We start from the raw sequence: 115,343 nt of genomic DNA, 5'->3' as shown, positions 1-115,343 counted from the left end.
AAAACCGGCTCCGGCTGTTTAAAAATTAAAGATAAAAAAGCAGCGAGTTTGAGGTTTCCCTCAAACTCGCTGCTTTTTTATATGGAGAGCATTAATTTTCTTTGCCAATGCCCTGTGCTGAGATTACATTGCCAATTGCTGCAGATGCTTCATCAGCATCTGTACCTTCAGTAACGATCTTGAATTCAGCGCCTTGCATAATGCCAAGAGCCATAACACCCATGATACTTTTCAGGTTGGCTTTCTTGCCATTATATTCGATATTAATGTTTGATTCAAATTTGCTTGCTTCACTTACAAGTACAGTTGCCGGGCGTGCGTGAATGCCCGTTTCGTCAGTGACAACATACGTTTTTTCCATTTCTCTACTCGCTCCATTCATTTGCATAATATTTGAATTGAACAGGATTCAATAATCTATTGACCTGCATTATCCTTTAAAGAACCGTTTTCATCTTTTCCAGACGACAAGATTCTTCAAAAAGCTTACTTTCATTTTATCATTCATTTCCGCCTATGTCATGACCTAACCATGAAAAAAATGAAATCAGTGATATATCTCTTTATCAGCGCTTCGTCATTCCCAGTAATACACCGCCAACGATAATTAACGCGCATCCGATCAATAGAAGTACCATCTGATGTTTCGACTTCTTTTCGCCCAGTATAAAGATTCCGCCTAATGTTGAAAGCACCGTACCAATCTGAGACATTGAGAAGCTGATTGCGACACCCTCAAGTTTCGTTGCAATAAGTAGAGAAAGATTACCTCCGGCCCACATAAAACCGGAAATAATATTAAAGGCGGTGTGACGATTGTAAAGTGACTTCACCTGTTTGCCTGAAAGCACTATTGCTCCGATGATCATTCCAATCGATTGGGGAAATATTGCGGACCAACCGTCAATATCAAAGGAACGAAGAATGACAAGATAAGAGATATAGCCTAGTGTCGACACAATCAAAAGAAAAATACCTTTTAGCATTTTATTTGCTTGGTTCTCCGTAGAATTTTTCTCTCTCGAAGTAAGCAGAACCCCAAGGACAATCAATACTAAAGCCGACAGCCCCAAAGCCATTCTAAAAGTAGTATCCCATTCATGAAAAATCAGAATACCACACAGTGCCGCTCCGGCAAGCTGCATCCCAGTAGAAAGAGGCATCGTTTTCGAAACACCTAAAATTTTCATTGCGGCAAACTGATGAAATTGCCCCACAGCCCAGCACAATCCTGAAATGAAGCTTACCGTAATAACCGTTGCATTAAGTTCCGGCGGTATAAAGAAAAATAGCGCAATCGAAAAAAACAGCGCACCAATCGTCATTCCGAACACCTGATGATGCGGTGTTCCCCCTACCTTTGTGCTCACAAGCGGCAGTGTCCCCCAAAGGAGAGCTGGAATGAGGGAAATTAACAGACCAGTCAAATCTTCAACACCCTCCAAAGCTACACCATGATCGATAAAAAAGGTATTTTCACCTTCAGATCATATATGTTTTCAACAATTTTGACTCTTTATGTACGTCATAAATGAAAACGGTTAGCATTTTTTTTGACAAAATAAACTATACCATAGAATTTTAGTTCATGCCGCTTTATTCTTAAAGCAGTTCATGAATAATTTTGGAACATTGGCTGCGCAAAGCCTTAGATGATGCTTTCTTCAAAAAAATTATTAAATAAGCACCTCTATTTATTGGATGGATGTTCATTCAACAATTGAGGTGCTCTAATTGATCTATAATCTTTTGTTGGATTTGCTGAGAAAAGCGATGCAATCACAAACGTATCGATTCATTCACAAAATCCGCATTGATTCTTCGGCGCGGTTCTCGATTCGGAGCTTGTCGGCGACCATGGCGATGAACTCGCTGTTTGTTGGTTTTGCTTTGGACATTGATACCGTGTAGCCGAACAGCGAAGAAATGGACTCAACGTTTCCTCTGCTCCAAGCCACTTCAATGGCATGACGGATGGCACGCTCGACACGGCTGGGTGTCGTTTTGTATTTTTTGGCAATATCCGGATAGAGCACTTTTGTAATTGAGCCAAGCAATTCGATATCGTGATAAACCATAGAGATCGCTTCACGAAGATACATATATCCCTTAATATGAGCCGGCACGCCAATTTCATGGATAATATCTGTAATACTTGCGTTAAGGTCATGGTTTTTATCGGATGCGGATGGGCGCTGAATCGAATGCTTCGTGAAAACAGGACTCAGTTCCTTTTTTCCGGCGACTTGGCGAATATGGTTGGCAAGGTTCGTCATATCAAATGGTTTTAAAATAAAATAAGACGCCCCTAACTCAACAGCTTTTTTTGTCACATCTTCTTGACCAAAGGCAGTGAGCATGATAATGCCCGGTTGCGGCAGATCGGGATTAGCATGAATTTGCTCTAATACACCAAGTCCGTCAAGATGCGGCATAATGATATCCAATAAGAGCACATCTGGTGTCATGGATTTCAGCATTTCAAGACAATCCTGTCCATTGCTCGCGGTTCCTATAACTTCAATGTCATCTTGCGTTTTTAAGTACTCAGAAATCAACATAATTAATTCTTTGTTGTCGTCCGTCAAGCAGACCTTAATTGTTTGCAACACAAAATCCCCCTTGTCGAAATTACTATATGTTATCTTTTCGACAAGAGAGGAAGGTATCCTTTTTATTCTTAGTCACTTCAATCTATTTTTTTCTTTCATTTTCTTCTTTAAAACAGATCGTTCATCTTGATAAGTGTTTTTCCAACTTACTTCGACACATATATGTCGAATTTTATTTAGTGATTCAGTGAATTCGTTAGCTTGCAATTTGCTTACGTAAAGCTTGTTTTTCATGATGCAGACCTGCTTCATCCATCATCCATTCGATGTGCACACCGTATCCGCTTGTTGGATCGTTGACAAACACATGGGTAACTGCCCCGACCAATTTACCATCTTGAATAATCGGACTACCGCTCATCCCTTGAATAATACCGCCTGTAGCTTTAAGCAGACGCGGATCCGTTATCTTGATCACTAATCCTTTCGTCGCAGGATGTTTTTGCGATATCGAATTTAGAATTCGGATGTTAAACGCTTCAACCTTATTTCCATTAAGAACGGTAAGAATTTTTGCCGGACCTTCTTTGACTTGATCCTCTGTGGCAATTGGAAGTGCAGCATTGCTCATACCAGAACGCATCATATAGTTCTTTTCCATTTTCCCAAAGATACCGAATGGCGTATTTTTCGAGACAGAACCAATACTTATTGCATTTTCAGGAAAAAATGCAATTTTTTCTCCTGGTTTTCCTTCTCTTCCTCGATCAATTGCCTGTACAATGGAACGGACGATGTGCCCGTCTTTCACCATGATGGGTTGACCCGTATCCCGATCAGAGATCACATGCCCGAGAGCGCCGTATGAGCCCGTATTAGGATCATAAAAGGTCATGGTACCGATTCCTGATGCCGAATCCCTGATGAACAATCCCATCTGATACTGACGATTTGCTGTGTCCATAATCGGTGTCAGCCTTTTTTTAACCATGGACCGCTGGCGAATCAATGTCACCTGTAGAGGCTCGCCATCCTTCGAACCGTCCATAATGTGACGAACATCTGTAATGGAGCTCATCGTTTTGCCATTAATCTTTGTAATCACATCACCGACTCGAATTCCTGCTGTTTCCCCAGGTGATGACTCGCCCCCGCCGGTTGCAATTAGATGGTAACCAACAACAAGCACGCCTTTAGTGCTCAGTTGAACACCAATTGATTGACCGCCAGGTATTAAACGGACATCTTTGTCCACCGCGTTGACAGTGGTCGCCGACAGTTGATTCAAAGTGGCCTGCGAATGGTGTATCCCCCGATAATTCAGAATTGATTCGGCTTTTCGCTTCTTTGTTACCATTGCGATTGGCGAACCACTTGCGACATCAGCGCGTAAATAGTTGTTAGGCAATGTCCCCGCATTCTGCCATATGTGTGAGACAAACTGTCCTGTTCTTATACTCGAACTGACCATTAGAAAACAGAAAAGAAGAACAACAACTGTAATTTTTAGATTTTTTCTTATCTTCATAACTCACTCTCCTCGCTGCAAACCCGCACCTTGTCTTGCAGTGCATTTATTAAAATTGCCTGAGCAGAGGATAATTATGAGTGATCCGAAGAAGGGATTAATTCCAGTATAGGATGTACATGCCATGTGCTAATATTTTATTTTGCCTGCCATTTGGATTAATTCTTTAGCATGCTCGCGAGCCAGATCCGTCATCAGAGGACCTGAAATCATTCTGCTGATTTCGCGTATCTTTTCGGATTCATTTAATTTTTTTACGCGCGTTCCGGTCCGCTGATCTTTCGTGATATGTTTTTCGATGTATACATGCTGATCAGCCATTGCCGCCACTTGCGGAAGGTGTGTAATGCAGAACACTTGTGCATTTTGAGCCAAGCTGCTGATTTTTTCTGCCATCGCTTGTGCGGCTTTGCCACTGACTCCAGTGTCTACCTCATCAAAAATAATTGTCGCTGGTCCCATTATTTTTTTGAAAACTGTTTTTATCGCGAGCATAATCCGCGAAAGCTCTCCGCCTGAAGCAATTTTTGCCAGTGGTTTAAATGGTTCCCCGGGATTAGTCGTTATGTAAAAGGAAACGTGATCAATCCCTTCAGGGTCGAAGCCGGAAAAAGACTCTAAATTGCTGCCCATCTTAATATGAACATCAAGGAGTGCGTGTTCCATACAAAGGTCTTTAAATTCACGGTTAACAGCTCGAGCAAGGCGTGCACTTGTCTTTTTTCTCTCGGAAGACAGTTGCACCGCTATGTCCCTCAATTTGCTTAGACCCGCTTTTAATGCGTCATTTAATGCGTCGAAATTTCGATCTCGCGAATTCAATTCATCCAATTCGTTTTTTATTTGTTCGTAATAAGTAAGAATTTCTTCTACAGAGTTGCCATACTTTCTTTTCAACAGATGGATTTCATCTAATCGATTCTCGATCTCATTCAGTCGTTCAGGATTATATTCCATTTGTTCCAAATATGATCGAATTGCAGATGTTTGTTCCTCTAGAAGATAGTAACAGTTTGAAACCGACTCTGAGAAACGGGCTAGTTCCGGATCCAAATCCCGAATTGCATCAAGACTTCCAGATGCTTTTCGAAGCATATCCAGTCCGGTATTTTCTCCATCAAGCGCCTCATAGCTTGCCTTAAGCGATTGATATACCTTTTCAAAATTGAAAAGTTTTCTTTTTTCTTCAAGAATACGTTCTTCTTCGTCTGCTTTTAGTTGAGCCGCTTCAATTTCATCGATTTGATAGTGAAGCAAATCGATTCTCTGAGCAATTTTCTTCTCATCACCATTATATTTATTGCACTTGGCTGCCAGTTCATCCACCTGTTTATATTCTTCCAAGTAGCTGTGTTTTAATTTACTGATTGTCGTTCCGCCAAAGCGATCGACAAATTCAAGGTGATTGCTCGGTTCAAGAAGCCTTTGATGTTCATGCTGCCCGTGTATATCAACAAGAATAGTCCCAAATTTCTGAAGAACAGACAATGTCACAAGCTTTCCGTTTATGCGGCATACACTTTTGCCCGAGCTGGAAATTTCTCTTCTAAGTATGAGTTGCCCGTCGATTTGATCCATTCCCAATTGGTCAAGCAAACGTGACACACTTTGTGTATCTTCTATATCGAATAAAGCCTCAATTTCTGCTTTTGGCGTGCCATGACGAACATATTCAGCAGATCCACGACCGCCGGCGAGTAACGCGATCGCATCAATGATAATCGATTTTCCAGCGCCGGTTTCTCCTGTAAATACAGTCAGACCGTCTTCAAACGTTACAGTAAGTTTATCGATAATCGCAAAATTTATAATTTGAAGTTCCGCTAACACTAAGGATTCACCTCTCTAGTTCGAACATTCGTTCTCTACATCTATTCTCTACTGTTCACCCAAAACAGTCAAGAAGTTATTAAAAAAAATAAGGCACAAACCTGTTCATTCTCAGGTTTATGTCCTATTTTTTTTGTGATCGAAATTCTGATGTGCCTGACGAACGACTTCTTCCGGTGTAATCTGCAATAAATCCGATGCGTTCCCCTTTTCTGATCGAAAATGCGCGAGAAATTCAATATTGCCGTCACCGCCAGTAATCGGTGAATAGTTCAGATCAAGCAGCGTATATCCACATGTTCGTGCAAAATCAAGGATATTTTTAACAACTGAGAGATGTACGTTCGGATCATGAATAATGCCCTTCTTCCCGACTTCATCCCGGCCCGCCTCAAATTGTGGTTTTATCAGTGCAACTACTTCACCCTCATGCTTTAAAATATCTATGAGTGGCGGAAGGATTTTCTTTAACGAGATAAATGATACATCAATCGATGCGAATTCAGGCAAACCTTCTTTAAAATTGTCCGGCGTACAATAACGAAAATTTGTTTTTTCCATAACAATGACACGCGGATCGCTGCGAAGCTTCCAGGCTAATTGATTATAACCGACATCGAGCGCATACACTTTTCTCGCGCCATTTTGGAGTGCGCAATCAGTGAAACCGCCCGTTGAGGCACCAATATCAAGCATCAGTACATTAGTCAGGTCAAGTTGAAACACCTTGAGTGCCTTTTCCAGCTTCAAACCTCCACGACCCACATAGGGGAGAATGGTACCTTTAATATTAAATTCCAGTGTGCTGTCGACCTTGCTTCCCGGTTTATCAACACGTTGATCGCCGTGATAGACCATTCCCGCCATCACTGCTCTTTGCGCTTTTTCTCGAGAATCAAACAATCCCTTCTGTACAAGAAGGACGTCAACCCGTTGTCTCTCTTTCATGAAGTAATAACCTTCCTGACAACGTTCTTTTGACCCTGCTGCTTCAACATCCGTTTAACATGAGTTTCAATCTGTTTCGATGTCAGTCCTAGTTCATTCAGCAATTCATTTACACCACCATGTTCAACAAAACAATCATCTATTCCCATTCGTTCAATCATTAAATCATGGATCCCATGATCATGGTAATATTCCAACACAGCAGAACCGAAGCCGCCCGCGAGCATTCCTTCTTCAACAGTCAGTATGGGCGTGCCAAGCTCACCGAGATCTGCAAGCATCTGATGGTCCATCGGCTTGATAAATCGCGCATTAACCACACGCAGGTGAATGCCGTCTGTTTCAAGCTGCTTCGCTGCAGCTAAGATGATTTGCAACATTGGTCCGAATGATAATACCGTCATGTCCGCGCCTTCACGCAGAACATCCCATGAGCCGATCTGAATCTCTTCAAGCCTTTCACTTATACCAACACCAATTCCATTTCCACGCGGGTATCGAACAGCGATTGGCCCTCGGTCATAGTGTGTCGCTGTGTATACCATGTTCCGCAGCTCATTTTCATCCTTACTCATCATGATGGTCAGATTAGGCAGGCTGCGCAAGAACCCGATGTCAAAAATACCCTGGTGCGTCTCGCCGTCAGCCCCGACAAGTCCCGCCCGATCAACCGCAATGACGACATTTAAATTCTGTCTGCATATGTCATGAACAATCTGATCATACGCGCGCTGCATAAATGTTGAGTATATTGACAAGATCGGTTTCATTTTTTGTGTCGCTAACCCAGCTGCAAACGTTGCCGCGTGCTGTTCTGCAATTCCCACGTCAAACAATCGGTCAGGGAATTCTTTAGCGAATCCCTCAAGTTTTGATCCGACAACCATCGCCGGTGAAATCACAACGATCCGCTTGTCATGCCGTGCTAATTCTTGCAGGGTATCATTAACGACTTGACTATAAGCAGGGGCTACAGCCACAGGTTTGATAAATGCGCCAGACTCGATCTTATAAGGACCAGTGCCATGCCAAGTACCAACTTCATCCATTTCTGCCGGTCTATAGCCCTTGCCTTTCTGCGTCAATACATGAATGATTACCGGTCCTTTTTTCTTTCGCGCATAATTAAGGTTGTCTATAAGTGCATTTAAGTTATGTCCGTCCACAGGACCAAGATACGTAATTCCCAACTCTTCAAAAAATACGCCGGACACAAGCAAATATTTCAGACGATCTTTCAAACGCTCAGCGACAGACGCCAACTTGCCTCCAAATGCAGGAATTTTCTTCATCAAATACTCTAAATCCTCTTTGGCTCTGTTATATTTATTAGCCGAACGGATCCGGTTAAGCATATTGTGAAGAGCGCCGACATTTGGTGCGATCGACATTTCATTATCATTTAATACAATAATCATATTTCTCTTTTGATGCCCGATATCATTCAGAGCTTCAAGAGCCATCCCGCCAGTCAGCGCTCCGTCACCGATAATCGCCACGACATCAAAATTTTCTTGTTTCAAATCACGGGCGACCGCCATCCCAAGAGCGGCGGACAGAGATGTTGAACTGTGCCCTGTTTCCCAGACGTCATGTTCACTCTCACTTCTTTTCGGGAAGCCGCATAGCCCTTTGTACTGCCTCAGTGTATCAAAACGATCGCCTCTGCCGGTCAAGATTTTGTGCACATAAGACTGATGCCCGACATCCCAAACAAGTTTATCTGTAGGGCTATGAAACACCTTATGCAGTGCTAAGGTCAATTCAACAACACCAAGATTCGGCGCAAGATGTCCACCTGTTTTTGATAATTTTTGAATTAAAAAAGCGCGGATGTCACCGGCCAGATCAACCATCTGATTAACGGACATTTTTTTAAGAAACTTAGGATTTTTGATTGTCGATACATCCATAATAATCACACATCCTTCTTTGCCGTTTTTCTCTTTTTGCTCTTTTTTTTCTTCGTATCGAGAATTCTGAGGATCGGAATATGAAGATGGTCTTCGGTAAAATACATGACATACCCGACTTTATAAATAATCTTCGTCGAATTCTTTATCGCGAAACTTTTTCCAAGAGCTTTTACAAAGACGGTTAATGCGGCAACAATACTGGTTACAAATACAGAAATAACATATTCCATAAAACCACTTTCATTGTAAGCGAGAATCAACATCATTTCCACTACAACGACCGATGAGGCAGTACCACTAATGATCGCGCTCGCATCACCAATGACATCGGTACAAAAGGTATTGACACGATCCGCATTCTTAGCAAGCCATACTGAGTACTTTGCCCCCTTCACACCTTTCGATGCAATCGCGTGAAAGGGCGCTTCGATCGCCGCAGTGGCAGCTACACCAATGATATCAAAAAACAGGGCGATTAGGATAATAACGAGAACAACCGCGATGCCGCTTACCACATTGGCGTTACTCAGAATAGCATTGGATACAATTGAAAAAATAGCCGCTAGCACAAACGTGATAACAGCTAACGGCAATGCCCACTTTAAAGATTTTTTTAATTCATTTTTCATGCGTATTCCGGTCAATCAATCCTGCAGATACCGGACATTTCACATCCTTAAACTATATCTATTTGTAAGGGTAACTAATTATGTAGTGAGGTCATTTGAAAAGTAAATATTGCGGCTTAGGTCCAGTAGGTTTTCCCGTCAAATTACCTGTTGTTGCCAAGCAGGCAGTTTCCTTTTAAAACTTGACCAATGCTGTCACCAGACATTGAACTAGAACACCACTCAGACCGCACTATAATCCTTTTCAAATGCTGCAGATATGCAGACAGTCTAGGAGATTTCCTCAAGCACTCTTGAAACTTTGCTCTAGCCTCTTTTGCAGAATTGATTTCAGGAAGGCGCCCCTTATCATACCGGCCAAGTAGTTCAAAGTTATGCGCCGACCATCCCCTCTTTCCCACTCAAGGCAGGCTACGCTGTTCGCTTTTCCTTAGTGAATAAGTACTTACGAAACAGGTTTTCCACATAGTCATTGCTAAAGCAAACAACGTACGTGTCTCCACGGGCGCAGGGTCTTCGCCCACATGCCGTTGCGGATCGCCCTACGCCCTTTACTCCCAGCACGAGCCCAAAGCTGGGCGCCTTAAGCCAGTACCAGGAACTTCATCGATGTGCCCTTTGACGGATTTTTAGCCCCGTCTTCAAGTAAAGTAGAGTGACTAGAATACCGCACCATCATTTTGATGCACTTAAGTTTATCACAAAAGCGACAAACCCTCAAATAAATTGTTTCACTTGTTAATGTGTCCGGTTCAGCAAATAACGTGCAATATCCCCAAGACGTTTATTTTCAAAACCCAGTTTCTTTAAACTATGCAGGGACTTCTCCACTTCTTGAGCTAGTTTTTCTCTTGCGCCTGTCAACCCCAGCAGGCTGACATAAGTATTCTTATGATTCGCAAGGTCGCTGCCGATAGGCTTTCCCAATGCTTTTTCATCGCCAGAGATATCAAGAATATCGTCACCAATTTGAAATGCAAGTCCAATGTGTTCCGAATAATGAACAAGTGCTTTTGTTTCTGACTCTGTTGCTTTAGCGATCAGCGCCGCTGCCTCAATGGGAAAACGAATCAGTTCGCCGGTTTTTCTCTTGTGAATCGAAATCAAATCTTCTAAATCAAGTCGCTTTGCTTCTGCTTCAAGATCATCCTGCTGTCCGCCCACCATTCCCTCAGGTCCGGCTGCTCGCGCAAGTAAGCTAATGAGCCGAATTCTCGTATCCGCATCAAGCGTATGGTCATCCGCAATGATTTGAAATGCGGCCGTAAGTAAGCCGTCACCGGCAAGAATTGCTGTACCTTCACCGAAAACACAATGATTTGTCGGCTTGCCGCGCCGCAAGTCATCATCATCCATTGCGGGAAGATCATCGTGAATTAATGAGTAGGTATGAATCATTTCCAATCCCAGTGCGGTTGTTAACCCAATTTCTTCTTTTTGATCAAATGCCTGCAATGTGGCGAATAATAGTATAGGACGAATTCTTTTTCCGCCAGCTTCTAATGAATAGAGCATTGCCTGTTCGAGTTTAGGTGTGACTGGCGCATTCTGAAAAAGTTTGGGGAGTATCGATTCAAACCATACTTTTTTTTCAGCCATATAATCCTTTAGCAATTCAGTCACTCTACGTCATCTCCCTGAACTGAAAAAGGCTTTGATTCTCCATTTGGTGACACGAGTTGATCCATTTTCTTTTCAACCGTTTCAAGCTTGTCATGGCAAATCTTCGAAAGTGCCATACCTTCTTGAAACAATCCGATCGCTTTTTCAAGAGGCACATCATTTTCTTCCAATTGCTTGACAATCTGCTCTAACTTGTCCATTGCCTCTTCGAATACCGGCGTTTTTCCTTTATCATTCATCGATTCCGACATGTTCATTCGCCTCCTCTATGCCCCACACTTGACAATCCAATTTTCCATCATGCATTTTAAGATTAAACATATCGCCGGGTGCTATGTCGCGCACCGATTTGATTAGCTGATCATCCGCGTCAAAGGCTAAGCCATAACCGCGGCCCATAATTTTAAGCGGACTTAAATTGTTCAGTTGTGCGATTAAGCGTTCAAAGTGCGCTTCCCGCTCTTTACGATATACTGAAAATGAACGAATTAATTGCTGCTCTCGATCGTTTAAAAGTCGCTTTGTTCTGTTTAAAAGCTGCATCGGTTTACTCTGCCCCAGCAATCGTTCGATCATAATCAGTCGTTCACGTTTACGCAGTAATTGTGCTTGAAGTGCGCTATTTAAGCGCTCAACGAGTCGATCACATTCCTGTTCCTTCTGAAGGATTAGCTGCTCAGGATAACGAAAAGCATAGGACTGCTGCAATTGATGCAGATGGTTCTTTTCTTCACGTATCCGGCTGTTCATCGCTTGGGCTAATCGAGCTGAGGATTGATCGATTCGTCTTTGCAAGTCAACACGGTCCGGCACTGCAAACTCTCCTGCCGCTGTTGGCGTTGGCGCTCGTTTGTCGGCAACAAAATCAGCAATTGTAAAATCAGTTTCATGACCGACTGCGGAAATGACGGGTATCTGTGATCGAAAAATCGCGTTAGCGACTATTTCTTCATTGAATGCCCATAGATCCTCAATTGATCCGCCGCCTCGACCGACAATCAGAACATCAATATGTGGATAACTGTTTGCCTGCTCAATTGCCTCCGCTATTGATGGAGCCGCTCCAGTACCCTGAACAAGAACAGGAAAGACGGTTATGCGGGCAACCGGAAATCGACGTTTGATCGTGGTAAATAAATCACGAATGGCCGCCCCCGTCGTTGATGTCACAATACCAATCTCATAAGGAACCCTCGGAATAGGTTTCTTGTATGAGGACTCAAACATACCCTTTTCCTCAAGTTTTTTCTTTAGCGCTTCATAGGCTTGATAGAGCCTGCCCAGTCCATCCTGCTCCATATCACGAATATAAATTTGATACTCACCATAGGGTTCATATAAAGCTACTGATCCTTGAACAAGAACTTTCATTCCGTCTTTTGGTTCAAAGGCCAACTGGCGAGCGTTGCCTGCAAACATCACGGCACGAATTCTCGAGTTCTTATCTTTTATTGTTAAATAAAGATGTCCTCGAGAATGTCGTTTGAAATTAGAAATTTCACCACGCAGCCATACAGATTGCAGATTTGCATCTGTCTCCATTAATTGTTTGATATATCGAGTAAGCTTAGTGACACTAATATATCGATCATTCTCCATTAATGAGCAGCCTCTTTGTTCTGCCGAAGTGCGGCAATTAATGTATTTTCAAGAAGCATGACACGTGTCATTGGACCGACGCCACCAGGAACAGGAGTAATATAGCCTGCTTTTTCTTTTAATTCATCAAACGCAACATCACCGACAAGCTTCCCTGCTTGATTACGATTCATCCCGACATCGATAACAATGGCACCAGGCTTAATGTCTTCAGCGCGGATCAGCGCTTCTTTTCCCGCAGCGGCTACCAGAATGTCGGCCTGCTTGGTATACTGAGCGAGCGGTCGGGTCTTTGAATGACAAATTGTTACCGTAGCATCAAGATTTAAAAACAAGAGTGCGGCCGGTTTACCCACAATATTACTTCGTCCGACAATGACCACATGTTTCCCAGCTACCGGCACATCAATCGCCTTGAGCATTTCGATAATACCAACCGGTGTACATGAAACAAAGCCTTCCTGTTTCGTGACAAGTCGTCCAACATTAATCGGATGAAAACCATCAACATCTTTTTCCGGGCTGATCGCCTGAATCACCTTTTGCTCGGATATTTGATTCGGCAGTGGCAACTGAACAAGCAGTCCATGAATTGCGTCATTGCCATTGAGCTGCGCAATCTTCTCCAACAAATGTTCTTCGGTTACTGTCTCTGGTAAACGGATCAGTTCAGAATAGAAGCCTACTTCTTTACAATCACGAATTTTCCCCTTGACATAGGACATTGATGCGGGATTCTCGCCAACGAGAATCACAGCGAGTCCGGGAACAACTCCACGCCGCCTCATTGCGTCAACGCGAACTTTCATCACCTGTTTTTTTCCTGCGGCAATTGCTTTGCCATCAATCAGTTTTGCACCCACCATTCAACCACCCTTTATTTTTTGTGATCTTCAGCTTCTATTTCCTTGGAAATACCGGATAAAACGCCATTAACAAACTTGCGTGTCTGTTCATCGCTATAAATTTTGCACAGTTCAACCGCTTCGTTTACCGACACTGTAACCGGTATATCATCCAAATAAAGGATCTCACAAACGGCAAGTCGTAAAATTGTTTTATCAATGTTTCCTACGCGATCTAATGACCAGTTTTGCAGATGTTTACTGATTAAACGATCAATTTCTTTTTCATGACCCAAAGTTTGATCCAGCAAATGGTTGACAAACGGATCGGTCGGATCGCCACTGTCATGCACAGCTTCAAGCGCTGTTACCCGATCTGTATTGCTTAGTGTCATTTGGAATAAGGCTTGTAGCGCCATTTTCCGTGCTTGTCTTCGATTCATTACGTACTCCCTCTCATATCCTGCCTTAATTAATCAGCCATGTCATGATGCCTTGAGCAATCTCATGGTTCTGATTTATCATGTTTGAAACACGGAAAGAAGCAAAGGGACATTCCTTGCCCTTTGCTTCTTAATTGATCTCAGAATTTGTTTTTTCTTTGTGATCAAAATGGATACCGACAATATGAATATTGATTTCATGAACATCAAGTGATGTCATACGCTTCAGTGTATGAACAATATTGTCTTGCACTTTCTCAGCCACTTCAGGTATGGAGACACCGTAGTTCATCGTCAATTGAACATCTATGTCAATGCCGTCTTCAGTCAAATCCACTTTGACACCTTTTCGGTAATTGCGTCCGCCCAGCTTCTCAACCATTCCCGAAGCAAAGGTTCCATGCATATCGCTAACTCCGACAACTTCAACGGCTGCAAGGCTTGCAATTACTTCGATCACTTCAGGAGAAATCTCTATTTTGCCCAAATCCACCTGTTGCTCTTCAACCTCAATTGTTCGATTTTCGTTTTCCGGCATGATGATCACACCTCCATAATTAGCTTTGCTCGTTTAACGGATACTTTTCCAAGAATTTTGTGTTGAATTTTCCACTTTCAAAAACCGGATGCTGCAACAAACGAAGATGAAATGGAATGGTTGTCTTAATTCCTTCAATTACATATTCACCTAGTGCGCGTTGCATCGTTGCGATCGCGTCTTCTCTTGTTTTCCCATAGGCTATAACCTTTGAGACCATAGAATCATAATATGGCGGTATGAAATAACCCTGATATGCTGCTGAATCCACACGTACACCCGGACCACCTGGGGCCAGATACGTTTCAACACGCCCACAAGACGGCATAAAGTTCTTTTCCGAGTCCTCGGCGTTGATGCGGCATTCAATAGCATGGCCATGTAACTGGATGTCTGCCTGAGTTACTGAAAGCGGCTCACCGGATGCGATACGTAATTGTTCTTTAACAAGATCAACTCCGGTAACCTCCTCTGTCACACCGTGTTCTACCTGAATTCTCGTATTCATTTCCATGAAATAGAAAGAACCATTGGGTTCATAAATGAATTCGATTGTACCGGCACCCCGGTAATTTACGGCGCGCGCAGCCCGCACAGCGGCCATTCCCATTTCCTGACGCTTTGCTTCGTCAAGTGCAGGTGATGGAGATTCTTCCAATAACTTTTGGAGACGCCTTTGTATCGTGCAATCACGTTCGCCAAGATGAATCACATGACCATGTTCATCGGCGAGCACCTGAATTTCCACGTGGCGAAAATTTTCGATGTACTTTTCAATGTACACTCCCGAATTTCCGAAAGACGTATCAGCCTCTTGCTGCGTAATCGTTATTCCGTGTCGTAATTCTTCTTCATTTCTTGCAACGCGGATGCCTTTGCCTCCACCGCCTGCAGTTGCCTTGATGAGCACGGGATAGCCGATATCATTTGCAATTTTCACACCATCCTCAACACGGTCAATGACACCGTTTGAACCAGGCACAACAGGAACATCAGCATTTTTCATCGTTTGCTTGGCAACATCTTTAATCCCCATTTTGCTTATCGCTTCAGATGTTGGTCCAATGAAAATGATCTTACATTCCTCACACATTTCGGCAAAATCAGCGTTCTCGGATAAGAACCCATAACCTGGATGGACGGCGTCGCAACCTGTAAGCGTTGCAACACTGATCATATTCGTATAGCTGAGGTAACTGTCTTTCGGCGCATTCGGTCCGATGCAATAGGCTTCGTCAGCTAGCTGAACATGCAGCGATTCCTTGTCTGCCTGAGAATATACCGCAACGGTTTCTATGTTCAATTCTTTACATGCGCGGATAATTCTAACCGCAATTTCTCCTCGATTCGCAACTAATACTTTTTTTATCATGAACAACGAACTCCTTAATCTTCCTTAACAAGAAATAGTGGCTGACCATATTCAACAAGCTGTCCGTCTTCCGCAAGAACATCAACAATTGTACCTTTGCATTCTGCCTCAATTTCATTGAAGAGCTTCATGGCTTCAACAATACAAACAACTGTTTTCTTGTCAACCTTAGAACCCTTTGATACGAATGCATTGGATTCAGGTGATGAAGATGAATAGAAAGTACCGACCATAGGAGCCGTAATTTTATGTAGTGACGGATCATCCCCACTATTCTCATCAAGATCGGCACTTCCTGTCGAGGGACTTGCTTGAACAGCGGGCTGAGCAATTGCCGCTTGGAGTCCGGCGACTTGCGGGGCAGTCTGAACCACCGTTTTATTAGCAAAGGCTTCCGCTTTTTTTAAAGTGATTTTTGCATCTTCCGCCTCAAATTTCAATTCACTGATTGAAGATGAATCCATCTCCTTTATCAATGCTTTAATGTCTTCAATACTTAACAAATCCAGCACTCCTTTATTCCGTTCGCTTTGATTTCAATTATAGCATATCAATTCTATAATGCCTGAAACTAATGATGAACTAAAGCGCATCCTTACGGAATTTTATTTGATCTTTTTAATTTTCCCCGAAGAGATGGGCAGTTAACTTACGAAGTGATTGTCCGAAATGTTCCTGTTCCGACACAAAAAAACTGTTGCGGGCAATCGCAACAGTTTCTATTCTACCTAATTTCGTTCAAAAAATCTTTAAAATATCATGTTTTTTTACTTTTGATTTAATGCATAGGTGACACTGACTACCCTGCCGGTCCCCAGATATTCATTAGCGAGCTGAATTAAGTGATTCGCTTGTTTATCTGTCAACTTATTTGAGTCGACATAAATTTGCACCTGATTTCCACTCGTTTTCACTACGCTGTCTTTGAACCCTTTTGAATCAATTACATCTTCAAGCATGGTCTCATTGTCAGCTAATGCTTTAAGCGAATCCATTTCGTTATAAGCCGCGTTTATTTCTTTTGCAGAACTGCTGTTAGAAGCAATGACATTTTCGTATTTTTTCTCCAATTGCGCACGCTCATCATTTTTACTTAATTCAATATCCGCCAGTTTTGTCGCGGCAGCGGTTGCGGTCACCGTTTTACCTGTTTTTACGTTGGTGGACGCAGGCTTTGCTTTGTCTGTGGCAGACTGGTCTCCTGTATGATTTCCTGGAGCTGATAGCGCGTACACCGACAATACAACAATTAAACTAAGCATTGTTAACAGCCAAACCGTTTGTTTCTTGATCATGATTACTGCCTCCTCATTCATTCTTCTCGAGTACTTTTACTTTGTACGTAGGGATGTCCAAAACAGTAGCAACGGCATCCATGATTTGAACCTTTGTCGTCGGCTGGTCTGCGCCTCTGGCGACGACAATCACGCCGCGGACCGTTGGCTGCTCCTTGCCAATAACAACGGGAACTTTACTGCCATTCTGGTCAATCATAACGACCTCAGTGTCCTCATTCCGCTCATTCACTTCACGTTTTCCGCCTTTTTGATCAGTTTCATTTGACTGGTTGTCTTGCGTTTTGGTGTTATTCTGATAAATCTTCTTTTCAGTCGATGCGAATGTTACCATGACCGACACATCGGATACTCCGCGAATTTGCTCCAATATATTTTTTAAATTCTGATTGACATAGGATTCATACTTCTCAATTGATGTCATAGAGCTCTGTGCCGCGCCGGACTTTATTTCCGAGAGGTCCTTCGAATCCTTATTACTGAACGCTTGTTGGACCGTTGGTTTTTGAGCGTCCTGACTTCCGGAAAAAAAATGGTTTGCCGCAAGAAGTACCATTCCGATCAATGCAAGTGTGACAAGTTTAGCCAGAGTTCCTTTCGTGCTTTTAATCGGTTTTCCTTCTTTATCGCGACTTCCGAAGAACATCCTGCCGATTCTTTCAATCCATCGTATCACGGGTTGATCTTCCCTCCCTCCATGTTAACTGTGATGAGGCTCTTACTGAGTTCCCATCGTTTGGCAAGGAAGGAGCGGACGCTTTTCATCTCATTGGACTCATGTACCGACTTTTTTTTCGATGAGTGATCTTCTATGTCGATCGATACACTTTTAACGGGTTGAATGGTCCGAATTCCGGATTCCTGACTGCGATGGTTGCGCTCTGTTTTTTCAACGACAACTGTAACTTTGCCCAATGACACTTCTTGTCCGCTAATTTTTGCCGCAGATACTGCCAAATCTGAGATCTGTAATCCGTAGTGTTCATTCAACTCCTCCTTTACCTCATTCTTCATGTGGACAGCCACTTGTTCTTGAATATATGCGGCTTGTGCTTTTTGTATTTCATTTTTTTGACGAGTTGTCTCTGTTTTTATTGGCGCATCGTGCTGCTCTAAATTGAGTCCTTGAATCAGGCTGCTCGGATCCACCTGAAACAGGCGAATGACCGGATCCATTAAAGCGACAATGAGAACAAGTCCGATCACGAATTTAATGTACTTTTGAAATGTTCCTGTCGGAACGAGCAACTCGAGAATGACGGCAAACAGAACGATTAAAATGATTTCAGATACCCAATGAACAAGATAACTCACGATTATGCCTCCTATCGCACCATTAACGAAAGATTTCCCGAAGCAATAATGATCGTGATCGCAAGAAAGAACATAAGTGATACTACGGCCAAAGCGGCGAATAAGTAAAAAATACTTTTAGCCATAATGACTAAGCAGTCAATCACGGGACCACTTCCGAGCGGCTGCAGTACAGCTGCGGCTAAATTATATATGAATGCAAGCGAAAGAATTTTGAGCAATGGAAAAATAGTAATGCAGAGTAATAATAATAAACCGGCAATACCAATTGTATTCTTCAGCAATACAGATGCGCCCATGACTGTGTCGGCTGCTTCCGTAAACATTCGTCCGACAACAGGAATGAAATTACCAGTAAAAAATTTAGCTGACTTTACCATCAAACCATCGGATATGGATGTCGCCGCCCCTTGAACAGAGATGACGCCAAGAAACACCGCGAAAAATCCTGCTAATGTGAATAGTGCGATATTTTTCATCAAATCACTTAATTTAGTGAGCTTATAATGATCCGAAAGCGTACTGACGATTGCAAGAAGCGCGGACATCAGCAGTAGCGGCAAAACAAAAGATGAGATCAGCCATCCGGATGCGTTGACAAGAAAGATCACTAAAGGGTGAAAAAAGGCTACTGAGGCTAATCCACCTGTTGCCGCTGTAAGTGCAAAAATGAGTGGAATGAGTGCGACAAGAAAGTTGCTCATCGCCCCTACAGTGTCGTTCGTGTAATCAATGGCAAGTCTGAAACTATTAAGAAGCAAAATTATCAATACAAGGGTAACAACAATATACGCGACCTTGGAAACAGCTTTATTCTCAAATGCCGACTGTATCGTTTGAAGCAGCGTTGAAAATACGGTAAGCAAGATTAACGTTCCGAGCAGCTTGCTGCTGACCACAAGCTCATGAAAAAAATAGTGGACAATACCATCAATGAGCTGTTTAAAGAAACCCTGTTTATTTGACTGCACAAAATTCTTAAAACTAGACTCTGTTTCAGGCAGAAACCCATGATAGTCAGTGACAACTTTATCCCAATAGTCTTCAATTTGATCTGTATCAATTTTATCTAGTTGCTGATCAGACCATTCATTAATCGTGCTGTCTGGTTGAGCGGCCAATGCCGGCTTGTCCAAGCAGAGCATGAGCAAAGCAGCAAAGAAAGCGATAAATAGTACACGAATGCAAACCGACACCCTATTTTTTCCCATTTTAGCCTCCTCCCATTTGCGGCATTAGGTTCATGACAGTTTCGACAATCGCTGTCAGTATCGGAATTGCCATAACAAGAATAATCAGCTTTCCAGCCAATTCAATTTTCCCCGCTATAGAACCTTGTCCCGCGTCTTTAGCAATCTGCGCGCCAAACTCCGAAATATATGCGATGCCGATAATCTTAAGAATTGTCGCTACATAGACATTGTTCAGATGCGCATTCTGCGCCATGCTTTTCAGCATATCCATGACCAGTCGGATCTGATCAACCATCATGAGTAAAATGAATACTCCGGCAACAAGTGAAACAACGAGTGCGAAAACTGGGTTTTTCTCTTTTAAGACGAGTGCAAGAAAGGTGACGGCAAGTCCCAAACCGACGATCTGAAGAATATCCATTGGTCAATGCCTCACTACATATAAAGAAATACTTGACGTATTTTCTCAAAGAGATCATCTATAAGCGTTGCAGCCATGTAAAGGATTACGATAAATCCGATTAAGGTAACCCATTGTGCCCAATCATCTTTACCCATCTGTTTAAGAACCGTTTGAATCATGGCAACAATAATGCCGATGCCTGCAATTTGAAAGATAGTATTTACATCCAGTGACATTGGGACTGCCTCCTCTCCCTTGCAACAAATTAGAAAACCTGTCTTTGCCAAGCCTCTGGCAAAGGCTAAGCCTTAGTTGCACTAACACTCATTTCCTTGACTATTTTATTATTTCTACTTTCTTACCAGTGTGAATAAAACCATTTCTAGGCTATATGAACAGAAGAACCACAAGTACGCCGGTCAAGAAACCAAGACTCCGCATCATTTTCTCGTTTGCCTTCTGTGATTGCCTGGCATCAGACTCCTCACGCTCAAGATGAGCTAAAGCGAGTTGAATGTGTTTCTTTTGATTCTCCGCATCCTCTGTGCCGAGCGTTGAACCGAACTGAAGCATAATTTCTTTCTCCGGCTGCTTCATTGACGTCCTCGGCCAAAATTGCTCCACTGAATTTGACCAAGCTTCTTGCAAAGGCAGCCCTTCACTGCATAACTGTTCTTTGAGCAATCGAAAGAAATGTGAAAGCGGCATGGGAATTTGACGGGAGAGATCCTCTGCCATCTGATCGACAGGCACTCTGCCATAAACAATTTCAGCTTCAATGGATTGAAGCGCTGAACGCCATTGACGAATTTCTCTTGGACGATCCCGATATTGTCTGGCAAGCAGCAATCCTCCAGCTGTCGAAGCAAATAAGATAAATAGTGATCCTATCAGTTTTATCACTGCCAGATCCCCTCGGTCGAAGACATTTTTCTTCCCATTTGATCAAGGATAGTTAATCGGCATCCTGCTTTATTTGCGAAATTCCGACGAGAAAGCACGACGTACCGATCGAAAAGCTGCGCTTCGATTAGCGGACGAATGGACGGTCGTTGGGACAGTTGTTCAAAAGTAAATCCGTGAGCTGTTGCCATCACTGTCACACCGGCATTCAGCGCTTCAAATAATGCAGCTGTATCTTCAGTCCCGCCAATTTCATCAACAATAAGCACTTCAGGACTCATGGAGCGAATCATCATCATCATGCCTTCGGCTTTTGGACAGGCATCCATAACATCCGTTCGGGCACCAAGCCGATTCTGCGGAACACCGTCGACGCAACCGGCAATTTCCGATCGTTCATCAACAATTGCTGTCTTGCGCGAAGCAATATAGCGTTTAGGAATGCCTTCACTGACAAGACGCGCTAAATCTCTAAGCATTGTCGTTTTTCCAGTCTGCGGGGCACCGATCAGTAATGTGTTGAACCACCGTTGGCGATTATAGAGATAGGGCACAAGGGGAAGTGCTGCACCGATTTTCTGTTTCGCCAATCGAATATTAAAAAAGGTTACATCACGTAACCGAAGTACGTGGCCATGCTCAGTAATGACACGTCCGGCAAGTCCAATCCGATGTCCACCTTTAATTGTCACATAGCCCCGTTTTAGTTCTTCTTCAAGTGTATAAAGTGAATATTTGCCGATTTTCTGAAGCATCTGTGCTGCCTGTTCCCTTCGAAAAACTGGCATTTCCACGTTATCTGGGGGCATCCACTGCTCTCCGGAAACGATTAATTCCAGTGGACGATCAGTTCGGCAGCGAATCTCCTCAAGCATGTTTCTCTCCTCTACAGGCATCCGGATAATCATTTGTTGAAAGGATTCAGGGAGATAAGGCAAAATTTGATTCAAAGCATTCACCTCGAAAAGACGTATTGCTGAAATGTTTTTAGTTCTTCTCAAAATATATGCCGGCTTGTACACAATATGCTTGCCTTATTGCGAATTGGTGTTTATACAGCTCAAGCCATGAACGCCCCTCGTCCTTTCGAAACTATTATGATAAAAATTTTAGGAACAGCAAAAAGCAGCTTCCGAAGAAGCTGCTTTTATCAATACGCGTTCTATTAAGGTGAATTGATGCTTAAGCTCGGGAAACGTAAAGGCCTGAGCGCGTGTCAATAACCAATTTGTCCCCTTCATTGACGAAGAACGGAACGCTGACGACATAACCGGTCTCGAGTGTTGCAGGCTTCGATCCACCGGAAGCGGTATCGCCTTTGATACCAGGTTCAGTCTCGCTGACTTCAAGAACAACTGTATTAGGCAGCGCAACGCCAAGCGTTTCGCCTTGGTACGATTGGATGTTGCATTCCATGTTTTCTTTAAGAAAATTCAATTGTTGCGTAATCTGACTTGCGTCCAAATCAAGCTGTTCATAACTTTCCATATCCATGAACGTATATGCAGAACCGCTAGAATAGAGAAATTGCATCTTACGATTTTCAATACGCGCCGGGTTTACTTTTTCACCGCCACGGAACGTTTTTTCTTGGATCGCTCCGGTGCGCAAATTTCTTAATTTCGAACGCACAAACGCTGCGCCTTTTCCCGGCTTTACGTGCTGGAATTCGATAACGGACAGGATATCTCCGTCAACCTCAATTGTCAGACCTGTTTTAAAATCATTTACAGAAATCATAAGGCTTCCTCCCTTAAAATACAACCATGCAGCAACGAGGAAAAAATCCCCGTCATAATAAAATGTAAAACGATGTCTGAAAACGTTCATCACATACCCATGAAAAAAGCATTATTCCCATGGTTTGGAAAATAAATGCGTCGAAAAAGGCTCAAACAAGGGTATTTTCCGCTCGCACACAAAGAACGGTGCGCAGACAAATTCACTCTAGCAATTTTACCACAGCATTACTGATTTGAATAGTTGTTCACTCCTGAATTTTCCTCAAAATCAAAAGAAATGGAGTACCCAATAAACAAACCATAAAGCGCATAAAGGCACAGAGTTGTCGTCAGCGTATTCCATCCAACCTCTGTTATTTTTGGCAATCCGTTGAGGAGCGGTTGAAACAGAAAGAATACGCCCCCCCATAGGACAAGACCAAAACCAATTGAGAACCAAATCGATTTTATTTTACTAAAAGCGAAAAGGTAAGCTGCAGCAATAAAAATAGAAAGGACACCAATTGCCGCGATCGCTATTAATTGGCCACTGATCTTATTTCTCCATGACCAAAAGGTGAGCGGCGCGAACAGCAATGACGGTCCTACTTTACTAAAGTTTAATAAATAGCAGACAAGCCCTGCTGCCGACCAAATTAATCCGCCAAAGAGTCCGGTTACCGCAGTACGACCCAATGATTTCGCAAATTGATGTTTTTGTTTTGTGGTTGCCTTTTTTTTACGTCTCGCCATGTTCAATCCCTCTTTTACGGTAAATCATGTAGTACAGTATGCCCATCTCCATAAAAACAATTTAAAAAATTGGAAACAAAGCTCTCCCCACCGACTCAAATAGGCGTGCCGTTAGAAAACTATGAATAGATAATCAACACAATCTAGAGGTTTTAAGTGAATTCGGGTAGAATAAGAATAAGTATTAGAGATACAAAATTATTTATGAGAATCGGGTTGATTGGGTAATGGATAAAATACTTCCTATATATGGTGGTCAGGCGGTCATTGAGGGTGTGATGATGGGCGGTAAGTACACAACGGTTACGGCCGTTCGCCGGAAAGATCAATCCGTCACTTACTTTGAAGCACCAAAAAAAGAATTTCGTTCTCTGAAATTTTTCCGGAAAATCCCGGTTATACGCGGAATCGTCGCCATTATTGAATCGAGTGCAATCGGAACAAAGCATCTGAATTATTCTTCAGAAGTCTTTGAAGAAGAACCGGAAGCAGAAGTTACAAAAAAGGAAGAAACGAAAAAAAGTTTTCATTTGGAGACGGTTATCGGTCTCACCGCACTTGGAATTATTTCGTTTTTATTTGCTAAGTTTATTTTCACCTTAGTTCCGGCATTTGTCGCTAGCTTATTTGAACCGATCATTTCAGGTGATGTGGCTCAAGTGCTGCTCGAGGGTTTTTTCAAAATTATGCTGCTTGTTGGCTACGTTTATTTTGTATCACTTACGCCAATCATGAAAAGGCTGTTTCAATATCACGGTGCTGAGCATAAAGTAATTAATACATTTGAAAGTGGCGTCGCATTAACGGTTGCCAATGTACGAAAGCATTCCAGGCTTCATTATCGTTGCGGATCAAGTTTCATTTTGTTTACCGCGATCATTAGTATTTTTCTTTATTTCTTTGTGCCAACCGAACCACTATTACTCAGACTCGTGTACCGAATCGCCTTGATCCCTCTTGATCTGGGGCTCGCCTATGAAATACTTAAACTAACGAATAAGGTACGCCACATTCCAGTGCTGAAATGGCTTGGATATCCGGGACTTTGGGTCCAATTGTTAACGACAAAGGAGCCTGATGACAATCAAATTGAAATCGGCATCCGCGCTTTTGAAGAAATGAGACGAAGAGATTCAGCCATTGAAAAGGAACAAGTACTTGTACAGCAAGTGCTTTAATTAAACGGGGGTGAGTGTCCGTGAGAACATTTTTCTATTCCTTAACCTTCTTGTTGATTGGAGGACTCGGACTGTTCGGCCTGCTCTCCATGCTTTTGCCTAGTCAGAATTCCGTTTTGTTTACGCAACTGATCATCATCGCACTCATTATCGTTATTGGGTTATTCTTTTTTAGACGTCTTGGCGAGTGGACAGGAAATGGTGATCAAGCACGATACAAAAAAGCGGCGCGCCAGTCACGTAAAAAAAGAAAACCGGTTGCTCTTAGCCGAAGAACGCGTGGTCTTCACTCGACCTCAAAACTTAAAGTCATTAAAAGCGGAACATATTCACTAAATAATTTAACCCATCAGACATCAAAAAGTCATGGACACCTGACCGTCATTGAAGGCAGGAAAAGCAAGAAAAAGAAACGGCTACTTTTCTAAATAAATCGAGTAGGAGGAAACCTTCGATTTCCGGCCCCTCACACGACCGGATGGATACGTATCCATCCGGTCGTAACTTGATTGATCTTTTTAATGATCTCCCGAATGTAGCGGACTTTCACCGCCGAGTCGTCACCCATGCCGGGCGCACCTAAAAGAAAGAGTGATCCAAATTGGATCACTCTTTCTTTTAGTCAATATGACCACTGATCGAGGAATTTTTTTGCACTGTCGGCGCCAATTTGAAATAATCGATTCCTTTCTTTACTCGATATTTGGAACTCTTTCGTAGTTACTTTATCTACCGGAAGAAAAATAATATTAGATCCCTTGAGTTTCTCAATTACACGCTCATCATGAGCTTCACGCATTGCTTTAAATAATCCTCGAAATAATTCTGCCGCGTTCTTTATTTTCGTTGCTTCTTTAAATTCTGAATCTTTATCCACGATTTGCAACCCGAGAAATGGACGCGCAGGAAGTTCATCTTCTTTGTTATATATCCAGAGTGGAAAGTTACTTAGTATCCCGCCATCAACCATTAAAGACTTTACGCCATTTGCGTCATAAAGAGGCACAGGTTCGAAAAAGAAAGGCAAGCAGCAGCTCATTCGCACGGCCCGGGCAACTGAAAAATGAGAAGAATCTATTCCATAGTCTTGCAAATCATCAGGAATGACCACAAGTCTTGCCTTAGTAACATCCGAAACGACAATTTTCAGGCGGTCTTTCGGAAGATCAGAGAAATCTTCAATGCCCTTCGCCTTGAGTAAATTCGCAATCCATTTCTCTAGAGAATCTCCGCGAAATAGTCCCATCTTGAAATAAAGGCGCAGCCACTTAACTAATGGGAAGCGTATTCGCATTGAAGGCTCAAGCAGTTTATTTGTGTCCATATCGCCTATAATGCTCTCTAATTCCTTTGCCGTGTACCCGGCTGCTATTAGTGCGGCAACGATCGATCCGGCACTGGTTCCCGCTGTACGCTTAAATGTGTAGCCTGATCTCTCAAGCACTTGTAATGCACCGGCAAAAGCAAACCCCTTGACGCCTCCTCCGGAAAAAACAATATCAATCAACACACCAGCTTCCCCCCTTACTTACCATTAAATGAGTATAGAAGCAAAATGAGACCTGAAGATTTTTATCTCTTCAGATCTCACGTGTTCATTCTTCTTCAGTGCGTTCTTTTATCTCAAATAATTGGCTCACGCGTTTGGGATCCTCTTCAAAGTACTGGACCACATCACCGATACGGTCAATTGAATCCCAACTGAGGTGATGCTCGATCCCCTCCACGTCTTTATAGACATTCTCTTCATGAACACCAATCAATTTTAGAAAGTCTTCAAGCAGTTCATGTCTATAAACTAATCGCTTCCCCATTTTTTTACCTTTTGGCGTTAAAATGAAGCCGCGATATTTTTCATAAATCAGATACTGATCCTTGTCTAGTTTCTGTACCATCTTAGTCACTGAGGACGAATGCACATCCAATGCTTCAGCAATATCCGAAACTCTTGCATAGCCCTTATCTTGAATTAACCAATAAATTCGCTCAATGTAGTCTTCCATACTCGGAGTAGGCGACATCGTGTCTCCCCCTAACAACTTCCGTTTTCACTCCCTCATGTTACTATAACAGCGCTTAAAAAACAAGGAATTACCGTAAACAAACGAGGCTCACCATTGCGCTACAAATTAAATATGGCTGTATCACACCTTTCATAAAATGGTACAAATCGTTATAATAAAACTTGAAATGAATTAGGAGGACGACTAGTCATGGGCTGGATTATATTACTCGCAATGATCGCCGCATATTTAGGCTATTTCTTTATCGCCAGATATTTACAGCGACGCTATCTTACCACATTGTCGGAAGTCGATTTTCGAGCAGGCTATCGTAAAGCTCAGTTAATTGACGTACGAGAACCTAATGAATTTAAGAACGGCCATATTCTCGGCGCAAGAAATATACCGTTAACCCAATTGAAAATGCGCCACACGGAAGTGCGACATGATATGCCGATCTATCTTTATGATTCTAATGGCACAAGAAGCGCCCGTGCAGCAGCCGTTCTAAAGAGAATGAACTACACAAATCTATTTGAGCTAGACGGCGGATTTAAAAAATGGAATGGTCGCATCAAGCAGGGTTAATTCCCGTAATTTATCATTCTTAACACGTCAAAAAGCACCTTCATGTCGAAGGTGCTTTTTGATTTACTATTCTTAGTGTTCTTCTTTCACGTAGCGCAGTACCGGGTGACGAGCTGCTTGTGTTTCATCTAATCGACCGATAACCGTTTTATGAGGTGCTTCTTGAACAATTTCAGGGCTGTTTTCCACTTCTTTTGTAATTGCGATCAAATGGTCGGCGAATGCATCCAAGGTTTCCTTAGACTCCGTCTCCGTCGGTTCAATCATCAACGCTTCATCAACAAGCAGTGGAAAGTAAATGGTCGGTGGATAGTAGCCAAAGTCAAGCAGTCGCTTTGCCATATCGAGTGTACGCACGCCTAACTTCTTCTGGCGGCTGCCTGAGAGCACAAATTCATGCTTGCAGAGCTGCTTGAATGGCGTTTCGAAGGCACCATTCAGACGTTTTAACAGGTAGTTCGCATTAAGAACAGCATCTTTGGAAACCTGGAAAAGTCCTTTGCCGCCCATCGTCCGAATGTACGCGTAGGCACGGACATTGATACCGAAGTTTCCATAAAATGCCTTTACACGGCCAATAGATTGCGGACGATCATTATCAAAACCAAAACTGCCATCATCCTTTTTCACGATCAATGGTTTGGGCAAGAAGGGTTCCAACTCTGCTTTTACACCAACAGGACCTGAACCAGGTCCACCGCCGCCATGCGGACCGGTAAATGTTTTATGAAGGTTGAGGTGTACCACGTCATACCCCATGTCGCCTGGTCTTGTCACACCCATGATCGCATTCATGTTCGCACCGTCATAGTACACCTTACCACCCGCGGCGTGAATAATTTCAGCAATCTCTTGAATATGAGTCTCAAATAAGCCTAATGTATTCGGATTCGTGAGCATGAACGCAGCGGTTGTCTCATCAGCGACACGTCTCAAATCATCCAAATCAACAAGGCCATTTTCATCGGACTTTACCGTTACCGCATCAAATCCGGCAACGGCGGCAGAAGCCGGATTTGTACCATGTGCTGTATCCGGAACGATGACCTTCGTACGTTTCACGTCACCATTTGCTTCATGAAAAGCCCGAATGATCATTAGACCTGTCCACTCACCATGTGCACCGGCTGCAGGTTGCAGTGTGACTGCATCCATACCGGTGATTTCCTGTAAATTTTCTTGGAGTCGATAGAGCAGTTCAAGTGCGCCCTGTACCGAATGTTCGTCCTGATACGGATGAATGTTCGTCAAACCGTCAAGACGTGCAACCACTTCATTTACCTTCGGATTATATTTCATCGTACACGATCCGAGCGGATAGAACCCATTATCGACGCCAAAATTTCTTCGTGAGAGGGCCATGTAATGACGGACAAGTTCCAGTTCCGAAACTTCCGGCCAATTTGGTTCTTCCTGCCGCAGATACACCTTATCAACCATATCCGAAAGCGGCGTTTCCGGTACATCGAGTGGGGGCAGGCTATACGCTGTCCGTCCTTCTCTGCTCCGTTCGAAAATGAGCGCCTGATTTTGATTATCCACCAATAATCCCTCCTAGAGCTTCAACGAATTGGTCAATCTCGTTTTTTGATCGCATTTCCGTCACAGCAATAAGCATTTTGTTATCCATTTGATCAAAAGATTTGCTTAAATCATATCCGCCAATGATACCCTTTTTAAGCAGCAAGTGATTGACCTCTGATACCGGTCGCTTGCAATCAACGACAAATTCATTAAAGTACGGCTGATCGGAACAAACAGAAACCCCATATTCTTTAAACTGCTTGGCAGCGTAATGTGCCTTCTGAATAGTTTGTTCGGCAAGTTCACGGATTCCTTTCTTGCCAAAGGCGTTCATCGCAACTGAAGAAGCCAAAGCGTTCAATGCCTGGTTCGAACAGATATTAGAAGTTGCCTTTTCACGGCGGATATGCTGCTCGCGTGCCTGAAGCGTCAGCACATAACCACGTTGACCTTGATCATCTACTGTTTCTCCGACCAAACGCCCCGGTACCTTGCGAATCAATTTTTTGGATACCGCAAAGTATCCGCAATGAGGGCCGCCAAACGATTCTGAAATTCCGAGCGGCTGACAGTCGCCAACAACAATATCAGCATTGAAGCTGCCCGGTGGCGTTAGAAGTCCCAAGGAAAGCGGGTTGCTTGTGACAATAAGTTGCGCTTTTTTTGTTCCATGAACGATTTGCTCAATTTCTTTTAGCGGCTCAATTTGTCCAAAGAAATTCGGGTACTGAACAATCACGCAGGCGGTTCCATCATCAACAGTAGCCTCAAGTGTTTGAAGATCCACAGCACCATTTTTTGCTGGCACAGTAACTACATCAAGCCTGCGTCCATGCGCATAAGTGGCGAGCACTTGACGATATTCTGGGTGAACGGTTTCTGAAACTACAATTTTCTTATTTCGTGTTACACTGCTCGAGAGCAGTGCCGCCTCTGCTAGCGAAGTTGATCCATCATACATTGATGAATTAGCGGCTTCCATCCCGGTTAATTCGCAAATTAATGTCTGAAATTCAAAAATCGCCTGCAATTCTCCTTGCGACACCTCAGCCTGATAAGGCGTATAAGCCGTGTAAAATTCACCACGGGAGATCACACTGTCCACGACAGAAGGAATATAGTGATCATAGATACCCGCCCCTAAAAATGAAGGGTAGTCTCTTGTGCTCACATTCTTCTTCGCGAGTCCGGCTAAGAAACGGACCAACTCCGGTTCGGATAACTTCGGTTCAAGTTTCAAATCTCCTTTAAAACGTATCTTTGCCGGTACATCTGAAAAAAGGTCTTCATCCGACTGCACGCCAATAACATTGAGCATCTCGCGGCGATCCTCTTCCGTCACCGGCAGATAACGAAACTCTGACATTTGATTTCCTCCTCAGCCTTTTTTATAGAAAGGTGTTTTAATTAGTTTGGCTTTTTTGCGCTTTCCTCGGATATCCACGTCAACCAAACCGCCGATTTTCGCAAATTCACTATTGATCAAAGCGAGTCCTAGATTCTTGCCAAGTGTTGGGGATTGAGTGCCGGTCGTCACTTCGCCAATCTTAGTATCACCCACATAAACACTATAATGTGTACGTGGAATTGCTCGATCAATCATTTCCAGACCGACTATTTTACGTGCTAATCCTTCTGCTTTTTGCTGTGCCAACGCTGATTTACCAATGAAGTCAGCCTCTTTGTTCGTCTTGACTGCAAAACCAATGCCTGCTTCCAGAGGGCTGATCGTTGCACTGAGTTCCTGCCCATATAAAGGAAGTCGCGCCTCGAAGCGCAGCGTATCACGCGCACCTAGCCCACAAGGAATGATCCCTTCTGGTTTTCCTGATGCAAGAATGGCGTTCCATAACTCTGGCGCTTTGTCCCATGGACAATAAAGTTCTAAACCGTCTTCCCCAGTGTAGCCGGTACGGGAAACGAGACAGGATACGCCTTCTAAAGAAACTTGATCAGCAAATTTAAAATGCTTTATTGATGTTAAATCGTAGTCGGTGATTTTTTGAACAATTGCGATAGCGCGTGGTCCCTGTACAGCAAGCAGCGCTATTTTACTTGACTGGTTAATCAATTCAAGGTCCTGAGGAGCATGTTCGGAGAGCCATTTGAAGTCCTTATCAATATTCGCGGCATTGACAACCAACTGATAGTTATTTTGACCAAGGCAATAAATCAACAAGTCATCGACAGTTCCGCCGTCTTCATAACACATCGCGGTATACAATGCATCCCCAGGGCGAGCTTTGGATACATCATTTGTCACCATTTTTTGAAGAAACTGTTCTGCTTTCTCTCCCTGAATCAAGAACTCACCCATGTGAGATACATCGAAAATACCCGCATTACTGCGCACGGCATTATGTTCTTGCTTTATTCCTGAGATCTGTACTGGTAATAGATAGCCGCCAAAGTCAATCAGTTTTACATCTTGACTTCTGTAAAAGTCGTAGAGCGGTGTTGTTTTCAAATCCGGCATTCCGTTCATTCCTCCCACTAAAGCTGTTCTTTGGACGTACCATTGAATGGATGTTAAAAAAGGACAGGGGAAGACAATTAGTTTGTCTTCCCCTGTCCTTATACCTGAAAGTTTATCGCTTTATCAGCCTAAGCTTCAAGCGGTATCCCCTTTGGTAGCCCCGTGGCACTCTCCAGAGGTGCGTCCGTCATGAGTCCTGTTTGCCTGAGAGATTCACTACTCGTTTGCTCCTTCGGCGACCGCATTGAAGCGGTCTCTCCCCATAACGTCATCCGCAATCCATTCAATTCAATCGTTTAACTCCAGATATTATCGTGCATACTAACAGTGTTATCCTACCATTATCTCAGTGATTTTAGCAATACTTTGTTCACAAAATTTTAACATATAAGGTGTCGAAAATGAAACCTCTTATCCAATTTGACAGAACTTGGCATGAAGAATTCTTCAAACGAATCGACGATGACGGTCCTTGGGCTAAATCCGAACTCTTTTCGCTTGCCTATCTCGCCGAAAAAGAGCGGGTCGTTCCCACATTTCACGGCTTAATCGCCCCAAAACGCCTTCCATTATTAAAGCTGCACCCCCATCAGGTAGAGACCGCCCGTATGGTCATTGAGGACATGCACGGCAAAGCGATTCTAGCAGACGAAGTTGGCTTGGGAAAAACAATTGAAGCAGGATTAATTATTAAAGAATATATGATTCGCGGACTTGTAAAAAAAGTGCTGATCCTTGTTCCCGCTTCTTTAGTACTGCAATGGGTATCCGAGCTCAATTCAAAATTCTATATTCCGGCAGTCGCTCAGCGCAAGGCTTATGTCTGGAGTCAGTATGACGTTGTCGTCTCATCTATTGACACGGCAAAACGTGAGCCCCATCGAGACATCGTTATGGAACAAAACTATGACCTAATTATTATCGACGAAGCACATAAGCTTAAAAATCACAAAACAAAAAACTATCAATTCGTTCAATCACTCAAGAAACGGTTTTGTCTCTTACTGACCGCGACACCCATCCAGAATAGACTCAATGAAATTTTTTATCTCGTCTCGCTGCTGAAACCAGGCTATCTTGGTGATGCCGAAAGCTTTTCAAAGAACTATAAATCGGGAATTCGCTCGGTTAAGAATGAACAAAAACTTAAAGCACTTGTCAATCAAGTCATGGTTCGCAATCGCCGTGAGGATACCGGCCTCCACTGGCCGAAACGAATTATCAAATCTTTTGATATTCCCTTTTCGCAGACTGAGCAAGCTTTCTATGATAGCCTATCAACGCTAAGAGAAAACGGAGTCGTTCAGCCCTTTTCACTACTTACACTACAACGGGAAGCATGCAGCAGCCGCGAAGCCGCATTTGCGACTCTAAATAAACTATACAAGTCGACTGCGACTCCGGTAAATGAACGACTTTGGCATCCTATTTTTAAGAAGTTAAACGCAATTGATCAGAACTCTAAAGCTGAAAAAGCGCTTGAATTGATTAAACATATTAACGATAAAGTGATTATTTTTACAGAATACCGTGCTTCACAACTCTATTTACAGTGGTTTTTAAAGAAAAACGGTATTTCATCCGTTCCCTTCAACGGTGGTTTCAGACGGAATAAAAAAGACTGGATGCGTATGCTTTTTCAGAATAGAGTTCAGGTGCTTGTCGCAACAGAAGCAGGCGGCGAAGGTATCAACTTGCAATTTGCCAGCCATCTGATTAACTATGACCTTCCATGGAATCCCATGCGGATTGAGCAGAGAATCGGCCGAATTCATCGTCTTGGTCAGGAAAACGACGTCCATATTTACAATTTTGCGACACGAGAAACGGTTGAAAGTCACATTTTGAACCTGCTCTATAATAAAATTCACCTATTCGAACAGGTCATTGGTGAACTGGATAAGATACTCAACCACATCGATTTACAAGATGTTGATCAGCAGATAGCTCATATCTTTGAGGAATCGGAATCAGACGGAGAAATTAAAATCAAGCTGGATAACCTGAGCAGTGTGATTAATTTTGAGCAAGAAAATAGTGCAGAGGAGGATCATCATGCAGCAAGCGGAAATTCGTGATTTTCTTGTTCGATTTTTCTCAAGTTCGGATTGTGAATTACTCCCTATATCCAACCCGTCCCAATTAAAGGTTAAATTAACCAAGCAAATGGATAAATTGTTAATGAATCGCCCGTTTTACTGGCATTATATTGAGCAAATTGGTCAGACACCGGAAACAGCAACCCTCACCTTCCGATTTACCGATCAAATTGATGAAGGCGAATTTGTCCACTTCGGTTCTCCGCGCCTTCATCAAATCTTCAATACGGCGGAACAACTCGGGCGCTATATCCGTCTTTATCAGGTCCTTGCGCCTCAATCTTCACCCGCGCTGGAACCGTGGCTTGGGATCAACATGAAGATTAGTTATCAGTGTGATCTGAAAAAAGATCGACTTATTTCGATGGGCCTTCAATTAATAAACGGAACACTAATCGAAGGCTTCCAGACTATGTTGACTAGGCTTGATCTCAATCAAAAATTGCCCAATTACTGCTATACCCTTAGTCCTCTAATTACGGTTAAGAGCGGAATTCAGAGAATCGAGCGCTTTATCGAATCAGAATTGGAGTCGGAACCCTCTGAATGGGCAGATCAGGCAAGTGAGCGGTGGGCCAAAGACCAGAACCTGCTCAATACCTTTTACGAACATCAGGATGAAAAGCCTGATCGTTATTTCCAGGAACAAAAAGCATTGAAGGAGCAATACCAACCGAAGATAAGCCTTCAATTAATTAATGTCGGTTTATTTTATCTGCAATCCTCTACGTTCCTGCCAGAATTGGTTAAAGACCATTAATCATGTGGAAAACCGGCAACAAAATGGAAAGAAACAAGAGAAGCACAAACCCACCGATTAAAATCAATAGAATGGGCTGGCAAAGTGACAAAAGCCATTTGGTTTGCTGTTCCATTTGGGTCATGAGCTGATCACTGAAGCGATCAAGAGCATTGCCTAACGAGCTCTGGAAACCGCCCTGTTCGATGATCATTATAAGTTCAGGCAGATAGTATACCGTTCCTTCGATGGCTGAATTCAACGGAACTCCTTGAATGAGCTTTTCGTTAATTCGTTTTGATTCTAATTTTAGAAAGGGTGACGTCCCTTGTTCAGACAAGATTTCAACGGACTGCTTAATTGTCAAACCGGAACGCAGCAATCCTCCGACTTGGAAGGCAAACTGATGTGTATAGTGTAATTTGATGAATCGCGTAAGGAAAGGAATGCGCGCTACTAAACGAATTCGATTTAGAAGGTCTTGATGCCGAAAAATAATTGTGCCTATAATAGCCAAAAGTACTAACCCGACGATCACAAGCAGTACCTGAACTACATGTTCCGCTAAATACAGCATCATTTTTGTTATGGCGGGAAGTTCAAGCGATAAAGAACGATACAGTTGTATGAAATTGGGCAAGAGAAAATGTCCGACCACAAACAGAACGATGGCTAATATCCATATAAGAAAAAGCGGATACCGAACCAGCCGACGCAATGTTTGGATGTAGCGTTCTTTGCGCAAAATCATTAGACCATTTTCGATCAAAGCTTCCGACAAGTGACCGCTGGCTTCCGCAAAATAAATTGAGCTTGTGACCTCCTTTGGAAATTTGTATTCACTAAGTGTTTCATGAAGTGAATTTCCAGCCTTCAATCGCTCACAAATCTGATGAATTTCAATACGGAGGACTGCCCTCCTCCGGTTAGCCAGTAAAGTCAATGCCGCATTCAAAGGATAGCCATACTTAAGCGATTCCCCAAGTTCAATCAAAAGCTGGGCTTGTTCACTCCTAGTCCATTTTTTCCGTGAGAACATCTGCTTGCCTCCTTACCGTATCCTCGGAGATCCAACCGGTTTCAATCCCCTCTTCAACATAATCTTCAATCGTTTTATAAGCTGACGGCGTGCTTCGTGTCAGTTTCCCCGACAGATAATCGTGAAGCGGCATACCCGCCAGAATTTCAAAGACACCGGTACGTTTGGGATGATGGCGATGAGGACAATTACCGGTACACGCTTGTCCGCAATTTGGGCATTGAATCGTCACCAATCGCTCAGCGATAACCGCTACAAGTGTCTCCTTTAGATCAAATCGGGGAATCCCTAATTCAGCCATTCTTTGCAAAGTTGCAGGCGCATTCGAGGCATGCACGGTAGACAGTACAAGATGTCCGCTCAGAGAAGCGCGCACAGCAATTTTTGCCGTCTCTTCATCACGGATTTCGCCAATCATCACTATATCGGGGTCATGTCGGAGAATAGCTCGGAATCCCTTTGCATACGTGAAATCGGCTTTTTCATTTACTTCCATTTGAATAAATGCATCATTTTTCTTCTCAATCGGATCTTCAATCGTGATCACTCGCGCATGGTAACGCCTTTGCAATGTAGAGAGCAATGTGTATAGGGTTGTTGTTTTTCCAGAGCCGGTAGGTCCGGAAATAAGGATCAATCCGTTCTCATAAGAAAGCAGCGAAGATAATCCGCGCTTTGCTTCATCAAACACAGTCAATTCATCAATGGGTAATTCGTTTCTTTGGGGAAGTATTCGAATAACAAGACTTTCTTTATTCGGAGTAGGCAGGACGGACATGCGTAAGGAAACAGGATCATGGTTGATGATTGCGCGCATCGCGCCGCTTTGAGGAAGACGATGCTCGCCAATATCCATTCCCGAACAAAATTTGAAGTGATTAATGATCCGCTCAGCAGACTCGGTGTCAAGTCTAACGAGTTCGTAAAGATACCCGTTAATTCTGAGCTCAACCAATGTGTCGCACATGCGAGGCGAGAAATGAATGTCTGACGCACCTGCGTTGTACGCTTGTTTCAGCATTTCTCGACTTTGCTCAACAGTTCCATTGTCTAAATTTTCCATATCATCACCTGCTTTCGCTTTGTTCAAGAAAACAGGCTTGTTTCCGAGATTCAGGGTTAACTAACTATTCCACACTCAGTTACTGCATCCCTTCTTTTTCATTATTTTAAAATGGAAAATAATCATTTTGATCCTTGATTAAGTAACGCGGCCGGAATAAAATAAGCGGAGATTTTCCGGCTATTTGCATCATGGTGCTTGTTTTACAGGTAAATAAGGGTAATTTTTCCGCTTATGCACGGAAAAGCCCTCTATTTTCACGTTTTTCGATGCGATAAGCGGAATTTTTCCGTTTATTTCTTAGATCCTGGATTCCCGTATCTCCACACTATGATTTTCCCGAAATTTTCAAAAAGGTTGATTACATGGGGATTTGGGGATATTTTTGCTTCCCTTTAACCTAGTGATGTGTTATAATTGCATCACTAGGTAGGTGGCTAAAAATGGCGATCATCAGGCAAAAAGACAAGCGTAGCGGACTCACCTATGCGTATGAATCGGAATCTTATTGGGATAAAGAGAAGAAACAACCGCGTTCAAGGCGTAAACTCATTGGACGTGTCGATGAAAAGACGGGAAAAATAATCCCTACAGACGGGCGAGGGAAACGACGCAGGCAAACATCCGAAGAAAAGCCCCAACGAGGTCCCACTCCCGTTGCTGAAGCAAAGCGTGTTTTTTATGGAGCCACCTATTTACTGGATCAAATCGGTGAACAGCTGGGACTTACCGAGGATCTCAAGGCCTGTTTCCCGAGGTATTATCAACAGATTCTGTCACTTGCCTATTATATGATTTTGGAACATCCGAACCCTTTGACTCGTTTTGAGAAGTGGGATCATTTACATAAGCATCCGTACGGGAAAAATGTGACGTCTCAGCGCAGCAGTACGGTTTTTTCATACATCTCTGAAGCGGGCAAGAACCAGTTTTTCTCACGTCGCAAGCAGCGTTGTCATGAGGATGAGTATTGGGCTTATGATACGACCAGTATCTCGAGCTATTCCGAAGTGCTCAAACAGGTCGCCTATGGCAAGAACAAGGAAGATGATCGTCTTCCTCAAATCAACTTAGCCCTCATCTTTGGCGAAACCAGCGGGTTGCCTTTCTATTATCGGAAATTGGCTGGGAATATTCCCGATGTCAAAACGGTTGTGAATCTTTTAGGCGATTTCAAAACCCTCGGTTTTGAAAAGGTCAAGCTGGTGATGGATCGAGGCTTTTACAGTGCGGCCAATATCAACGCTTTGATGAAGGAACATCTGAAGTTTTTGATCGCTGTCCGCACCTCATTATCTTGGGTGCGTCACGAGCTCGATCAAGTCTATGACACGCTGGATACCTTCGAAAATTTGGATGAGCAGTATGATCTTTATGCCGTGACGGTGAGGACGGACTGGGACTATACGCAGGATCGGCCATATAAAGGAGATACGCTCAAAGAGAAGCGCCGCGTCTATCTGCATCTGTACTACAATGTTGATCAGGCGGCTGAAGATCAGAAGAAATTTGATCGCAAGCTGATGCGCCATCATCAGGAACTGAAAACCGGCAAACGCATTCCGGAACATGAAGCCTTCTACAAAAAGTATTTCACGGTAAAATCAACACCAAAACGAGGTGTTCAAATTACTGTGAATCATCAAATGGTCGAGAAGGCTAAGCGGTACTACGGGTATTTCTCACTGATTTCCAATGAAAAAATGGATGCGATACAAGCCCTCGAACTTTATCGGGGAAAAGATCCCATTGAGAAGTGCTTTGGGGATATCAAAGAGCGGCTGAACTTGCGTCGCATGTTGGTTTCATCAGAAGCTACCTTAGACGGAAAGTTTTTTGTGGCTTTTGTTGGTTTGATCCTGCTTGCTCAGATTAAGAAAAAGATGCAGACCAAAAAACTTTTCAAAGACTACACGATTCAATCTTTATTCGATAAATTAGATGTGATCGAAGCCTTTGAATCCCCATGCCAGGCACTAAGGGTGGGCGAAATGTTGACCGCTCAGAAGGCTATTTATACGGCTCTAGATATCCCGCTACCTAGTGATGTGTAACGGGGATCCAGGTTAGATTGGGCGGCTTACCTAATCGTCCATCCGAATCTTATGACCATATCGTCGTACCGGCAAGGCAAAACGATATAGTTTCTTTTCTTATAAAAAATCTGCAAACACTTCTCACAACGCGCGGGCGGTTATCCCGAAAAGAGGGGCACAATATAACTTATACTGCGCTCCGATTTTTCTCGCTTGATTCATAATTTATGTCGCAAAAGAGGGCGTCTCAAAGTCAAAAACGGACTTTTGAGACGCCCTTTCATTTTAAATCACGCTAAAATTCATCGTTAGCAAAATGTGCTCATTACTTCATCCCGCATCTTTTCAAACTATCCCATTGATTTCTGATGTTCCCGTTCACCATTCTGCGTGAGTCTTTTAAGATCCTCTTGATGGTAACCGACAACCAATTGTTTCCCGTCGGTAATGATAGGACGCTTCAATAATTTAGGTTCATTGGAAAGAAGCTGAAGAGCTTCGCTAAGCGGCATATCATTCAAGTTGACCGTCAACTGCTTATACATTGCGCTGCGCGTTGCAAGTAAATCTTCAACACCCGATTTCGACAATTTAATAAGTTCCATCAATTCTTGAGCATCCGGACGATTTCGGAAAAGATGCCGTTCCTCATAACTTATCTGATGATCCTTCAGCCAGCCTTTTGTCTTTCTGCAAGACGTGCAGCTCGGATAGGTATAGAAGATCAATTTTCTCATCAGCTTCCCTCCTCGTAAACTAATTTAGTCCCTTTTCATTACTTTTACCCCATTTTTCGCGCACCCAAACTTTTTTTTAGAAAACTCGTCTTCGCCAAATTTCCGGATAACGTTTACCTCATCTACCTAAAGCAGGCTTGACCAACTATTTGACACCAAGAACTATAGCTACACTTCTAAACAGATTGTTGATGTTTTTCAATGACAATGGGGTTAAGTTTTGAACCAATAACCTTAGATCCGGGCGCAACATAGGTCTCTTTATCCATAATGACATTTTCCAGACAAGCGCCTTCACCAATGACACAGCCCTCCATAAGAATCGACCCCTCAATCTTCGCTCCCGCAGCTACGCTCACATTTCTAGAAAGAATCGACCGCCGAACGCTTCCATGAATCACGCAGCCATTGGCAAGCAATATCTCTGAGACTTCAGCATTTTGGCCATAGAATGCGGGTACCTCATTTTTTATTTTTGTGCTGATTCGATGATTCCCGTTTAAGAGGGCTGTGCGGTTCGCGTCTTTGAGCATATCCATATTTGCGTCATAATAAGCTTTAATCGATTGTACATTCTTCATGTAGCCGGTATATTTAAATCCGATTGTTGGAACTTCGGAAACTGATTGATGAAGCGCATCTCTTAAACGATAAAGATCATTCCCCGCGGTGCAGCATCGGATCAATTTTGCGAACAAGCGTGCATTCATAAGATAGATTTCCATATTCTTCGCTATCTGATCATCCTGTTGTTCTGCCTCGGATACAATTTGATTCACGCACCCGTCTTTACCAAACACAAGACTCGTCGATCGCAAGCCACTTGATTCCATTCGATGCATTTTTTTATAAACAACCGTGATCGCAGCTTTTTGCTCGAGATGATAACGCAAAAGGGCATTCACATCCAAATTGCACAACATCCTTGAGCCCATAATGAGTACATAATCTGCTCCAGACTTTTCAATAAACTCAAGATTGTCGTAATAATTTGAAAGGTCTTCTTTCACCCTGCCATATGTCGGCCGATCGATCGTCGGAGTGAAAAAGAAGAGACCGCCGCGCGTCCCGTCTAGATCCCAATCACTGCCGCTCCGTACATGGTCATAGATGGAACGCGATCGATCATTCATGAAAATACCGATCGAATCAGCACCTGCCGATGCAAGATTCGATAACGGAAAATCGATCAAGCGATATCTGCCGCAAAAGGGCAAACCAGCTACCGGACGATGCTCAGTCAAAGGTAATGTCGCGTCAATTGATTCGGATAAATTAATTACACCACAGATTTTCTGGTTATTCGTGATCATCAGCTCCAATCATCCATAGAATCCGGATAGTCGCGTTCATCCTAACCTTATGCATGGAATGCTGATACAGAACCACTTGTAACCTCTACGTATTAAAAAAAAGCCGAACATAATCTGAACGGCCTTTCTTATAAGTAATAATATGTTAATTCATCTAATATAGTTCTCCGGGTTGACTGCGCCATTGTGCGGCGGCGGAGTCCAGCTGCCTACATAGAGTTCAAAATGAAGATGTGAACCAAAGGATTCACCGGTACTGCCCATCGCTCCAATGACCTGTCCCTGCGAAACACTCTGTCCATCAGACACATTGATCGAGGACATGTGCGCATAAACAGTGGTATAAAGTTGTCCATTAATAAAATGCGAAATCATAACACAATTTCCATAACTTGATGAGTTGTAAGCTCTGAAGACGATACCATCTGCTGCCGCGTGAATTGGTGTGCCGGAACTATTTGCAATATCAATCCCAGGATGAAATCCATTGTCGAAAGAACGATAACCAAACCCTGAAGAAATATATCCTGCCGCTGGTTTAATAAAATTTGTCTGCGTCGTTTCAGTTGAATTGTTCGTTGACGATACCGTTTCTGCGGAGGTTTTCGGATTGCTTTCAACCGTGACCTGCTGACTGGAATCTGGTCTTGCCGCTTCGACTTTTTCCTTCTTTGCCTTTTCCTTCTCGGCCTTTGCTTTAGCTTCTGCTTCTGCACGCGCTTTTTCTCGTGTCTGCTGTTCGGCAAGATCAGCCAATTGCTTTTTGATGACTGCCTCTTGCGCATTCAGAATTCCTGTCTGTTCATTTGAGGACATGACGGTTTTTTCAATATCGGATGCTTGACTCTTCAATTCCTCAAGCAAACTTTGCTTATTATCGTTTTCTTGATCAAGGTTTGTCTTCATTGTCTGCAAATTATGCAGCCCGTTTGTTGTCTGAACGAGAACCGCTTGAAGTTTCTTCTTCTTTGTCACTTGATTATTTTTATCTTTTTTCTGATCAGTTATAATTCGATTGTCCTGATCAGTGATCGTTTTTAATGCAAGCATGCGATCCAGGAAATTGCCGAAGCTCCTGGACCCCATCAGTACGTCCAAGTAACTAACCGCCCCGCCATTCATATAAATGGAGCGCAGTCTCCCCTTCAATAATTGCCCGCGAATTTTAATACGATTGTCAATCTTCTTGATCGCTTGTTTGAGTTGAATGATATCCTTCTGATTTTGCCGGACTGTTTCTTTTGTGCGATCAATTTTTACATTCATTGAGTTAATTTTTTTCTCTGAGGCTTTAATTTTATCGACTACCGAATCCTGTTTTGTCTGGTTTTCAGAAAGCTTCTTTTTGGAGGACGTCAATTTCTTTTTGTTATTTTGCTGTTGGTTCTGAACGTGATTTAACTTGTCGTTAAGCTGAGCTTGAGTATTCGCAAAAGCCGCCCCACCGTCAACGCCCAAAATCAAGGAGCAGGAGAGACATACTGCGCCGATCACTTTCATCTTTGTTGTTTTCAATCTACCGGACTCCTTATCCATGCTCAGCAAGCATATACCGATTATAAATTCAGGTTACACATATCTATAAATCTTTCGAAATTCAACACTATCCCTATTATACCAACACAGTTCATGTTTTTCCGACAAAATTAGGTTACATATTCGTTTCGGTTGAAATATTTACTAGATTAATAGGTCTAAAGTAACGTTAGAAAAACCGGGCAAAAAGCGCCCGGTCCTTAATCTCCAGCCATGTGTGATGGTTTTGTGTCTTTTCAGTGCTGAATCGCCGCTTCGGTTACTCGCTTGCCGCGGGCGCACCGCGAGCCTCCTCAAACAGGCAGAAATCTGCGGGGTCTCGCCGGCACCTAATCCCGCAGGCGCCCTCGTACCTCCGCTTTGATTCTCGGCCAAGACACTGGTCTATTGGTTTGAAAACGTGCAAAATAATAAACTTTCTTTACTTGCAAAAAAAAGTCTCCGCTTACGCGGAGACTTTACGATGTTTCTTCTATTGATTACTAGAGCTGCTGATCATTAATAGCCAATACTGCGATCCACACTATTTTCCAGCTGTTGTCCGTTGCTGAATTTTTCCAGGTTTCTTATGATCAAGTCTGTTCTTTTCTTATATTTCCCCGGACCGGCACCTAATGAATGTGAGGTGATCAAGACATTGGGAAGATCCCATAGACGACTTTCTTTCGGAAGCGGTTCTTGAGCTGTAACGTCAAGTGCCGCTCCTCCGACTCTGCCCGATTCCACGGCTTCAATCAAAGCATTCTCATCTACTGTGCCTCCGCGTCCGACATTAATAAAAATAGTGCCTTTTTTCATGTAATTAAAGTACGTTGTATTAAACAATTGTTCCGTTTCCTTAGTTAAGGGAAGTACATTAATAACAAAGTCCGACGCACTCAATACCTCTTTAAACTTGCTCAAATCGAAAACGGCGTCCGCGTCCTTCGGTACCTTACCTGCCGTTCTTTTTACTGCAAGTATCCGTGCACCGAACGCTTTTAAACGATGCGCGATTTCCGAACCAATGTCACCATAACCAATTATCGCGACTGTTGATCCGTCAATTTGCAAGCAATGATCACTTAAATTCCAGAGATGGCGTTCCGTTTGTCGTACGTATAGTGGCAATTCTCTTGTCAAAGCAAGAACCAGCGCTATGGTGTGCTCTGCGCCTAATACACCAAAAACACCGCTTGAATTTGTGAGAATCACATCATTCGCAAGGTCAGGATGGCGCGCAAAATGATTCGCTCCTGCACTTGGGAGCTGCAGCCAGCGCAAATGCGGCATCTTTTGAAGCAATGCACTTGATGGTCCGCCAATGAACGCCACTGCATCCTCAATCGACACATTTTCCGGAATGGTGTCATTCATTAGTTCAACAAATTGAAACTGGTTCATATAGTTCTCTTTCAGCTGCTTTAATTCAGCTTGCGGCAAATAAAACTCATCATCGAAACCGAAAACAATCTTCTTCAACTGCAATCACCCGTCTTCCTATCTTAATCATTCACCTATAAGTATAGTGAAAACGAAAATCGATAGCTATTTAAAGGCTCGATCAGTAGTTGAATGAAAACGATACTAATTTTGCATTATTAAATAGTGAATTTCACTAGAGTTTTCAGTCTGTTTTCATTGACAGAATAGGCAAAAAACGACTAATATATAGTTCACGACTTGATCGCTTTTATAATTAGCTGCTTAGGAAAAGGTACGTATTAAGGAGAGAATGCAAATGGCACTTCAATTAGTATCAAGAATCGCTCCACAAGAATACATTTCAGAAGTTGGTGCGTATGATCGACTTGTATCCGCACTCAAAGCTCGTTTCATCAAACGTGTTCTTTTTCTTCATGGAACAAAATCAATGGCGAAGGCGGCTGCCTATCTGCCTGATCTTTCAAAACAGGGAATTAAAGTTGTTGATGTTGTTTTTAACGGTGAATGTTCAAAAAATGAGATTCAGCGAATGATTGACTTGATAAAAAACGAGAAGCTTGACGCGATCGTTGGTCTTGGCGGTGGAAAAGTATTAGATACCGCAAAAGCTGCCGGATATAAAGCCGGAGCTGTTCCCATTATTTTGCTTCCAACGATGGCAAGTAATTGTGCCGCATGGTCCTGCCTATCCGTATTGTACAAAGATGACGGCGAATGCATCGGTCACGAAATTTATCCAACGCAAACGAGCCTCGTCCTCATTGACCCACGTGTGATTTTAGACTCGCCAATCGACTATTTCGTTGCCGGCGTAGCAGACACCATCGCCAAGTGGTATGAGTCCGACCTGCTCTTGCAACAAGCAGATCGTAAAAGTCTGGCTCTTTTCTTCTCCCGCGAGGCTGCGCGGCAATGCCTTGAAATCCCCCTGAACTACGCAGAGAACGCCATTCAAGACATGCGAGACGGCAAGCTCTCCGATGATTGGATTCAGGTCATGGAAACTAACATTATGGCTAGCGGTCTTGTTGCGGGATTTGGTGATGAATACGGACGCGCGACGGCTGCTCACGCGGTGCACGACGCGTTGACAATCAGGCAGGAAACCCATCATTTGCTTCATGGCATCAAGGTTTCGTATGGCGTTATGGTTGAGCTCGTGATTGAAAAGAACTATGCGGAAATGAAACGTCTGCTTCCTTTCTATCGAGCGCTCAATCTCCCAGTTACTCTCGGAGATCTCTCTTTAGGAGGATTGACCAACGATGAGATTCGAGAAATTGCCGTAGCGGTATTAAAGCCAACATCGCTCATCCATATGCATCCAATGAAATGTACCGTTGATACGGTTTATCATGCGATCATTGAATTGGAAGAATGGGCAAATCAGAATGCGATTAAATGAGCAAACAGGAGCGAATGAGTTATCCGCTCCTGTTTTTTTATTCACTCTTTTCAATTGGGAACCAGCCGCTTCGCGTGGTGATGATCGACCATAAGCGATCCGGAACAACGAGTTCACGCTGCGCGCTTAGATCAAGCGCGCTTTTGATTAGGTCAATCTTACCTGTGCGAACCTTCTCCGTCCAATCGGGATCAATAATCGCCTCACGACCAAGTGCGATCAGATCGGCTCCATCGCCTAATCCGGAAACAGCCTGATCAGGAAAATGAATTCCGCCAACGGCAATCAATGGAACTCTGCCGTGTATATGTGCGGACAACTGATGGACGATTGTTTGGTCATCTGATTGGTGTCCGTGAGGCAAGGAGCTGATGTCACCTTGAGAAACATGTAGGTAATGGACACCATGTTCGATTAAACTGTCCACAAGCTTCAAGGTATCCTGCAAATCATAGCCTTTATCATGAAACATCTCTTCAGGAGAAAATCGGTAACCGATAATGAACGAATCATCTGCATATGTCTGCGCAATAGAGCGCACCTCATCAAGAATCGCAATGGGAAAGCGCAGCCGTTTCTCAAGGCTGCCGCCCCATGCATCCGTCCTCTTATTAAAATGTGCGGAAACAAATTGCTGAATTAAATAATGATTGGCTCCATGAATTTCAACGCCGTCAAATCCCGCTCGAATGGCTTGCCGCGCGGCGATCCCGTATTCTTCGATGACTGTTTCGATCTGTTCTTCAGTCATTGATTCAGGTACTTGATTCGGATCCGAGTAGGAAGGTACAGCGCTCGCGCTTAACGTTTGTCCGAAGAGCGTCCATTCTTTTTTTGCTTCGCTTCCCCCATGGTGAATTTGGAGAATCGCTTTAGCTCCTCCGGATTTCATTGCTTTTGCCATTTTTTTCAATCTCGGCAGTACAGCATCATCAAAGGCGATGAACTGCCGATCAAAGGCAACTCCTGTTGGAGATACAGCAATACACGCAGAGATGAAGAGACTGGAAAGTCGCGCGCGCCGCTCGTAATAAGCGATTTCTTGATCGGATACCGTTCCATTGATATTGCCTGACCAAGTAGTCATTGGAGCAATCGCCAACCGATTATCTAAACGTACGCCATTTGGTAATTCTAGTGATTGAAATAAAGGATCAAAGGCACTCATGAACAACAGTCCTTCCATTGTTATGTTTTTTCTCTCTCAAATAAAGATAGCCGCACTAAAACTTATTAAGTTTCATCTTCCCGCATGTCTTCCGTATTATTCACTCAGTTCGAGTTCGACCGGGCAATGATCCGAACCGATGACATCCCGAAGAATTTTCGCGTCAACGATTTGACTTTTCAACCGCCGAGAGGTAACGAAATAATCAATTCGCCATCCAATATTTCTCTGTCTGGCATTGAATTGAAACGACCACCATGAATAGGCACCTGTCTGTTCCGGGTAAAGCGAGCGATAACTATCAACAAAGCCATTGTCTAGCAACGTAGTAAAATCATCACGTTCTTGCTGAGTAAATCCGGAGTTGCCATTGTTATTTTTAGGATAAGTCAAATCAATCTCCTGATGGGCGACATTCAGATCCCCGCAAAAAATGACCGGTTTGATTTGATCCAAACCCTTTATGTAATTGGTGAATGCAGCCCCCCACTCAAGCCGGTATCCTAGTCTCGTCAGATCACGCTTCGCATTAGGTGTGTAGACAGTGATTAGGAAATAGTTCTCGTATTCAAGCGTTATTAAGCGTCCTTCTTGATCATGTTCTTCAATGCCCATCCCATAGGTTACATTCAAAGGTTCATTTTTTGTAATGATCGCTGTGCCAGAATAGCCTTTGCGAACCGCATCATTCCAATATTGATAATACCCGGGCGTATCAAACTGAATCTGATCCTGATGCAGTTTCGTTTCCTGAATACAGAACGCATCGGCTCCGGTTTCCTGCAGCCATGCGTACACATCCATCTTTCGTTGTAATGCGCGAAATCCGTTAACATTCCATGAGATAAATTTCATTGTATTCTCCTTAATCAGTCATGTTCCTGCACTATGTCAGGTTTAATCCATAATTTACTGAAATCAGCCCAACCGAACGCATTAAGCCGAATACCTTCCAAAGCCGAATGAAACGTAATTTCTCGGCAGTTGTGATACATAAAGATTAGTAGTTTTTCATCCTTTAAATAGTCTTCAAGTTGATGAAAGACTCTGCACTTTTCCGCTTGATTGCTTACTTGAAGAAATTGATCAATGAAAAGGTCAATCCGATACGCTTGTTCGTCATTGATCATTCGTCGAATTAAACTGCTCTCATCCCGAAACAAGTGAGCGATACCAAGTTCGATATTTTCTTCCAGTACCTCTCCGCCGAGTACCAAATCCGCATCCTGAATAAGCTGCTCACTATAGAAATCGGTCATCGACAATGGATAGATTTCAAAAACAATTCCGCTTTGAGCTGCTCGTTCCTGAATCCATCGCGCATCCATTTTCACTGGATGGTGGTCAAAATAGTAGAATTTAAGCATCTCCCCATCATAATGACTGCGGGAAAGACATTGCTTTACTTGATCATCTGTAACAGTTGGGCGCAGCGATTCTCCTGACTCCATTTCAAGAAAACTAGTCGCGATTCGGGTGCGGTTGCCGCCTAGTACACGAATCATCGCTTGACGATCAATGAGCAGATCGATTGTCTTTCTAAACCAGTAATCCTGCTGCGGCCCTCTTTTTTTAAAATTAAACATGATATAATTGCTTCCAATATCCTCATGAATTTCCTCATGAATGGCCGACTGTCGCTGCGTATTGGGGACATCATAAATTTTCTGCGAGCTGATCAGATCAGGTGCATAATAGAGTTCAACGCGATTCAACAATGCACGTACGCTGAAATAATCGGCAAAACGATCAAGAACAAGCTGCTGACTCGTGTATTTTACGATTTTAAAAGGCCCTGTTCCAATGATATGCTTTGGATCAAACCCAACATCGGCAGAAAGGATTGCAAGATTTAATGAACTAAAAAAGAGCAAAGCCGGTGTCGGTTCGGTAAAAGCAATCGTAAACACATAAGGATGAACTGCTGAAACATGGCTCATTGATCGAAAATACCATCGGCACGGCACTTGATTCGCCGGATTGCAGATACGCCTAATGGTGAATAATACGTCTTTAGAAGACAATTCTTTGCCATGATGAAAGGTAACTCCCTTGCGAAGATAGAACGTCCACTTCTTTCGATCTGATGACGCCTCCCATGAATGAGCGAGATGAGGCACAAATGTATTCGACTCTAGATTATAGTTTACTAAACAATCAAATAGCTGCCGAGCAATATGAGATTCACTGGTGATTGCGGCAAAAGCGGGGTCTAGAGTCGCTAACTGCCTCCTCATCGGAATACGAAGAATGTCGCGTTCATGCGTTTCTTTTTTTTCCGTTTGATACCCAAATTCCTGTGTTATCCTTTTGTAGCAATGATCCGCCAAGGATTCTGGTAATGCGTGTGATTGAATGAATTTAAGCGCTTTATCTAATTGTTGCGTTTGAACAAGCGTGCTGATCTGCTCATCAACGAACAGATCGAGCTCCTTTAGAAATAAGATCTGTGATTTATTTCCACGCCCTAATCCGCTCGTCCAACGAATCCAATTCAGATCTTCCATTTTGTGAATGACCAGCTTCGCGTTGCGTTCCGAGCAGAAAAAGACAGCTGCACATTCACTGATACTTGCCTCCACTTGCTTTTGAAATCCATGAACTTTAGCTAAGTACAGCTCTGTATAATAATCGATCGCATTCACTCGATCACCCTCTTTCATTCCCTGGCTCCATTGTACTCGACTTAGTTCATAAAAAAGGGGAAATTAATTATTCTATTCTACACTTTTTTCATGATTTATTTTATAGAACAATAGTCATACAGCTTCACAATCACTAGGAGATGACCGAGATGAACACATTCATGGAACTGCATCCCAATATTAGAATTAGGCTTCTGACCTCTTTCATTTCGCGATTCGTTGGAAATATGGTTTTCCCGTTTATGGCGATCTACTTTGCGAAGGAATTCGGTACAGCCATGGCCGGTTTTCTTTTACTGCTCAATGTCATCGCTTCATTGATCACAAGCTTTTTTGGTGGCTACATTTCCGATCGCTTCGGAAGAAAGCAGGTCATGATCCTTGCACAAGGGATTCAAATTGCTGCGTTTACCATCATGTCCGCGGTTAACTCACCTTGGATCCTGTCACCGGGAATCACGTTCGCGATGATGCTGCTTCAGAGCATCAGCAGCGGTTTAATGAATCCGGCTGCAGAAGCAATGCTCATTGACGTAAGTACCAAAGAAAATCGGCAATTTATGTACAGTGTCAACTATTGGTCGGTCAATCTTTCAATCGCCGCCGGCACGATTATCGGCGGTTTATATTTTAACAGCCATCGATTCATGCTGTTTGTCATTTTAGCGTTGACTTCAGTTTTTGTTTTTGCACTGCTCGCTTTTTTTATACACGAAAGCCATCGTCAGAGTTCGACGCAAAACCAGGCGACATCTGTAGTTCAGCTCTTAAGAGATATGGGAAAGAGTTACAAAATCGTTACGTTGGACCAACGTTTTCTTGTCTTTTGTCTCGCTCATCTGCTGATCCTCTCGCTTGAATTTCAAATGAACAATTATATTGCGATTCGGCTTTCACAAGAATTTCACACACTAATCCTGAACCAATCCGTTAACGGCCTGAAATTGCTCAGCTGGCTGCGCGTGGAAAACACACTGCTCATTGTCGTTTTCACTTTGGTTGTCAATCAATGGATGAAGCATTACCGCCCGAATCATGTCCTCTTCGTCGGTCTTGTCCTGTATAGTTCAGGTTATATAACACTCGCATTCAGCAATCATTGGCTGTTGCTCGCGTTTATGCTCCTTGTATCTTCCTTGGGTGAACTTATGTATGTGCCGAACTGCCAAACCATGCTCGCATCAATGGCTCAGGAAAATGTACGTGGCGCATATATGGCTGTTTACGGACTTGTTTTTCAAGGGGCAAAAATAATGGGTTCGCTCGGTGTTATCATCGGCGCGTTTCTCCCTTCCTATGGAATGGCGATTCTCTATATCCTCTTCAGTTGCACCGGTATTTACTGCTTTTATCAATCGATCCACATGAAGCGCGGACATCGCAAACAAAAACCAGTTCAAAATGTAACCTTATAAAAGTTTATTAAAGCTGGAGGAATGGTGATGAATTTTATCCTTCTTTTCGGACCGCAGGCTGTAGGAAAAATGACTGTCGGCAAAGAACTAGCAAAGATAACTGATCTGAAGCTCTTTCACAATCATATGACCATTGATTTACTTGTCCCCTTGTTTGGTTTTACGCCGGAGATGTGGCGACTTTGCCACATGTTTCGAAAGGAAATTTTCAAATCGGCTGCTGCAAGCGGCATGAATGGCATCATCTTCACAACCGTATGGGCATTTAGTGAACCCGAAGACTGGACGCATGTCGATGAAATGTGCCGAATTTTCCGTGCGGCAGGCGCGACGATTTTCTTTGTTGAATTGGAAGCAGATGTCAACGTGCGTCTGGAACGAAATCGAATGCCGGACAGACTTGCGGAAAAACCGACCAAGCGCAACATTAAGCAATCTGAGCAAAATTTACTTGAATCAATCGGTCACTATCGTTTGAATTCTCAACCAGGTGAAATAAGAGAAGCAAATTATTTAAGGATTAACAACACAAATATGAGTGCGGCACAAGTTGCGCAAAAGATAAAAAACACGTTCCATTTGTAATCAATAAAAAAAGCCCCGGTGAAGCGGCAGTCCGCTTCCCGAGACTTTTTTTATTGATTTACTTACCGCTGAATTCCTCTGAATAACTATTCAACAGATTATGTTTGGCATTCCAAACATTCCAAGAAAGATCCACGAAGTATTGGTGCGGATTTTCAAAACGCAGCACTTCCGCCCATTGACGTTGTACCTGTTCCTGTGCAAATTCACGTATTTCCCTAACGGAAGGATTCTGATAACACAGTTTACCATGATTATAAATCTGTTTCCGAAGCAGCTCCGCCTTGTAGCGTTTCAGTCTCTTCTTTTTCCATGTAAACACAGGGTCAAATAAAGTAAGTGGTTTTGATTCATCAATCGTCTCCGAATCGTCGCAAATCAAATCGGCAATCGCTTTATCCGCATCTTTATCATAAATGCGATAGATCTTCTTGAATCCTGGATTCGTAATTTTTTCTTCATTTTCACTAATTTTAATTCGAGGAATAATCTTGCCGTTCTTCTCAACAGCGACCAGTTTGTAGACGCCGCCAAACACCGGTTCCGAACGCGCGGTAATCAGCCGTTCGCCAACGCCAAAAGAGTCGATCTTCGCGCCTTCAGCAAGTACATCTTTAATAATATGTTCATCAAGTGAATTCGAAATGACAATGACCGCTTTCGGGAACCCGGCGTCATCCAAAGCTTTTCTGACCTTTCTCGTCAGATAGGTAATGTCCCCGGAATCAATTCGGATACCCAACGGCTCATGGCCTTTCTCCCGTAATTCCTTAAAAACCTGAATCGCGTTCGGAAGACCCGATTTCAGGACATTGAACGTATCGATCAGAACAAGACATTGATCCGGATAGGCATTTGCCCAAGCCCGAAATGCTTCCAGTTCACTGTCGAAAAGTTGAACCCAGCTATGCGCCATTGTTCCGGATACCGGAATATCAAACATCATCCCTGCCAGCGTGTTAGCCGTCGCCGCACATCCGCCAATCACCGCCGCTCGAGCGCCATAGATCGCGCCATCATAGCCCTGTGCGCGTCTAGAACCGAATTCCATAACGGGCCGATTTCCGGCAACGCGGCAGATTCGATTCGCCTTCGTCGCGATCAGCGTCTGATGGTTAATCGTGACAAGAATCATCGTCTCCAAGAGCTGTGCTTGAATAGCCGGCCCTTTTACAGTCACAAGCGGTTCATTTGGAAATACCGGATAGCCTTCGGGAATTGCCCATACATCACATGAAAATTTGAATGTTGAAAGATAATCGAGAAACTTCTCTGAAAAGGTATTTGTTGAGCGCAAATAATTAATATCGTCTACAGTAAACCGGAGATTTTCGAGGTATTCAATCAGCTGCTCCACTCCGGCCATAACACAATAACCGCCGCCGTCAGGAACTCTGCGGAAATACATATCAAAATAAACAATCTGGCCGCCTACCCCTTCTTCAAGATAGCTGTTCCCCATTGTTAGTTCATAAAAATCAACCAGCATAGTGAGATCTCGGTCATTTCTCACGTCAAACCTGGATTCCATGGTCTCGTTTCCTCCAATGTGTCGTTTATGTATTTTCTAAGGGATATATTGAATCGAGTATACTATTGACGAACAATCTTGTAAACTGTGGCTCAATTTTAATATTCTGGGCCGATGTCGCTATACTAAGAACTAAGTGCTCAAATAGTTGCCCTGCAAAATAATTTAACGCAATCTTTAGCATGGGTTTATGTTTTCTCAATAACGATACATTACTATATAATAATAGAAGAAGCACATTGAATTGATCAAAAAATGAAGACCATTGTCGAATAGATATCGTGGTAACACCATTTGATAAAGACTGGACGCGTGCTCCATTAGGAGGTGACTAATCGTGCAACCCATGAATGAACTATATGAAATGGAATGCCGTATTTTCAGGAAAATTAATCAGCATTTCGAACGGAAAATGTGGAATGCATATTTTCGAACCATTACTAATATCGGCGGCGCCGTATTGGAAATATTGCTCGTTTTATTTCTGTTAATCTTTGCACATGGGCAGTTACGTTTGACTGCCGTCGCATGCGCAGTGTCCTTAGCACTCAGCCATATTATCGTTCAAATTTTTAAGAAATGCTTTCCAAGAAAACGTCCTTATTTAATTCTTAATGGAACGAACCATCCAATTAACGCATTACAGGATCACTCATTTCCATCGGGGCACACTACTGCAATATTTTCAGTTATTATACCACTTATTCTGCTTCACCCGTCGCTATGTCTGATTTTGCTCCCTGTGGGATTCAGCGTCGCTGTTTCACGCATCTTCCTCGGATTGCATTACCCGTCAGATGTCTTAGCGGGCATGCTGCTTGGCAGCGTTACAGGCTATATTTGCTTCTTGAAAATTGTCCTGCCGTTCTAACCCCATAGACATGCAAAGCAGCTGATCAAAATTGATCAGCTGCTTTGTTTTTGCAATTTATCCGGCAAAATAAGTCGCCACTTCTTTCCTCTGGTGAGCAGACGGTTGTATACTTGGAGGAGATCAAAGTTAGGAGGGGAAATCGTGATAAAACTGATTGCTATCGATCTGGATGGAACATTGCTCGATGACAAGAAACAAATATCCGATCGAACACAGACTGCATTGAAAGCAGCCAAACAAAAAGGGGTTAAAGTTGTTTTATGTACTGGTCGGCCGCTTCTCGGGATTGAAAGCTATTTGAAACTTCTCGGACTTACTGATAAAGGAGATTTTGCGATCACATACAATGGCGGACTCGTGCAGCAAACGCATTCAGGTGAGGTCATCTCCGAGAAAATTTTGACACGTGACCAGCTTCTCTCAATCTATGATCTGAGCCGGGAGCTTGACGTGCCCATGAACTTCATCGATTTGAAACAGGTCTACTGCCCTCCCTACCCTGAAAGCAAGCCATCTTTATATGGCCAGATCATGAAGGCGCTTCCTTTCACTGATATTAAGATGGATCGCATTTCTGACTCGTTCAAAGCAAACAAAGCAATTTTCTGCGTGAGCCAAAAGATATTGGATGCTGCAATCAGTCAAATTCCATCTAGCTATTATGATCGTTTTACAATTATGAAATCCCGACCGTTTTTACTTGAAATCCTGAACAAAGAAGTGGACAAAGGCAAAGGCTTGCAAGCGCTCGGCGGATTCCTCGGGATTGCGTCTGAGGAAATGATGACCTTGGGTGATGAAGAAAATGACTTGGCAATGATTGACTATGCCGGCCTAGGTGTTGCGATGGGAAACGCAATCGAGCCTCTGAAACGGAAGGCACAGTTTGTGACACGAACTAATAGAGAAGACGGTGTTGCCTACGCAGTGGAAAAATTTGTATTGAACTAAACAATCCTCCATTTTTGATACCTGCCAAAGGTATCTTTTTTTCTTCACGGAAGACGTAAATGCCAGTATAATAAAATTATTACGTTCTGAAATGGGGAAGATTTTTTGAAGAAAATTCTTGTTTTGGCGACCGGGGGCACCATCGTTTCAACCGTACAGCAGAACGGACTTGCTCCCGGTCTTACCTTGAATGAGCTCGCTCATTATTTTACAGATCATCACCAAATAGATACGACAATCTCTTTTAAAATATTAATGAATAAGGACAGCACGAATATGCAGCCTGAAGATTGGTTAACGATCGCGCGTGCTATTCAAGCGAATTGCGATAAATTCGATGGTTTTATCATTACACACGGAACAGATACAATGGCTTACACTGCCTCAGGTCTTTCCTACTTGCTTCTCGGAATCGATAAGACAGTCGTGATTACCGGATCGCAGATACCTGTAAGTTTTAAGAAAACAGACGCAACTAAGAATATCAAAGACGCACTCACCTTTGCTGCGCATTCTGATCTACCCGGAGTGTTTGTCGTTTTCGACGGAAAGGCAATTTTGGGAACACGCGCCATTAAAATGAGAACAAAGAGCTATGATGCGTTCAAAAGTGTCAATTTTCCATATATCGCTTCGATCAGTGATGGTAAGATCACGGTGGACTATCGGCCGCAACTTGAATCCATACCGTTCCAAAGCAAGATGGATCTCTGTCCCGATGTTTTTTTATTGAAGGCATTTCCTGGTCTAACGCCTCAATTTTTCGATTTTATAAGTGAACACACAAAAGGATTAATTATCGAAAGTTTCGGAAACGGTGGACTTCCGTTTGAGCAACGTGACCTTGTTTCCGGCGTTCAAAAACTTGTTCAGAGTGGTTTGCCTGTTATCATAACCACGCAATGCCTCGAGGAAGGACAGAATATGGCCCTGTACGAAGTGGGTAAAAAGGTTTCTGAAGCCGGTGGAATCACTGCCGGTGATATGAATACCGAGGCAATTGTCGCCAAGCTCATGTGGATTCTCGCAGATACATCCGAACCGGCGGAAATTAAACGCAGACTTCAAACACCGATCGCGCACGATCTAAGTTACGTATAAGGTTCTACATTTTATTCCCAAACGAAAAAAATCGCCCCCATAGTGTAGGAGCGATTTTTTGATTTAACTATAGTTCTTTGAATGACGCATTTCCATTAATTGCAAAGTTCTTTTCTTGAAATGTATTTATTATCCAATGTAAAGCTCCACATACTCATGAAAGCAGCCACTAGAACCATTAATGCACCAATCCATGTTGTGTTGATCAGTCCAATATGCGTAACAACTTGTCCCCCAATCAAGGATCCAAGCGCTACGCCACCATTGAATGCCGAGATGTTGATCGCTGAAGCAACATCCACACCTTCTGGAACAAGCCGTTCAGCCAGGACAACAGCATATAACTGCAGTCCAGGCACATTCATAAAAGCAAATAGTCCCATGAGAACGACCGTAAGCACACCTAACGTTTTAAACGGAGCTGTGAAGAATAGACTAAATAGTGCCACCGCCTGAAAAAAGAACATGTAGATTAACGCTTTCATCGGGTTATTATTCGATACTTTGCCGCCAAATGTATTTCCGACAGCAATGGCAACACCGTAAACAAATAAGATCAAGGCAACAGAGGTTGGTGAGAACCCTGTGACCTTCTCCAAAAGTGGCGATAGGTACGTGAAAACAACAAATGTCCCACCGTAACCAAGCGCCGTGATCGCAAATACAAGTAACAGCGGTCCGGTTTTGAGCAGTTTAAATTGATCCCTGAATTTCATGCTCGGCGACTTCTTCAAGTTTGACGGAACGAGCAGACCGTTTGCAATCAGCGCAAGAAGGCCAATCGCGACAATAATGATAAAAGCAGCTCTCCAGCCGAAGGTCTGCCCGATGAACGTACCAATCGGAACCCCAGTAACTGTCGCCAGAGTGACACCGGTGAACATAATTGCAATCGCACTTGCTCGTTTATTCGGTGCCACAACATCCGCTGCAATTGTCGATCCGATCGACATAAACACGCCATGTGCGAATGAGGAAATGATTCTGGCAACCAGCAGCATACTGATGCTCACCGCACCTGCCGCAAGTGAATTGCCAATGATGAAAACGACCATAATTAAAATCAGCAATGCCTTTTTTGGAATTTTCACAGTTAATGATGTCACTACTGGTGCGCCAACCGTAACACCAAATGCATAGAGTGTCACCGTCAAACCAGCCAATGAATAGGAGACATTGAATTCCTTCATAATTAACGGGAGAAGACCTACGCTGATAAACTCCGTCGTGCCTATAGCGAATGCGCTGATTGCCAAAGATATTAATGAAAACATACTTCTTTTTGTTGTCAAAATAATAACTCCTTTCATATCGTTCTATCTAAATTGGTATGCACATGTTATTATGAATAGTGTGGGTTATTAGGACAAGTACGCACTTATATGTAATGTAGGTACTAAAAAGTAACTAAAGGAGAATTGCTGTGGTAAAAAAATATAATATATCTGTAGAAGCAACCCTTGAAGTGATTGGAGGCAAATGGAAACCGGTCATCCTCTGCCATTTAATTCATGGCAAGAAGCGGACCGGTGAGTTGAAACGCTTAATTCCGAATATTACTCAAAAAATGCTGACACAACAATTAAGAGAGCTTGAACATGACGGCATAATTAATCGGATTGTCTATAATCAAGTGCCGCCTAAAGTTGAATACGAGCTTAGCAAGTATGGTGACTCACTACGAGATATTCTTCATTCGCTTTGTCTTTGGGGAGAGCATCATATTGAAAAAACCTATGGAAGCACAAAAGGTTATCTTGAAGACAGTGTGCTCAACCAATAGAAGAACCGCCGAGAAATGAATCCCTCGACGGTTTTTTCTGTCATTTTAAGATTCATAAGAATCCATCGGCAGCTTTGGTTTTCTTACAAGCGCCATAATCCCGGCAATAATTAAGAGAATACCCGGTACGAGCAGTTCAGGCAAACTTAATACGCCGGCAATGAGAATAAACACACCTGCTGTTTTCGCTTTTTTCATTTTCAGCAATAGAAAAAGCCCAATTGCCGTTAACAAAAAAATAACGATTGTAACCACCAAAATAACGTCACCTGCCAATTGAGCAATGTGAACGATCTCATTAAATTGTTGCTGCGTTAAATTTTGCTCCTCACTTGCCGCTTTTAACTGCATTTGAACTTGTGAATAATCTACAGTCACGAGCCGAATGCCTATCAGCAAAGCTAGGAGGTTCAAACATCCTCCGATAACAGTTAACGCAATTTCTCCAGTTCTTTTCAAATAAAGCCCTCCTGTGAGTTATCTCGAACCCAATTATTCTTTTACTACGGATTCTGGAATAATTTTTTTAAGTTGCTCACCCAAATCATGCGCCTCAATCTCGGATTTGGGCAAAATAATTGCCGCCATTGGATTGATATAGAAGAAAAGATAATGATCTGTATCGGTGATTTTTATGATACCGGACCATGCTGAACGATACTCTCGGTTCGATCCGGCACCCTCGATCAATCCTTCTTCCATTATGTCTAGCCGTTCATCCATGGGAAACTGATCACCCATTTTTTCATCAATCATTTTTGAAAGATTGCGACGAACACTTCGAAAAAAGATTTTTGGGATAATGAAAAACCACAAGATCGCAAGGATACAAAAGAAGTAAAACAAGCTGGCAATAAACGCGCCGGTTATTTGGGAAATGATTAAAGGGAAAATAATGAAGATGAGCGCAAGCAATCGCGTCGTGATTCGTGAGCGTTTCATGACTGAAGAATGCTCATAAGCGTTAAGGTTGAAAGCGATGTAGTCTTCCTTAGTCAGTTGATAGTGAAATTCCAACTGCAACACCCCATTGTGGATAATTCAAGAAAAATATAGCTAAGTTAACTATACAATACTTCCCAGTACAGTTCACGGAATTTATTGGGATTACCGATTGATTGAAGAAAATAAGATCCCACAGAGGCATCTCAGCAGGATCTTAGTTAACAGGATTTATTTTTCGGTCTTGTTCACATTTATCAGTGGTTGCTAATTGTTAACTGACATTATTCAATCTATACTGCTCCGAACAACAGATGTTCTTAAACCATTAATGAATTTCGGGTGATCAGGTAAGTGCCTGTATAGTGTCTCTATTTAACACAAAAAAATGAGCTGAGAATCGAATCGGACCAAGTTCACCCAATAATCAACTCTCAACTGCCACCAACGCCATTTTCTCGCGCGTATGTACTTCAACATGCGCTGAAAATATGGCATTGGAAGACTGCAAAGCAGTCCAAATAGGTATGCTATCATTAAGGGGAGCATCAACAATAGCCAAACAAAAAACTTATCGTTCAATGGAAAAGAACCATACAAGATCAGGACTGAACATGGCCGACACCTCCTTTTGATGTATTTATCGTAGCATGATTCGACATAAATGTATTAAAATGTATCATATACTCACACATTTAGGAGGATTGCCTTATGAAGTATCAGCTTGGCGAAGTATTGAAAAGAGTACGTCAATCGAAACGCTACACACAAAAATATATCGCTGGTGACCAAATGTCTCGAGCTACTTATGCGAAAATAGAAGCGTGTGACATGCAGCCAACCGTAGGTAAATTTATGCATATATTAAAGCAACTAGATATTTCCTATGAAGAACTAATGTTCATTCAAAATATGTACCATCTGGATGGGAAAGATGAAATTATTCACGACTTTTTCGATCTATCAACTAATGTTGAACAGTCAAGTGTACTTTCGCTAATTAATAAATGCGGAAAATACTTAGAAAATTATTCTGATAACGTAGTTAAGGACATTCAATATGTCTGCAAAGCTTCAATGTTACTTCATTCTGAAAAAACCATTGATCCTGCATATTCTTTTGCTCAGAAGGTATGGGAACGACTATCACAATTGGATAATTGGTACTCCACAGAATTAAAATTAATTAATTGCATTTTTTTCTTTTTCCCTATTGAAACAGGAATTGAAATTGTAAAAAGAGCATTGCATGAGATTGATCGATTTTCATATATCAATAAAAATATTGATCTCAAATCGTCTTATTTATTGAATATTACGGTACTACTTATTAAAAACAAGCAGTTCAAAGAAGCATCTAATTATGCAGAAAAAGCAATTGGAGAGTGCAAAACTGTAAAAAAATATGATGGTTTAGCTTTTGCATATGCACGCAAAGGTATTATATTTATGAATGAAAAGCGACATGAAGAAGGTCTTCGGTTAGTCAATAAAGGACTTACAATATGCACTGCGCTTGATCAAAAGTCGATGGCAGAAGCCATTATCCAAGAAGTCCATGAGTTAACTTCGATCGATATTGATCTAACAATTTGAATTCATAAAGACTTATGAATTCCTCTCTTCCTCCTCTCTCCCTAAATTATCCCCCCCATTATTAAATATCTGAATATTCTATCAAAAATCTCAATAAAGCATATTGACCCTCTGATTATTATCATTTTCTAAAAATGATTGAGCGTATTTTGCGATAAGCCGAAATTCAAGGTTAATCTCATTTTTTCAAAAAATTAATAGTTCACGAATACCGAGAATCAGTAGATCTTTTAGTGGATCGAATGCAAAATCTGCATCCAATCGTTCCGTCCATTGATGTGCATCACGCCCAATTGGGCCAAGATTTAATACGGGGACGGAAAGCTGCTCCATAGCATCAAATGGGATTGTATAACCGCGATTCCAAATCGGCATATTTGCTGTCAATTCATTCATAGACGTAAGCTTTGCTGGCATGCCAATGTAACTCAAATCCGAAATGCCGCTAAAATAATGCTGTTCCGTTAAATCTGTTTGGTAGACATCATGTGCGCATTTCTGAATTTTTTCAACCGTATCCTGAATCATTGGACGATGATGCGATTGTACTGCCGGGTAAAAGGGCGGTGTATAGAATAAAATGATCATCGGCGCAAGCTCTTTACATTGAATAGCGAGTTGATCAACGATTTGAATGGATATCTCCCGATCATCTTTATCGCCACGCTCTTCAACCAGAGCATCAATGAGCGTATTAACCTGTTTATCCCCCATTAACTGCCGTGCTTCGCGAATCAACGCTTCAAAGGTGAGCACACGCACTTTTCGTTCTGCCGCAGTCGAATCAGTGAGCGCCGCGTACTTTTCAGCCTCTTTCTGGTATAAAATTTCAATTTTTTCGGCGGCTCGGGCTGCTTTTTCAAGTAATAACGCTGTAACTTCTTCAATTGATCGTTCTAATAAGAACAGATTAAAAAGTGTGACCGACCGGTTCGGAATTTGAACGGAATAGGATTCTTTCAATCCTTTTTGAATCAAGTTAGTTGGGGGCGGTGCAGCGTTTCCCTCATCCTCATCACACAAATCGGTGTTCAATTCAAGTTCCGCTGTCACTAGCGACGCCATCAAGTTGCCATTCAATCCGGAAAACGGCTCGCCAACATGCGTTTCTTTTCCATAGCACATAAATCCTGGCATCACCTTACCGATTGAACCGGTATAAATGTAATTCGTTTGATCTCCCGGGTAAAGAGAAAACATCGGTTCGGAATTTACCGCTGCACGATAGTCTAAATGATATTTTTCTTTCAACTTAAGAAGATGGGGAACCGCTGCTCGCATACCAACCGAATTCACTTCTTCATCCGGAACGGAAATGAGAAGTAGATTGCCGTCGAAATTTCCTTCACACGCGTTTTCAATTAGGGATAGATGCAGCGCGAGCCCGCTTTTCATGTCCATAGCCCCTCTTCCGAACAGCCAGTGACCGGATTCGATATCTTCACGGATCTCCTTAGGAAGATCATTTTTCGCTTCATAAAAGCGATCAGTCAGATTTTCAATGTCGAATGCGATCCCTTTCCATTTTCCATAATCCTGGACATCAACAACATCAAAATGACTGAAAAGAATGACCGTCTTTGCTGTCGACTGAGAAGCGCGCACAAAGGCGGAAATAAAAGAGCGCCCATCTTCTGTGGGCATTTGATTCAAAAGTTCCGGATAATTTTGAAAATAGTCTAGTTCAGCCAACTTATGTAAAACAAACTTAGGAAACTCTTTCTCTGCTTGCGAGCCCGATACACTAGGGATCTTTACTAGTTCGCTCAATAATTTTGTCAACGCTTCTTTTGTCTGCCACTTACTCACCAGAACACCGCCTATGCTTGAAATGAAATCAGAATTAATTTTCATTATACAATGAATAGCAGCTTTACGAAGACATTTTATTTCATTGAATCGATGAACAAAATCAACTTAAATTACTCATTCTTATTGCCATATAACGTCAAAGGTTCCCTTTCACAATCAGAGCGCTGCTTGCGAATTTTCAGGAACAGGCACATTGCGCCCTTTTTTCATACGCTAAAGCCTTTTTCAATTAATGTTTTCAACAAATTATGAGTTTTGCAGAAAATCACTCGTTGTACTCACTATCGCAAAGCTTTGCAAAGCGGCAAGGAAAGAAGCTTGCACTTGATCGGCTCGTACGGTGCCATCTTCTATTACTAAATCTTTCGTTGCACAGGCATCACTAAGCAACGTACAACGATAACCAAGTTCAGCCGCCTGCCGTGTTGTTGAATCCACACACATGTGAGTCATCATACCGCAAATCACTAACGAATCGACTTGATTGCTTGTGAGTATCTCCTGCAATCGCGTCTTAAGAAAACTATTTGGAAAGCTCTTCTGGACAATGAATTCTTCCCCGTAATTTTTGGCAGTCAGCACAGAATGGATCTCAACGCCAAACGTACCCTCAAGAAAAAAAGTGGCGTTCGCATTTTTTGCGACATGCTGAACAAATACGATCGTCTTTCCTGCCTCGCGAAAATGCCCGAGCATTTGCTCAATATGGTCAAGCGCAGCTTTTGGCTTATCGAGCTGCATCCTTCCTCCTGCAAAATAGTCATTCTGGACATCGATAATGATTAAGGCTTCACTCATGTTTGTCACCCTCCAAAAGATCTGATATGGTGATTGTACATGAATGCGACTCTTGTATTACAGTAGCTGATGAATAGAATTGCTCCATTATTTTTTCAAAATGAAAGGAAATCAACGATGGATGAACTCGACCGGAAAATCATTTGCTTATTAACTGAAAACAGCCGTCTAACATGGAAGCAAATTGGCGATATCATCCATATGACCGGACAGGCAACTGGCCTTCGTGTCCAGCGTCTGATCGACCAAGGAATCATTCACCGTTTTACAATCGAGCGGCACTATGATTCCATTCAGTTTATAACGGTTTATATGTCCTCTTCCGATTACAGCGGATTTGAACAAATGATCGCTGAGAATCCGCATTGTATTGAGGCTCATAAAATTTCTGGTGACGGCTGCTACATGTTAAAAACCTGTTTTCCGGATGCGCCAATGCTTGATAAATTCTGCACGCAGCTTTTACGTTTTGGCAGGTATAAAGTGAACAGTTCACTAAGACAGCTTGATTGTCATTGACCGTATAGGAAAATGGACCGGAAGAAAACAACAACGTTTTTCCTTCCGATCCATTATTTTCCGAAATTTTTTTAGATGTTCCATTCAATAATTTGACCGCAGTGACAAAGTCCTCCGCCGAATCCGTATAAAAGCAAACGATCATTTTTTTTGATTTTCCCTGCCCTGACTGCTTCTGACAATGCCAAAGCAATTGAAGCCGATGACGTGTTGCCATAATACTCTAAGCTGTAGAGAACTTTGTCCATTGGAATCGCTAATCGTTCAACTATTGCTTCAATCAATCGTAAGTTTGCGCTATGCGGGATGAACCAATCAATATCTGAGATCTGTAACCCGCTGTTTTCCAGAAGTGCCGGAATTCCGGCGGTTACTGTCTTAACCGCCCATTTGAATACTTCGCGACCGTTCTGAATCATTTTTCCTGTGTCGATCAGTTTTTCTCCATCCATAACCGTTGATAATCCTGTGCGATAAAGAGCTTTACCGAGACTTCCGTCAGCACCCATATAGGAACCAAGAAAATCGCCTCTTTTATCCGTATGTTCAACAAGTACGGCTCCTGCTCCATCCCCAAGAAGCACGCATGTGGTTCGATCCGTATAATCCGTTACCTTCGACATTGTCTCGGCGGCAATTACGAGCACTTTCTTATTCAATCCGCTCGTAACGAGCCCGTTCGCGACGTGAAGAGCGTATTCAAAACCCGAGCAAGCGGAACTTAAATCAATCACACCTGCGTGTTTGAGCTGAAAAGCCGCTTGAACCCTCGCGGAAACACTTGGAAATCCATAATCCGGGGTGGTGGTTGAGACAATCACCAAATCTACATCAGTAAGATCACTTGTATAACGATCAACGAGATTATGCACCGCTCCGCAAGCTAAATCACTGGCAAATTCTTCAGGACCTGCGATTCGGCGTTCTTTCATTCCCGTCCGCCTAACGATCCATTCATCTGATGTATTGACAAGTTGTTCTAAATCGTGATTCGTCATTCGCTGTTCCGGAACATATGCCCCAATGGCAGTTATTGTAGCTCTTGATTCCAATTAATATCCACGCTCCTTGTTGCTTCCTACAAACATTATATCAGATATTAGTACCAGGTATAACATAAAAGCAAAAAAATAAATCGAGATGCGTAAATGCATCTCGACAATTCTCCAATTAAAATTCATTCTCATTTAGGATTGTTTTGCGGTACCGGATCTTTGCCAAGAAAAGCGGTGTAGAACCAAATTTCCTTATCCAGCTTATTCTTCACCGCGATCAGCATATCGTTCGTCACGGCGTCACCTTCGTTATCCGAAAGAACAATTCCTTCAGCTAATTCATCACGTAATTGCACGAGATCGTCAACAGCGACCTGTACCATTTCAAGTTCCGTCATCGGATTTGTGTACGGTTTTTCCTTCAAGCTTGCATGTTCCAAGAATTCCTGTAAAGTTGAATAGGGTTCGCCGTTAATTTGCAACAAGCGTTCTGCCAGTTCGTCAAGAATGGCTGTCGTCTGATCATAGAGCTCCTCAAACTTAATGTGGAGTGTGAAAAAATTATGTCCTTTGACGTACCAATGCAATTGATGCAATTTTGTATAGAACAAACCATAATTTGCCACCTGTTGATTTAGAAAGGTTTTTGTTGTTGTGCCTTGTGCAACTGCCATAGAAATCGCTCCTTTTTATTTGTAATCATTTCTTTAATATAATCATTATAATTTAATAAACGATTTTTGTCTACACCCTTGCTTACTTGTGAGGGCTATGACACAAAATTGACATAAATAGCAAACGTACGCGCGCACATACAAACCTCATGACCGATGCGTGACCAGTAGCATTGCTTATTAAGCATACAATGCCGTATCCTATTTTTAGAATCATTTGATAGGAGGTCAACAAAATGTCCCAATCCTTTTCCGCCTTCGTTGTTGACAAAAAAGCCGACCAGCACACCGTAGAAATAAAACAACTCGAATTAGGCAACCTGCCAAAAGAAGATGTGCTTATTAAAGTTCTCTATTCTAGTGTCAACTATAAAGATGCGCTCGCATGTACTCCTGATGGGAAAATTGTCACTACTTATCCGTTTATCCCAGGAATTGACCTTGCCGGAGTGGTCGTCTCATCGAAGGATCACCGCTTCAAATCAGGAGATCAGGTTATAGCGACTGGTTTTGAAATCGGTGTCACTACCTTTGGCGGTTTTAGCGGCTACGCTTCTCTCCCAGGTGACTGGATTGTCCCCTTGCCCTCGCAAATGACTTTGGAAGAATCAATGATTTTCGGAACAGCAGGTTTCACGGCCGCACTTGCCATTGCCAAGCTCGAACAAAATGGACTCACACCGGAAAAAGGAAAAGTCCTTGTCACCGGAGCGACCGGTGGTGTCGGAACAACAGCTGTAGTCATGCTTTCGCGACTAGGCTATGATGTGATTGCAAGTACCGGCAAATCTTCGCAAGCCGACTATTTAGATCAACTTGGCGCTACTGCCGTCTTACCGAGAACTGCCATTTATGATGGAAAGATTAAGGCTCTAGATAAAACACAATTTGCGGCAGCGATTGACCCGGTCGGTGGAAATCAACTTGCCTCACTATTGAGCAAAATTAACTATGGCGGATCAGTGGCTGTATGCGGCTTGACTGGTGGCAGCAAAGTGCCGACGACGGTTTTCCCTTTTATTCTTCGGGGAATTAATCTGCTCGGTATTGACTCTGTATATTGTCCAATGCCGTTGCGGAAAACACTTTGGAAGCGTATGGCAACTGAATTAAAGGACAGTCAGAAACTTGCCATAATAAAAAAAGAAATACCCTTTCAAGCGCTTCCGGAGATTCTGCCGAAACTACTTGAAGGGAATTCTGTCGGTAGGATTGTTGTGAAAATAAACTTTTAAAAAACAAAGCAGCAAACCGTTAAAAATCGGTTTGCTGCTTTGTTTACTAATAACAATCAATTGATTTGATGATGATCCGTTGTATTAATGATAACTTTGTATTTTTTATCACCGACACGCTTCTGAGCGTCTTCTGATCTTAAAAAGTTGTTGATGAGCTGTTCTATTTTAACGGCAGTTGTCTTTGACTTCTCATTTACTTCATCATAGGTCGTGGTAATGATAAAATTCATCGTATCTCCCTTTATCGAATAACCAAACCCTTTTACATGGTACTCTTTCTTTGCCAGAACCCCTTCACCAATCGTAGTGATAAGCGGGCCCCATTGATGATCAAGCTGTCGCTTCGTCATGCTGAATGTTGTTATTTTGATCGGATAGTCCTCCATATGATAACGCTTGGCAACATCCTTAATTTTTTGTTTGATTTCATCTACTCTTTTTTCCGTGTCAGGCATTTGAACGTCAAAAGCTTTTGTTCCAAGAATACTGACATTTACATTCGGAAATTTTTCAAAAGACTCAGCCAGTTCCGAAAGTACTTTTGTCCTTTTATCTTCATCAGGGGTCGCTTTTATAGGTTTATCGTTTACCATCGAATCTGTCGTTTGTATCGCAAATGAATCATAACCGTTCTCCTTCATCACACGATTTATAACAATAGTAGCTTCTCGTCGCAATCCTGAATGGGTGCTGTCTTTAATGCCGACAATAATTGTTTTACCTTGACCATAACGAGTTGCAATACTATCGTAAGGAATGTGTCTCGCATCCAGTGCCTCAGCAATTCGTGAACTTATATCCTTATGATAAACTGCATTTAAAAAAGGAATCTTCTGAGCAATATTAGCCATCACTGGTGAAACAAATGGAGATCCAACAAATAATGCCAATGCAACCAGTGCAGCCGCAGCGATCGTTAAGGTCTTTTTCTTCAAACTCCATTTTCTACTCTTAGCAGACTTTCCGTTATGTATTGCCTGCTCAACTCCGGCAACAACTCTCTGGTGCAATTCATCGGGAATGTCCATATGCATCATGTCATCTTTTAATCGGCTCATAAATACTGACCCTCCCCGTAATTATTTCTGATTTTTGCCAGAGCACGGTAAACCATTGATTTCACGGTGCTCTCAGGTGTATCAATAATCGTTGAAATTTCCTTAAATGTGTATTCTTGATAATACTTCAGTATTAGAACAGCTTTCTCATCATCGGACAAAATCGTCTCCATAACGTCTTTCAGTGACAGAGATAAAGCAAGATCTTTTTCCGATCCACTCAAGAATCGAAGCTGATCTTCATTTGTCTGTGTCAGATAGATAACTTTTTTCCGCTCGCGCAAGAGATCAATCGCGGTATGAATCGCAATACTGATCAACCATGATTTAAACTGTTCTCTATTTTTCAGTGCATGAAACTTCTTATAGGAGCGATAAGCGGTTTCTTGGACAATGTCCAATGCGTCCTCTTTGTTTTTGACATAAACATAAGCGATTCGATAGATGTCCTTCTCATATTTTTGGAACAAATCCAAAAAGAATGCCTTGTTCTGTTGATCTCCTGTTCTCCAAAACAAATTAAATCACCCTCTTTTCACCTGATAAAACGAAAACATATAGGTGTGACAATCGTTGACTAGTGTCGTTTCACGATACTCGTAAGTAAACAGGAGCTCAGTTTTTTCTGAATAAAAAGCTATCTTATTTAATTTCATTTTAGTCATTTATTTCCTCCTTTTTGATTCATCTTTTATTAGACGGACGAGAAGTAAGTTTAGACGAACCAAAAAATATATTTTTTTAATCGGATCAGATCACTAAAAATTTTTCGTTTTAGTTGACTGTATAAACCAAATATTGTTACCATATAAAATGGTTAACACAGTTATCTATTTAAGAAGGTGAGAAAGAGTTGGAATTGGATTCGGTAAAATCCTTGATTAGTGCTTATGAAGATGTATCCATTTATACATCTAATAGAGTTCACGAAGCTGTTGAAGGGGTCATCAAAGCCCATGGCATCACTTTTGAACAGCTCTGCCTGCTCAGGATGCTGGAGAAGAAACCAGGCATCAGCCCGATTCAAATTGCGAATCTGCTGGATATTAATAAAAGCGGCGTCAGTATTCGCGTCAGCCGTTTAGTGGATAAGGGGTATATTGAAAAACGGATGATCGATAACCGCAGCTTCGGATTATACACTACATGCACAGGAAGAGCTATTTTTCTTGAAGGAGAACGTAAGATTCACGATCTTGTAGGTAAATGGATCGAAGAAGTCGGTGAACAGGACAGCAAAGAATTTGTTCGCATCTATTTGAAGATCAATGAAATCATCATGAGACAGAAGGAGAAAAAATGAAAAAAATTATCACATTGCGGTGGGTGCTGCTCGGTGTTTGGATTATCGGTCTGGCTATCCTTATTTTTACTGCACCGAATTTTAATGATTTGGTACGTGATAAAGGCGGCTATTCCATACCTAAAAATTATCCGACGCAGCAAGCCGCTAAATTAGAAAAGAAGTTCAGTGACAGTAAAGATACAACCACCTATGTGGCAGCTTTTCATTCGAGTAAGGGGTTGTCCCAAGAAAAATTAAATGCTATTGAAAAGACGTTAGATCATGTCAAAGAAAACAAAAAGGATCTTAAGATTGAAAGTGTCATCGATGTCTTTGATCATAAAGATTTAAAAGATCAGCTGCTTTCAAAAAATAAAAAAACGTTAATGGCTGCCTTCCAAGTCCAAAATGTAAATCCGACCACCGTTCACACACTTCGGAATAAAATTGATACTGAACTTAAAACAGACGGTGTCAAAACCTATTTAACCGGTCAGGAATTGATTAATGATGACATGAGTTCAGCTGCTGAGGCAGGTGTGAAGAGAACAGAAGGCCTTACACTGATCTTCATACTCGTTGTTCTTTTCCTTGTTTTCCGTTCAGTTGTCGCACCTTTTATACCGCTTGTTACAGTTGGTATCAGTTATGTCGTTGCACAATTTGTTGTTTCTTTCCTTATCAACTATTTCAATTTCCCGGTTTCGAACTTTACACAAACATTCATGATCGCTGTCTTATTCGGTATCGGTACCGATTATTGCATTCTCCTTTTAAGTCGATTTAGAGAGGAGCTTGCAAAGGGGAATGACAAATATCAGGCCACCCAAGCAACGTTCCGGACGGCCGGGCTGACTGTACTGAAAAGCGGAATTCCCGTTTTCATCGCCTTTCTCTCGCTTGCATTTGTTGAGTTCAGCCTGTACCGAAGCGCGATTGCTGTGGGCGTAGGGGTCATATTCCTGCTGCTTGCTTTGTTTACGTTGCTCCCGCTTTTCATGGTCACACTTGGTAAACACCTCTTTTGGCCGATGGGCGGAAAAATAAAAGAACCTAAAAGTGACCTATGGGCAGCTGCCGGCAAGCTCGCGTTTGCGCGCCCACTCGTCGCGCTGCTGATCGTCGCTTTATTTACTGTCCCACCGATCATCACCTATAATGGGGCGCTTTCATTTAATTCCCCTGAGGAATTACCGAACACTTATGGAGCAAAAGCCGGCTTTAATGTTATTTCCAAAGACTTCGGTGCGGGGAACATGTCTCCGGCAACGATTTATTTGCAAAATGATGATAACATGCGTTCATCAGATTATGTTGCGCTAATCGAACGTATTTCCTTAGCAATAAAGAAAGATCCGAATGTTGAGAAAGTGATGAGCGTTTCACGTCCGTTAGGTAATCGACTGAATGACATCTATGTAACAAAACAATCAGATACTGTTCATAAAGGATTGAAAAGTGCCTCCGGCGGATTGGGAACCTTGCAGAACAGTCTGCAAACAACGAGTAAGAAAATAGATAAATCACAGCCGCAATTAAATTCAGCACTAACCAGCATCGACAAGCTGCAAAACGGAACTTCCGCTACAAAAGACGGGGTTCAGAAAATACAGTCCGTACTGGCGCAAATCTCAGACGGAATCAAATCAGGTTCAGCCGGAACTTCGGAAATCAGAAAAAATGTTCAAGATGCGCAGAAACAGCTGAAACAGCTCCAAAGCGGTCAAGAACAGATTCAAAATGGCTATCAACAGGTTGCTGAGAACTTGCAAAAAGTCTCAGACCAACTCGGCCAATTCTCATCATCAAGCTCCGGCAGCCAGCCCGCCATTGACACAAGCGACCTAGAAAAGACACTTGGCCAGATTCAGGTAAATCTGCAAGCGTACATTAAGGCTCATCCGGAAGCGATGCAAGATCCGAATTTTGTTCAATTAGCAACTGGATTAAAGCAGTTACCGACAGTTATGGAAAATCTTCAGAACAGCATTCAAACGGAAATCGCCAATCAAACGAAAACAGCAAAGGCTCAGATTACTCAACTGAACAGCGGCATTCAGAAATTGGCGGATGCGATGAACCAACTGAACAGTCAGTCTGCTAAAGTGACGCAGGGCATCAATAGTTTTCAATCCGGTCTCACCCAATTAGACACCGGTCTCGGCAAATTGGAAAACGGATTAAATCAAGCAAGCAGCGGCCAGGATCAAGTCATCCAAAATACGCCACAGCTGACCAATGCGCTCACACAAATCTCTTCTGGTCAAAAGCAGTTAAAGAGTGGATTCAGTGATGTTCAAGACCAAATGCAGACATTGTCCGGTGGGCTTGCAAAAGGTGCGGATGGTGCAAAAAAGATTCAAAATGGCGTTAACTCGGCAAACAATTTCATTGGCAACTGGACTAAAGTTTCCTATGAACAGTCAGGAATTTATGTACCGGATCAAATTTTCACGAACAAAGAGTTTAACGATGCTCTAGATCAATATATGAGCAAAGATGGAAAAATCACAAGTATTCAGGTGACTTTGAAAGATGATCCTTATACAAATAAGGGAATTGCTCATTTTCAGGAATTCAAAAAAGAACTTCCGTCCATCTTGAAAGGAACGAAACTTGAAAACGCACATGTAGGGATCAGCGGCATCTCCAGCTTTAATAGTGATTTGAAGCAGCTTTCAAGCTCTGACTATCAGAAAGCCGTTACTTTTGTCAGTATCGGTGTGTTCATCGCTCTTGTAATTGTTTTGAGGTCGCTGACTATGCCGATCTATTTAATGGCATCGCTGCTCTTGACCTACTTCTCGGCGATGGGCTTTTCAGAATTGATATTCTCGAAACTGTTCCACTACTCCGGACTAACGTGGACAACTCAGTTCTTCGGATTCATTGTGCTCGTCGCCTTGGGCATCGACTACTCCATATTTGTTATGGCTCGATTCAATGAGTATGCTAATCGAGCCATTCGTGAACGTATGTTGCTGACACTCTGGCATATGGGCAGCGTAATCTTCTCAGCGGTGATCATCCTGAGCGGAACCTTTGCGGCAATGATGCCTTCGGGAATGCTCTCACTTGTTGAAATTGCCAGTGTTGTCATTATAGGTTTGGTCCTTTATGCGGTGGTCATTATTCCATTCTTTGTTCCTGTGATGGTCAAATTTTTTGGCCGCGGCAATTGGTGGCCCTTTATACCAAATAGAACAAAAGTTATTGATTCAAACGATTCACAACTGTATGAATGAAGTAAGAAAGCCTGGTACAGCGATTAAACTGTACCAGGCTTTTTTTAATAGTTGAGCATTTTTTGCAATATGTACTGGCATTCTCCCTTGGCAGGGTAATCACCAATTCTTCCGATGATCTGGAATCCAAGCTTCTGATAAAATAAAGGCGCCTGATAGCTCATGGTTTCGAGCAGAACCATATCACATTGATTTGCACGTGCTTCCTGTTCAATGCGGTTGATCAGCATACTGCCCACACCTTTGATACGAAATTCTTTGCTTACGCCAAGCAAACTGACGTGCAGCGCGTTCCAATGAAATTCAGCAGCCGCACCACCGATCACATTGCCTTGATCATCATACATCGCAAAACTAATCGGTCTGATTTTTCGATCTGCAAAAGCAGGTCTTTTCTCTTCCGTATTCATTTGGAGCTGATGATCGACCCAATTTTTTATTTCATCATAATCTGCTTGCTTTATTTCCATGCCTAAAACCCCTTCCAAGCAACAAATCAAAACTTAAACGCGCCTGAGGCGTAGTAATAAATTAAAGTAGCGACCACATCAATCGCACAGACAACCGCAATGATGGTCACGACTTTACTTTTCTTTTGCTTTCCCTTGCCTGCCTTTATATCTTTATTTTCCATTCATTTTCCCTCCGACATAGACCATATTTCTATAGTTTATCACAAAGTTTTCAAAACCGCCTGATGAAACCGATATCTATGAAAAGAACCTCAAACTTTTCTGTTCTATTTCAAAAAGTTGACTTTTCTATGAGAATTTATTGATTAGATGGGTATAGTACAGATGAAGTCCTTTCAATTTTTTAAATACATACTAGGGAGCGATTTTTTGGATACTCCAATGGGAGATAGTGGAAGCTCTATTCTCTTCCAACTTATTCTTATTGCTATTTTAACATTAGTTAACGCCTTTTTTGCGGCGGCTGAGATCGCGTTTGTTTCACTAAATAAGAAACATATCGCTCATCAAGCGGATCAAGGTGATCGAAAAGCCATTATCTTAGAAAAATTGATCGCTGACCCGGGAAAATTTTTGGCAACAATTCAAGTTGGTATAACCTTTGCCAACCTATTTTCCAGCGCCTCGGCTGCGACGGGTCTTGCTAACCGCTTCGCCGATATCTTGCCGGTACCTTATGCCCGAGAAGTTTCGATCGCGATCATTACGATCCTGCTTTCCTATGTCACGCTCGTTTTTGGCGAATTATTTCCGAAAAGGATTGCACTGCAAAACACAGAAAAAATCGCCCGTTTTTCCGCATCTCCAATTCTTTTCATTAGTAAATTTGCTAAACCCTTTGTCAAGCTGCTCTCGTTTTCCACAAATATATTGGCAAAGCTGACACGCATCGAACGAAATCATACGAGCGAGATTACCTCGCGCGAAGAAATTCAATTATTGACTCAGACCGGCGAAGATGATGGCTCGATAAATCCGGACGAGCTTGGCATGATCCGGGGTGTTTTTGAACTTGATGTCAAAAAAGCGCGTGAAATTATGACACCTAGAACTGAAACTTTTGTGATCAGTGTAGACACACCATCTGATGCGCTTGCTCAGATGCTTTTGAGCGAAAATTATTCCCGTATTCCGGTGTATCAAACCGATAGTGACACGATCGTTGGCGTCTTGAACATGAAGGATTATTTCAAAGCTGCAAGCGACGTCGGGTTCGATCACGTCGATCTCACATCACTATTACGCGAACCTTTATTTGTCCCGGAAAACAAATATATCGACGATTTGCTTCATGAAATGCAAAAAACACATAACCATTTGGCAATCTTAATTGATGAGTATGGCGGCTTTTCCGGTATTGTCAGCATGGAAGATCTCATCGAAGAGATTGTCGGTGAAATTGATGACGAACATGATGAAGAGGAACAAAAAATCACTCGAATTGATGACCGCACGTACCTCATCAGCGGTTTGCTGGAAATTGATGAATTCAATGAACGCTTTGGAACATCTATTCAAGGCGCGGATATAGACACAGTTGCCGGATTTATTTTGAACCAGATCGGATCCATTCCCGAAGAGAACGAGCAAGTCATCGTTTCTCATGAAAATATGGTTTTTAAAGTCACCTCTGTTAAAGACAATCGTATTGAGAAAATTCGCGTTACGATTCAAGAACACGATCATAATTGAATCATAAAAATTTTAATAATGATAAGAGCCCCATAAAGAAGCTCTTATCATTTTGTATTCTTAAACTTAAAAAACTGCTCAGTCCACGTTTCCGCCTCAACGACGCAGTTCCGTAATGCTTCAGCAAGTTCCGCAATTTCCCATTGTGCACCATGGCCATGCCTGCGTTTTTTATAAAAGTCGAGCAAAGCACGAAGATTGGCTGTCATCACAATATTTGTTACCGTGGCATTTGGCAACAATGATCGGCTGTCTTCAGGCGGAATCCCCTGTTCTCGCAGCGTATCGTAATTCTCTTGTAACTGCTTCATCGTTGATTCAAAAACAGCCAACGTATCACCGCCCGCTCGCTTCACCGACTCCGGCACAACATAATGGAAGCCACCAGATTTATCATTGCTTCCAAGCCTCGTATATCTTTGGCTTTCTACAGAAAAAGAGAAGCCGACTCGATGTCTGGTCAGCTGGGCAAGCAGCGCACGGCTAACATTCTGAATGGAGAATGTGAAGGATAAATGCTCCATCGTGCTGAGATGACCGCTATGTATAATTTGCCGAAACAACCGCTCGGCATCTGTGCCGCTTTTTCCGTCTGATGCCTTCTTGCCAAAATACTTTTTATATTCTTTCATAAATATTTCACTTGGATATGTTGAAGAATAACAATTTCTGATTGCGGTCAACGCAACCACTTGTCCATCGGAAGGCTCACTAGTTAATTGTGCTAATTCATTTTTAATCCTATCTCTGAATGCTGAACTTAATTGCGTATGCGCAAGCAATTGTACTTCCAATTGGTTACCTCCATTATGCCGTTTAATTCATTAGTATTAATGATTGTTCTCCATTTTATTGATCAGTGTGCCTAACTGATCAGGGATCATATGCACCTCTGTCGTTATTGACGGTGCATGATAGCTTTCATCGATGCATTCACGCCAATAAGCAAGATGTTTCTTATCAATTTCCATGCTTGACTCTTCTACCTGTGCGCCATTATCTCCCTGAACTGAATACCAATAGAGATACTCCTCGTCTTGATGCTTCTCTCTGAAAATAGTTTCACTATACATTTTCTCATTCTCTAAGGTTAGAACTACTTCCGGCATATGCTCATTAAGCATTTTCATCCATTGATCAACCTGCTTAGTTTTGCCCTTTTTCACGCGAAATTTACTGAGTTCTATTTGCATGACAGCCTCCGTGATTTATTTGTCATATCGCTTCAACCAAGTCCTCAGATCGTCATACATTTGATCGGTAAATTCATGATTTACATGTTCATAGACTTCCAAGTCAATTTCCAAATCAGACTGCGCGTTCATATACTTATAGTAGTCCTTCTCTCCATCAATAGAAACAATCTGATCATGATCCCCGTGCATTAGCAATTGCGGGGCTACGTTAATAATGGATTGATACCTTGGATCATATCGATAAAATACATCGACCAGTTCTTGTGCCAAAGGTTTCCTTCCGTCCTGCTCTCGAAAAATAGATTTCGACAACAAAAATGAACCTGAACCGTTAACGATAATTAAGGCGTCAAAACCGCTCAGTTGAGCAAAAATTCCTGCAGCAATAAAACCGCCCATAGAACTTCCGATCAGCACATGTTTGTGCGAATCATTTTTAAATCGTTCATAAAAGTTTACTGCCTCATCAATACTGCAAAAGATTGTTTTCCAAAAATATTCCTTAGTAATTTTTGAATCAAAGTGGTTGCCAATATTCTGCCTGCCGTCATGATAAATGATTTCGGGTAGGTTCACTTCATATCCTTGTTCAGCAAGCGTTCTTGCTTTTAAATCAAAGTCACTTATTGTTGTTCCCCAGCCATGATAGATACATAGAGTGACATTTTTCGATTTTGATGGCATGTACTTAGTGAATTTAAATGGATCTGAATTGATTTTTTCTATAGTACATGCGCAGTTTATTGTCATCTATTCATACGACCGTCCTTTCAAAAATGCTCTGTAAATGAGCCTAAAGATATTTTATATCAGTAAATAAATAAGAAATGCGAGTACAGTCACAATAGCGAAACCCGTGGTTTTCCAATACTTATAATAGAACGCCTCGCCGATTCCATAAATCATAAACAGAAACATTGAAATGACAATCGGCAGCTTCACGTAAGTATGAAAGAAATATAAGCTTAATGAAACGATTGCAAACACAAGCCCAAAGGCACCCATCACGACTACTTTTACTCTTATATTACGATCCGGCAAATAAGAAGGCAGTTCTCCATGTTGTTTTCTTGCTAATGAAAGCCCATTACGTTTCACTAAATAAGAACCATTTAACGAAGTAAGCGTCAAATAGCCCACACCTAGTCAAAGATGTGGGCTTGATTTATGATTGTTGGGAAGATAATTTGCAGTTTTCCGGAAGCCTTGAGGACCAAGGAAGCAGCTGATCAAGTGCATCCTCATTCTGTTCTTCAAGATTGGGTAGTTGCTCAAATAGATAAATGAGGTACTGAAATGGGATTAATCCGTTTTCCTTAGCGGTTTCGATGATACTATAGATCGTTGCGCTTGATTTAGCTCCACGAGGCGTGTTTGAGAATAACCAGTTCTTTCTTCCAATCACAAAGGGTTTGATGGAACGCTCCCCTCGGTTATTGTCTAATTCTAGTCGTCCATCTTGTAGGAACACCGTCAGCTTTTCCCACTGCCCACGGCAGTATTTGATCGCTAATCCTAAGGCGGTTTTTGGCAGCACCTTAGGTGCCTGTTTTTGAGTAAGCGTCAAATAGCCCACACCTAGTCAAAGATGTGGGCTTGATTTATGATTGTTGGGAAGATAATTTGCAGTTTTCCGGAAGCCTTGAGGACCAAGGAAGCAGCTGATCAAGTGCATCCTCATTCTGTTCTTCAAGATTGGGTAGTTGCTCAAATAGATAAATGAGGTACTGAAATGGGATTAATCCGTTTTCCTTAGCGGTTTCGATGATACTATAGATCGTTGCGCTTGATTTAGCTCCACGAGGCGTGTTTGAGAATAACCAGTTCTTTCTTCCAATCACAAAGGGTTTGATGGAACGCTCCCCTCGGTTATTGTCTAATTCTAGTCGTCCATCTTGTAGGAACACCGTCAGCTTTTCCCACTGCCCACGGCAGTATTTGATCGCTAATCCTAAGGCGGTTTTTGGCAGCACCTTAGGTGCCTGTTTTTGAAGCCATACTGAAAAAGCCTCAACGATGGGTTTGCTTTGATTTTGTCGTACTTGATAGCGTTCATCATCGGAAGCCTTGCTTTTTTTAAGATCCTGTTCAATTTTAAAAAGCTGATTACAATAAGCGAGTCCTTCTTTGGCGATGACAGCGGATTCCTTGGCGGATTCAGGCAACGCACTTAATGCGTCACTGAATTTTCTTCGCGCGTGAGCCCAACATCCGGCAAGAATGACATTTTTGAGTTGCTGGTACCCCGCATAACCATCCACTTGCAGATAACCCTTGAAGTCTTCCAAAAATTTCATCGGATGCTTGGCAGCACGTGTCGTTTGGTAATCATAAAGAATAATTCCCGGTTTTTCACGTCCCGTCCGATAGAGCCAAAGATACGACTTCGATGAAGCAGATCGTCCCGGTTCTTTCAAAACTTGAAGCGTGGTTTCATCTGCATGCAAAAGGTCACGGGCAACTAAGTAAGTCTTCATCCGATCATAGATAAGTCGGAGCCAACGTTCAGCTCCATGAAGCATCCAATTGGCTAGTGTTTGCCGGGACAAGGTGACACCTAGACGCTTCAATTGTTGTTCCTGACGGTATAACGGCTGAGCGTCCAAATATTTTTGACACATCACATAGGCCATCGCCGAAGGTGACGCTAAGCTCTTGGGAAAAACAGCTTTTGGCGCTTTCGCAGTGACAATCGGCGTTTGTATGGCTTCCCGTTCACAATGCCGACAGGTATACGTGTGACGAACATGTTTGATGAACTTAACCTGTGCAGGAATGATTTTCAGTTCTTCGCGAACTTCAGTGGACATTTCATGTAAAGCTCCTCCGCAGCAGGAACAGATCTGTTCGTCCTCAGGTAAGTCATAATCAATCACTTCAACGGGGAGATTTTCCAGCTTTTCCTGTCGCTGCCCTTGGCTTTTCTTGCGTTTATAGGTAATCGTTTCAACGGTCGGTTCGGGAAGGTTAGTATCCGATTCGCTTTCTGCTTCATTGAATAGTTGAAGCGTCAACTGCTCAGGATGTGTCTTTTCGCTCGAAGCGCCGAATTGACGTTTTTGGCTGAGACGGAATTGTTCTTGAAACCACTTCAGCTTGAGCGTCAGTTCGGCGTTTTGTTTCTTCAGCGCATCACGTTCCTCACGCAGTTCTTCTATTGTGGGTGTGTTTGAATCCGTTCGGTTTTCCATTTTTTTATTATAATCGAAGACGCGCGCCATGTCTCTCATTTCTTTGAAAATTAGAGAAGGGTGCGCGCAGTGATTTCTTTGTGTGCCTGACGCTGCTGAATGGACAGACCATCCAGCAGCCAGTTGAGCTGACGACGATTGATGGGTAACGAAGGGTTTGAGTCATTGGCCTTCGGCCATTGAAAGGTTCCTTTTTCTAAACGCTTGTAATACAGCCAAAATCCGCTGTATTCCCAATGCAAAATTTTTAACTTGTCTCGTTTTCGATTGCAGAAGACAAACAGACATGGCGAAAACGGATCGAGATGAAAGCCTTCTTGAACCAAGACGGATAATCCATCAATGGATTTGCGCAGATCCGTAGGACCTTTAGCCAAATAGACATTTTCAATGCTGGACGCACGGATCATAAAGCACGCAGCACCCGAACAACATCCGCAAACAAATCTGGATCAAACCCAGTATGAACCTCAACTTTCGCGGATCCAACATAAATGAATAAGGGCTCCTGCTCTGCGGCATTGGCCAATCCAACAGGCATCCAGTGATTTGTATTAGGAACTGGGCGACTATGACGGAACTTGCGTCGCCAATAACGGAATTGCCATAAAGGAATGCCCTGATCCGCACACCACTCTTTGCCTGTTAAATCGCTAGTCTCGAAATCTTGCATTCGTTTCTGCCAGCATTCATGTAGTTCTACTCGTGTCATGGATCATCCTCCTGATCAATTGATAAAGATATCATCGCATGATCGGTTGGTCATGAGAAGGTGTCCATTATTTGACGCTTACTAAATAAGAACCATTTAACGAAAGCTCAGTTAAGCCCAATACCAATAAAAAAGCTCTTAAAATTTCCTCGGCTAATGTCATCTGTTTGCCGCCTCATCTAAATTTTGAATGACTCTTTGTAATGCTTGAATGAGCTGTACCTGTTCTTCTTTAGTGAATCCCACTAAAGCATTTCTTGATGTGCGGTGAGCCAGTTTTTCAATTTGCTTCACCATTATTTTTGATTGTTCTGTCAGACTAATCCTATTGGCGCGACTGTCCTTCACACTTAAACGCTTAACTACCAAATCTTTTTTACTTAATCTAGCAACAATGGAACCAACGGTTGCCTTGTCACTTTTCAACTTATCTGCGATTTCGGTCTGCGTGAGTTCTCCCCATGAATCAAGCAGCTTCAGCACTGCCCACTGTGCCGTCGTTATGTCAAAGTCAATGAGTTGTTTCTCCATGTCATGTTTGATTAGTCGCGCACTTGTATTCAGCAAATAGCCAAGTATCTTTTCAATATCCATAAGAAACACCCCAAAAAATAGTATGTATACATATTATATGTGTACATACTATATGTGTACATACTATTTAACGCAAGTTCAATCTGTTTCATCAAATAAAATTCATCACATTTACGTATAAAAATATAAAGATTTAGAAGAATTTGTAAGTGCACTAGGTCTTCGCCTTCGTCAGAGGCTTGGTAAAGCCAAGTTTTCTAACAAGATAAAAACGTTTAACATTCGGCCTGTCGATACAACGATAAGGTCATACAATTCAGTTGGGGGATCAGGTAAGTACTAAATCGAGAAATAGACGGAAAAATTCCGCTTAATTCGAAAATGAATGGAAAAATTGCTTAAATAGGCGGAGAAATTCCCCTTATCGAATGGAAAAACGTGAAAATGGAGGGCTTTTCTTTAAATAAGCGGAAAAACTACCCTTATTTACCCGTGAAACAAGGATCATGATGCAAATAAGCGGAAGATCTCCGCTTATTTTATGTGCGGCAAGGGGAAACAATCACATCCTGCGAAAGTAAGAACCGGGCGCTTTTTGCCCGGTTTTTCTTATCCATTCCGCAGGTCTTAATTAGATGCACTCAGACTTTTAATCAAATAAGGATACAATTTCTCCCCGTGGTGGATGATTGGTGAAAAACTGTGTTTTTTCATCACTTCGTATCTTTCGGCATCACGATCAAGACACTGTACGATTATTTTATTCAAACGGTAATCAGTAAAAAATTCATCTGTGCAATTCAGTATATCGTCAAAGATTTGTTCTTTTGCATAGTCGCCAATTACATCGATTCTCAAGACACCGTCTTGAACCCCTTGCTCAAATAAATGAGTCGGATTATCGACGAACGTTCCCGGCTTTTTATTGAAAACACGGTTTATATAGTTTGTAGTATTTGGAATTGACGCGATCTCGATCGTACCAATCACTCGATTTTCGTCTTTCGTTTTGACCACCCATCTATAATATCTGTCCTCCTGCCATGCCTGATTCCATTCCTCAATACACCGCGCCATCTCGTCTTTAGTTTTGAATTGAAAAATCGTCTCGCAATTATGATCGTCAATGTATTCTTGCAAGTAATGATTGGTGTAGCAGGAGTAGAGTTCATCCGTCCATTGCTCATTTATTGGATAAAATCGCAAAAAAGATCCTGAATACACTTGCTCCGCAATGTTCATTTTTTCGTTCATCATCATCTCTCCCTATCCGTTTCTTTTATTATAGAATGGTAATGGTGACAGCAATATGGCACGTTTATTATGTAAAATTGATTGAAACTGCATTAGGGAGCGAACAAAATGAAAATAGATCGGCTTTTAGGTATTGTTATTTTCCTGATGAATCACGAACAGACTACCGCTCAGGAGTTAGCCGAAGAATTTGAAGTGTCGGTTCGCACCATTAAACGTGATATGGAGACAATTAATCTGGCGGGCATACCCATCCGCTCCATTTTAGGAGCACATGGCGGATACAGCATTGAGCCGCGATTTACCCTAAACAAACAGTTTGTTAAAAAACAGGAATACATGACTATTATCACTGCACTCATGGGGTTTCAGTCGTCCTTTCACAGTAAGAACTTCCAAGTGCTGCTCGACAAATATAAGAATCTAGTCGGGAATTCAAAGAGCAACAGCATCTTTCTTGACTACAGCGCGGCGCAGGAAAGCTCTAACGTTCAGCAGAGCCTTGAAATTTTGGACAATGCCATCCACCAGCACCGTCATATACTAATATCCTATCGAAACGCACAGCAAGATGCCTCGCAAAGAAAAGTGCAGCCGCTTGCTTTAACTTATCAATGGTACGCCTGGTATCTTTTTGCCTATTGCGAGCACGCAAATGATTATCGGCTGTTTAAAATCACGCGTATAAAAAAGGCCACCATGCTTGATAGCCAATTTCAGAAACATAAAAATATAGAGGCGCTTATGAAAAAGCATAATCATTTTTATTCAGAGTGCAGCATTGACATTGCACTCCTGATCCAGGATAAAGATCGTGATCTGCTCGAAGAATTTTTTCCAAAGGGGACGTTCGAACCCATAGATGAAAAGAAATGGATCATGCATATTCGTTTGCCTGAATATGAACAGATGTGGAAAGCGAAGTTGATCGCATTAGGAGATCGTGTAAAAGTGCTGAAACCCGAATCCTTGAGAAAAGAATTAGTCTCTGCTGCGCGCACGTTTATTGAAAATAATGAAGCAGCTTCTTTTTCGCAATCAAAAACCTCCCCTGATTAATCATCAAGGAAGGTTTGAGCATCATACATGGTTTATTGTGCTTGCCTGCAATTTAAGCAAGTAAGCAATAATTTCACGTCTTCGAATCATTCCGATAAATACACCGCTGTCATCAACGATCGGAACAAAGTTCTGTGTTAAGGACGTTGCTATAATGTCTTCAATTTCAACATCAATTGAAATCGCTTTGATGTCCCTGTATCGCGGCACATCCTTCAATGCGATGTTTTCAGTATCTCTGAAATCCAGATCTTCATTTTTTTTCAGATTCCACAGAATATCGCCTTCAGTTAAGGTACCAACATAAATGCCCTGCTTATTCAAGATTGGAATGGCCGAATAGCGATAGTGCTCCATCTTCTCCAATGCCTGCCTGATTGTCCAATGCTCATAGACAAATTTCACTTCACTTTTCGGCGTGATTAAAAATGCAGCGTTCATTCTTGATCCGCTCCTTATTCATTAACAACTTTCTCCTCTAATTGTTCGTTGTAATCGTTTACTTTATGTCCATGGCAATGGATGATTAACTATAGAGACAATTTGCCACTATGTGACTGTTTAATTCGTTTCTTTATTCCATCGTCTAATTTTCAGATCACCCGGCAGTAACACTGAAAGCAATCCGAAAAGTGGAAAAAGGCTGCACAAAATCATGACAAATCGGATACTGAACAGATCTGCAAGGTTGCCAAACAATACGGCACCGATAGCGCCCATACCAAAAGCGAAGCCAATTGTTAACCCGGAGACCATACCGAGTCGTCCCGGCATTAATTCTTGGGCGTAGATGACGGTAACACTGAAGCTCGATGTAATGATTAAGCCGATCAGTAAAAATACCGGTGCAATCAAATAAAGCGGCAAATAAGGCAGCATCAAGGTCAAAGGTGCCGCACCAACGAATGATCCGAGAATAACGGTTTTTTTACCGAACCGATCAGCCAGCGGGCCGCCTAGGAACGTGCCGACCACACCGGATACCATGAAAATAAAAATAAATAGTTGTGCAACTGGAATCGAAAGCCCATAATCATGAATCAAATAAAACTGATAAAAGTTTGAGATACATGTCGAGTACCATGAACGTGCAAAGATGATAAAAATGAGCAGTACCATTGCCGTAACGACCCTTTTATGTACAAAAACCTCACGTTTGTTCCGTTTTATTTGTTGGGCATGCTTGTCACGCGGAGTTCGAATTGTCTGATGTTTTTTATACCAAAGTGAGACAAAGAATAAGACGATCATGCCGATAAATGCAAAGCTCGAAAAGGATAAAACACCTTTCTGTCCAAATGGAAGAAAAATCAGCGCGGTCAGCACAGGTGCCATTGATTGACCAAAATTGCCTCCAACCTGATAAATGGATTGGGCAAGTCCTCGCTTTGATCCGGCGGCCATATGTGCCACACGCGAACCCTCAGGATGAAAAATTGATGAGCCTATGCCAATAAAGAAGACGGCGAAGAGCGCCCATGCATAGCTGGGCGCCAGCCCAAAAATAATTAAACCAACCAAGCTGGTTAAAATCCCAATTGGCAGTAAAAACGGTTTGGATTTAATATCTGCATAGTAACCAAAAAAAGGTTGAATAACCGAAGCAGTCATATTAGCAACAAAAGCAATCCAGCCGATTTGCCCGTAATTCAAATTTAACGTTTGTTCAAGGATCGGATTCATCGCCGGAATCACAGCTTGAATCGAATCATTAAAAAAATGACCACATCCGATGGCGAATAGTACACCATAAAAAGTGCGTTGAGCATTGATTTGTTGTTTCTTTGCTTTTTCCATTAAATTTCTCTACTCTCTCTAGTTGTTTTAGCCAAAATAGTTCAGAAATTACGAAAACAAAATAATTATACAAAACCTTTAAGTAAATTAATAGTTAATCGTCCGATTTTCGATCACAATCACTGAAGACGTTTGTCGTGATTTCACATATGAAATCGCGGACAATTTTCTTTTCCCCATTCAGCCATTAATTCAAGAATAGGGATCAAACTTTTTCCCCGCTCATTTAATTGATATTCCACCTTTGGCGGGACCTGAGCATAGTCTATCCGTTCAATCAAATCATCACTGTGCAACTCTTTTAAAACTTGACTTAACATTTTATGAGTTATGGAAGGAAGCTCTTTTTTGATTTCACCATACCGCATGACCCTATTTTTAAATAGCTTATAGAGTATAAGCCATTTCCATCTTCCCCCTGCAACGGACAGTGTGTATGAGATGGAACAATTTCCTTCATCTATAGACCATTTTTTCATCTTTACTTTCCTTTCATATAGTATCCTACTTTAAAGTGCATACTGTCTTTTATTACTACCAATATATACACTTAGTAACGAAACCACAAGGATAAATGTTACTTAATTAATTTCACATTGGGGGATTGACTGCAATTGAAGAGTATGTGGAAAGTATACGTTCTAGCGCTTATCAGTTTTCTCATTGGTACATCACAATTTGTTACTTCCGGATTTCTTGATCAGATCGCTTCGTCAATGGGAATTACTGTTTCGAAGGCCGGGCAATTCACAACCGTCTATGCCTTAACCTATGCCATAGCTACACCGTTGCTCATATCGCTTACAGCAAAAATAGATCGGCGTAAACTCACACTTTATTCGCTAGGTATTTTTATCGTTGGCAATTTGCTATCTTATTTTTTCCCTAGTTTTGTATTGTTTACTATTTCACGAATGATCTGTGCCATAGGGGCAGGAGCGGTTATTGTCACCGCACTCACGATTGCAGCAAAAATTGCACCTGTCGGAAAGCAGGCGAGTTCCATCGCTACCGTTACAATTGGCTTTACCTTGGCGCTTATTATTGGTGTGCCGTTTGGTCGATTACTGTCCTCTGCCTTTGGGTGGAGAAGCGTTTTCTTAGATATTTCCTTATTTGGTGTTATCGCAACAATTATTATCATTGCTGTGATACCCAAAGTGCAAGGAGAAGAACCGATTCCGCTCATTAAACAGCTAGCTTTGTTAAAAAGTCCAAAAGTGCTGCTTGGGCTGTTCATTACGCTTTTCTGGTTAAGCGGCTATGCACTGGTGTATATTTATATCTCTCCCTATTTACTAATAGGACTAGGCTTATCTGAAGATTTACTGAGTCCTGCATTGCTCGTATTTGGTGTTGCATGTTTCGTTGGTTCAGAAGCTGGCGGTTACTGTGCGGATAAATTTGGAATTACTGGTACACTACTTGTCAGCATGAGTCTAGATATTATTTCACTTATCTTTCTTTCATTATCTGCACATCACTCAATCATCATCTTTGTTTTTCTTTTTCTTTGGTCAGCCTCTGTATGGAGCATCCAGCCTGCACAGCTCTTGAATCTAGCTACACTTGTACCCGCCCAATCAGGTATTATGCTTAGTTTGAACCAATCGATTAGTCAGATTTCGATGGCCATTGGGGCTGCTCTAGGCGGAGCTATGATAAACAACTTTTCCTTAGTTTCTTTATCATGGTTTGGAAATATCGGAGTGATCATTGCCATGATCCTTGTATGGATGCTGCATCGCTTGAAGACGGTAAAAAGAAAGCAGATTAATTCTTCCTCAATTTCAAGTTAATTAGTTATTAAGGATCTGACTGAACAAAACGGGCATGTTGCAATGATTGGCGATGGTGTAAACGGATGCTCCGGCACTGGCAACGGCTACAGTCGGGATCGCCATGGGCGGTGCAGGATCAGATGTAGCATTGGAAGCAGCGAATGTTGTTTCTGATGGGCGATGACCTTTCGAAGATTCCAAAGGCCGTACAGCTAGGTAAACGTACAAGCAGAGTCATTAAGCAAAATGTAACCTTTGCCATTGCGGTCATTCTCGTGCTGATCACAGTTAACTTTATAGGTGACATCAATTTACCTTCCGGCGTGATCAGTCACGAAAGCAGTACGATATTGGTCATTTTAAGCGGGTTAAGGCTGCTCCGCTAAATATCTTTCAAGCTAAAGGAATCAAGATCCTCTCATGCATGTGCGCATAAGAGGATCTTGATCTTTCTGTTGCTTTTTCCATTTAATTAGTCTATTATCTAATTAGACATTAATCAAATTAGAAGGTGGGCTTGATGCAGCTGACTCGCATCGTTGAATTTCACAAAGTTCTTGCCGATCTGACGCGTATCCGAATCATTGCTTTATTAAAACAGGGCCCGCTTCATGGTCAGGCCATTGCCGGAAAACTCTCTTTGACGCCGCCGACAATCACACACCACATGAGCAAGCTTCGTGAAGTCGGATTAATCAATGAACGCCGCGATAGAAATACCATTTACTTTTCGCTAAATGAAGATGTACTGGAAAGCTGTGCAGCCGCTATCCTATCAATAGGGAATGGAGAGGGAAACATGGATATGTTTGTAACAGAATCTGAACGCGCCGCCATTCTGAACAACTTTATCACTGCTGATGGTAAGCTGAAAACGATTCCTGCACAAAGAAAAAAGCGATTAGTTGTTCTTTCACACCTTGTAAAAGGACTCGAATTCGGAAAAATCTACTCCGAAAAGGAAATCAGTGATTATTTAAGAAGCTACCATCCGGACTATGCGACACTTCGCAGAGAACTGATTATACACCAGTTCATGTATCGCAAGGACGGGCAATATGAATTGAACCCACCTGAACTTTGGAGCCTGCACTGATCTTTTTCATCCCGTCTATGATTACGGTATCAACACTTTTCGGCAGCTCATTCAGTAAAACAGTCCATAATTCTTTAGCCCGATTGATCTGATCGGGCGTTTTGATTGCTGCTATGATTTCATTGACCGAAATCTGCCACTTTGGAGCGACAACTAAGATTAGCCACTCTATTTTAGGTAGTCCTCTCTCAAAATACCGTAGTAAATACGATCATCATATTCATTTTCATTATGGTAAAAATACGACTTCCGCAAAACGCCTTCAAGTTTCATCATTGATTTTTGCAACACTTTTCCTGAAGCCCTATTCCTTCCTCTATGGAAAGCCTGCAGTCTGTTTAAGTCCGTTTTTTCAAATGTAAAACCAATAACGGCAGTTAGCGCTTCGGTCGCGTATCCTTTCCCTTGATAGGCTTTGCTGATGCAATACTCGATGTCTGCAAAATGATGATTCACATCTATGTCACAAAAAGCAATCTGTCCGATATTCTCATTCATCTTCTTTAAAACGACTGCCCATCTAAAAAAAGAAGCATTCGAATATGCTGAAATCCATCGACTAAGCAACCCATTGACGGACTCAAGTTTCTCATAAGTCGGCTCACCGTAATTTGATTGAAGCTCATCATCATTAATCCAGTTTTTCAGCATATCATTTGCATCTTCCAAAGTGAATCTTCTTAAAATGAGCCGATCTGTTTCTATGGTTTCCGTACCCACCATTTCATCACTCCCACAAATGAACTACGTGTAAAAAATAGTAACATATCAAAACAAAATTGACAGCAAATCACTCATATGATAATTCTGTATGTAGAAGATAAAAAACATTATTGCCGTCCGGCTAGAAATGGTGATAACTCGTGATTTCCTATAAGGTAGATCAAGCAAAATCAATTGAAATAAAAACATGCGCTAACGCAATCCATACGTCCAGAACTCATTTTCATGATGAAGTGTCTATAGGATTAATTGAAAAGGGAAACTGCAGAACGGAAATCAATAACCGCTTGTTCACTCTATCTTCGCAGACACTTCTTGTTATTCCTTCAGGAACCGTGCACCGCTGCCAACCTCTTGATGTCAAAAACTGGCGCTTTACAATGGTCTATATTGGTAATTCATGGTTCTCCAAGTTTTCCGATGACAGGATCTGCAGCGGAAGAATTTACCCTAACTTAAAATTAAACGCTTTTAAACAGTTAATAACCACGTTTCAACAACTTGGAGATCATTTAATAAACTCGAGCAACGAATTAAATGCGCTCATTGACCTGATGGATGTTATGGATTTGCATGAACACAGTTCGATGAAACAAGAACCAGAAACACCAACTTCTGAAAAAATTACTAGGATCAAACATTATCTCAGTAAAAATTATCTTAGCAGAATAACATTAGAGAATTTGTCGGAAATCGCCAGCATCAATAAATACCAGCTGATTCGCCAGTTTTATTTGCACACAGGGCTGACTCCGCAAAAATACCTGATTAATTTGCGCATCAATGCAGCGAAAAAAAAGCTTCAAAACCATGAACCGATTATAGACGTTGCCGCTGCCAGCGGATTTTACGACCAAAGCCATTTTGATAAATATTTTAAGGCTTATACAGGTGTCTCGCCGATGCATTATTGCTCCAATTAAAAATACCGCACACCTGATTTCTCTAGGCGAACGGTACTTTTATTATTTGAGCGTGGGAAGACTGCCGGTTAAGTGATTAACCGCTTTTTTCTCGCCATAAAGGCAAATACCTAGGAAATTCAAGTCTTCGGTTGGTGTACTATGAAGTTTAACTGTGTAATCTTCATAATCTCTGCTCCTCTGCGCAGTGGTTGTAAAATCAATCAGTTCAACTCTTTCACTATACCGATCTTTAATCTCGCGATGAATACTCATTATTCCTTCTCGTGTTAACGATAAAACCGGAATGGGCAAGTTAACAATACCCCTGTGTTGAAATCCACTTCCGTCCTCAATATCATTCCCGACTACTTCACCGAACGCTTTGCCCAGTGTACATCCAAGAATTGCCGCCGTATTGGCAATCACGCCGATCGGTAATTCTTTTTCAATCACCATCACACATTTCTTTGCTGAATCATTCATGCTATTCCCTCCCGCTCTTGTACCCACTTATAATATCTTGGGGTGGAAGAACAGGATAGGAAAAAATTGAGTTATAGGTGTTCACTTAGATTCAAAGAGACCTGTGGCCTTTGTGATTTTAATAAATCCACCGTTTTTCTCTTTTTCATGATTCAGAAAGCCGAGAAATTGTTCGCGTTTCTTACCGGACAGTGCTTTATTGGCATTTGTTCCTGATGAACAAATGTAATCACAGATCGCCTGCACATCATCGATTAAGAGATCGCCCGGAAAACGCGTTAGTTTTACGTGCTTAAAATAATGATTCAATTGCTCGGCGCCGTTTTCTAAACCAAAGGCATCCGCCTGAACATTGGTCAGATCAAAACCAAAAGTGGGATCAAATCGTGTCAATAAATCATTAAACCCACCCATGTGCTCTTTTCCGATCGTTGACGAGTAGAAAACTCCTCCCGGTTTTAGCACGCGACGTACTTCTTTGAGCGCTCGCTCTCGGTCGGGAACATGATAGAGCATGTGGTTAGCGATAACTACGTCAAAATAATGATCGTCAAATGGAATCTGTTGAATATCAACGATTTGATACGTAACGTTTGGCAAGTTTCCAATTCTTCTCTGAGCATCCGCTAACATTCCTGATGAAAAATCAGATAGAGTGATCGCACAGCCTTTCGGAAAACGTTCTCCGTTCTTTATCCAAAATGTCCCGTCTCCGCAACCAAGTTCAAGAATTTTACTTTCGGACTTAACGTCGTAATGATCAAACAGCCACATATGCCAATCTTCATTATTCGTACTGAAACGCTCATGGATTTTGATCCGTATATTAAGATTTGTTGAATCCTGATATTGCTCGTTTAACTCTGTCATAAGGGCACAGCTCCTAAAGTATCGTTTCTTGTATTCTATCACTGACTAAATTCCATGCAATTCTGGATTTTTTCAATTCGATTATATATTGGTAATAATTACAACCAATTTTTAAATAGATTGCAAAACTTTTATCATACCTCATGCGTTAAACTAGATATATGGCTAATTACTTTATTTGAAAAGTTATACTATGCATGAACATTAAACTGAACGTACATAGCACTCGCCTACTAATCAGCATCTTGATTCAGAACAACTATTTGGAGGGCGAGCTCAATTGAACGATAAACAAAAACACCGCTATATGGGCGGTTTGGATGGTCTCCGAGCACTTTCGGTTTTAGCTGTTATCGCTTATCATATGAATCTTCCATGGGCAGGCGGCGGATTCCTCGGGGTCGGGATTTTCTTTGTGCTGTCCGGATACTTGATCACAGATCTATTAATTCAGGAATGGAATGATACGCATACAATCAATTTAATAAACTTTTGGACTAGGAGAGCGAAAAGGCTGCTGCCTGCCATGATCTCTGTCGTCATTGTTGTCATCTGCTATGTCCTCGTTTTTCACCGATCCTTACTTCAGGAAACATGGATGGATGCTCGAGCGGCACTTTTTTACTTCAGTAATTGGTGGTCCATTTTTCATCAGCAATCTTATTTTGACAGTTTCGCAAATCCATCACTTTTGAAGCATTTCTGGTCGCTCGCAGTTGAGGAACAGTTCTATCTCATCTGGCCTTTGCTCGTGCTGCTCGTATTACGCTTAAGTAAAAGTGTTAAATTGCTCTATGTCATGACACTACTTCTTGCAGCCACATCAATTATTGGCATGGGATTGCTTTACCAATCGGGGACTGACCCGAGCCGTGTCTACTATGGCACTGATACGCGGGCATTCGCACTGCTCTTCGGCGCAATTCTCGCCTGCATTTGGCCAAGTCAACATCTTTCTGCAAAAGGTAACAAAGCTGTTGGTATCTTTTTAGACAGTGTTGGTACCTTAGCGTTGATCTTTCTGCTCTTGTGTCTCAGTTACGTCAACCAATTCGAGGAATTTCTATACAGTGGCGGTTTAGCACTTTTTTCATTAGTGGCTGTCGTGCTCATCTCAGCGCTCGCTCATCCGTCTACCCTGCTTGGCAAATGGTTAGGCATCAAACCATTGCGCTGGATCGGCGCGCGCTCCTACGGGATGTATTTATGGCATTATCCGATCATTCAGCTTACAACACCAGCCGCACAAGCCAATGAGATTCAACCGCTGCGCATCGCTATCCAGCTCACTCTCATAGTTGTGGTATCTGCACTCTCTTATCACTTCATAGAGGATCCGATTCGCCGTTCCGCAAAGGATTTCGGACGATTGCCGATCAGAAAAGTAACGCTCGGACTCTGTGCCTTGATTCTTATTTTTTCCGGGACATCCGTTCTTGCACAACAAATATCCACGAGCCCGCTTGCTTCTGAAAAACCATCTCATAAAGCAACGAACCATGGATCAAATGAGAATAAACCCAAGTCAATTTCAAAGAAAAAGGTAACGGCTGCAAGTGGCATGAAAGGATCAGTGGTTTCCAAACATCCAACCCATGAGAAGAACAAGACAGAAAATAAGCCGCGCGACAAAAAGAAACAGCAAATGATAAGAGCGCAAGAAAAAAAGCAACCGCAAAAAACAAATACGCCAACAGCGAAACAAAAGACGGCTCAGGCAGCCTCTCCGATTACGGATCAGCAAGTGACCGCGATTGGCGATTCAGTCATGCTTGGCGCTGAGCCTTATCTAAAAAAATCGATCGTACATCTGGTCATTGATTGTAAACTGGGCAGACAATTCAGCGAAGCATTCACGACACTAAACCATTTGAATCAGCAAGGCAAGTTGAATCACTATGTAGTGATCGAGCTTGGAACGAACGGACCGTTTACAACTGAGCAGATGGACGAATTGATCGCGTTGATTGGCAAGCAAAGAAAAATAATTCTTGTCAACACGCGCGTACCCCGTCCATGGGAGGCAACTGTGAACAAAGTCATTCAAAAAACAGACGAAGCATATGGCAATGTTGTTTCTGTTGACTGGCATCGTGCAAGCGAGGGTCAACGTTCTTATGTTGGTAACGACGGCGTTCATTTGTCGGTCTCCGGCGCAGAAAAATATACGGAGCTGATTGTGCAAGCGATCCACTCGTTGAAATAAATGAGCCTTCAGTCCGTTTTAACTCGCAGATCATTCGCCTAATTCAATGACCAGATTTCTCAATGCGGGTATGGCACGTTCCATGTCCTTCATTGACGCGTAGGCATACGACAGGCGCAAATAGTGACGCGCCCTGCGATCATACAAAACACCTGGATTTAGGAGAATGACCTGTTTGCGTGCACGATCAAATAATACACGCGGGTCGATAGTCGGGACCAGCTTCAGCCAAATATAAAAGCCGCCGGAAGGTTTGCGCCACTCAGCAAGATCTTTAAAATAGGTCGACAGAAGATCCAATAAGTAATCGCGTCTTTCTCTTAGCCGACTTCGAACAAAAGAAGCGTGGCGCTCATACATGCCCGTTCGCAAACATTCTTTTGCTGCCCATTGTGATAAAGAACTTGATCCGTAATCGCTTTGCATCTTAATATCAGCTAGTCGGTCAATCACAGACCTAGCGCCTACCACCCAGCCGATCCGCAGTCCTGGGCTTAATGTCTTCGACAGGCTGCCTATATAGAGCACATTGCCAGAGTGATCCATACTTTTTAATGGTGGCGGAGGGGGCGCGTCGATCCATAGATCATGATATACATCGTCTTCGATCAGCGGTAGACGCTCCTTATTACAAACGTCAAGAACAGCTTTTCTGCGTGGTAAATCCATCAGAGTGCCGGTAGGATTGTGAAAAGACGGAATTGTATAGACAATGCTCTTTCCTGCCTCTTTCTTTACAGCAGTCAGTTGATCAGGAATGAGCCCCTTTGAATCCATTGGCAACCCAATGAAACGCATCCCGGACGATTGGAAAACATGTACAGAATAAAGATATGAAGGTTTCTCAAGTAATATAGTCGAACCCCGATCGAGCAATCCGATTGATATAAGCTGCAAAGCTTGAAGCGCCCCGGAAACGACAAGTATTGAATCAGGATCAGCTTTGATGCCATGACGTTTCAGGTGTCTCGAAATCTCTTCCCGAAGCCTTAGATTTCCTTTTGGCTCAGAGTACCCCAATGATATGACTTGGGACGGCATCCCTGAAAAGAGTCTGGTCAAATCATCATTTGGTATTAATTCCGGACCCAACTCTCCCGTTCCTAAGCGAATAATGTCCGGTATAAATTCTGCTTCATTGATTGTATGAATCATCGGAAGATTAGGCTTGAATTGTCCTGACTCAACATGGGCACCCCAATCCGCAGGCACTCGATTAGCCATGATTCCCCATGTATTATTGATTACTTTTGTGCCGCCACCATGATGTCCGGCAATCAGTCCTTGGGCTGTAAGCTCTTCAAAAGCGGCCGTTACTGTGCTTCGATTGACCTGAAGCTGCTCGGCCAATAGCCGCTGTGAAGGAATACGCGAACCGACCGCCCATTCCCCTTTAGTTATCTTAGTTACTATGTATTCCTCTACTTGTCGCCGAAGCGGAAGAGATGAGGCGCGATTCATTTCCATGGTTGTCCCCTTTTTTACACCTTGTTCCATTAATTAAGTGCAATTATAGCATGAAGTTCATCATAGTGAACTCGCTAGCATGTGCCTATTATTTTCATTTGGTTGGTGTGCCATTTGCTGTTTGGCTGGTGACTCAGCCCAGCTTTTGTTTAACAATAGAAAGGTGATTTCATACAGGAGGTGTATCATGATAGCAGCAGCAATCCATGGATTTCTTTTATCATTTAGTCTTATTTTGCCACTCGGCGCACAAAATGTATTTATTTTTAATCAAGGCGCGCATTCAAAGCATCTTTCAGGAGTACTGGCGGCAATTCTAGCAGCATCACTTTCTGATACATTCCTTATATGCTTGGCTGTTGGCGGGGTTTCCGTGTTGCTCTTGACTTTTCCATGGCTAGTCACCTCTCTACTCATTGCAGGTATTCTTTTTCTCGCATTCATTGGATGGACAATCTGGAATGACTCCTCTGCACAAAAAAGCCAAAAAACGGAGCAGCTTTCAGCAAAACAACAGGTGCTCTTTGCACTGTCTGTTTCTCTACTCAATCCACATGCGATTCTTGATACAATTGGCGTGATCGGAACAAATGCGGCCCATTACCAAGGCGTCAATCAATGGCTTTTCGCCCTTGCCTGCATCTCTGTTTCATGGGTTTGGTTTTTCGGACTGGCATTCGCAGGCAATCTGACCGGAAAAGCAGCAAATAAAGGTCCACTCATGCAGCTCATTAATAAAATTTCCGCGCTGATGATCTGGGGTGTGGCAATTTATCTATGCTGGAAACTCGTAATCTCAAGGCCACTGAAATTATGGGTTGACTTCAAATAGGTTGTAGTATATGATCTATATAATTTAAAATTGCTCATCAAACCAACGACGTGGAGATCAAGACAAAACGTGCACTTGCAGAGAGCCGGTGGTGCTGAAAATCCGGTAGAACGCAGTTTGTTAAATGGACCACTGAGGGCGCAGCTTAACGAAACGTGTTTCCAGTATGCTGCGACGTGTTGATATACGTTAGTTATCGGGAGTATGCTTGTACTCTGCTAAGATGGAACTCATTGATCAGCATTAAAAGCTGTTCCAATGTTTCTGAATTAAGGTGGCACCGCGGAATTCAAACCGTCCTTGACAATATTTTTGTCGAGGACGGTTTTTTGCATTGGAGGAACGATTGCATGAAACAATGGCAAAAATGAAAAAACGAGTCATTTAAAATGATGAGGAAATCTTGAAAAAAAGAGGAATGTCCATGCTATCCGATTGGTTACAGGCAAGTGCCATTTTACCGCAAGCTGATTTGACCACTAGCGAGGCAGCAATACAAGTGAGCGGACATTTATTGGTTCGAAATGATTATGCGGATAAGTCATATGTCACTGCAATGCTCGAAAACTACTCCAAGAACGGAAATTATATCGTCATTGCGCCGGGTATAGCGATTCCCCATGCCGCACCCGGATCCATGGTTCACCATCAAGGACTGAGTCTCGTAACGTTGAAACATCCACTTAATTTTGGTCACCCGCTTAATGATCCCGTCTGTCTCGTATTTGGCTTTTGTGCAACCGATCATGAAGGCCATCTAGATATGTTAATAGATTTAGCAGCCCTATTAGAGCAGCCGCAATACGTAAAACGGCTTCAAAGTGCTGTTACAAAGGAAGAAATTTTACAAATTATATCAGAGTGAATTTAATTAGGAGGAGAAAAACATGTTAAAAATTGCGACTGTATGCGGTGCCGGGGTAGGCAGCAGCATGATGTTAAAGGTGTTCGCGCAACAAATTCTTGATCAGAAAGGTGTCGAAGCTGAAGTGACAGCAACAGACATTAGTTCTGTAGATCCTCATGCCTACGATGCTCTGATTACCGCTTCTGCATTTGCCGATTTACTTGATCCTACAGCAACACGAATCATTCGAATTGATAACATGCTGGATAAGATATATCTCAAGCAACAGCTGGAAATTGTCGTCGCCGATATTGCGGGAAGTGATCATAACTCATGAATTTTTTCATGTATTTAATCAATTATATCTTCAATCAGGCGGTATTCGTCATTGGTATTGTGATCATTATCGGCACAATAGTTCAGAAGAAAAGTTGGAACCAGATCATCTCGAGTACCTTTAAAGGAATGATTGGTTTTCTAATGATCACCACCGGAGCTCAATCCTTAGGAATGGCTTTGCTCCCGCTTCAGCCCATGCTGGCTAAAATTTTTCATTTTCGTATTACGGTGCCAGACATTGCGAATGTGCAGATGCATAGCATGGTCGGGATTGGCACGGAAATGGCATTGATCTTTACCTTTGGCTTTGCCATGAATATTTTACTCGCACGATTCACGCGATTTAAATATGTGCATTTATCGGCACATGTGTCCTTTTTTTATGCCGGGTTGATCACAGCACTGCTAAAATTCGGAACACACTTGCCAACGATCCCTTTAGTTTTTGTTGGCTCGATTCTTCTCGGTTGTTATATGACGTTTACTTGCGCCTATATCGCTCCGTTAATGAAAAATGTCAAAGGCGGCGAGGGTTTTACGCTCGCACACTCAAGCTCAATCGGCATTCTTATTTCAGCATTGGTCGGTAAAATTGTTGGCCGCGGTTCGAAAGATCTCGAGGAGCTGAAACTGCCAAAAAGTTTAAATTTTCTTCGAGACATGACAACCGCATTAACTTTTGTTATGACCATTATGTTTCTCGCCATCGCGCTAATAGCAGGACCAAGCTGGGTGATGGATCATGCCAGCAACGGACGCGATATCATTAGTTTTAGCCTGATGAACGGGCTGCAATTCGGATTATGGATCACCGTCATCATTACTGGGGTGCGAATGATGCTCTCGGAAATCATACCGGCCTTTCACGGTGTCGCCGAGAAGGTGATTCCAAACGCTACGCCCGGCCTGGATATTCCCCTTCTCTTTCCTTATTATCCAACCTCGGTGATTATCGGTTTTATCATGAGCTTGACATCCGGTCTGGTCGGAATGAGCATTCTTGGTTTCATTCATTATCCGGTTGTCGTTTTCCCTGCCTTGATCCCAACATTTTTCACCGGAGCGATCACGGCTATTTTTGGTAACTCAACCGGCGGACGTCGCGGTGCCGTCATCGGTTCATTACTCAATGGATTTATTTTAATCTTCGGGCAAGCATTACTACTGCCCATGATTGGAACCTATGCTCCGGTGATGCGCATTCTGAGCGAAACAGATTACTGCTTCTACGGGCCGATTTTAGGCGCGCTATTAAAAATGATGGGATTGATTTAACAAAAGTTCTCATTAAAACTGATGCCATTTCTTTAAAACCCAACAATCATTTGATTGATTGGGTTTTTCTTGCAAGTAAAAAAAGTATGTGATTTTGTGCCAATGAAAATCATCCAACCAGTGTCTTGACTTAGAGTCAAAGCGGAGGTGCGAGGGCGCCTGCGGAGCGTTTCTGTTGATTGCACGCCAAGGGGAGACCCGCAGCACTAGTCTGCTCGAGGAGGCTCCCGGATCGCCCGCGGCAAGCGCGTAAACGAAGCGACGATTTATAGAACCGCGAAGACACGAACCCACGACACATGGCCAGAGATTAAGAATCGGGCATAGTCCGGTTTTTTAAAATCTCAACTTTCGCACCCTAATTTGGGCAGATAAACCTTGATATAGTTGGGTAAGCTCTCAATCCATTGTGTCAGTTGACAAGTAACCCATCTTTTGATTGATTTTTTTGTTTTTGTTAGGGCGTCATGAAGAATATCCATGAGCTGCGTCAGTGCTACAGCCCAATCCAGTTCATTCATTTCGTCACAGAGTTCATAAAACATACCACCAAGGGTTCGATTATCTGTACTGCAACGGTTTTGCCAAGACAGGAGAATAAACCTTGTAAAGACAATGGTTGTGTGGCTAATCAGCAGATCGTACGATCTGCCCTGGAACTCTTTTTGAAGCTTAAGAAATGACTTCGTTGCTTTAAAAAATAATTCAATGTCCCATCTCATGCCGTACGTACGAATGATTTCCTGTTCTGTAAGTGTGCAGTCAGTACTTAAGATGGCTAGCCATTCACTTTGTTTATTGCGGTTTTGAACGAACACAACTTTGACCGGGACTCCATTAGCCATTGTGGTACGAATAGAACGTAAAATTTCTTTGTGACTGGTTACGGGCTTCGACAGTCGATACAGCGTTCTTAATCCAACCCATTGAGAGCCTACTCGATAGCGCTGATTCGTTGGTTTCACCATACCAATAACATCGATACCTTGATCGGTCAAAGCCTTGATCAAAGGTTGTTGGGTAAACCAGCTGTCCATCAGAACATAGGATGCATCAATTCCGTTCAACAAGGCCCGTTTAACCATCCCAGGGATTTGTTCAGGAGCTGTTTGTAAAGCTTCGATTCGTCTTTTATAGCCGGAACAACGCTTATCAATCGTCGAATTGATATCATTAATTTTTGCCTTTTCTTTGCTTGAACTAAGGAGTGAAAAATCAATGGGCAGGAACGTTGATCCGTCGGACCATCCTAATGTCAGCATACGAAATCCTTTGTAGTGTCTTCTCCTGGCATGGTCAAAACAATGAGCCAAAAGTTCGACGCGCTTACTGCGGTCGCGATAAAAAGATGAATCATCCAGAATGAGTACTTTAGTGTGGCAGGTGCTCGTCAAACGGCTGACTTTCATAATCGTGAATACGCTTAGTGCCGTCAGGAAGCGGCGCCAGGCAAACTTCGGGTAGTTTAAAAAACGATAAACAGCATCCTTGCCTGGTAATTCATCTGCTTTATTACTCTCCAGTAAACGATACCAATTTCTTTGGGTAAAGATCAGACGAAAAATAAGCTGAAAAAGATAACCACTGGAAAAGCCGAAGGCTTTTTGAATTCCTGCCTGACGTAAATGTTTTAGAATCTTCAACTCATCGAATTTTGCTTTTATTTCTAATGGTAGTTGATTATTTTGACCTTTTTTCGCTATCATATAGAGGGCACCTCTTCTGTTTGGTAGTGTATTTCGTCAAAATCACTATACCAAAAGTTGAGGTGTCTTTCTATTTTGTCAAGAAACATAATGAATAGGCCACAAAGTACGTTATATCAAGGGTTATTTCGGATTTTCACTCTGCGAAAGTTGAGTAAAATGAATGCGAAAAAAAATATTTCGGCTTAACCCAGTTATATGTAAGGGCTTACATATATTTAGCCGAAATAATTCAACCGAAGTGCCTATTATTCATTGAATGCCATTAGTTGTTCAAACCAGTCTTTGTCATACGTTGCAAGTGCCAAATCAATTAGGCTGTCTAGTTCTGTTCGTGTAAAATAATCACTGTCAGGAATAATATCCCCAAAAGAAATTTCCAACCATTTCATACGCGGGTGATTTTCGCACTGAGTAACGCGTAACTTGCATCGCTTAAAGTCTGGATAGACCGAAGTGACAAACCCAATGCAATCATGTTTCCCCATATATTTTGTGTGAATCCACTGTCCAACTTCCATGGCTGATCGCCTCACTCTGATTCAGGTTGTCTGGCCAACATCACACTCCAAATGATCTGAGTAGCTGTTAATAGCATATGAATAAAATTCCCGCTATGCCACAAGTCTGCGCCTGTTTGAGTTTAAATTGTGCGCGATACCATCCGTTCATTGACAGACATATGAAGGCAATCTATATTCAGACTATAGTAAACACCGTTCGCTATTATTATGATCATCAGAAGGAGGCACAACCGATCAGTAAATCTGACCGAAAAGTGCAGCAGATAACTGAAATGCGCGCGACTATTTTGCTCTGCTCGAAGTGATATAAAAATTGATTCATTAAAGGAGTCTATGTATGAAAACATTAATCCTGTACGCGACAAAATACGGATCAACTGAGGAGGTCGCTCGAAGACTGCGTGAACAATTAGACGGAGAGGTCGATTTAGTTAATGTGATAAAGGATTCCCTTCAGGCCCCAGTGTCCTATGACACAGTGATACTCGGGGGATCAGTCTACATGGGTAAAATACAAAAGCAGCTCACAGATTATATAAGAAAAAACATCGATGTTTTAGAACAGAAAAGGATCGGTCTTTTTATTTGCGCGGCTCATCCCGAGGAAAAAAAACGAATCATTGAATTACAACAAGCTTTTCCCACTTCATTAAATCAAAGAGCCACCGCGAAAGCCGTTCTTGGCTACACAATTAACTTTGATAGAATGAGTTTTATTGACAAATTCATCATGCGAAAAATTAAGGGTGACAACAAAAACGTTGCTGAATTCTATGATGATCGGATTAAATCCTTTTCAGCATCATTTCGCAACATGGCTTAATTCTTGTTTACCGTTCTGATCAAAAACGAAAGCTGGGTCATCCCCAACTATTTGAAACATTTCTTCTCGTGTTTGATACAGAGCAGTTCCTTCAGGCAGCGCGATAACCTTCTGGTTATTGCGCTGTACGTATCTGCTTATCAATGAATTATGTTCCTTTTGATAATGGCATGACAGAGAATAATCAGAGACAAGGTTTAACCCATCTATATCATTTTCCGCTTGATCAAGAACATTTATCGTTTTTCCAAGAACAATAGCTCCGGCACTTTGCCCATATATGATTCCACCGTTCACGAAATATTCTTTTAATATCCTGCGAAAATGTACACCAAAATGGGAAAGTAGTTTAACTGTCAATCCCCCGCTTAGATACACTGCAGAAAAATTCAGGAGCTGCTCAAATGTTTTATTATCCAATTCTGTCCACATCGTGATCCTATCAATACCAAGTGGATTGAAAACTTTTTTTACATAATTGAGACACGACTCATAAGATCTGTATTCTGGATCTCCGGCTAACGGAATATAGAGTAAAGGTTTCGCTTTGTTGTTTATCGATGCAAAAAAAGCGTTTATTTCTGATGACTGTTTTGCATCTCCGCCACCTGACAAAAGAAGTTTCCCCAAATAAAACACCATCCAGTGTAGAATCCGTTGTTATTGAAATACTAGCACAAATAGTTGTTTATAGGGCAAAATATGACCTTTACTGAGTACGATTATCTGTTGCGAGGTAAAGACGGAGCGCGCGGTAAAAATGCATGAGTAAAAGAGACCAATTTTGCATTGTTCGAGCAAAAATATCAGCGTTCAGGCGAAAGAATCAGCGCTCAGAGAAAAGAATCAGCGATCAGGCAAAATTATCAGCGTTCAACTTTTCCTCTCTTCGGTTGAACTTCCCACGTGTTCGGTTTAACTTTTCACTCGTTAGGTTGAACTTCTGGTCTTCGGTTGAACTTTCCAGGGATTCGGTCTAACTTTTCGAGCGTTCGTTCTAACCTCGACTCTTACGCTTATGCTGCGCATCTCACGTCAACTGTGCAACATAATAATTTCTTTAATTATAGATCTGCAAAGCAAATTATAATAATGATACTATCGATCTGCACGAATAAAATACCCGCTCTTGTACCAATCGAGTGACTCAAGATGGACGGTCCAGCCTCTTTGCCGATATTCGTGTGCAATCTGTTCGGGTCTCAGATGATTCTTCATCCGTCGGCTATCTTTCATAAACCAGCCCATCTGACGGATGCCGCAATTCACCAGCTTCGTCACATCATTAAAATAACGGTCTGTATTCGAAATAAACATGAAGACATCACGGCTGACAAGAAAATCAAGACTGCGCTCCGCAAACAAATTATTTAGGTGACTGACATCCGCCTGGATAAATTGAAATTTACCATTCTTGGTTAAGTCTGCCAACTCATTCGCACATTCTTCACCTCGGTCAAGTCCATAGACTTTCGTGACTGGGTTGTTCGCTAACATGAATCTGCTTAAAAAGCCGCCTCCACAACCTAAATCAAGGACTGTTCCATGGATCGTTTGAAAATAACTGTAGATTCGTTGATTATAATAATCTTCAGCAGCCTTTTGATCCACATTGTGGGCAATTTATTTTTAATCTAAAAGTTGTTTCATCCCATGGATGATGTTTTTTCTGTAACATGCCGCAAGGAGTTCCGCACTGTCTGCATTTTGTACCCCATATAACGTTTGCGTGTTCTTGAAACAAGAGAAATCACCTACATCAAATTAGACTTTTGCCTCTCATCAAATAAGTTCAGTTCTCGCTAATCTAAACTTCCAGGTTATTATTATACTACATAAATTTTCCTCTTCATAAGAGAGTACAAATCAAAAGAATCGATGTATTTCCTATTAAAATGGTATGATAGAGAAAAACTTTTTTGCCAAAGAACAGATCTTTTGGAGGCGTGTTCATGACCGCATATTTTCATCTATTGACATCAATCAGTGTCCCAATTCTGATTATCTGCATTTGTGGTGCAATTTTGCAAAAGAAACGCAGCGTTGATACTAAGCTACTTGCTGACATCAGTTTATACATACTCGCGCCGGCACTGATTTTGTCCGCTCTTTCTGAATCCCATCTGAAGGGCGATAATGTCATTCATATTTTTATGTTCTCAATCATCATGACTGCTGCCCTGTGGGTTGTCGCGATCATTACCGCAAAAATCATCCATTTACCGGAACCGAGTGCACGAGCGCTGACTCTGACAACAGTCTTCAGTAACGCGAATAACTATGGACTCCCTGTATTGCTTTTGGCATTCGGACAAGTCGGTTTTTCTCTTGGAGCAGTTTATGTCATCGGTCAAATCATTCTCGTTAACATCCTTGGTATGTACATTGCTTCTCGCTCAGAACTGAGCGGCAAGCAATCCATTGTGCATATTCTGAAATCACCACTTATCTACGCTTCCCTTGCCGGAACATTGCTTGTCTTGACACAACTGCATCTGCCCGTGGGAACTGCTACCGCTGCTCACATGCTTGGTGCGGCTTACCCAGTACTTGTTCTCTTGATTCTTGGCATTAAACTTGGCAATACCAAAATGTCGGGCATTCGACGTCCCGAAGTATGGATCGGTGTATTCCTTCGTTTGATCATTGTACCCATCATCGCCAAGGGTGTATTAATTGCACTAGGTATCCACGGTATGCTCGCATCCGTTCTGCTCGTCGAAATCAGCATGCCTGCCGCGGTGAACAGCGTCATGTTGATTGAGAAATTTGATGGAGATTCAGAGCTCGCCTCATTAATCGTCACCATTACAACCATTCTCAGCTTTATCTATCTTCCATTATTAATTTCCATTGGGTAATGGTTAGACAGAACATAGTCTGAGAAAGGGGCTATGTTTACTATGAAAGGAGCTATCCTATGTTAGGACACTTAGGGTTTTCGTATGTTGGTCTAATCTATTTATTGATGCTATTTATTCCCAACATCGTTTGGAGTAAGCATCAGCCGATAGATTATGATTACAGCCAAGAAGACAAACGATTATTAGTGTTGGAACGTATCGGGCAAGTATGTTGTACATGCAGCGTATTGATTTTTAGTGATTTTAACATTGCTCCATTTTCACTATGGAGTTTGTGGATTATCGTATCATTTGTGCTAATGTTAGTCTACGAGATTTGTTGGGTTCGCTATTTTATCGATGAACATACAGAAAATATTTTTTACCGTAGTTTTTGCGGGGTTCCTGTACCACTTGCGAGTTTGCCTGTTACAGCTTTTCTTCTCCTGGGCATTTATGGGAAAGTTATTTGGCTTATCGCTTCTGCTCTTTTACTCGGTATCGGTCATATAGGCATACATATTCAGCATTTAAAAGCAATAAAAAAAAGATAATGAATTCCAAAGTCGTTTACAACGTGACCCTAAAAAAGCAGACCATTTGATCTGATCTGCTTTTCGCTTACTGTTTATGTTCATTTTAATCTTCTCATTTTGCGAGAAGCTTTTTCGCAAAAGATTCGCCTAATTGTATTGCCTGTTCGCATTCCTCTTTCGTCATTGAGAGTTCAACTTTGAAATTATCCTCAATAATTTCTGCTCCACAACGTGCAAGCGTTTCTTGAATAGTATCAACGGCAGCCGCAAAAAGCCCGTAGCTGCTGTCACCCGAACCAAAGCATGCGGCAGCTTTCCCTTGGAGATCATTATCGTTGAGTGTATCAAGGAAGTCTTCGACGGAGTAAGGCAGGTCGCCCATTCCATCAGTGAAGCTGCCAAACATAATGCCATTGTAACCATCAAATTCCGACACAGATAGTTGTAGGACATCCTTAACAACCGGATTAACTCCCGTCCGCTTAACACCTTCAGCTATTTTCTGCGCCATTTCTTCAGTGTTGCCTGTCTCACTGGCAAAGACAATTAGAACATCTGCCATTTTATAATAACCTTCTTTCAACTATAAGCTTTAGATGAAAATGAATATCATTGTCATTTAAATAATAACATTTTTATTTTCCTTATTAAATACCCAATGTTACTCTGGATAAAGACACGTCAAAATTATGCAAAAAAAATCCGGCCCAATTGTAGCATTGGGTCAGATTTTAATACATTTTTCACTTTAAACCGTTTATTATATCCAAGCTTTTCTTAATTCAGTAGCGTAAAAGAACAGCAATATTTTGTGAACCGGCACCAATCGTCCAGAACATCACATAGTCGCCACGCTTCACACTTCCTTGTCTGAGTGCTTCGTAAAAAGCAATAAATGGACTGCTCGCTCCGGTGTAACCATATTCGCTGCCAATAAACAGCGAGCGTGATTCATCAATACCTAGTAATTCTCGAAGATCAACAACATTGGCATAGGCATACTGTGAAAAACAGAACATGCTCACATCGCCCGGCGTAAGGTGGTTTTCCTGAAGCAGATCGCGCATGTTCTGTGCCGCTGAATCAAGTGAAACATTTTCAAAGGGTTTCCAATCAAGCAGCCATTCATTACGAGCTGTATCATGCAATTTAGATACGCCACAACCGGGAAACAAAATGTTATTATGTTCAAGCGAATTAATTCGACATTTCGCACCAAGAAGTCCACGATCTTCTTTTGTTTTCTCTAGTATAATGGCACATGCAGCATCACCAAAATGTCCATAGCAAAGCTCATTATCCGGATTAACTACCGAATTAATGTAATCGGATCCAACGATCAACGCTCGATTTACGTTCTTTGTAACCGACATATACTTTGTGACATTATCAAGAGATAATATCATTCCGGCGCAATTTCCATTAAGATCAAGGCAGACACATTCGGGTTTTGCACCGATAGCCTGGTGCAGTTTAATGGAGCTTGGTGGTACTGTAAATTCCGGGAAAAAGCTGGAGAGCACAATCATATCAAGATCAGTGCCTCTAATCCCCGCTTTATTGAGCACTTTTTTGGCGGCGGCTATCGCCATAGTCAGACTGTTCTCAGTTTGCGAATCAATCAAATACCGCTTGTCCATTCCTATAACATCTTCGAAAAAATGTGTGTAGTCCTTTCCTTTTTCCTTAAAGTGGTTGATGTATGTATCATTGGAAACAATCTTTTTACCGTGATACACGTCAATCCCTAACACGTTCACATTGATCACACGCACTCCTCCATAAGCAAAGTTAATACATTGATAGATTTGGCCTCTCTATTCAGCATAGTCTGATAAATGCATAGCTCAGCCTTACTTCATTTGATTTTTTTCAAAGCAATTTGAATTGAGTAAGCCCGGCTTCTTTAGCTAAACGCCTAATTTGCATTTTAACGACCGCACTTTTACCTAAATCCATAGTTATGTCCTGGAAGCCCATATCCTTGTACATAGCAATGATGTTCGTGAGCATACCAACCATTTCCTGTGAAGAGACTCTCAGTTCGGAACCGTCAAGCACCAAATGACTGGTTGCCGGATTGACTTGAGCAGCAGCTTTTTTGAATTCTTCCACATACCCTGATGCGTCCTCCATCGTAAAAACACCTTCACACACGACACTGATGTCATTCCCCGTTGTCACAACACTGTATTTCCCCATCGTAAAACCTCCACTATTTATTAACAAAAAAAGCCGTGACATGTTGATCACAGCTTCTATGTCCAATGGTAACCCGGCTGTCATCGCTTTCGCATTAGACCCGTGGCTTTGCGTCCTAAACTTTCGGTTAGTTTGCTTTTTTCATTTATTCAATTGGTAATTATTAGCATTTTTCACTACTATTTTATCATATAATTTTGAGCGAAAATATTGAAGGGTATTTAGTATCGGTTCTTTTTTCATACTATATTTCATCAATGCCTTGTAAACTTAACGAACAATCACAAATTCTGCGAGAAATGTGGTAGGAAGCTGTTTTCCCCAAACACGAATCTTTGCATTTTCATCAACTTGCCGCATTCGGTTTACCGTTATTTTTTTTAGAGCTGCGGTTTTTGATGAATCACCATAATCTGTTGCCTTTTCCAAATACAGTTTCGTTGATTCATTAATCGAAATGGTCACCTGTATGTTCCCCTGATCAGGATCGGTTTTCATAATCAAATCATGCTTGTTTCCTCTGAGAAATGCCCCAGTATACTCGGGAATACCCAGAGTGACGCCAATCGTGTCTCTGTTGATATCTGCTGAACCGTCGAATGTCATTCCATCATAATTAAATAACAACAGGCAAATGCTGATTAATAGAGTTATTAGGAAAATGCGAGTATAGCGATTTATGCGATGCATCGGAATCCATTCGCAGAAAAGATGCCAAAGCGCAAAACCGAGCATGCTCCCCAAGACATTCAGAATTAGGTCATCCACATCACTGCGTCCGGTCATCAATACATATTGGGCAAATTCGATTGAAAGAGCAATAGCCAAGGGCACGCCGATAAATTGTTCGAATTCCATTGCTTTTTTCCTTAATGCTGGCACAAGAAAACCCATAGGTATAAAGATTGCAAATGATTGGAACGTGCGCAGCAAAGCGGTTTGATAGCCTGGATCATGATGATCCGATAAATAAAAAAGAGTATTGATCCGATTCATCGGTACCCAATTAACAGAGCGAGAAGCTGCCCAACTCCGACCTTGTTCAAACAGATCAATTTTCAGCAAGACAAACAAGTAGATGAAGAACAGCAACCACAACAGGGCTTTTAAGAAGAGCTGCATATCCACCCAATTTCTTGTCTTTACCCATTCATTTACTTTCAATCGATGAATCATTCTGCGTTCACTTCCTTATCCGCTTTGCTTGCGCTCCTATTCGAATTGGTTGTAGATTAACTTGGCATCTTCAATGTCGTACTGGATTGTGTTGTGATCACCCGGAGCACCGAGTGTAATCAGATTGTAAGTTTGTCCGTCTATTTGTGCAAGCGATGCCAAGCATAATCCGGCTTCATCTGTATATCCGGTTTTTCCACCTATAATTGCGCCTCCATTAATTGAACTATTCCCCATTTTTTGAAAAAGTGTGCTTTGAACGATCATTCCGTTCGGGTGAAAATTTGTTGGGGAGATCTGATAGCTATGAGTTGTAAAAATCTGGTGAAATACAGGATTTTTTAAAGCGTATAGGAGGAGTAGTGACATATCCCTCGCCGTTGTATAGTGATTGGGATCGTGCAGTCCGCTCGGATTTGTAAAATGCGTGTGCTTCATGCCGATCTCGGCCGCTTTCCGATTCATCATCGAAACGAAGGCATTTTCCGATCCGGATACAGATAGAGCAAGTGTCTCGGCAGCGTCCGCACCTGAAGGAAGCATGGTTCCATAAAGCAAGTCAATAATTTTCGGCTTTTCATTGGGTAAAAATCCAGCCATGGAGGCTCCCGATTGATTCAATGAATTATACAGTTGCGCAGGGATTCTTACTGTTTTTTGCAAATCATTGTAGTGTTCGATTGCAAGGATTGCCGTCATCATTTTCGTCAAGGATGCCGGATAAGCTTTTTCCTCGCCTCTTTTTTGAAACAGAACTTTTTTTGATGAAACAGAGACAAGAACGGCTTGCCGACTATGTATCCGCGTTGACGAAGAAAATGACAGCACACTTTTATCTATCTCACGCTGCAAAGGCACCTGAGAGATAGAAATGGCAGGTAATTTCCAGATCTGAAAGCTAAAGAAAATGAAAACAAATAAAAGCAATAGAAAACCCACACTTTTTCCACGCACATGAACTAACTCCCTTCTGAACACTATTAAAGCATTCAAAAAGGAGATTTCTGTTTAACAACTTCTTATTAAATTCTTAAGATTATACCATGTGCGTTTATACTATGTTGTTAAATTTGGAAAAACTGTGCGCGCCCGTTCTTTAAACCAGCCTGTTATTGAATGTGCTTCGGTTGCTCGCCGATCCCGCAGGAGTCTCGCACCTACGTGTTTGGTTCACAGACTTTTGATTTGGCAATAAATCACATACTTTCTTTATCTTATCGAGTAGGAGGAGATAATTTCTCCGACCTCTCACACCACCGTACGTACGGGTCCGTATACGGCGGTTCAATAGCTTAAGTGTACATGCTCGAACAGATGGACTAGATTTTTGAGTCCCACCTGTTCGAGTATTTTGTTTGTGATCGACCGATGTAAGATATGGCTACAGGCGATGCGCCAGTAGCCTTTTCGTGTATTTGCCCATTCCCATGCTTTTGGTTTTGGAACGTTAAGTTTCATGAGACTTTTATATCTCGTCTTGACTTTCTTCCAACGTTTCCAAATGATCTGGCGAATTCTTCGCCGGAGCCACTGATCAATATGCCGAATATAGCTCTTCATATAGCTTATGCCATAGTAGTTGATCCATCCTGTGGTTACTTCATTAATTTCTTTAACGATCCCACGGATGTTACCGCTTCGGCTTCTTTTCGTCAGTTGTTTGAGCTTTCGCTCAAAGCGCTTTTTCGACTTGATGTGGGGGCGAAATCCCAATCCCTGCTTGGTCGTGTGCAGGCAGAATCCAAGAAATTTAAGTTTCGTTGGGCTGCCGACCTGAGTTTTCTCCCGATTGACGGTTAGTTTCAGTTTATCTTCCAGAAAGGTGGTGATGCTCTTCATGACTCGTTCGCCCGCTCTTCTGCTTTTGACGTAGATCGTACAGTCGTCGGCATAGCGAACAAACTTATGTCCTCTTCGTTCCAGTTCCTTGTCCAGTTGATCAAGATAAATGTTGCCTAGAATGGGCGAGAGATTCCCCCCCTGGGGAACACCGGCCTCGGTCGGTACAACCTTTCCATTCGTATGCACACCACTGCGCAGGAACTTGCGAATGAGTTGAAGGACGATTTTGTCCTTAATCCGTTTTTCCACGCAATACATCAACTGATCATGATTCACTGTGTCAAAGTAGGCTTTTAAATCAAGATCCACCGCATATCTATATCCTGCTTCGTAGTAAGCCTTGACGCGTTTCATTGCGTTATGGGCACTGCGGTGCGGGCGGAAGCCAAAGCTGTTGTCTGAGAACGTCGGATCAACGATTCGTTCCATCACTTGAAGGATCGCTTGTTGCACCAGTCGGTCACAAACAGTCGGAACGCCAAGGTTTCTTTTTGATCCATCGGGTTTGGGAATTTCCACACGTTTTACCGGTTGTGGCTCGTACGAGCCATTCGTGATCTGTTGGATAAGCTCATCCCTATTTCGCATGAGAAAGGGAAAGAGTTCATCAACGGTCATTCCATCAATTCCGGCTGATCCTTTATTCGCCTTAACACGCTTATAGGCTCGATTTAAGTTCATTCGGTCGGTGATTCTCGTGATGAGATCATGCACACCATCTCTTCTTTCAGTTTCACCGTGAGTCGTACTGCACACTTCTACCGTACCTTCGGATTCCATCCTATTCTTCGATAGATAGCCATCTTTTGATGTTGTCTGTGATTGTCGCATGACTCACACCTCCGCTGCTTCCAAGATTACTATTGTTCAGCCCTTCGTCCTGTCGGACTACTATGGCTTCTGCTGACTTCTTACAGTTCACCAAACCATCACTGGCTCGGTTGCTTCTGTGGAAATTTTCTTTCCTCTTGTCGGAGGCCCCTGTAAGATCTCCCCGGGTAAGAACGACCGCTTTCCTTCCATGTGGCTGCTGCATATACTGTTTGAGATTCGGGCAGTATTGGACTTCACCTTGTTACGCAGGCTTATCCGTCTCTATTCAGCCTTAGTATGCAGTTCTTGTTCATCAGCCCAGAAGTTTGCCTCCGGCTTCCTTCAGATTCCACCTCACGGTGGACACCCTTGCCTTTGGCTAACAGTTCCTACTGCCAAGCCTGTAGCGGACTTTCACCGCCTAGCTGTCGTCCATGCCGGGCGCACATAATCAAAACCACCCGTGTGAACGGGTGGTTTGCTCTGCGGCTGAAAGCCTTTGTTACTGGCCAGCCCTTAAAAGGGCACCGAGGCGTCCGCCAACCGCACTACTTCCCCGGCACCCCTAAAAGGGGGACTTCTATTTTTTCTTTTTTTTGCGTTTGACCTCTTCTCCAGTAAACGGATCAATATGTTCAAACATGCTTAATTGCTCTGCGACTACATCCTCTTGTATCTGGTTGCGAATGTATTCTGCAATCACTTTCTTATTTCTTCCTACTGTATCCACATAGTATCCCCTGCACCAAAATTTTCGATTTCCATATCGGTATTTCAAGTTCGCATGTCGATCAAAGATCATTAAACTGCTTTTTCCTTTGAGATAGCCGATAAAAGCTGCAACGCTTATCTTCGGCGGTATACTGACCATCATGTGTATGTGATCTTTACAGGCTTGGGCTTCGATAATTTCTACACCTTTTCGCTCACTTAACTGTCTTAAAATCATGCCTATATCTTTTTTAAGCTTTCCATAGATAATTTGTCTTCGGTACTTTGGTGCAAAAACTATATGATACTTACAATTCCATTTTGTATGTGCTAAACTATTTACATCAGATGGCATTAAAAAGTCTCCCTTTGGCTGATAAATTTGGTTGGCGAACCGAAATTTATCTTAACACGAGGTGAGGCTTTTTTTGATACATCGCTTGAAGCTCTCCGGAACCCTAGGCATAGCCTAGGGTTTTCAAAACACTGAAGAAAAACCGGGCAAAAAGCGCCCGGTCCTTAATCTCCAGCCCTGTGTGATGGTTTTGTGTCTTTTCAGTGCTGAATAATCGTCGCTTCGGTTACTCGCTTGCCGCGGGCGCACCGCGAGCCTCCTCAAACAGGCAGAAATCTGCGGGGTCTCGCCGGCACGCTAATCCCGCAGGCGTCTCGTACCTCCGCTTTGATTCTCGGCCAAGACACTGGTCTATTGGTTTGATAACGTGCAAAATAATAAACTTTCTTTACTTACAAAAAAAGGCATCATCTTCTCTAATCGAAGAGTGATGCCCTTTTTCTATAGTGATGAAAAGCCTACTCAAACAGCAGTCAAAGCAACGGCAAACCTGGAAGATCTATACTTGTATCACTTCGATGATTTGAGCGAAAGGGTGTTTGATGATAAAACGTCCATTAAATGAGCAGCGCAGAAAAAAGAGATCACAGCTGAACGGCTATTGATCTCTTTTTTTGCATGTAACATATATTTTAACAGGCTGAAGATGCGTATGCTGTCCGATTACAACAGAGCTTTAACCGCATCGAGCGCGGCATCATAATCTGGATGTTCGGTCATTTCCGCTAGATATTCCACATATTGAATCGTATTTTCTTTATCCAGGATAAAAATTGACCGCATATCCAGCTGCAATTCTTTAATCAGAACGCCATAGCTTTTGCCAAATGAATGGAATTTATAATCGGAGAGCGTATCCAAATTCTCAATACCCGCCACAGAACAGAAACGACTCTGCGCAAAAGGCAGATCAACAGATATGGTAAGAACAGCCACTTGATCTCCAAGAGCTGCCGCCTCCTGGTTAAAGCGACGTGTCTGTGCGTCACAAACAGATGTGTCCAAAGAAGGTACTACAGAGATCAATTTAATTTTTCCATCGTAATCAGCAAGGCCCGCTTCCTCAATCAGATCTTTATTGATCGTGAAATCTGGTGCCTTATCCCCTACCTTCAGCTCGGGTCCGATCAAAGTTATGGGATTGCCCTTTATTGTTGCGACTCCTGTACGTTCTTCACTCATTCTATTCCCTCCAATTTATTAAATACATTTTAAGTAACGTAACTGTTGCAGTACCAAACTACCTGTTTGCCATCACCCCCTTATTTGTATTGCATGAAATTATATTTTGCACAATTTTTATCTCAAAAAAAAATAGAATTCATTCTTCACTCTTATCTGATTGCAATGCTCCGTTAAACCGTGTCACATGCTGCGTCAATACTTTTATCGTCTGATTTAATTTTTGAATCTCACCGATCGCCATGCCACTCGATTGAAGGAGTGACGAAGGAATGCAGGCAGCTTCAGATTGCAGTGCCGTTCCCTTGTCCGTCAATTGAGCGGTCACAACGCGCTCGTCTTGCTGGGAACGTTTCCGAACAATGAGCCCTTTTCCCTCCATTCGTTTGAGAAGAGGGGTCAATGTACCGGAATCCAGGTCGAGCAGTTCGCCCAATTGCTTTACCGAACACTCATTTTTCTCCCATAAAACAAGCAGAACAAGATACTGTGGGTAAGTAATGTCCATTTTTTTCAATAATGGCTGATACATTCGCGAAATTGCGCGAGAACATGCGTATATAGAAAAACATAAATGATCCTGAAGGAATAAAGACTCCAATTGCATCCCGCTCTCTTTGGTTTTGCACAATCAAAGTGTACACAATCATAATTGCGGCTGTCAAATCATTTGAATTCTTACGTATGAAAAACCGGGCAAAGAGCGTCCGGTCTTTACTTCCGCAGGATGCGGTGACTTTCGTGTTGCTTGCAGGACCTATGCGTACTTAGCGAAAGTTCTTCTATTGTTAGCGAAGGTTCCTTACAGCGGAGTAAAATAAGCGGAGATTTTCCGGTTATATGCATCATGACGCTTGTTTCACAAGTAAATAAGGGTAGTTTTTCCGGTTAAGCACAGGAAAAAACCTCCATTTTCACGTTTTTCGATTCGATAAGCGGAATTTTTCCGTCTATTTTTCAGATTGGGCGCTTACCTGATCGCCCAACCGCATCTTATAACCTTATCGTCGTACCGGCGAAGGCAAAGACTTAGTTGCGACGGCCATGGACGGCCTAGTGTCCGATGAGCCGCAGGACGCGGCGTTTTTTCGAACCGCTTACACGTTTCCTTGGATCTTTAATTTTTTTATACTTTCTTATCAGTGCAAAAAAGGTATCCACAGGACAACACAGTGGATACCATCATTGAGATTGAGAAAATAATTACTTAAGAATTTGTTGCTTTGTTTCCGGTCCCCAAAGGATTGTTAATACCGCAACAACCGCCAGCATTACGCCAATACTAATGAAAACAGATAGAATTCCTTGATAGGTGATCAGCCAGGCAACCAGGTATGGCGTCACAATCGTAAAAAGGCGTCCAACCGCCTGTGCCGTTCCATTCCCACGCATACGAAGACGTGTGGAAAAGAGTTCAGGAACATAGATAGAGAGTCCGACAGCCATAAGGATATACAGGCAAACGGTCATCAGAAAACCAATAATCATGAGTGCGGCAGGTTGATGCTGAAACGCATAAACATAGCCCAGAATTGCCGTCATCACGAATGCGCCGACGATCATCCATTTACGACCAATGCGATCAACGGTTATGCGGCCAATAAAAGCGCCAACCGGAGCCCCGATCATCATAAGTGCCGTGTAGCCGAGCGACTTAGAAATAGTGATTCCGCTGCCTACGAGCAATGTGGGAACCCAGGTGACAAAAGTGTAGGCGGCAGTATTGATTGCCGCTAATATCATGCATCCGAGAATCGTCCGTTTGATCATCGCTTTAGTAAACAATTCACTATAGCGGCTCTGCTTTGTAATAATCTGATTAATCGAATGCTGATCATGACTGACCGCAGCTTTTCCACTAGTTCTTGCCTCTGTTTCAAAAATTTCAACAATCTTTTCCGCTTTGCTGAATTTGCCTTGAGAAAAATACCATCTAGGCGATTCCGGAAGACTGCGTCTGAAATACCAGACAATAATTGATAATACACCGGCGATCGCAAACATCCAACGCCAACCGATTGTTGGAATGATCATAAAGCCTAGGAATGTAGCGATGGGAGCGGAACAGTTGGCAAAAACAGATAGACTGCCTACCCATTTTCCACGTGAACCTGCAGGGACAAATTCGCCTAATAACGCGAAACCCGTAACAATTTCAGCGCCCAGTCCAATGCCGCTGATGCCTCGAAATATAATGAGTGTCGTCATATTGGGTGCAAAAAAGCTCGCGAGCGACGCGATGCCGAAGATGAATAAATTGATCTGATAAGCGAATTGGCGTCCTTTCCAATCTCCGACAAATCCGGTAACCACTGATCCAATAAATAAGCCGATAAATGTTGTTGAGATAAAAGCGGCATTGAGTGTGAGTGATGACCACCCGGTTTGCACGAGCTGGCCAAGCACACCTCCTGCCAGGTAGACGTCAAAGCCGTCAAGAACCATACCTAATGTGATCAAAGTAAAAATACGATACATCGTTTTAGTCACCGGAAGGTTATTGATACGCGCCTCTAATTCCTGTTTCTGCTTTTCAGAATAATGCTCCGTTTCAACTTCATAGGATTTCTGTTTTCTTTGAACCTTTTGATTACTGATGACACCTTCTGCATCCATAACGATTACTCCTCACCCTATTTGTTTTCTAAAAAATGTTATCTCTCTATCATTCTGCACTGCTCATGACGATCTTCATCTGTCTCCACTTTTTTTACTTCCCCTTCCCTCTCAAAATGAGCAAACGACTAAAAAAGTGTAAAAAAATAACCCATTCATGAATGAATGGGTTTTACGAAAGTTATGTCATCCCATACAGCACATGAACAGGACACGAATCCTCCTGCTCATCTCCGCACGATTGCTGTGTCCTACTAAAGAATGAAGTTAGGCTGAGTCAAAGCGGCTAGCCCTTGCAACAATTCATTCAGCAGGTTTTGCAATCGACGGACAATGCTCATGATAAGACTTCCTTTCGCTTCGTTTTTTTCGAGTAACGCCAGTCTACTACTCGTGATTGGCTTCTGTCAACAACAAATTCAAAACAAAATAAAAAAATTGATTCAAAGGTACACCCGCCGCGCTCGTTCTGATCATCAAATTGATCAATTACAAAAATAATCTATTGACAAAAAAAATAATCGCCGTATTATTGGGGTCACAAACATTTTTCCGACAACTTAAACACATGAGTAAAGCAATGAAAAGGAAAAAGCAATTAGCTAAGGAGCTTGCAGAGAGCCGGAACATGGTGAAATCCGGCAGCTCCACTGATTGCGTACTCGCCTTTGAGCGCCGACTTGAACTGCATTTTAGTAGAATCGGCCAAGTGTTAACCGCACTTGTTATCAAAACAGACATTCCGAATCAACGGATTGCCGCTGAGTCGATATTCACGAGAATATCGGAAAGCCGGGTGGTACCGTGAAATGAATTCATACGAGTCCTTTCACCCCTGCATCTGATCGCTTTTTGCGATTAGTGCGTGGAGTGAAGGGACTTTTTTATTTATTTTGATGCGCCGAGAATTCAGCATTGCCGTATTCTCTGACTATAAAAAAATGCGCAAAACAAAAAAACAGAAAAGATACAAGGAAAGGAGAACGAAAATGGAAAAGGTTGAAATTTACGACACAACACTCCGTGATGGAGAGCAATCCCCAGGCTGCAGCCTGAACGAACACGAAAAAGTGCAGGTGGCGCAGCAATTGGAACGCCTGAATGTGGATGTGATCGAAGCTGGTTTTCCCGCAGCATCACCGGATGATTTCAAAGCCGTTCAAAACATCTCGAAAATCATTAAAAACAGTACGGTTACCGGTCTTGCCCGATCAAAAAAGAGCGATATTGATGCGGCATGGGAAGCATTGAAACAGACCGCAAACCCGCGAATTCACGTATTTATTGCCACATCACAGGTACACATGGCCTATAAACTGCGCATGAAACCTGAAGAAGTATTGGAAACGGCTGCTGCATCCGTTAGATACGCACGCCAATTTTTTCCCCAGATTGAGTTTTCGTGTGAAGATGCATCGCGCAGTGATTATGCCTTTATGTCACGAGTCGTCCAATCAGCAATTGAGGCTGGCGCTTCGATCATTAATCTGCCGGATACTGTCGGTTACTGCTCCCCTCAAGAATATGCAGCAATGTTTCAATACGTTAAAAAGCATGTGCCGGACATTGATAAGGTCCGGCTCTCCTGCCATTGTCATAATGATCTTGGCATGGCAACGGCGAATACTCTTGCCGCTGTAGGCGCAGGCGTTAGGCAAATCGAATGTACGGTCAACGGTGTCGGCGAGCGTGCGGGGAATGTGGCACTCGAAGAAATCGGTGTCGCGCTTCACGTTCGCAAAGACATTTATAAAGTGGCCACACAATTAAAACTTGATGAAATCTCTAAGACAAGTAAACTAGTCAGTCACTTAATGAACAGTCCGATTGCAGCAAATAAAGCCGTTGTTGGCGCCAACGCCTTTGCTCATGAAGCAGGCATCCACCAAGACGGTGTCCTAAAGAATCCAAAAACCTATGAAATTATTTCACCTTCTCTCATTGGGCTTGATTCCGGTCGGCTCGTACTTGGCAAACATTCCGGACGGCACGCCTTCAGAAAGAAGGCAAACGAAATGGGCGTTCGCTTAACTGAAGAACAAGTGGATCAATCCTTCCAAGCCTTCAAAAATCTTGCTGATGAAAAGAAAAAGATTACCGATGACGACTTCCGTACACTCTTTTCAAAATATAGAAAAACAGTCGCTCGTTAAAAAAAGCGAAACTCCAGGTAAAAGAGAGATGATTCATTGATGAAAACTATTACAGTACTTCCCGGCGACGGTATCGGTCCCGAAGTCACAATTTCAGCCGTACGTGTCCTTCGCGCTCTATTTGAAAAAAGCGGCCGCGATGTCCAATTTATCGAGAAGAAAATCGGAGGTGCTGCCATTGACACTTACGGAACGCCGCTCCCACAAGAGACAATTGATCAGTGCCAAAACTGTGACGCAATTCTATTGGGCGCGGTTGGCGGTCCTAAATGGAATGCCCAATCGATGAATGTTCGACCCGAACAAGGACTGCTTGGGATTCGAAAAGCCATGGGTCTGTTCGCAAAT

The 115,343-nt window shown here is 42.4% G+C and carries 116 protein-coding genes, 3 pseudogenes and 2 riboswitches (2 of these 121 running past the window's edge); of the genes and pseudogenes, 36 read left to right on the top strand and 83 right to left on the bottom strand.

The features are described 5' to 3' along the window. Positions 1–22 carry the end of a membrane protein insertase YidC gene (yidC, locus tag ABWW58_RS03450; protein WP_353867839.1) on the top strand. The gene continues 665 nt to the left of window position 1, outside the view, so only the last 22 of its 687 coding nucleotides appear in the window; its start codon lies off the left edge, out of view; it ends in the stop codon at positions 20–22. A gap of 69 nt (positions 23–91) precedes the next feature. Here the strand turns inward: yidC and ABWW58_RS03445 are convergent, their stop codons facing one another. From ABWW58_RS03445 to ABWW58_RS03320, 26 genes are all read right to left on the bottom strand, one after another. Next, on the bottom strand, positions 92–361 hold the full coding sequence (locus tag ABWW58_RS03445) for a phosphocarrier protein HPr (RefSeq protein ID WP_353867838.1): 270 nt from the start codon (positions 359–361) through the stop codon (positions 92–94). A 205-nt stretch (positions 362–566) separates the two neighbouring features. Continuing rightward, a complete protein-coding gene (locus tag ABWW58_RS03440) occupies positions 567–1,427 on the bottom strand; it encodes a GRP family sugar transporter (RefSeq protein ID WP_353867837.1) in 861 nt (286 codons plus the stop codon). Positions 1,428–1,799: 372 nt separating this feature from the next. Then, positions 1,800–2,561 (bottom strand): sporulation transcription factor Spo0A, encoded by a 762-nt coding sequence (spo0A, locus tag ABWW58_RS03435; RefSeq protein ID WP_445783410.1) that lies wholly within the window; start codon positions 2,559–2,561, stop codon positions 1,800–1,802. Positions 2,562–2,808: 247 nt separating this feature from the next. After that, a complete protein-coding gene (gene spoIVB, locus ABWW58_RS03430; protein WP_353867836.1) occupies positions 2,809–4,080 on the bottom strand; it encodes a SpoIVB peptidase in 1,272 nt (423 codons plus the stop codon). A 129-nt stretch (positions 4,081–4,209) separates the two neighbouring features. Next, a complete protein-coding gene (recN, locus tag ABWW58_RS03425; RefSeq protein ID WP_353867835.1) occupies positions 4,210–5,910 on the bottom strand; it encodes a DNA repair protein RecN in 1,701 nt (566 codons plus the stop codon). Between the two features lie 117 nt (positions 5,911–6,027). Then, the gene (locus ABWW58_RS03420; protein WP_353867834.1) at positions 6,028–6,858 is read right to left on the bottom strand and encodes a TlyA family RNA methyltransferase; all 831 of its coding nucleotides are present in this window, start codon (positions 6,856–6,858) and stop codon (positions 6,028–6,030) included. Further along, on the bottom strand, positions 6,855–8,771 hold the full coding sequence (gene dxs / locus ABWW58_RS03415) for a 1-deoxy-D-xylulose-5-phosphate synthase (RefSeq protein ID WP_353867833.1): 1,917 nt from the start codon (positions 8,769–8,771) through the stop codon (positions 6,855–6,857). Before dxs ends, ABWW58_RS03420 begins: the two co-directional genes overlap by 4 nt. A 5-nt stretch (positions 8,772–8,776) precedes the next feature. Continuing rightward, positions 8,777–9,418 carry a hypothetical protein gene (locus ABWW58_RS03410; protein WP_353867832.1) on the bottom strand — a complete coding sequence of 214 codons (642 nt, stop codon included), beginning with the start codon at positions 9,416–9,418 and terminating at the stop codon, positions 8,777–8,779. 723 nt (positions 9,419–10,141) lie between these two features. After that, on the bottom strand, positions 10,142–11,026 hold the full coding sequence (locus ABWW58_RS03405; protein ID WP_353867831.1) for a polyprenyl synthetase family protein: 885 nt from the start codon (positions 11,024–11,026) through the stop codon (positions 10,142–10,144). Beyond that, the gene (gene xseB / locus ABWW58_RS03400; protein WP_353867830.1) at positions 11,023–11,277 is read right to left on the bottom strand and encodes an exodeoxyribonuclease VII small subunit; all 255 of its coding nucleotides are present in this window, start codon (positions 11,275–11,277) and stop codon (positions 11,023–11,025) included. The genes ABWW58_RS03405 and xseB overlap by 4 nt, the downstream gene beginning before the upstream one ends. Then, entirely contained in the window at positions 11,258–12,625 is a 1,368-nt protein-coding gene (xseA, locus tag ABWW58_RS03395; RefSeq protein WP_353867829.1) for an exodeoxyribonuclease VII large subunit, read from the bottom strand. The genes xseB and xseA overlap by 20 nt, the downstream gene beginning before the upstream one ends. Then, entirely contained in the window at positions 12,625–13,488 is an 864-nt protein-coding gene (folD, locus tag ABWW58_RS03390) for a bifunctional methylenetetrahydrofolate dehydrogenase/methenyltetrahydrofolate cyclohydrolase FolD (protein ID WP_353867828.1), read from the bottom strand. The genes xseA and folD overlap by 1 nt, the downstream gene beginning before the upstream one ends. 14 nt (positions 13,489–13,502) lie before the next feature. Next, complete coding sequence (gene nusB, locus ABWW58_RS03385; RefSeq protein ID WP_353867827.1) at positions 13,503–13,913, bottom strand: transcription antitermination factor NusB; 411 nt, start codon at positions 13,911–13,913, stop codon at positions 13,503–13,505. 130 nt (positions 13,914–14,043) lie between these two features. Next, positions 14,044–14,451, bottom strand: coding sequence for an Asp23/Gls24 family envelope stress response protein (locus tag ABWW58_RS03380; protein WP_353867826.1), 408 nt, complete (start codon positions 14,449–14,451; stop codon positions 14,044–14,046). A gap of 19 nt (positions 14,452–14,470) precedes the next feature. After that, the gene (gene accC / locus ABWW58_RS03375; RefSeq protein WP_353867825.1) at positions 14,471–15,823 is read right to left on the bottom strand and encodes an acetyl-CoA carboxylase biotin carboxylase subunit; all 1,353 of its coding nucleotides are present in this window, start codon (positions 15,821–15,823) and stop codon (positions 14,471–14,473) included. 14 nt (positions 15,824–15,837) lie between these two features. Then, positions 15,838–16,326 carry an acetyl-CoA carboxylase biotin carboxyl carrier protein gene (gene accB / locus ABWW58_RS03370; RefSeq protein WP_353867824.1) on the bottom strand — a complete coding sequence of 163 codons (489 nt, stop codon included), beginning with the start codon at positions 16,324–16,326 and terminating at the stop codon, positions 15,838–15,840. A 264-nt stretch (positions 16,327–16,590) separates the two neighbouring features. Beyond that, positions 16,591–17,118, bottom strand: coding sequence for a SpoIIIAH-like family protein (locus ABWW58_RS03365; protein WP_353867823.1), 528 nt, complete (start codon positions 17,116–17,118; stop codon positions 16,591–16,593). 13 nt (positions 17,119–17,131) lie between these two features. Further along, entirely contained in the window at positions 17,132–17,794 is a 663-nt protein-coding gene (gene spoIIIAG / locus ABWW58_RS03360) for a stage III sporulation protein AG (RefSeq protein ID WP_353867822.1), read from the bottom strand. Continuing rightward, the gene (spoIIIAF, locus tag ABWW58_RS03355) at positions 17,791–18,432 is read right to left on the bottom strand and encodes a stage III sporulation protein AF (RefSeq protein ID WP_353867821.1); all 642 of its coding nucleotides are present in this window, start codon (positions 18,430–18,432) and stop codon (positions 17,791–17,793) included. Before spoIIIAF ends, spoIIIAG begins: the two co-directional genes overlap by 4 nt. Positions 18,433–18,443: 11 nt before the next feature. Then, the gene (gene spoIIIAE / locus ABWW58_RS03350; RefSeq protein ID WP_353867820.1) at positions 18,444–19,643 is read right to left on the bottom strand and encodes a stage III sporulation protein AE; all 1,200 of its coding nucleotides are present in this window, start codon (positions 19,641–19,643) and stop codon (positions 18,444–18,446) included. A gap of 1 nt (position 19,644) precedes the next feature. Next, on the bottom strand, positions 19,645–20,046 hold the full coding sequence (gene spoIIIAD, locus ABWW58_RS03345; RefSeq protein WP_093674482.1) for a stage III sporulation protein AD: 402 nt from the start codon (positions 20,044–20,046) through the stop codon (positions 19,645–19,647). A gap of 14 nt (positions 20,047–20,060) precedes the next feature. Beyond that, on the bottom strand, positions 20,061–20,264 hold the full coding sequence (spoIIIAC, locus tag ABWW58_RS03340; RefSeq protein WP_023511026.1) for a stage III sporulation protein AC: 204 nt from the start codon (positions 20,262–20,264) through the stop codon (positions 20,061–20,063). A gap of 151 nt (positions 20,265–20,415) precedes the next feature. Next, positions 20,416–20,931 (bottom strand): stage III sporulation protein SpoIIIAB, encoded by a 516-nt coding sequence (gene spoIIIAB, locus ABWW58_RS03335; protein WP_353867819.1) that lies wholly within the window; start codon positions 20,929–20,931, stop codon positions 20,416–20,418. Then, the gene (spoIIIAA, locus tag ABWW58_RS03330; protein WP_353867818.1) at positions 20,928–21,881 is read right to left on the bottom strand and encodes a stage III sporulation protein AA; all 954 of its coding nucleotides are present in this window, start codon (positions 21,879–21,881) and stop codon (positions 20,928–20,930) included. Before spoIIIAA ends, spoIIIAB begins: the two co-directional genes overlap by 4 nt. Positions 21,882–22,113: 232 nt before the next feature. Then, a complete protein-coding gene (gene efp / locus ABWW58_RS03325) occupies positions 22,114–22,671 on the bottom strand; it encodes an elongation factor P (protein ID WP_093674480.1) in 558 nt (185 codons plus the stop codon). 227 nt (positions 22,672–22,898) lie between these two features. Then, positions 22,899–23,405, bottom strand: a complete 507-nt coding sequence (locus tag ABWW58_RS03320; RefSeq protein WP_353867817.1) for a YqhR family membrane protein — start codon at positions 23,403–23,405, stop codon at positions 22,899–22,901. 227 nt (positions 23,406–23,632) lie between these two features. Between ABWW58_RS03320 and ABWW58_RS03315 the strand changes: the two genes are divergently transcribed. Continuing rightward, the gene (locus ABWW58_RS03315; RefSeq protein WP_353867816.1) at positions 23,633–24,583 is read left to right on the top strand and encodes a DUF1385 domain-containing protein; all 951 of its coding nucleotides are present in this window, start codon (positions 23,633–23,635) and stop codon (positions 24,581–24,583) included. Positions 24,584–24,603: 20 nt separating this feature from the next. Further along, positions 24,604–25,011: an SA1362 family protein gene (locus tag ABWW58_RS03310; RefSeq protein ID WP_353867815.1), complete on the top strand. Its 408-nt coding sequence runs from the start codon at positions 24,604–24,606 to the stop codon at positions 25,009–25,011. A gap of 194 nt (positions 25,012–25,205) precedes the next feature. Here the strand turns inward: ABWW58_RS03310 and ABWW58_RS03305 are convergent, their stop codons facing one another. Beyond that, a complete protein-coding gene (locus ABWW58_RS03305; RefSeq protein WP_353867814.1) occupies positions 25,206–26,093 on the bottom strand; it encodes a patatin-like phospholipase family protein in 888 nt (295 codons plus the stop codon). An 85-nt stretch (positions 26,094–26,178) separates the two neighbouring features. Then, positions 26,179–26,604 (bottom strand): transcriptional regulator MntR, encoded by a 426-nt coding sequence (mntR, locus tag ABWW58_RS03300; protein ID WP_353867813.1) that lies wholly within the window; start codon positions 26,602–26,604, stop codon positions 26,179–26,181. Positions 26,605–26,796: 192 nt separating this feature from the next. On the opposite strand from mntR, the gene ABWW58_RS03295 reads away from it, so the two are divergent. Next, positions 26,797–27,174 carry a rhodanese-like domain-containing protein gene (locus tag ABWW58_RS03295; protein WP_353867812.1) on the top strand — a complete coding sequence of 126 codons (378 nt, stop codon included), beginning with the start codon at positions 26,797–26,799 and terminating at the stop codon, positions 27,172–27,174. A 72-nt stretch (positions 27,175–27,246) separates the two neighbouring features. Here the strand turns inward: ABWW58_RS03295 and gcvPB are convergent, their stop codons facing one another. From gcvPB to gcvT, 3 genes are read right to left on the bottom strand one after another with little or no spacing between them, the layout of a single operon-like run. Then, complete coding sequence (gcvPB, locus tag ABWW58_RS03290; RefSeq protein WP_353867811.1) at positions 27,247–28,716, bottom strand: aminomethyl-transferring glycine dehydrogenase subunit GcvPB; 1,470 nt, start codon at positions 28,714–28,716, stop codon at positions 27,247–27,249. Next, positions 28,709–30,064, bottom strand: coding sequence for an aminomethyl-transferring glycine dehydrogenase subunit GcvPA (gene gcvPA, locus ABWW58_RS03285; RefSeq protein ID WP_353867810.1), 1,356 nt, complete (start codon positions 30,062–30,064; stop codon positions 28,709–28,711). Before gcvPA ends, gcvPB begins: the two co-directional genes overlap by 8 nt. 12 nt (positions 30,065–30,076) lie before the next feature. Then, positions 30,077–31,174, bottom strand: a complete 1,098-nt coding sequence (gene gcvT, locus ABWW58_RS03280) for a glycine cleavage system aminomethyltransferase GcvT (protein ID WP_353867809.1) — start codon at positions 31,172–31,174, stop codon at positions 30,077–30,079. 181 nt (positions 31,175–31,355) lie between these two features. After that, positions 31,356–31,446, bottom strand: a riboswitch (glycine riboswitch). A gap of 129 nt (positions 31,447–31,575) precedes the next feature. Here gcvT and ABWW58_RS03275 point away from each other — a divergent pair. Both ABWW58_RS03275 and ABWW58_RS03270 read left to right on the top strand, forming a co-directional pair. After that, on the top strand, positions 31,576–33,252 hold the full coding sequence (locus ABWW58_RS03275) for a DEAD/DEAH box helicase (RefSeq protein WP_353867808.1): 1,677 nt from the start codon (positions 31,576–31,578) through the stop codon (positions 33,250–33,252). Then, positions 33,230–34,033: a YqhG family protein gene (locus ABWW58_RS03270; protein ID WP_353867807.1), complete on the top strand. Its 804-nt coding sequence runs from the start codon at positions 33,230–33,232 to the stop codon at positions 34,031–34,033. Before ABWW58_RS03275 ends, ABWW58_RS03270 begins: the two co-directional genes overlap by 23 nt. Here ABWW58_RS03270 and comGB read toward each other — a convergent pair. Together comGB and comGA are read right to left on the bottom strand one after the other, a co-directional pair. Continuing rightward, positions 34,020–35,051 carry a competence type IV pilus assembly protein ComGB gene (gene comGB, locus ABWW58_RS03265; RefSeq protein ID WP_353867806.1) on the bottom strand — a complete coding sequence of 344 codons (1,032 nt, stop codon included), beginning with the start codon at positions 35,049–35,051 and terminating at the stop codon, positions 34,020–34,022. The two genes, ABWW58_RS03270 and comGB, sit on opposite strands and share 14 nt — an antisense overlap. Further along, positions 35,026–36,114 carry a competence type IV pilus ATPase ComGA gene (gene comGA, locus ABWW58_RS03260; RefSeq protein WP_353867805.1) on the bottom strand — a complete coding sequence of 363 codons (1,089 nt, stop codon included), beginning with the start codon at positions 36,112–36,114 and terminating at the stop codon, positions 35,026–35,028. The genes comGB and comGA overlap by 26 nt, the downstream gene beginning before the upstream one ends. 443 nt (positions 36,115–36,557) lie before the next feature. Here comGA and ABWW58_RS03255 point away from each other — a divergent pair, with 443 nt between their 5' ends. Continuing rightward, complete coding sequence (locus ABWW58_RS03255; protein WP_353867804.1) at positions 36,558–38,168, top strand: IS1634 family transposase; 1,611 nt, start codon at positions 36,558–36,560, stop codon at positions 38,166–38,168. Between the two features lie 332 nt (positions 38,169–38,500). On the opposite strand, the gene ABWW58_RS03250 is transcribed toward ABWW58_RS03255, so the two are convergent. The 4 genes from ABWW58_RS03250 to ABWW58_RS03235 all read right to left on the bottom strand — a co-directional run bounded on the left by ABWW58_RS03250 (position 38,501) and on the right by ABWW58_RS03235 (position 43,197). Continuing rightward, positions 38,501–38,887 carry a Spx/MgsR family RNA polymerase-binding regulatory protein gene (locus ABWW58_RS03250; protein ID WP_353867803.1) on the bottom strand — a complete coding sequence of 129 codons (387 nt, stop codon included), beginning with the start codon at positions 38,885–38,887 and terminating at the stop codon, positions 38,501–38,503. Positions 38,888–39,063: 176 nt separating this feature from the next. After that, the gene (gene glgD, locus ABWW58_RS03245) at positions 39,064–40,200 is read right to left on the bottom strand and encodes a glucose-1-phosphate adenylyltransferase subunit GlgD (protein WP_353867802.1); all 1,137 of its coding nucleotides are present in this window, start codon (positions 40,198–40,200) and stop codon (positions 39,064–39,066) included. 150 nt (positions 40,201–40,350) lie between these two features. Continuing rightward, a complete protein-coding gene (locus tag ABWW58_RS03240; protein ID WP_353867801.1) occupies positions 40,351–41,715 on the bottom strand; it encodes a murein hydrolase activator EnvC family protein in 1,365 nt (454 codons plus the stop codon). A 519-nt stretch (positions 41,716–42,234) separates the two neighbouring features. After that, positions 42,235–43,197: a D-2-hydroxyacid dehydrogenase gene (locus ABWW58_RS03235; RefSeq protein ID WP_353867800.1), complete on the bottom strand. Its 963-nt coding sequence runs from the start codon at positions 43,195–43,197 to the stop codon at positions 42,235–42,237. Between the two features lie 259 nt (positions 43,198–43,456). On the opposite strand from ABWW58_RS03235, the gene ABWW58_RS03230 reads away from it, so the two are divergent. Beyond that, on the top strand, positions 43,457–44,566 hold the full coding sequence (locus tag ABWW58_RS03230; protein WP_353867799.1) for an iron-containing alcohol dehydrogenase family protein: 1,110 nt from the start codon (positions 43,457–43,459) through the stop codon (positions 44,564–44,566). Between the two features lie 37 nt (positions 44,567–44,603). Here ABWW58_RS03230 and ABWW58_RS03225 read toward each other — a convergent pair whose 3' ends face one another. The 3 genes from ABWW58_RS03225 to ABWW58_RS03215 all read right to left on the bottom strand — a co-directional run bounded on the left by ABWW58_RS03225 (position 44,604) and on the right by ABWW58_RS03215 (position 48,397). Next, positions 44,604–45,734, bottom strand: a complete 1,131-nt coding sequence (locus tag ABWW58_RS03225; protein WP_353867798.1) for an NADH-dependent flavin oxidoreductase — start codon at positions 45,732–45,734, stop codon at positions 44,604–44,606. Between the two features lie 96 nt (positions 45,735–45,830). Beyond that, a complete protein-coding gene (locus ABWW58_RS03220; RefSeq protein ID WP_353867797.1) occupies positions 45,831–46,589 on the bottom strand; it encodes an exodeoxyribonuclease III in 759 nt (252 codons plus the stop codon). Between the two features lie 14 nt (positions 46,590–46,603). Next, on the bottom strand, positions 46,604–48,397 hold the full coding sequence (locus ABWW58_RS03215; protein ID WP_353867796.1) for an ABC transporter substrate-binding protein: 1,794 nt from the start codon (positions 48,395–48,397) through the stop codon (positions 46,604–46,606). Positions 48,398–48,528: 131 nt separating this feature from the next. Here ABWW58_RS03215 and ABWW58_RS03210 point away from each other — a divergent pair, with 131 nt between their 5' ends. Continuing rightward, positions 48,529–49,794: an MDR family MFS transporter gene (locus ABWW58_RS03210; RefSeq protein ID WP_353867795.1), complete on the top strand. Its 1,266-nt coding sequence runs from the start codon at positions 48,529–48,531 to the stop codon at positions 49,792–49,794. Positions 49,795–49,821: 27 nt separating this feature from the next. Further along, the gene (locus ABWW58_RS03205) at positions 49,822–50,379 is read left to right on the top strand and encodes an ATP-binding protein (protein ID WP_353867794.1); all 558 of its coding nucleotides are present in this window, start codon (positions 49,822–49,824) and stop codon (positions 50,377–50,379) included. Positions 50,380–50,437: 58 nt separating this feature from the next. Here the strand turns inward: ABWW58_RS03205 and ABWW58_RS03200 are convergent, their stop codons facing one another. Further along, positions 50,438–51,910 carry a nicotinate phosphoribosyltransferase gene (locus tag ABWW58_RS03200; RefSeq protein WP_353867793.1) on the bottom strand — a complete coding sequence of 491 codons (1,473 nt, stop codon included), beginning with the start codon at positions 51,908–51,910 and terminating at the stop codon, positions 50,438–50,440. Between the two features lie 346 nt (positions 51,911–52,256). Here ABWW58_RS03200 and ABWW58_RS03195 point away from each other — a divergent pair, with 346 nt between their 5' ends. The 3 genes from ABWW58_RS03195 (at position 52,257) to ABWW58_RS03185 (ending at position 54,836) form a co-directional block, all read left to right on the top strand. After that, positions 52,257–52,781, top strand: a complete 525-nt coding sequence (locus ABWW58_RS03195; RefSeq protein WP_353867861.1) for a phosphatase PAP2 family protein — start codon at positions 52,257–52,259, stop codon at positions 52,779–52,781. Positions 52,782–52,925: 144 nt separating this feature from the next. After that, positions 52,926–53,735 (top strand): sugar-phosphatase, encoded by an 810-nt coding sequence (gene yidA, locus ABWW58_RS03190; protein WP_353867792.1) that lies wholly within the window; start codon positions 52,926–52,928, stop codon positions 53,733–53,735. A 105-nt stretch (positions 53,736–53,840) separates the two neighbouring features. Next, positions 53,841–54,836 (top strand): asparaginase, encoded by a 996-nt coding sequence (locus tag ABWW58_RS03185; RefSeq protein WP_353867791.1) that lies wholly within the window; start codon positions 53,841–53,843, stop codon positions 54,834–54,836. Between the two features lie 95 nt (positions 54,837–54,931). Here ABWW58_RS03185 and ABWW58_RS03180 read toward each other — a convergent pair whose 3' ends face one another. Continuing rightward, positions 54,932–56,110 carry an MFS transporter gene (locus ABWW58_RS03180; RefSeq protein ID WP_353867860.1) on the bottom strand — a complete coding sequence of 393 codons (1,179 nt, stop codon included), beginning with the start codon at positions 56,108–56,110 and terminating at the stop codon, positions 54,932–54,934. 149 nt (positions 56,111–56,259) lie between these two features. Between ABWW58_RS03180 and ABWW58_RS03175 the strand changes: the two genes are divergently transcribed. Then, positions 56,260–56,619, top strand: a complete 360-nt coding sequence (locus tag ABWW58_RS03175) for a winged helix-turn-helix transcriptional regulator (protein WP_353867790.1) — start codon at positions 56,260–56,262, stop codon at positions 56,617–56,619. 45 nt (positions 56,620–56,664) lie between these two features. Here ABWW58_RS03175 and ABWW58_RS03170 read toward each other — a convergent pair whose 3' ends face one another. After that, positions 56,665–57,078: a DUF4064 domain-containing protein gene (locus ABWW58_RS03170; RefSeq protein ID WP_353867789.1), complete on the bottom strand. Its 414-nt coding sequence runs from the start codon at positions 57,076–57,078 to the stop codon at positions 56,665–56,667. A 33-nt stretch (positions 57,079–57,111) separates the two neighbouring features. After that, positions 57,112–57,636, bottom strand: coding sequence for a YcxB family protein (locus tag ABWW58_RS03165; RefSeq protein ID WP_353867788.1), 525 nt, complete (start codon positions 57,634–57,636; stop codon positions 57,112–57,114). Positions 57,637–58,272: 636 nt separating this feature from the next. Here ABWW58_RS03165 and ABWW58_RS03160 point away from each other — a divergent pair. Next, the gene (locus ABWW58_RS03160) at positions 58,273–59,157 is read left to right on the top strand and encodes a helix-turn-helix domain-containing protein (protein WP_353867787.1); all 885 of its coding nucleotides are present in this window, start codon (positions 58,273–58,275) and stop codon (positions 59,155–59,157) included. A gap of 186 nt (positions 59,158–59,343) precedes the next feature. Here ABWW58_RS03160 and ABWW58_RS03155 read toward each other — a convergent pair whose 3' ends face one another. Together ABWW58_RS03155 and ABWW58_RS03150 are read right to left on the bottom strand one after the other, a co-directional pair. Next, complete coding sequence (locus ABWW58_RS03155; RefSeq protein WP_353867786.1) at positions 59,344–60,966, bottom strand: M20/M25/M40 family metallo-hydrolase; 1,623 nt, start codon at positions 60,964–60,966, stop codon at positions 59,344–59,346. A gap of 249 nt (positions 60,967–61,215) precedes the next feature. Then, positions 61,216–61,767 carry a cysteine hydrolase family protein gene (locus ABWW58_RS03150; RefSeq protein ID WP_353867785.1) on the bottom strand — a complete coding sequence of 184 codons (552 nt, stop codon included), beginning with the start codon at positions 61,765–61,767 and terminating at the stop codon, positions 61,216–61,218. A gap of 117 nt (positions 61,768–61,884) precedes the next feature. Here ABWW58_RS03150 and ABWW58_RS03145 point away from each other — a divergent pair, with 117 nt between their 5' ends. Continuing rightward, positions 61,885–62,286, top strand: coding sequence for an Lrp/AsnC family transcriptional regulator (locus ABWW58_RS03145; protein WP_353867784.1), 402 nt, complete (start codon positions 61,885–61,887; stop codon positions 62,284–62,286). A gap of 71 nt (positions 62,287–62,357) precedes the next feature. Here ABWW58_RS03145 and ABWW58_RS03140 read toward each other — a convergent pair whose 3' ends face one another. Both ABWW58_RS03140 and ABWW58_RS03135 read right to left on the bottom strand, forming a co-directional pair. After that, a complete protein-coding gene (locus ABWW58_RS03140; RefSeq protein ID WP_353867783.1) occupies positions 62,358–63,338 on the bottom strand; it encodes a ketoacyl-ACP synthase III in 981 nt (326 codons plus the stop codon). Positions 63,339–63,469: 131 nt separating this feature from the next. Further along, entirely contained in the window at positions 63,470–63,955 is a 486-nt protein-coding gene (locus tag ABWW58_RS03135; protein ID WP_353867782.1) for a Dps family protein, read from the bottom strand. Positions 63,956–64,191: 236 nt separating this feature from the next. Between ABWW58_RS03135 and ABWW58_RS03130 the strand changes: the two genes are divergently transcribed. Continuing rightward, on the top strand, positions 64,192–65,190 hold the full coding sequence (locus ABWW58_RS03130; protein ID WP_353867781.1) for an acrylyl-CoA reductase family protein: 999 nt from the start codon (positions 64,192–64,194) through the stop codon (positions 65,188–65,190). A gap of 56 nt (positions 65,191–65,246) precedes the next feature. On the opposite strand, the gene ABWW58_RS03125 is transcribed toward ABWW58_RS03130, so the two are convergent. Together ABWW58_RS03125 and ABWW58_RS03120 are read right to left on the bottom strand one after the other, a co-directional pair. Next, a complete protein-coding gene (locus tag ABWW58_RS03125) occupies positions 65,247–66,251 on the bottom strand; it encodes a DUF4030 domain-containing protein (RefSeq protein ID WP_353867780.1) in 1,005 nt (334 codons plus the stop codon). Then, the gene (locus tag ABWW58_RS03120; RefSeq protein WP_353867779.1) at positions 66,248–66,769 is read right to left on the bottom strand and encodes an RNA polymerase sigma factor; all 522 of its coding nucleotides are present in this window, start codon (positions 66,767–66,769) and stop codon (positions 66,248–66,250) included. The genes ABWW58_RS03125 and ABWW58_RS03120 overlap by 4 nt, the downstream gene beginning before the upstream one ends. A 335-nt stretch (positions 66,770–67,104) precedes the next feature. On the opposite strand from ABWW58_RS03120, the gene ABWW58_RS03115 reads away from it, so the two are divergent. Then, entirely contained in the window at positions 67,105–67,554 is a 450-nt protein-coding gene (locus tag ABWW58_RS03115) for a MarR family winged helix-turn-helix transcriptional regulator (protein WP_353867778.1), read from the top strand. Continuing rightward, entirely contained in the window at positions 67,551–70,781 is a 3,231-nt protein-coding gene (locus ABWW58_RS03110; RefSeq protein ID WP_353867777.1) for an MMPL family transporter, read from the top strand. The genes ABWW58_RS03115 and ABWW58_RS03110 overlap by 4 nt, the downstream gene beginning before the upstream one ends. Positions 70,782–70,825: 44 nt before the next feature. On the opposite strand, the gene ABWW58_RS03105 is transcribed toward ABWW58_RS03110, so the two are convergent. Both ABWW58_RS03105 and ABWW58_RS03100 read right to left on the bottom strand, forming a co-directional pair. After that, the gene (locus ABWW58_RS03105; protein WP_353867776.1) at positions 70,826–71,251 is read right to left on the bottom strand and encodes a GNAT family N-acetyltransferase; all 426 of its coding nucleotides are present in this window, start codon (positions 71,249–71,251) and stop codon (positions 70,826–70,828) included. Positions 71,252–71,277: 26 nt separating this feature from the next. Next, positions 71,278–71,415, bottom strand: coding sequence for a hypothetical protein (locus ABWW58_RS03100; RefSeq protein WP_177184805.1), 138 nt, complete (start codon positions 71,413–71,415; stop codon positions 71,278–71,280). 220 nt (positions 71,416–71,635) lie between these two features. Here ABWW58_RS03100 and ABWW58_RS03095 point away from each other — a divergent pair, with 220 nt between their 5' ends. Next, positions 71,636–72,946, top strand: coding sequence for a hemolysin family protein (locus ABWW58_RS03095; protein ID WP_353867859.1), 1,311 nt, complete (start codon positions 71,636–71,638; stop codon positions 72,944–72,946). A gap of 47 nt (positions 72,947–72,993) precedes the next feature. Here ABWW58_RS03095 and thyX read toward each other — a convergent pair whose 3' ends face one another. The 10 genes and pseudogenes from thyX to ABWW58_RS03045 all read right to left on the bottom strand — a co-directional run bounded on the left by thyX (position 72,994) and on the right by ABWW58_RS03045 (position 79,833). Continuing rightward, entirely contained in the window at positions 72,994–73,740 is a 747-nt protein-coding gene (gene thyX, locus ABWW58_RS03090) for an FAD-dependent thymidylate synthase (protein WP_353867775.1), read from the bottom strand. 36 nt (positions 73,741–73,776) lie between these two features. Next, entirely contained in the window at positions 73,777–74,139 is a 363-nt protein-coding gene (locus ABWW58_RS03085) for a DUF6176 family protein (RefSeq protein WP_353867774.1), read from the bottom strand. 15 nt (positions 74,140–74,154) lie between these two features. Continuing rightward, on the bottom strand, positions 74,155–74,892 hold the full coding sequence (locus ABWW58_RS03080) for an alpha/beta hydrolase (RefSeq protein WP_353867773.1): 738 nt from the start codon (positions 74,890–74,892) through the stop codon (positions 74,155–74,157). A gap of 54 nt (positions 74,893–74,946) precedes the next feature. Beyond that, a complete protein-coding gene (locus ABWW58_RS03075) occupies positions 74,947–75,273 on the bottom strand; it encodes a hypothetical protein (RefSeq protein ID WP_353867772.1) in 327 nt (108 codons plus the stop codon). Positions 75,274–75,307: 34 nt separating this feature from the next. Next, positions 75,308–75,691 (bottom strand): annotated as a pseudogene (locus tag ABWW58_RS03070) (IS66 family transposase); the annotation flags it as partial. Between the two features lie 52 nt (positions 75,692–75,743). Continuing rightward, on the bottom strand, positions 75,744–77,333 hold the full coding sequence (gene tnpC, locus ABWW58_RS03065; RefSeq protein WP_353867858.1) for an IS66 family transposase: 1,590 nt from the start codon (positions 77,331–77,333) through the stop codon (positions 75,744–75,746). Positions 77,334–77,383: 50 nt separating this feature from the next. Further along, positions 77,384–77,743 carry an IS66 family insertion sequence element accessory protein TnpB gene (gene tnpB, locus ABWW58_RS03060; protein ID WP_353867771.1) on the bottom strand — a complete coding sequence of 120 codons (360 nt, stop codon included), beginning with the start codon at positions 77,741–77,743 and terminating at the stop codon, positions 77,384–77,386. Beyond that, the gene (tnpA, locus tag ABWW58_RS03055) at positions 77,740–78,045 is read right to left on the bottom strand and encodes an IS66 family insertion sequence element accessory protein TnpA (RefSeq protein WP_353867770.1); all 306 of its coding nucleotides are present in this window, start codon (positions 78,043–78,045) and stop codon (positions 77,740–77,742) included. The genes tnpB and tnpA (ABWW58_RS03055) overlap by 4 nt, the downstream gene beginning before the upstream one ends. Before the next feature lie 159 nt (positions 78,046–78,204). Next, the gene (locus ABWW58_RS03050; protein WP_353867769.1) at positions 78,205–78,639 is read right to left on the bottom strand and encodes a MarR family winged helix-turn-helix transcriptional regulator; all 435 of its coding nucleotides are present in this window, start codon (positions 78,637–78,639) and stop codon (positions 78,205–78,207) included. Positions 78,640–79,206: 567 nt separating this feature from the next. Beyond that, a complete protein-coding gene (locus tag ABWW58_RS03045; protein WP_353867768.1) occupies positions 79,207–79,833 on the bottom strand; it encodes a GNAT family N-acetyltransferase in 627 nt (208 codons plus the stop codon). A 108-nt stretch (positions 79,834–79,941) separates the two neighbouring features. On the opposite strand from ABWW58_RS03045, the gene ABWW58_RS03040 reads away from it, so the two are divergent. Beyond that, on the top strand, positions 79,942–80,892 hold the full coding sequence (locus ABWW58_RS03040) for a helix-turn-helix transcriptional regulator (protein ID WP_353867767.1): 951 nt from the start codon (positions 79,942–79,944) through the stop codon (positions 80,890–80,892). 21 nt (positions 80,893–80,913) lie between these two features. On the opposite strand, the gene ABWW58_RS03035 is transcribed toward ABWW58_RS03040, so the two are convergent. From ABWW58_RS03035 to ABWW58_RS03025, 3 genes are all read right to left on the bottom strand, one after another. Beyond that, positions 80,914–81,333 (bottom strand): CBS domain-containing protein, encoded by a 420-nt coding sequence (locus ABWW58_RS03035; protein ID WP_353867766.1) that lies wholly within the window; start codon positions 81,331–81,333, stop codon positions 80,914–80,916. 120 nt (positions 81,334–81,453) lie between these two features. Then, a complete protein-coding gene (locus tag ABWW58_RS03030; RefSeq protein ID WP_353867765.1) occupies positions 81,454–82,689 on the bottom strand; it encodes an MFS transporter in 1,236 nt (411 codons plus the stop codon). Between the two features lie 143 nt (positions 82,690–82,832). Continuing rightward, positions 82,833–83,168: a winged helix-turn-helix transcriptional regulator gene (locus tag ABWW58_RS03025; protein ID WP_093674250.1), complete on the bottom strand. Its 336-nt coding sequence runs from the start codon at positions 83,166–83,168 to the stop codon at positions 82,833–82,835. 135 nt (positions 83,169–83,303) lie between these two features. On the opposite strand from ABWW58_RS03025, the gene ABWW58_RS03020 reads away from it, so the two are divergent. From ABWW58_RS03020 to ABWW58_RS03010, 3 genes and pseudogenes are all read left to right on the top strand, one after another. Further along, positions 83,304–84,488, top strand: coding sequence for an MFS transporter (locus ABWW58_RS03020; protein WP_353867764.1), 1,185 nt, complete (start codon positions 83,304–83,306; stop codon positions 84,486–84,488). Positions 84,489–84,494: 6 nt separating this feature from the next. Continuing rightward, a pseudogene (locus ABWW58_RS03015) lies at positions 84,495–84,856 on the top strand (HAD-IC family P-type ATPase); the annotation flags it as partial. Between the two features lie 134 nt (positions 84,857–84,990). Then, positions 84,991–85,566: a DUF2087 domain-containing protein gene (locus ABWW58_RS03010; protein ID WP_093674254.1), complete on the top strand. Its 576-nt coding sequence runs from the start codon at positions 84,991–84,993 to the stop codon at positions 85,564–85,566. Between the two features lie 168 nt (positions 85,567–85,734). On the opposite strand, the gene ABWW58_RS03005 is transcribed toward ABWW58_RS03010, so the two are convergent. Next, entirely contained in the window at positions 85,735–86,289 is a 555-nt protein-coding gene (locus ABWW58_RS03005) for a GNAT family N-acetyltransferase (protein ID WP_353867763.1), read from the bottom strand. Positions 86,290–86,429: 140 nt separating this feature from the next. Between ABWW58_RS03005 and ABWW58_RS03000 the strand changes: the two genes are divergently transcribed. Continuing rightward, complete coding sequence (locus tag ABWW58_RS03000) at positions 86,430–87,212, top strand: AraC family transcriptional regulator (protein ID WP_353867762.1); 783 nt, start codon at positions 86,430–86,432, stop codon at positions 87,210–87,212. 42 nt (positions 87,213–87,254) lie between these two features. Here the strand turns inward: ABWW58_RS03000 and ABWW58_RS02995 are convergent, their stop codons facing one another. Next, positions 87,255–87,677, bottom strand: coding sequence for a DUF2000 domain-containing protein (locus tag ABWW58_RS02995; protein WP_353867761.1), 423 nt, complete (start codon positions 87,675–87,677; stop codon positions 87,255–87,257). A gap of 81 nt (positions 87,678–87,758) precedes the next feature. Further along, positions 87,759–88,547 carry a class I SAM-dependent methyltransferase gene (locus tag ABWW58_RS02990; RefSeq protein ID WP_353867760.1) on the bottom strand — a complete coding sequence of 263 codons (789 nt, stop codon included), beginning with the start codon at positions 88,545–88,547 and terminating at the stop codon, positions 87,759–87,761. Positions 88,548–88,827: 280 nt separating this feature from the next. Between ABWW58_RS02990 and ABWW58_RS02985 the strand changes: the two genes are divergently transcribed. Beyond that, positions 88,828–90,753: an acyltransferase family protein gene (locus tag ABWW58_RS02985; protein WP_353867759.1), complete on the top strand. Its 1,926-nt coding sequence runs from the start codon at positions 88,828–88,830 to the stop codon at positions 90,751–90,753. 30 nt (positions 90,754–90,783) lie between these two features. Here the strand turns inward: ABWW58_RS02985 and ABWW58_RS02980 are convergent, their stop codons facing one another. Next, positions 90,784–92,220, bottom strand: a complete 1,437-nt coding sequence (locus ABWW58_RS02980) for an aminotransferase-like domain-containing protein (protein ID WP_353867758.1) — start codon at positions 92,218–92,220, stop codon at positions 90,784–90,786. Positions 92,221–92,407: 187 nt separating this feature from the next. Between ABWW58_RS02980 and ABWW58_RS02975 the strand changes: the two genes are divergently transcribed. From ABWW58_RS02975 to ulaA, 4 genes are all read left to right on the top strand, one after another. Beyond that, the gene (locus tag ABWW58_RS02975) at positions 92,408–93,052 is read left to right on the top strand and encodes a LysE/ArgO family amino acid transporter (RefSeq protein WP_353867757.1); all 645 of its coding nucleotides are present in this window, start codon (positions 92,408–92,410) and stop codon (positions 93,050–93,052) included. Positions 93,053–93,476: 424 nt separating this feature from the next. Next, positions 93,477–93,917, top strand: a complete 441-nt coding sequence (locus ABWW58_RS02970) for a PTS sugar transporter subunit IIA (protein WP_353867756.1) — start codon at positions 93,477–93,479, stop codon at positions 93,915–93,917. A 22-nt stretch (positions 93,918–93,939) separates the two neighbouring features. Further along, positions 93,940–94,236, top strand: coding sequence for a PTS sugar transporter subunit IIB (locus tag ABWW58_RS02965; RefSeq protein WP_093674268.1), 297 nt, complete (start codon positions 93,940–93,942; stop codon positions 94,234–94,236). Beyond that, on the top strand, positions 94,233–95,513 hold the full coding sequence (gene ulaA, locus ABWW58_RS02960) for a PTS ascorbate transporter subunit IIC (protein ID WP_353867755.1): 1,281 nt from the start codon (positions 94,233–94,235) through the stop codon (positions 95,511–95,513). The genes ABWW58_RS02965 and ulaA overlap by 4 nt, the downstream gene beginning before the upstream one ends. Before the next feature lie 344 nt (positions 95,514–95,857). On the opposite strand, the gene ABWW58_RS02955 is transcribed toward ulaA, so the two are convergent. Together ABWW58_RS02955 and ABWW58_RS02950 are read right to left on the bottom strand one after the other, a co-directional pair. After that, positions 95,858–97,219: an IS4 family transposase gene (locus ABWW58_RS02955; RefSeq protein ID WP_353867754.1), complete on the bottom strand. Its 1,362-nt coding sequence runs from the start codon at positions 97,217–97,219 to the stop codon at positions 95,858–95,860. Positions 97,220–97,467: 248 nt separating this feature from the next. After that, positions 97,468–97,740, bottom strand: a complete 273-nt coding sequence (locus tag ABWW58_RS02950) for a hypothetical protein (RefSeq protein WP_093674272.1) — start codon at positions 97,738–97,740, stop codon at positions 97,468–97,470. A gap of 340 nt (positions 97,741–98,080) precedes the next feature. Here ABWW58_RS02950 and ABWW58_RS02945 point away from each other — a divergent pair, with 340 nt between their 5' ends. Further along, entirely contained in the window at positions 98,081–98,566 is a 486-nt protein-coding gene (locus ABWW58_RS02945) for a flavodoxin domain-containing protein (RefSeq protein ID WP_353867753.1), read from the top strand. Here the strand turns inward: ABWW58_RS02945 and ABWW58_RS02940 are convergent. Continuing rightward, a complete protein-coding gene (locus ABWW58_RS02940) occupies positions 98,546–99,196 on the bottom strand; it encodes a Type 1 glutamine amidotransferase-like domain-containing protein (protein ID WP_353867752.1) in 651 nt (216 codons plus the stop codon). The two genes, ABWW58_RS02945 and ABWW58_RS02940, sit on opposite strands and share 21 nt — an antisense overlap. 468 nt (positions 99,197–99,664) lie before the next feature. Next, positions 99,665–100,177, bottom strand: a complete 513-nt coding sequence (locus ABWW58_RS02935; protein ID WP_353867751.1) for a class I SAM-dependent methyltransferase — start codon at positions 100,175–100,177, stop codon at positions 99,665–99,667. Between the two features lie 341 nt (positions 100,178–100,518). On the opposite strand from ABWW58_RS02935, the gene ABWW58_RS02930 reads away from it, so the two are divergent. Together ABWW58_RS02930 and ABWW58_RS02925 are read left to right on the top strand one after the other, a co-directional pair. After that, the gene (locus tag ABWW58_RS02930) at positions 100,519–101,427 is read left to right on the top strand and encodes an AEC family transporter (RefSeq protein ID WP_353867750.1); all 909 of its coding nucleotides are present in this window, start codon (positions 100,519–100,521) and stop codon (positions 101,425–101,427) included. A gap of 59 nt (positions 101,428–101,486) precedes the next feature. Then, positions 101,487–101,963, top strand: a complete 477-nt coding sequence (locus ABWW58_RS02925; protein WP_353867749.1) for a hypothetical protein — start codon at positions 101,487–101,489, stop codon at positions 101,961–101,963. Positions 101,964–102,057: 94 nt separating this feature from the next. Here ABWW58_RS02925 and ABWW58_RS02920 read toward each other — a convergent pair whose 3' ends face one another. The 10 genes from ABWW58_RS02920 to ABWW58_RS02875 all read right to left on the bottom strand — a co-directional run bounded on the left by ABWW58_RS02920 (position 102,058) and on the right by ABWW58_RS02875 (position 112,842). Then, on the bottom strand, positions 102,058–102,507 hold the full coding sequence (locus tag ABWW58_RS02920) for a flavodoxin (RefSeq protein ID WP_353867748.1): 450 nt from the start codon (positions 102,505–102,507) through the stop codon (positions 102,058–102,060). A gap of 220 nt (positions 102,508–102,727) precedes the next feature. Beyond that, positions 102,728–103,714: a 3-oxoacyl-[acyl-carrier-protein] synthase III C-terminal domain-containing protein gene (locus ABWW58_RS02915; protein ID WP_093674286.1), complete on the bottom strand. Its 987-nt coding sequence runs from the start codon at positions 103,712–103,714 to the stop codon at positions 102,728–102,730. Between the two features lie 103 nt (positions 103,715–103,817). Continuing rightward, complete coding sequence (locus ABWW58_RS02910) at positions 103,818–104,147, bottom strand: hypothetical protein (protein WP_093674288.1); 330 nt, start codon at positions 104,145–104,147, stop codon at positions 103,818–103,820. A 64-nt stretch (positions 104,148–104,211) separates the two neighbouring features. Next, positions 104,212–104,294: riboswitch (cyclic di-GMP riboswitch) on the bottom strand. 123 nt (positions 104,295–104,417) lie between these two features. Beyond that, positions 104,418–105,323 carry a VanZ family protein gene (locus tag ABWW58_RS02905; protein ID WP_353867747.1) on the bottom strand — a complete coding sequence of 302 codons (906 nt, stop codon included), beginning with the start codon at positions 105,321–105,323 and terminating at the stop codon, positions 104,418–104,420. Positions 105,324–105,359: 36 nt separating this feature from the next. After that, complete coding sequence (locus ABWW58_RS02900; protein ID WP_353867746.1) at positions 105,360–106,277, bottom strand: D-alanyl-D-alanine carboxypeptidase family protein; 918 nt, start codon at positions 106,275–106,277, stop codon at positions 105,360–105,362. Between the two features lie 330 nt (positions 106,278–106,607). Further along, a complete protein-coding gene (gene ltrA, locus ABWW58_RS02895) occupies positions 106,608–107,996 on the bottom strand; it encodes a group II intron reverse transcriptase/maturase (protein WP_353867335.1) in 1,389 nt (462 codons plus the stop codon). A 562-nt stretch (positions 107,997–108,558) separates the two neighbouring features. After that, positions 108,559–109,044 carry an IS200/IS605 family transposase gene (gene tnpA, locus ABWW58_RS02890; RefSeq protein ID WP_353867745.1) on the bottom strand — a complete coding sequence of 162 codons (486 nt, stop codon included), beginning with the start codon at positions 109,042–109,044 and terminating at the stop codon, positions 108,559–108,561. A 663-nt stretch (positions 109,045–109,707) separates the two neighbouring features. Then, positions 109,708–110,226 carry a thiol peroxidase gene (tpx, locus tag ABWW58_RS02885; RefSeq protein WP_353867744.1) on the bottom strand — a complete coding sequence of 173 codons (519 nt, stop codon included), beginning with the start codon at positions 110,224–110,226 and terminating at the stop codon, positions 109,708–109,710. Between the two features lie 139 nt (positions 110,227–110,365). Continuing rightward, entirely contained in the window at positions 110,366–110,758 is a 393-nt protein-coding gene (locus ABWW58_RS02880; protein WP_445783406.1) for a MarR family winged helix-turn-helix transcriptional regulator, read from the bottom strand. A gap of 671 nt (positions 110,759–111,429) precedes the next feature. After that, a complete protein-coding gene (locus ABWW58_RS02875; protein ID WP_353867742.1) occupies positions 111,430–112,842 on the bottom strand; it encodes an MFS transporter in 1,413 nt (470 codons plus the stop codon). A gap of 580 nt (positions 112,843–113,422) precedes the next feature. On the opposite strand from ABWW58_RS02875, the gene ABWW58_RS02870 reads away from it, so the two are divergent. From ABWW58_RS02870 to leuB, 3 genes and pseudogenes are all read left to right on the top strand, one after another. After that, positions 113,423–113,650 carry a hypothetical protein gene (locus ABWW58_RS02870; RefSeq protein WP_353867741.1) on the top strand — a complete coding sequence of 76 codons (228 nt, stop codon included), beginning with the start codon at positions 113,423–113,425 and terminating at the stop codon, positions 113,648–113,650. Positions 113,651–113,831: 181 nt separating this feature from the next. Further along, a pseudogene (locus ABWW58_RS02865) lies at positions 113,832–114,968 on the top strand (2-isopropylmalate synthase); the annotation flags it as partial. A 63-nt stretch (positions 114,969–115,031) separates the two neighbouring features. Further along, a protein-coding gene (leuB, locus tag ABWW58_RS02860; protein WP_353867740.1) for a 3-isopropylmalate dehydrogenase crosses the window boundary here: on the top strand, positions 115,032–115,343 show its beginning. It continues 783 nt past the right edge of the window; only the first 312 of its 1,095 coding nucleotides appear in the window; the start codon lies at positions 115,032–115,034; its stop codon lies off the right edge, out of view.

Origin of the sequence: Sporolactobacillus caesalpiniae, from assembly GCF_040513385.1 — a bacterium.
GTDB lineage: Bacteria > Bacillota > Bacilli > Bacillales > Sporolactobacillaceae > Sporolactobacillus.
This window is presented reverse-complemented; position numbering and strand designations above follow the sequence as displayed.

Bases quoted from the DNA above. Each gene is read 5' to 3' on its own strand.
- ABWW58_RS03445 (WP_353867838.1), bottom strand. From the start codon at position 361: ATGGAAAAAACGTATGTTGTCACTGACGAAACGGGCATTCACGCACGC.
- spo0A (WP_445783410.1), bottom strand. From the start codon at position 2,561: ATGTTGATTTCTGAGTACTTAAAAACGCAAGATGACATTGAAGTTATA.
- spoIVB (WP_353867836.1), bottom strand. From the start codon at position 4,080: ATGAAGATAAGAAAAAATCTAAAAATTACAGTTGTTGTTCTTCTTTTC.
- ABWW58_RS03420 (WP_353867834.1), bottom strand. From the start codon at position 6,858: ATGAAAGAGAGACAACGGGTTGACGTCCTTCTTGTACAGAAGGGATTG.
- dxs (WP_353867833.1), bottom strand. From the start codon at position 8,771: ATGGATGTATCGACAATCAAAAATCCTAAGTTTCTTAAAAAAATGTCC.
- xseB (WP_353867830.1), bottom strand. From the start codon at position 11,277: ATGTCGGAATCGATGAATGATAAAGGAAAAACGCCGGTATTCGAAGAG.
- xseA (WP_353867829.1), bottom strand. From the start codon at position 12,625: ATGGAGAATGATCGATATATTAGTGTCACTAAGCTTACTCGATATATC.
- nusB (WP_353867827.1), bottom strand. From the start codon at position 13,913: ATGAATCGAAGACAAGCACGGAAAATGGCGCTACAAGCCTTATTCCAA.
- ABWW58_RS03380 (WP_353867826.1), bottom strand. From the start codon at position 14,451: ATGCCGGAAAACGAAAATCGAACAATTGAGGTTGAAGAGCAACAGGTG.
- accC (WP_353867825.1), bottom strand. From the start codon at position 15,823: ATGATAAAAAAAGTATTAGTTGCGAATCGAGGAGAAATTGCGGTTAGA.
- ABWW58_RS03365 (WP_353867823.1), bottom strand. From the start codon at position 17,118: ATGATCAAGAAACAAACGGTTTGGCTGTTAACAATGCTTAGTTTAATT.
- spoIIIAE (WP_353867820.1), bottom strand. From the start codon at position 19,643: ATGGGAAAAAATAGGGTGTCGGTTTGCATTCGTGTACTATTTATCGCT.
- spoIIIAD (WP_093674482.1), bottom strand. From the start codon at position 20,046: ATGGATATTCTTCAGATCGTCGGTTTGGGACTTGCCGTCACCTTTCTT.
- spoIIIAC (WP_023511026.1), bottom strand. From the start codon at position 20,264: ATGTCACTGGATGTAAATACTATCTTTCAAATTGCAGGCATCGGCATT.
- efp (WP_093674480.1), bottom strand. From the start codon at position 22,671: ATGATTTCTGTAAATGATTTTAAAACAGGTCTGACAATTGAGGTTGAC.
- ABWW58_RS03320 (WP_353867817.1), bottom strand. From the start codon at position 23,405: ATGGCGAGACGTAAAAAAAAGGCAACCACAAAACAAAAACATCAATTT.
- ABWW58_RS03315 (WP_353867816.1), top strand. From the start codon at position 23,633: ATGGATAAAATACTTCCTATATATGGTGGTCAGGCGGTCATTGAGGGT.
- mntR (WP_353867813.1), bottom strand. From the start codon at position 26,604: ATGTCGCCTACTCCGAGTATGGAAGACTACATTGAGCGAATTTATTGG.
- ABWW58_RS03295 (WP_353867812.1), top strand. From the start codon at position 26,797: ATGGGCTGGATTATATTACTCGCAATGATCGCCGCATATTTAGGCTAT.
- gcvPA (WP_353867810.1), bottom strand. From the start codon at position 30,064: ATGTCAGAGTTTCGTTATCTGCCGGTGACGGAAGAGGATCGCCGCGAG.
- gcvT (WP_353867809.1), bottom strand. From the start codon at position 31,174: ATGCCGGATTTGAAAACAACACCGCTCTACGACTTTTACAGAAGTCAA.
- ABWW58_RS03275 (WP_353867808.1), top strand. From the start codon at position 31,576: ATGAAACCTCTTATCCAATTTGACAGAACTTGGCATGAAGAATTCTTC.
- ABWW58_RS03270 (WP_353867807.1), top strand. From the start codon at position 33,230: ATGCAGCAAGCGGAAATTCGTGATTTTCTTGTTCGATTTTTCTCAAGT.
- comGB (WP_353867806.1), bottom strand. From the start codon at position 35,051: ATGTTCTCACGGAAAAAATGGACTAGGAGTGAACAAGCCCAGCTTTTG.
- comGA (WP_353867805.1), bottom strand. From the start codon at position 36,114: ATGGAAAATTTAGACAATGGAACTGTTGAGCAAAGTCGAGAAATGCTG.
- ABWW58_RS03255 (WP_353867804.1), top strand. From the start codon at position 36,558: ATGGCGATCATCAGGCAAAAAGACAAGCGTAGCGGACTCACCTATGCG.
- ABWW58_RS03250 (WP_353867803.1), bottom strand. From the start codon at position 38,887: ATGAGAAAATTGATCTTCTATACCTATCCGAGCTGCACGTCTTGCAGA.
- glgD (WP_353867802.1), bottom strand. From the start codon at position 40,200: ATGATCACGAATAACCAGAAAATCTGTGGTGTAATTAATTTATCCGAA.
- ABWW58_RS03230 (WP_353867799.1), top strand. From the start codon at position 43,457: ATGGCACTTCAATTAGTATCAAGAATCGCTCCACAAGAATACATTTCA.
- ABWW58_RS03225 (WP_353867798.1), bottom strand. From the start codon at position 45,734: ATGAGTGCCTTTGATCCTTTATTTCAATCACTAGAATTACCAAATGGC.
- ABWW58_RS03220 (WP_353867797.1), bottom strand. From the start codon at position 46,589: ATGAAATTTATCTCATGGAATGTTAACGGATTTCGCGCATTACAACGA.
- ABWW58_RS03215 (WP_353867796.1), bottom strand. From the start codon at position 48,397: ATGAAAGAGGGTGATCGAGTGAATGCGATCGATTATTATACAGAGCTG.
- ABWW58_RS03210 (WP_353867795.1), top strand. From the start codon at position 48,529: ATGAACACATTCATGGAACTGCATCCCAATATTAGAATTAGGCTTCTG.
- ABWW58_RS03205 (WP_353867794.1), top strand. From the start codon at position 49,822: ATGAATTTTATCCTTCTTTTCGGACCGCAGGCTGTAGGAAAAATGACT.
- ABWW58_RS03200 (WP_353867793.1), bottom strand. From the start codon at position 51,910: ATGGAATCCAGGTTTGACGTGAGAAATGACCGAGATCTCACTATGCTG.
- ABWW58_RS03195 (WP_353867861.1), top strand. From the start codon at position 52,257: ATGAATGAACTATATGAAATGGAATGCCGTATTTTCAGGAAAATTAAT.
- ABWW58_RS03180 (WP_353867860.1), bottom strand. From the start codon at position 56,110: ATGTTTTCATTAATATCTTTGGCAATCAGCGCATTCGCTATAGGCACG.
- ABWW58_RS03160 (WP_353867787.1), top strand. From the start codon at position 58,273: ATGAAGTATCAGCTTGGCGAAGTATTGAAAAGAGTACGTCAATCGAAA.
- ABWW58_RS03150 (WP_353867785.1), bottom strand. From the start codon at position 61,767: ATGAGTGAAGCCTTAATCATTATCGATGTCCAGAATGACTATTTTGCA.
- ABWW58_RS03145 (WP_353867784.1), top strand. From the start codon at position 61,885: ATGGATGAACTCGACCGGAAAATCATTTGCTTATTAACTGAAAACAGC.
- ABWW58_RS03135 (WP_353867782.1), bottom strand. From the start codon at position 63,955: ATGGCAGTTGCACAAGGCACAACAACAAAAACCTTTCTAAATCAACAG.
- ABWW58_RS03130 (WP_353867781.1), top strand. From the start codon at position 64,192: ATGTCCCAATCCTTTTCCGCCTTCGTTGTTGACAAAAAAGCCGACCAG.
- ABWW58_RS03125 (WP_353867780.1), bottom strand. From the start codon at position 66,251: ATGAGCCGATTAAAAGATGACATGATGCATATGGACATTCCCGATGAA.
- ABWW58_RS03110 (WP_353867777.1), top strand. From the start codon at position 67,551: ATGAAAAAAATTATCACATTGCGGTGGGTGCTGCTCGGTGTTTGGATT.
- ABWW58_RS03105 (WP_353867776.1), bottom strand. From the start codon at position 71,251: ATGGAAATAAAGCAAGCAGATTATGATGAAATAAAAAATTGGGTCGAT.
- ABWW58_RS03100 (WP_177184805.1), bottom strand. From the start codon at position 71,415: ATGGAAAATAAAGATATAAAGGCAGGCAAGGGAAAGCAAAAGAAAAGT.
- ABWW58_RS03095 (WP_353867859.1), top strand. From the start codon at position 71,636: ATGGGAGATAGTGGAAGCTCTATTCTCTTCCAACTTATTCTTATTGCT.
- ABWW58_RS03085 (WP_353867774.1), bottom strand. From the start codon at position 74,139: ATGCAAATAGAACTCAGTAAATTTCGCGTGAAAAAGGGCAAAACTAAG.
- ABWW58_RS03080 (WP_353867773.1), bottom strand. From the start codon at position 74,892: ATGACAATAAACTGCGCATGTACTATAGAAAAAATCAATTCAGATCCA.
- tnpC (WP_353867858.1), bottom strand. From the start codon at position 77,333: ATGGAAAACCGAACGGATTCAAACACACCCACAATAGAAGAACTGCGT.
- tnpB (WP_353867771.1), bottom strand. From the start codon at position 77,743: ATGATCCGTGCGTCCAGCATTGAAAATGTCTATTTGGCTAAAGGTCCT.
- tnpA (WP_353867770.1), bottom strand. From the start codon at position 78,045: ATGACACGAGTAGAACTACATGAATGCTGGCAGAAACGAATGCAAGAT.
- ABWW58_RS03050 (WP_353867769.1), bottom strand. From the start codon at position 78,639: ATGGATATTGAAAAGATACTTGGCTATTTGCTGAATACAAGTGCGCGA.
- ABWW58_RS03045 (WP_353867768.1), bottom strand. From the start codon at position 79,833: ATGAACGAAAAAATGAACATTGCGGAGCAAGTGTATTCAGGATCTTTT.
- ABWW58_RS03040 (WP_353867767.1), top strand. From the start codon at position 79,942: ATGAAAATAGATCGGCTTTTAGGTATTGTTATTTTCCTGATGAATCAC.
- ABWW58_RS03035 (WP_353867766.1), bottom strand. From the start codon at position 81,333: ATGAACGCTGCATTTTTAATCACGCCGAAAAGTGAAGTGAAATTTGTC.
- ABWW58_RS03030 (WP_353867765.1), bottom strand. From the start codon at position 82,689: ATGGAAAAAGCAAAGAAACAACAAATCAATGCTCAACGCACTTTTTAT.
- ABWW58_RS03025 (WP_093674250.1), bottom strand. From the start codon at position 83,168: ATGAAAAAATGGTCTATAGATGAAGGAAATTGTTCCATCTCATACACA.
- ABWW58_RS03010 (WP_093674254.1), top strand. From the start codon at position 84,991: ATGCAGCTGACTCGCATCGTTGAATTTCACAAAGTTCTTGCCGATCTG.
- ABWW58_RS03005 (WP_353867763.1), bottom strand. From the start codon at position 86,289: ATGGTGGGTACGGAAACCATAGAAACAGATCGGCTCATTTTAAGAAGA.
- ABWW58_RS02995 (WP_353867761.1), bottom strand. From the start codon at position 87,677: ATGAATGATTCAGCAAAGAAATGTGTGATGGTGATTGAAAAAGAATTA.
- ABWW58_RS02990 (WP_353867760.1), bottom strand. From the start codon at position 88,547: ATGACAGAGTTAAACGAGCAATATCAGGATTCAACAAATCTTAATATA.
- ABWW58_RS02980 (WP_353867758.1), bottom strand. From the start codon at position 92,220: ATGGAAATGAATCGCGCCTCATCTCTTCCGCTTCGGCGACAAGTAGAG.
- ABWW58_RS02975 (WP_353867757.1), top strand. From the start codon at position 92,408: ATGATAGCAGCAGCAATCCATGGATTTCTTTTATCATTTAGTCTTATT.
- ABWW58_RS02970 (WP_353867756.1), top strand. From the start codon at position 93,477: ATGCTATCCGATTGGTTACAGGCAAGTGCCATTTTACCGCAAGCTGAT.
- ABWW58_RS02965 (WP_093674268.1), top strand. From the start codon at position 93,940: ATGTTAAAAATTGCGACTGTATGCGGTGCCGGGGTAGGCAGCAGCATG.
- ulaA (WP_353867755.1), top strand. From the start codon at position 94,233: ATGAATTTTTTCATGTATTTAATCAATTATATCTTCAATCAGGCGGTA.
- ABWW58_RS02955 (WP_353867754.1), bottom strand. From the start codon at position 97,219: ATGATAGCGAAAAAAGGTCAAAATAATCAACTACCATTAGAAATAAAA.
- ABWW58_RS02950 (WP_093674272.1), bottom strand. From the start codon at position 97,740: ATGGAAGTTGGACAGTGGATTCACACAAAATATATGGGGAAACATGAT.
- ABWW58_RS02945 (WP_353867753.1), top strand. From the start codon at position 98,081: ATGAAAACATTAATCCTGTACGCGACAAAATACGGATCAACTGAGGAG.
- ABWW58_RS02930 (WP_353867750.1), top strand. From the start codon at position 100,519: ATGACCGCATATTTTCATCTATTGACATCAATCAGTGTCCCAATTCTG.
- ABWW58_RS02925 (WP_353867749.1), top strand. From the start codon at position 101,487: ATGTTAGGACACTTAGGGTTTTCGTATGTTGGTCTAATCTATTTATTG.
- ABWW58_RS02920 (WP_353867748.1), bottom strand. From the start codon at position 102,507: ATGGCAGATGTTCTAATTGTCTTTGCCAGTGAGACAGGCAACACTGAA.
- ABWW58_RS02910 (WP_093674288.1), bottom strand. From the start codon at position 104,147: ATGGGGAAATACAGTGTTGTGACAACGGGGAATGACATCAGTGTCGTG.
- ABWW58_RS02905 (WP_353867747.1), bottom strand. From the start codon at position 105,323: ATGATTCATCGATTGAAAGTAAATGAATGGGTAAAGACAAGAAATTGG.
- ltrA (WP_353867335.1), bottom strand. From the start codon at position 107,996: ATGCGACAATCACAGACAACATCAAAAGATGGCTATCTATCGAAGAAT.
- tnpA (WP_353867745.1), bottom strand. From the start codon at position 109,044: ATGCCATCTGATGTAAATAGTTTAGCACATACAAAATGGAATTGTAAG.
- tpx (WP_353867744.1), bottom strand. From the start codon at position 110,226: ATGAGTGAAGAACGTACAGGAGTCGCAACAATAAAGGGCAATCCCATA.
- ABWW58_RS02880 (WP_445783406.1), bottom strand. From the start codon at position 110,758: ATGTATCAGCCATTATTGAAAAAAATGGACATTACTTACCCACAGTAT.
- ABWW58_RS02875 (WP_353867742.1), bottom strand. From the start codon at position 112,842: ATGGATGCAGAAGGTGTCATCAGTAATCAAAAGGTTCAAAGAAAACAG.
- ABWW58_RS02870 (WP_353867741.1), top strand. From the start codon at position 113,423: ATGAAAAGGAAAAAGCAATTAGCTAAGGAGCTTGCAGAGAGCCGGAAC.